This window comes from Dyadobacter sp. HNCC25DJ184 (assembly GCF_056895215.1).
Window position 1 is genome coordinate 1 of the sequence record NZ_JBXHAQ010000016.1, and the last position, 115343, is coordinate 115343.

The 115343-nt window shown below is 42.7% G+C and carries 92 protein-coding genes and 2 tRNA genes (1 of these 94 running past the window's edge); 47 read left to right on the top strand and 47 right to left on the bottom strand.

The annotated features are described in order from the left end of the window. Positions 1–473: 473 nt before the first annotated feature. Positions 474–546: transfer RNA gene (locus AC1XUD_RS21245), tRNA-Lys, on the bottom strand. A 281-nt stretch (positions 547–827) separates the two neighbouring features. On the opposite strand from AC1XUD_RS21245, the gene AC1XUD_RS21250 reads away from it, so the two are divergent. The 6 genes from AC1XUD_RS21250 to AC1XUD_RS21275 all read left to right on the top strand — a co-directional run bounded on the left by AC1XUD_RS21250 (position 828) and on the right by AC1XUD_RS21275 (position 12894). Then, on the top strand, positions 828–1421 hold the full coding sequence (locus AC1XUD_RS21250; protein ID WP_483363033.1) for an RNA polymerase sigma factor: 594 nt from the start codon (positions 828–830) through the stop codon (positions 1419–1421). Between the two features lie 90 nt (positions 1422–1511). Continuing rightward, on the top strand, positions 1512–2603 hold the full coding sequence (locus tag AC1XUD_RS21255) for a FecR family protein (RefSeq protein ID WP_483363034.1): 1092 nt from the start codon (positions 1512–1514) through the stop codon (positions 2601–2603). Between the two features lie 212 nt (positions 2604–2815). Then, entirely contained in the window at positions 2816–6388 is a 3573-nt protein-coding gene (locus tag AC1XUD_RS21260; protein WP_483363035.1) for a TonB-dependent receptor, read from the top strand. A gap of 26 nt (positions 6389–6414) precedes the next feature. Then, the gene (locus tag AC1XUD_RS21265; protein ID WP_483363036.1) at positions 6415–8193 is read left to right on the top strand and encodes a RagB/SusD family nutrient uptake outer membrane protein; all 1779 of its coding nucleotides are present in this window, start codon (positions 6415–6417) and stop codon (positions 8191–8193) included. 74 nt (positions 8194–8267) lie between these two features. Further along, entirely contained in the window at positions 8268–9815 is a 1548-nt protein-coding gene (locus AC1XUD_RS21270; protein ID WP_483363037.1) for an FG-GAP repeat domain-containing protein, read from the top strand. A gap of 133 nt (positions 9816–9948) precedes the next feature. Continuing rightward, positions 9949–12894 (top strand): DEAD/DEAH box helicase, encoded by a 2946-nt coding sequence (locus AC1XUD_RS21275; protein WP_483363038.1) that lies wholly within the window; start codon positions 9949–9951, stop codon positions 12892–12894. Here AC1XUD_RS21275 and AC1XUD_RS21280 read toward each other — a convergent pair. The 3 genes from AC1XUD_RS21280 to aspS all read right to left on the bottom strand — a co-directional run bounded on the left by AC1XUD_RS21280 (position 12875) and on the right by aspS (position 18302). Next, complete coding sequence (locus AC1XUD_RS21280; protein ID WP_483363039.1) at positions 12875–13936, bottom strand: hypothetical protein; 1062 nt, start codon at positions 13934–13936, stop codon at positions 12875–12877. The genes AC1XUD_RS21275 and AC1XUD_RS21280 overlap by 20 nt on opposite strands. A gap of 31 nt (positions 13937–13967) precedes the next feature. Further along, positions 13968–16385, bottom strand: a complete 2418-nt coding sequence (locus tag AC1XUD_RS21285) for an SLBB domain-containing protein (RefSeq protein ID WP_483363040.1) — start codon at positions 16383–16385, stop codon at positions 13968–13970. Between the two features lie 159 nt (positions 16386–16544). Beyond that, complete coding sequence (gene aspS, locus AC1XUD_RS21290; protein WP_483363041.1) at positions 16545–18302, bottom strand: aspartate--tRNA ligase; 1758 nt, start codon at positions 18300–18302, stop codon at positions 16545–16547. A gap of 91 nt (positions 18303–18393) precedes the next feature. Between aspS and AC1XUD_RS21295 the strand changes: the two genes are divergently transcribed. Then, a complete protein-coding gene (locus tag AC1XUD_RS21295; RefSeq protein ID WP_483363042.1) occupies positions 18394–19317 on the top strand; it encodes a PE-PGRS family protein in 924 nt (307 codons plus the stop codon). A 41-nt stretch (positions 19318–19358) separates the two neighbouring features. On the opposite strand, the gene AC1XUD_RS21300 is transcribed toward AC1XUD_RS21295, so the two are convergent. After that, the gene (locus tag AC1XUD_RS21300) at positions 19359–21731 is read right to left on the bottom strand and encodes an ATP-binding protein (protein WP_483363043.1); all 2373 of its coding nucleotides are present in this window, start codon (positions 21729–21731) and stop codon (positions 19359–19361) included. Between the two features lie 236 nt (positions 21732–21967). On the opposite strand from AC1XUD_RS21300, the gene AC1XUD_RS21305 reads away from it, so the two are divergent. The 3 genes from AC1XUD_RS21305 (at position 21968) to AC1XUD_RS21315 (ending at position 27954) form a co-directional block, all read left to right on the top strand. Beyond that, a complete protein-coding gene (locus tag AC1XUD_RS21305) occupies positions 21968–24079 on the top strand; it encodes a prolyl oligopeptidase family serine peptidase (RefSeq protein ID WP_483363044.1) in 2112 nt (703 codons plus the stop codon). Positions 24080–24369: 290 nt separating this feature from the next. After that, positions 24370–26493 (top strand): bifunctional aldolase/short-chain dehydrogenase, encoded by a 2124-nt coding sequence (locus tag AC1XUD_RS21310; RefSeq protein WP_483363045.1) that lies wholly within the window; start codon positions 24370–24372, stop codon positions 26491–26493. A 177-nt stretch (positions 26494–26670) separates the two neighbouring features. After that, the gene (locus AC1XUD_RS21315) at positions 26671–27954 is read left to right on the top strand and encodes a sugar isomerase (protein ID WP_483363046.1); all 1284 of its coding nucleotides are present in this window, start codon (positions 26671–26673) and stop codon (positions 27952–27954) included. 111 nt (positions 27955–28065) lie between these two features. On the opposite strand, the gene AC1XUD_RS21320 is transcribed toward AC1XUD_RS21315, so the two are convergent. Both AC1XUD_RS21320 and AC1XUD_RS21325 read right to left on the bottom strand, forming a co-directional pair. After that, on the bottom strand, positions 28066–29085 hold the full coding sequence (locus AC1XUD_RS21320) for a GntR family transcriptional regulator (RefSeq protein ID WP_483363047.1): 1020 nt from the start codon (positions 29083–29085) through the stop codon (positions 28066–28068). A gap of 135 nt (positions 29086–29220) precedes the next feature. Continuing rightward, positions 29221–30537, bottom strand: coding sequence for a DUF6600 domain-containing protein (locus tag AC1XUD_RS21325; RefSeq protein WP_483363048.1), 1317 nt, complete (start codon positions 30535–30537; stop codon positions 29221–29223). Positions 30538–30839: 302 nt separating this feature from the next. Between AC1XUD_RS21325 and AC1XUD_RS21330 the strand changes: the two genes are divergently transcribed. After that, positions 30840–31025: a CorA family divalent cation transporter gene (locus AC1XUD_RS21330; protein WP_483363146.1), complete on the top strand. Its 186-nt coding sequence runs from the start codon at positions 30840–30842 to the stop codon at positions 31023–31025. Between the two features lie 103 nt (positions 31026–31128). Here AC1XUD_RS21330 and AC1XUD_RS21335 read toward each other — a convergent pair. After that, positions 31129–31200: transfer RNA gene (locus AC1XUD_RS21335), tRNA-Arg, on the bottom strand. 250 nt (positions 31201–31450) lie between these two features. Then, positions 31451–32695: a GTPase HflX gene (gene hflX / locus AC1XUD_RS21340; RefSeq protein WP_483363049.1), complete on the bottom strand. Its 1245-nt coding sequence runs from the start codon at positions 32693–32695 to the stop codon at positions 31451–31453. Positions 32696–33104: 409 nt separating this feature from the next. Here hflX and AC1XUD_RS21345 point away from each other — a divergent pair, with 409 nt between their 5' ends. From AC1XUD_RS21345 to AC1XUD_RS21360, 4 genes are all read left to right on the top strand, one after another. Further along, positions 33105–34484: an MATE family efflux transporter gene (locus AC1XUD_RS21345; RefSeq protein WP_483363050.1), complete on the top strand. Its 1380-nt coding sequence runs from the start codon at positions 33105–33107 to the stop codon at positions 34482–34484. A gap of 274 nt (positions 34485–34758) precedes the next feature. Beyond that, positions 34759–36153 carry an MBL fold metallo-hydrolase gene (locus AC1XUD_RS21350; RefSeq protein ID WP_483363051.1) on the top strand — a complete coding sequence of 465 codons (1395 nt, stop codon included), beginning with the start codon at positions 34759–34761 and terminating at the stop codon, positions 36151–36153. A 279-nt stretch (positions 36154–36432) separates the two neighbouring features. Next, entirely contained in the window at positions 36433–36966 is a 534-nt protein-coding gene (locus tag AC1XUD_RS21355; RefSeq protein WP_483363052.1) for a YeeE/YedE family protein, read from the top strand. A gap of 17 nt (positions 36967–36983) precedes the next feature. After that, positions 36984–37490, top strand: a complete 507-nt coding sequence (locus AC1XUD_RS21360) for a DUF6691 family protein (protein ID WP_483363053.1) — start codon at positions 36984–36986, stop codon at positions 37488–37490. A gap of 87 nt (positions 37491–37577) precedes the next feature. Here AC1XUD_RS21360 and AC1XUD_RS21365 read toward each other — a convergent pair whose 3' ends face one another. The 11 genes from AC1XUD_RS21365 to AC1XUD_RS21415 form a co-directional block, all read right to left on the bottom strand. After that, positions 37578–38321 carry a class I SAM-dependent methyltransferase gene (locus tag AC1XUD_RS21365; protein ID WP_483363054.1) on the bottom strand — a complete coding sequence of 248 codons (744 nt, stop codon included), beginning with the start codon at positions 38319–38321 and terminating at the stop codon, positions 37578–37580. A 97-nt stretch (positions 38322–38418) separates the two neighbouring features. Then, positions 38419–39810, bottom strand: coding sequence for a hypothetical protein (locus tag AC1XUD_RS21370; RefSeq protein WP_483363055.1), 1392 nt, complete (start codon positions 39808–39810; stop codon positions 38419–38421). 18 nt (positions 39811–39828) lie between these two features. Next, positions 39829–40170, bottom strand: a complete 342-nt coding sequence (locus AC1XUD_RS21375; RefSeq protein ID WP_483363056.1) for a heavy-metal-associated domain-containing protein — start codon at positions 40168–40170, stop codon at positions 39829–39831. Positions 40171–40286: 116 nt separating this feature from the next. Continuing rightward, on the bottom strand, positions 40287–40535 hold the full coding sequence (locus AC1XUD_RS21380; protein WP_483363057.1) for a heavy metal-binding domain-containing protein: 249 nt from the start codon (positions 40533–40535) through the stop codon (positions 40287–40289). Positions 40536–40540: 5 nt separating this feature from the next. Next, positions 40541–41128 carry an AraC family transcriptional regulator gene (locus AC1XUD_RS21385; RefSeq protein WP_483363058.1) on the bottom strand — a complete coding sequence of 196 codons (588 nt, stop codon included), beginning with the start codon at positions 41126–41128 and terminating at the stop codon, positions 40541–40543. A gap of 186 nt (positions 41129–41314) precedes the next feature. Further along, on the bottom strand, positions 41315–43546 hold the full coding sequence (locus AC1XUD_RS21390; protein ID WP_483363059.1) for a TonB-dependent receptor: 2232 nt from the start codon (positions 43544–43546) through the stop codon (positions 41315–41317). A gap of 84 nt (positions 43547–43630) precedes the next feature. After that, on the bottom strand, positions 43631–44095 hold the full coding sequence (locus tag AC1XUD_RS21395; RefSeq protein ID WP_483363060.1) for an HYC_CC_PP family protein: 465 nt from the start codon (positions 44093–44095) through the stop codon (positions 43631–43633). 83 nt (positions 44096–44178) lie between these two features. Then, a complete protein-coding gene (locus AC1XUD_RS21400) occupies positions 44179–44388 on the bottom strand; it encodes a heavy-metal-associated domain-containing protein (RefSeq protein WP_483363061.1) in 210 nt (69 codons plus the stop codon). Positions 44389–44616: 228 nt separating this feature from the next. Then, positions 44617–45843 carry a C40 family peptidase gene (locus tag AC1XUD_RS21405; protein WP_483363062.1) on the bottom strand — a complete coding sequence of 409 codons (1227 nt, stop codon included), beginning with the start codon at positions 45841–45843 and terminating at the stop codon, positions 44617–44619. A gap of 155 nt (positions 45844–45998) precedes the next feature. Beyond that, complete coding sequence (locus tag AC1XUD_RS21410) at positions 45999–48227, bottom strand: heavy metal translocating P-type ATPase (RefSeq protein WP_483363063.1); 2229 nt, start codon at positions 48225–48227, stop codon at positions 45999–46001. Positions 48228–48308: 81 nt separating this feature from the next. After that, on the bottom strand, positions 48309–48656 hold the full coding sequence (locus AC1XUD_RS21415) for a tRNA-binding protein (protein ID WP_483363064.1): 348 nt from the start codon (positions 48654–48656) through the stop codon (positions 48309–48311). 108 nt (positions 48657–48764) lie between these two features. Here AC1XUD_RS21415 and AC1XUD_RS21420 point away from each other — a divergent pair, with 108 nt between their 5' ends. Then, entirely contained in the window at positions 48765–49859 is a 1095-nt protein-coding gene (locus tag AC1XUD_RS21420; RefSeq protein WP_483363065.1) for a lactonase family protein, read from the top strand. Positions 49860–50008: 149 nt separating this feature from the next. Here AC1XUD_RS21420 and AC1XUD_RS21425 read toward each other — a convergent pair whose 3' ends face one another. Next, positions 50009–51430 carry a redoxin domain-containing protein gene (locus tag AC1XUD_RS21425; protein WP_483363066.1) on the bottom strand — a complete coding sequence of 474 codons (1422 nt, stop codon included), beginning with the start codon at positions 51428–51430 and terminating at the stop codon, positions 50009–50011. A gap of 103 nt (positions 51431–51533) precedes the next feature. On the opposite strand from AC1XUD_RS21425, the gene AC1XUD_RS21430 reads away from it, so the two are divergent. Continuing rightward, complete coding sequence (locus AC1XUD_RS21430; protein WP_483363067.1) at positions 51534–52307, top strand: YdcF family protein; 774 nt, start codon at positions 51534–51536, stop codon at positions 52305–52307. Between the two features lie 83 nt (positions 52308–52390). Here the strand turns inward: AC1XUD_RS21430 and pfkA are convergent, their stop codons facing one another. Further along, positions 52391–53365: a 6-phosphofructokinase gene (gene pfkA / locus AC1XUD_RS21435; protein ID WP_483363068.1), complete on the bottom strand. Its 975-nt coding sequence runs from the start codon at positions 53363–53365 to the stop codon at positions 52391–52393. Positions 53366–53679: 314 nt separating this feature from the next. On the opposite strand from pfkA, the gene AC1XUD_RS21440 reads away from it, so the two are divergent. Further along, positions 53680–56172: a hypothetical protein gene (locus tag AC1XUD_RS21440; protein WP_483363069.1), complete on the top strand. Its 2493-nt coding sequence runs from the start codon at positions 53680–53682 to the stop codon at positions 56170–56172. Between the two features lie 177 nt (positions 56173–56349). Here AC1XUD_RS21440 and AC1XUD_RS21445 read toward each other — a convergent pair whose 3' ends face one another. After that, entirely contained in the window at positions 56350–57225 is an 876-nt protein-coding gene (locus tag AC1XUD_RS21445; RefSeq protein WP_483363070.1) for a dienelactone hydrolase family protein, read from the bottom strand. Positions 57226–57709: 484 nt separating this feature from the next. Between AC1XUD_RS21445 and AC1XUD_RS21450 the strand changes: the two genes are divergently transcribed. Together AC1XUD_RS21450 and AC1XUD_RS21455 are read left to right on the top strand one after the other, a co-directional pair. Next, positions 57710–58702: an FAD:protein FMN transferase gene (locus AC1XUD_RS21450; protein WP_483363071.1), complete on the top strand. Its 993-nt coding sequence runs from the start codon at positions 57710–57712 to the stop codon at positions 58700–58702. A 272-nt stretch (positions 58703–58974) separates the two neighbouring features. Further along, entirely contained in the window at positions 58975–59412 is a 438-nt protein-coding gene (locus AC1XUD_RS21455; RefSeq protein ID WP_483363072.1) for an SRPBCC domain-containing protein, read from the top strand. A 63-nt stretch (positions 59413–59475) separates the two neighbouring features. Here the strand turns inward: AC1XUD_RS21455 and AC1XUD_RS21460 are convergent, their stop codons facing one another. Then, positions 59476–60261, bottom strand: a complete 786-nt coding sequence (locus tag AC1XUD_RS21460; protein ID WP_483363073.1) for an alpha/beta hydrolase — start codon at positions 60259–60261, stop codon at positions 59476–59478. 198 nt (positions 60262–60459) lie between these two features. Further along, positions 60460–60849, bottom strand: a complete 390-nt coding sequence (locus AC1XUD_RS21465; protein WP_483363074.1) for a hypothetical protein — start codon at positions 60847–60849, stop codon at positions 60460–60462. Between the two features lie 106 nt (positions 60850–60955). On the opposite strand from AC1XUD_RS21465, the gene AC1XUD_RS21470 reads away from it, so the two are divergent. The 4 genes from AC1XUD_RS21470 (at position 60956) to AC1XUD_RS21485 (ending at position 64207) form a co-directional block, all read left to right on the top strand. Next, positions 60956–61540 (top strand): TetR/AcrR family transcriptional regulator, encoded by a 585-nt coding sequence (locus tag AC1XUD_RS21470; protein ID WP_483363075.1) that lies wholly within the window; start codon positions 60956–60958, stop codon positions 61538–61540. Between the two features lie 76 nt (positions 61541–61616). Further along, the gene (locus AC1XUD_RS21475) at positions 61617–62357 is read left to right on the top strand and encodes an SDR family oxidoreductase (protein WP_483363076.1); all 741 of its coding nucleotides are present in this window, start codon (positions 61617–61619) and stop codon (positions 62355–62357) included. A 171-nt stretch (positions 62358–62528) separates the two neighbouring features. Continuing rightward, complete coding sequence (locus AC1XUD_RS21480) at positions 62529–63728, top strand: L,D-transpeptidase family protein (RefSeq protein WP_483363077.1); 1200 nt, start codon at positions 62529–62531, stop codon at positions 63726–63728. A 92-nt stretch (positions 63729–63820) separates the two neighbouring features. Then, entirely contained in the window at positions 63821–64207 is a 387-nt protein-coding gene (locus AC1XUD_RS21485) for an iron chaperone (protein WP_483363078.1), read from the top strand. A gap of 23 nt (positions 64208–64230) precedes the next feature. Here AC1XUD_RS21485 and AC1XUD_RS21490 read toward each other — a convergent pair whose 3' ends face one another. Next, entirely contained in the window at positions 64231–64986 is a 756-nt protein-coding gene (locus AC1XUD_RS21490) for a murein L,D-transpeptidase catalytic domain family protein (RefSeq protein ID WP_483363079.1), read from the bottom strand. A gap of 301 nt (positions 64987–65287) precedes the next feature. Between AC1XUD_RS21490 and AC1XUD_RS21495 the strand changes: the two genes are divergently transcribed. The 8 genes from AC1XUD_RS21495 (at position 65288) to AC1XUD_RS21530 (ending at position 74929) form a co-directional block, all read left to right on the top strand. After that, positions 65288–65806: a YfiT family bacillithiol transferase gene (locus AC1XUD_RS21495; RefSeq protein ID WP_483363080.1), complete on the top strand. Its 519-nt coding sequence runs from the start codon at positions 65288–65290 to the stop codon at positions 65804–65806. Positions 65807–65981: 175 nt separating this feature from the next. Then, complete coding sequence (locus tag AC1XUD_RS21500; RefSeq protein WP_483363081.1) at positions 65982–66560, top strand: helix-turn-helix domain-containing protein; 579 nt, start codon at positions 65982–65984, stop codon at positions 66558–66560. Between the two features lie 244 nt (positions 66561–66804). Further along, positions 66805–67506 carry an HAD hydrolase-like protein gene (locus tag AC1XUD_RS21505; RefSeq protein ID WP_483363082.1) on the top strand — a complete coding sequence of 234 codons (702 nt, stop codon included), beginning with the start codon at positions 66805–66807 and terminating at the stop codon, positions 67504–67506. After that, entirely contained in the window at positions 67503–68630 is a 1128-nt protein-coding gene (locus tag AC1XUD_RS21510) for a TIGR03364 family FAD-dependent oxidoreductase (RefSeq protein WP_483363083.1), read from the top strand. The genes AC1XUD_RS21505 and AC1XUD_RS21510 overlap by 4 nt, the downstream gene beginning before the upstream one ends. 202 nt (positions 68631–68832) lie before the next feature. Beyond that, positions 68833–70185: a (R)-1-hydroxy-2-aminoethylphosphonate ammonia-lyase gene (gene pbfA, locus AC1XUD_RS21515; protein WP_483363084.1), complete on the top strand. Its 1353-nt coding sequence runs from the start codon at positions 68833–68835 to the stop codon at positions 70183–70185. A 27-nt stretch (positions 70186–70212) separates the two neighbouring features. Continuing rightward, entirely contained in the window at positions 70213–71877 is a 1665-nt protein-coding gene (locus tag AC1XUD_RS21520; protein ID WP_483363085.1) for an alkaline phosphatase family protein, read from the top strand. Positions 71878–71990: 113 nt separating this feature from the next. Beyond that, on the top strand, positions 71991–73355 hold the full coding sequence (locus tag AC1XUD_RS21525; protein WP_483363086.1) for an aspartate aminotransferase family protein: 1365 nt from the start codon (positions 71991–71993) through the stop codon (positions 73353–73355). A gap of 263 nt (positions 73356–73618) precedes the next feature. After that, positions 73619–74929: a DUF5690 family protein gene (locus AC1XUD_RS21530; protein WP_483363087.1), complete on the top strand. Its 1311-nt coding sequence runs from the start codon at positions 73619–73621 to the stop codon at positions 74927–74929. A gap of 78 nt (positions 74930–75007) precedes the next feature. On the opposite strand, the gene AC1XUD_RS21535 is transcribed toward AC1XUD_RS21530, so the two are convergent. Next, positions 75008–75250 carry a hypothetical protein gene (locus tag AC1XUD_RS21535; RefSeq protein WP_483363088.1) on the bottom strand — a complete coding sequence of 81 codons (243 nt, stop codon included), beginning with the start codon at positions 75248–75250 and terminating at the stop codon, positions 75008–75010. A 530-nt stretch (positions 75251–75780) separates the two neighbouring features. On the opposite strand from AC1XUD_RS21535, the gene nhaA reads away from it, so the two are divergent. Next, positions 75781–76974: a Na+/H+ antiporter NhaA gene (gene nhaA, locus AC1XUD_RS21540; RefSeq protein WP_483363089.1), complete on the top strand. Its 1194-nt coding sequence runs from the start codon at positions 75781–75783 to the stop codon at positions 76972–76974. A gap of 216 nt (positions 76975–77190) precedes the next feature. Here nhaA and AC1XUD_RS21545 read toward each other — a convergent pair whose 3' ends face one another. Together AC1XUD_RS21545 and AC1XUD_RS21550 are read right to left on the bottom strand one after the other, a co-directional pair. Next, positions 77191–77406 (bottom strand): hypothetical protein, encoded by a 216-nt coding sequence (locus AC1XUD_RS21545; protein WP_483363090.1) that lies wholly within the window; start codon positions 77404–77406, stop codon positions 77191–77193. 21 nt (positions 77407–77427) lie between these two features. Further along, the gene (locus tag AC1XUD_RS21550; RefSeq protein WP_483363091.1) at positions 77428–77613 is read right to left on the bottom strand and encodes a hypothetical protein; all 186 of its coding nucleotides are present in this window, start codon (positions 77611–77613) and stop codon (positions 77428–77430) included. Positions 77614–78004: 391 nt separating this feature from the next. Between AC1XUD_RS21550 and AC1XUD_RS21555 the strand changes: the two genes are divergently transcribed. The 4 genes from AC1XUD_RS21555 to AC1XUD_RS21570 all read left to right on the top strand — a co-directional run bounded on the left by AC1XUD_RS21555 (position 78005) and on the right by AC1XUD_RS21570 (position 82827). Next, positions 78005–80167 (top strand): TonB-dependent receptor, encoded by a 2163-nt coding sequence (locus AC1XUD_RS21555; protein ID WP_483363092.1) that lies wholly within the window; start codon positions 78005–78007, stop codon positions 80165–80167. Positions 80168–80323: 156 nt separating this feature from the next. Further along, entirely contained in the window at positions 80324–80977 is a 654-nt protein-coding gene (locus AC1XUD_RS21560; protein WP_483363093.1) for a tetratricopeptide repeat protein, read from the top strand. A gap of 27 nt (positions 80978–81004) precedes the next feature. Next, positions 81005–82072, top strand: a complete 1068-nt coding sequence (locus AC1XUD_RS21565) for a sensor histidine kinase (RefSeq protein WP_483363094.1) — start codon at positions 81005–81007, stop codon at positions 82070–82072. Between the two features lie 2 nt (positions 82073–82074). Continuing rightward, on the top strand, positions 82075–82827 hold the full coding sequence (locus tag AC1XUD_RS21570) for a LytR/AlgR family response regulator transcription factor (protein ID WP_483363095.1): 753 nt from the start codon (positions 82075–82077) through the stop codon (positions 82825–82827). A gap of 21 nt (positions 82828–82848) precedes the next feature. Here AC1XUD_RS21570 and AC1XUD_RS21575 read toward each other — a convergent pair whose 3' ends face one another. Then, complete coding sequence (locus AC1XUD_RS21575; RefSeq protein ID WP_483363096.1) at positions 82849–84033, bottom strand: acyltransferase family protein; 1185 nt, start codon at positions 84031–84033, stop codon at positions 82849–82851. A 238-nt stretch (positions 84034–84271) separates the two neighbouring features. Here AC1XUD_RS21575 and AC1XUD_RS21580 point away from each other — a divergent pair, with 238 nt between their 5' ends. After that, positions 84272–87046, top strand: a complete 2775-nt coding sequence (locus AC1XUD_RS21580) for a DUF5686 and carboxypeptidase regulatory-like domain-containing protein (protein WP_483363097.1) — start codon at positions 84272–84274, stop codon at positions 87044–87046. A gap of 231 nt (positions 87047–87277) precedes the next feature. After that, on the top strand, positions 87278–87928 hold the full coding sequence (locus AC1XUD_RS21585) for an NAD(P)-dependent oxidoreductase (RefSeq protein ID WP_483363098.1): 651 nt from the start codon (positions 87278–87280) through the stop codon (positions 87926–87928). A gap of 115 nt (positions 87929–88043) precedes the next feature. Here the strand turns inward: AC1XUD_RS21585 and AC1XUD_RS21590 are convergent, their stop codons facing one another. The 10 genes from AC1XUD_RS21590 to can all read right to left on the bottom strand — a co-directional run bounded on the left by AC1XUD_RS21590 (position 88044) and on the right by can (position 98243). Further along, complete coding sequence (locus AC1XUD_RS21590; RefSeq protein WP_483363099.1) at positions 88044–88379, bottom strand: DUF6984 family protein; 336 nt, start codon at positions 88377–88379, stop codon at positions 88044–88046. A gap of 124 nt (positions 88380–88503) precedes the next feature. Then, on the bottom strand, positions 88504–89553 hold the full coding sequence (locus AC1XUD_RS21595) for a hypothetical protein (RefSeq protein WP_483363100.1): 1050 nt from the start codon (positions 89551–89553) through the stop codon (positions 88504–88506). A gap of 46 nt (positions 89554–89599) precedes the next feature. After that, the gene (locus AC1XUD_RS21600; protein ID WP_483363101.1) at positions 89600–89908 is read right to left on the bottom strand and encodes a nucleotidyltransferase family protein; all 309 of its coding nucleotides are present in this window, start codon (positions 89906–89908) and stop codon (positions 89600–89602) included. Then, positions 89898–90308: a nucleotidyltransferase substrate binding protein gene (locus AC1XUD_RS21605; protein WP_483363102.1), complete on the bottom strand. Its 411-nt coding sequence runs from the start codon at positions 90306–90308 to the stop codon at positions 89898–89900. Before AC1XUD_RS21605 ends, AC1XUD_RS21600 begins: the two co-directional genes overlap by 11 nt. Positions 90309–90352: 44 nt before the next feature. Further along, complete coding sequence (locus AC1XUD_RS21610) at positions 90353–90676, bottom strand: helix-turn-helix domain-containing protein (protein WP_483363103.1); 324 nt, start codon at positions 90674–90676, stop codon at positions 90353–90355. Positions 90677–90680: 4 nt separating this feature from the next. Beyond that, complete coding sequence (locus tag AC1XUD_RS21615) at positions 90681–91022, bottom strand: type II toxin-antitoxin system RelE/ParE family toxin (protein ID WP_483363104.1); 342 nt, start codon at positions 91020–91022, stop codon at positions 90681–90683. A gap of 138 nt (positions 91023–91160) precedes the next feature. Further along, positions 91161–94586 (bottom strand): DUF7133 domain-containing protein, encoded by a 3426-nt coding sequence (locus tag AC1XUD_RS21620; RefSeq protein ID WP_483363105.1) that lies wholly within the window; start codon positions 94584–94586, stop codon positions 91161–91163. A 159-nt stretch (positions 94587–94745) separates the two neighbouring features. After that, on the bottom strand, positions 94746–95951 hold the full coding sequence (locus AC1XUD_RS21625) for a DUF763 domain-containing protein (RefSeq protein WP_483363106.1): 1206 nt from the start codon (positions 95949–95951) through the stop codon (positions 94746–94748). A 184-nt stretch (positions 95952–96135) separates the two neighbouring features. Further along, positions 96136–97326, bottom strand: coding sequence for a PepSY-associated TM helix domain-containing protein (locus AC1XUD_RS21630; RefSeq protein WP_483363107.1), 1191 nt, complete (start codon positions 97324–97326; stop codon positions 96136–96138). Positions 97327–97613: 287 nt separating this feature from the next. Next, a complete protein-coding gene (gene can / locus AC1XUD_RS21635; RefSeq protein ID WP_483363108.1) occupies positions 97614–98243 on the bottom strand; it encodes a carbonate dehydratase in 630 nt (209 codons plus the stop codon). Between the two features lie 314 nt (positions 98244–98557). Here can and ileS point away from each other — a divergent pair, with 314 nt between their 5' ends. Next, positions 98558–102007, top strand: a complete 3450-nt coding sequence (ileS, locus tag AC1XUD_RS21640) for an isoleucine--tRNA ligase (RefSeq protein WP_483363109.1) — start codon at positions 98558–98560, stop codon at positions 102005–102007. 122 nt (positions 102008–102129) lie between these two features. Beyond that, positions 102130–102909, top strand: a complete 780-nt coding sequence (locus tag AC1XUD_RS21645; RefSeq protein ID WP_483363110.1) for a 3-hydroxyacyl-CoA dehydrogenase — start codon at positions 102130–102132, stop codon at positions 102907–102909. A 123-nt stretch (positions 102910–103032) separates the two neighbouring features. Here AC1XUD_RS21645 and AC1XUD_RS21650 read toward each other — a convergent pair whose 3' ends face one another. Continuing rightward, positions 103033–103782 carry a DeoR/GlpR family DNA-binding transcription regulator gene (locus AC1XUD_RS21650; protein ID WP_483363111.1) on the bottom strand — a complete coding sequence of 250 codons (750 nt, stop codon included), beginning with the start codon at positions 103780–103782 and terminating at the stop codon, positions 103033–103035. A 185-nt stretch (positions 103783–103967) separates the two neighbouring features. Between AC1XUD_RS21650 and AC1XUD_RS21655 the strand changes: the two genes are divergently transcribed. Continuing rightward, entirely contained in the window at positions 103968–104513 is a 546-nt protein-coding gene (locus AC1XUD_RS21655) for a 5' nucleotidase, NT5C type (protein ID WP_483363112.1), read from the top strand. Between the two features lie 131 nt (positions 104514–104644). Next, a complete protein-coding gene (locus AC1XUD_RS21660) occupies positions 104645–105451 on the top strand; it encodes a DUF4349 domain-containing protein (protein WP_483363113.1) in 807 nt (268 codons plus the stop codon). 182 nt (positions 105452–105633) lie between these two features. On the opposite strand, the gene AC1XUD_RS21665 is transcribed toward AC1XUD_RS21660, so the two are convergent. Together AC1XUD_RS21665 and AC1XUD_RS21670 are read right to left on the bottom strand one after the other, a co-directional pair. After that, positions 105634–106230: a short chain dehydrogenase gene (locus AC1XUD_RS21665; RefSeq protein ID WP_483363114.1), complete on the bottom strand. Its 597-nt coding sequence runs from the start codon at positions 106228–106230 to the stop codon at positions 105634–105636. Positions 106231–106571: 341 nt separating this feature from the next. Further along, on the bottom strand, positions 106572–107495 hold the full coding sequence (locus AC1XUD_RS21670; protein WP_483363115.1) for an NAD(P)/FAD-dependent oxidoreductase: 924 nt from the start codon (positions 107493–107495) through the stop codon (positions 106572–106574). 444 nt (positions 107496–107939) lie between these two features. On the opposite strand from AC1XUD_RS21670, the gene AC1XUD_RS21675 reads away from it, so the two are divergent. The 4 genes from AC1XUD_RS21675 to AC1XUD_RS21690 all read left to right on the top strand — a co-directional run bounded on the left by AC1XUD_RS21675 (position 107940) and on the right by AC1XUD_RS21690 (position 111228). Continuing rightward, on the top strand, positions 107940–108803 hold the full coding sequence (locus AC1XUD_RS21675) for an AraC family transcriptional regulator (protein ID WP_483363116.1): 864 nt from the start codon (positions 107940–107942) through the stop codon (positions 108801–108803). Positions 108804–108990: 187 nt separating this feature from the next. Next, positions 108991–109935 (top strand): NAD(P)-dependent alcohol dehydrogenase, encoded by a 945-nt coding sequence (locus AC1XUD_RS21680; RefSeq protein ID WP_483363117.1) that lies wholly within the window; start codon positions 108991–108993, stop codon positions 109933–109935. Positions 109936–110269: 334 nt separating this feature from the next. Next, entirely contained in the window at positions 110270–110953 is a 684-nt protein-coding gene (locus AC1XUD_RS21685) for a porin family protein (protein ID WP_483363118.1), read from the top strand. A 95-nt stretch (positions 110954–111048) separates the two neighbouring features. Then, the gene (locus AC1XUD_RS21690; protein WP_483363119.1) at positions 111049–111228 is read left to right on the top strand and encodes a hypothetical protein; all 180 of its coding nucleotides are present in this window, start codon (positions 111049–111051) and stop codon (positions 111226–111228) included. Between the two features lie 105 nt (positions 111229–111333). On the opposite strand, the gene lgt is transcribed toward AC1XUD_RS21690, so the two are convergent. From lgt to AC1XUD_RS21710, 4 genes are all read right to left on the bottom strand, one after another. Beyond that, a complete protein-coding gene (gene lgt, locus AC1XUD_RS21695) occupies positions 111334–112167 on the bottom strand; it encodes a prolipoprotein diacylglyceryl transferase (RefSeq protein ID WP_483363120.1) in 834 nt (277 codons plus the stop codon). A 175-nt stretch (positions 112168–112342) separates the two neighbouring features. Continuing rightward, on the bottom strand, positions 112343–112843 hold the full coding sequence (locus AC1XUD_RS21700) for an RNA polymerase sigma factor (protein WP_483363121.1): 501 nt from the start codon (positions 112841–112843) through the stop codon (positions 112343–112345). Between the two features lie 196 nt (positions 112844–113039). Then, entirely contained in the window at positions 113040–115058 is a 2019-nt protein-coding gene (gene uvrB / locus AC1XUD_RS21705; RefSeq protein WP_483363122.1) for an excinuclease ABC subunit UvrB, read from the bottom strand. Between the two features lie 74 nt (positions 115059–115132). Next, positions 115133–115343: the 3' portion of a cupin-like domain-containing protein gene (locus AC1XUD_RS21710; protein WP_483363123.1), read on the bottom strand. 641 nt of this gene lie beyond the right edge of the window; 211 of the gene's 852 nt are visible here — the last part of the coding sequence; the start codon falls outside the window, past its right edge; the stop codon is at positions 115133–115135.

Sequence of the window (115343 nt, forward strand, 5' to 3'; positions counted from 1 at the left end):
CAAATATTGAGGGGTCCTTATAGAATGGCATACCTTAAGAAATAGATGTTTGGTAACTGCTCGTTGCGCTTCTACTGCCGCGAGTAAAGTGTAGTTTAAGTTTAATGAGCCACTTATACTAAAATTCTCCACATAAGTATTTCCTTGGGTTTAATTCGCTCGAATAGTAGTTATCTGCTTTCGAGTACGCCTGACTGAGTTGTCCTATAGGATTAAAACTGGAATGTTCTGCATAATCTTCAAAAACAAAATGACGAAAGCGTGCCTCTGATTTACTATTTGATGAAACCAGCCAGTTTTTGAATCTGAATTTAATCGCCAATTTTATCGCAAAACAGACATTTTCTCCGATGGCAAATGTTGTCTTTCGCTATGTCTCGAAGTGAATCATTCAGGCATATTCAAATGGCTGGGCAATTGGAGCAGTGGCAAGTCTCCCATACATCGGCCTCACTGTTCGAGAATTCAAGAAGTGACCCCGCTGAGGTTCGAACTCAGGACCCACAGATTAAGAGTCTGTTGCTCTACCAGCTGAGCTACGGAGTCGGTTACTAATTGTTCTCTAATGTAAAAATAAATACAAGACTTCTTCAGTGTTTGCTGCAAATCTTAAATATTATTATTTGCAGTTTCTCCCAAATTTTTTTTGAAAAGGCTACAAGGGTTAAGGTAATGCATCCAGCGGTGACTTTGCCTACTGGTATACCGGCGGTTTCTTACAGGAAACATCAAAATTCTATCAGAATATGCCATAATAGTATAAATGTGCCTTTTGTAATTGTTCAATTCGAAGAAAGTTTGATACATTTGTTGAAAACCTAACGTCATTGAACAACATCTCTACACTTTCAAACGAGCAATCTTTGTGGAAGGCATTTAAACAGGGTGATGAGCAAGCCTTTTCGGAGCTCTACCGTTTAAATATCAATGCATTGTATAGTTATGGGAAAAAGCTGATATGTGACGAGAAGGTAGTTGAGGACCATATTCAGGATCTTTTTATTGAATTATGGCAGCGCAGGGCATTTCTTTCCGACATAGAATCTCCACGGTTCTATATGTTCCGCGCTCTGAGAAGGAAGATTTTTAAATCAAGGAATCAGACAGACGGTATCGAGCAGGCACTGGACACTACTTGTGAGGTCAATTTGCCCGTTGCATTTTCCAAAGAATTGGAGATTATTGAAGAGGAAGAGCAAAAACAATTGGAAGCAGAAATTGGCTTATGGCTCACGAATCTGTCTTCCCGTCAATACGAGGTGCTTGTGTTACGATACTACCAGGATTTTAGCTATTCACAGATTTCGACCATGCTCAATATCAACGAGCAATCCGTTCGAAATATCCTCCAACGTGCGCTTAGCCGACTTCGGCAGCTTTCTTTTGCAATTTTAGCCATTGCATTATTCCAACTTTTTTAATTTTTTTTTGAATAAGTGAGTTAAAAATATGCCGATTGTGCTCTTGCATATGACGGGGATATTTAATTTTTCCGTAGAATAGTTCAATTCATGGGGTATCACTTATACGAGGTTTCTGATTTTCTGGAAGATGACTTTTTTCGGTCATGGGTTTATGGCGTAAATCCTGAAGCCTCCGGTTTTTGGGAAAATTTCATGGAAAAAAATCCTGACAAGCTGGACGTTATTAAAACAGCTCAGACGATATTACTTTCCATAGAGAAAGACGTTGCACATGACGGTCCATCTGATGAAGCTGTGGACAGTCTATGGTATAGAATCCATTCAAGAACAATTGAAGAATCATCGAGTGTTTTTAAGCCAAGAAATTTCAAACTGATATACCTAAGCGCCGCGGCAGTTTTAGCAATAATCGTAAGTTTTGGCGTATTGAGATTTAATCAAGACTGTGGTATTACCTACCAAGCTTTGGTTGCCGCCGCACCTGATGAACTGACTGAAAAAGAAAATAGGGGAGCTGGTTTGACAGACGTCGTTCTGCCCGATAGCAGCATAGTCACCCTTCACCCGCATAGTAAAATATCGTTCTCACAAAATTACGGCCAAACCAAGCTACGGGAAGTATACCTGACTGGAATGGCATTTTTCAAAGTAAAGAAAAATCCGGAGCGACCATTCTATGTTTATGCCGGAGAGATAGTAACAAAGGTATTGGGGACAAGTTTCCTGATAAAAGCCTTTGAAGCAGATGGTGAAATCGAGGTTAATGTTCGTACAGGGAAAGTGTCGGTGTCGGCGCGGGAGGATATTGAAAAGGAGGTGGTAATGGAAGATCCCTTGGTGCTGTTACCCAATGAAAGAATGCTTTTTGACCGTGTTAGCGGAAAGGGACAGCTCCGGAAATTATTGGTTGAAGTGCCTGTGATCATTGAAGGTGAGAAAATTGCGCCACCTATTTCGAAGTTTCAGGATGCCAAGGTGATGGATATTCTTGCCAGCCTTCACGCATCATACGGTGTTATCATAGATTATGACGAAAAGGTACTCGGATCATGCCTGCTTACTGCCGAATTTACCAATGAGACACTTTTTGAAAAGATAGACCTGATTTGTAAAGGTATCGAGGCTGAATATCAGGTGTTGGGAACGCATATTGTCATAAGCGGCCGCGGTTGCGAATAAGAATAGAATTTTAACAAACCTAGCTATATTTTCTAACCTATCTATCCCCAGTTACTGAATGAAATAAACAATTCTGCACCAAAAAAAAGTTGATGATGGTGCGAACATCATCAACCTAAAGTTCAACCTCTTCTGAAGATTGCTTCCGATTTTGGCGGAAGGAGGTAGTGTTTTGCCCAATTATTCATTAAAAACAAAACTTGTGTAAAGTTATGAAAAAAATGTATCCTAACTATGCTCACTGGCAGTGGATTATGAGATTTAGTTTTATACAGCTCTTATTTGCAGGTCTGGTGTCAAGTATTACCCTGGCCGGCGCGAGCGAGGCCCAGGAAATACTCAACAGCCGGATAACTTTAAAAGCTGAAAATCAGAACGTGCAAAAGGTGCTTTCGAATATCGAAAGTCAGGCTAAAGTCAAATTCCTTTACAGTTCAAGTCTGATCAAATCAGAAAGAAAGGTGAATGTGAACGTACAGCAGGAGCGCCTAGGCGAAGCATTGAATGCCATATTAACTCCTCTGGATCTGGACTATGAAGTGTCTGGAAAACAAATTATTTTAAAAAGAAAGAAAGCAAAGGAAGAAGTACTGGCACCCGCATCCTTTAAAGAAAGCCAGTTTGTAGACCGTACTGTTAAAGGTACTGTCACCGATAACTCTGGCAGCAATTTGCCAGGAGTTTCAGTTCTTGTAAAAGGAACTCAGCGCGGAACAAGTTCTGATGTGGATGGTAATTATTCCCTTTCTGGTCCTGATGGTCCATTTACCCTTGTTTTTAGCTTTGTAGGTTATGCGCCTAAAGAGGTGGAAGTTACGGGAAATCAAACATCGGTAAATGTTGTATTGGCCACCGACGAAAAAATTCTGAGCGAAGTAATCGTAGTGGGTTATGGCACAGCTAAGAAAAAGGACTTAACTGGTGCAGTTTCTGTCGTTAAGGTGGAAGATTTGAAAGAACAGCCAAACTCAAACCTGACGAATCAGCTTCAAGGACGTGCCTCAGGTGTTACGGTTCTTACTTCAGGACAGCCGGGTCAGGCTCCGCAAATACGTATTCGTGGTATCAACTCTTTTGGAAACAACACCCCTTTATATGTTGTGGACGGTGTTCCAACTCAGGATATAAATAACCTGAACCCTAACGACGTCGCTTCCATGCAGGTATTGAAAGATGCCGGTTCTGCTTCGATATACGGTTCAAGAGCTTCAAATGGTGTTGTGATCATCACTACGAAACGTGGAAAAGGAAAAGTGAGCGTAAGCTATGATACCTATTATGGTACTCAAACTGTGAAAAAAGGAAACGTTTACGATATCCTTTCTTCTCAAGGTATGGCCGATTTGAAATGGATGGCATTGAAAAATTCTGGTGCAGCGCTTAACGATCCTCAATATGGCACAGGCTCAACTCCAATTCTGCCGGACTATATCGTTCCGACCGGAAAGAAAGAAGGTGAAGTGGATTTGAACAGTTACTATGTAAACCCGAACTATACTGATAAGGCAGATATGGACTCGTTCACAAGAATTGTTAAGGCCAACAAAGAAGGTACTGACTGGTTTCACACGGTATTCCATAACGCGCCAATTCAAAGCCATAATCTTACTGTGAGCGGAGGCGGAACGCAAGGTAACTATATGTTCTCGTTCAATTACTTCAACCAAAAAGGTAACCTGGATAATACCTATATGAAAAGGTACACCATTCGTGCAAACAGCCAGTATAATGTTGGCAAGCATGTTCGGATCGGTGAGAATATAGCTTTGTCATTGGTTGATAACCCACAAATCGGGGTACTTCAGGAAGGTGGAGGGATTGGTATGGCATTCAGAATGCAGCCAATTATCCCTGTATATGACGTAAGAGGAAACTATGCTGGATCGTTTGGTAGCGGTTTGGGAAATGCTAAAAACCCTGTTGCAATTATGGATCGTACACGTAACAACCGTGGATTGGGAAATAACCTTTTGGGTAACATGTATGCAGAGATCGATATCGCGAAGGATTTGGTTGCAAGAACAAGTTTTGGTGGTGGTATGTATTCAGGTTCTTCTCATTCTTTCCAATATCCTGAGTGGGAAAACTCCGAAAATACTACGGTCAATGCCTATACAGAGAACTGGAGTACGGGCTACAACTGGACATGGACGAATACGTTGACGTACGAACATACGTTTAATGACTTGCATGCTTTGAAAGTTTTGGCAGGTACAGAGGCATATCGTGCAAACAATCGTGGTATCTCCGGTACAACACAGAGTTATTTCTCGTTTGACCCTAACTATACGAACCTTTCGACAGGCTCTGGTACTCAAACGCATTCAAGTTTTGTGGGAGCAGAAGCTTTATTCTCCTATATAGGTCGTATCGATTATACTTTCAAAGATCGTTACCTGTTAAGCGGAACGGTTCGTCGCGATGGTTCATCGAAATTTACTTCGCAATATGGTGTGTTCCCGGCTATCAGCGCAGGCTGGAGAGTAAGCGAAGAGGATTTTATGAAAGGAGTTAAGTGGATTTCTGATTTGAAAATTCGTGGTGGATATGGTATTATGGGTAACCAGTTTAATATCTCAACTGCCAATGCCTTCACCACTTACGGACAAAACAGAAGCAACTCATTTTACGATATCAATGGAACCGGCAACAGTACAGTTCAAGGATTCCAGCGTACAAGAGTTGGAAATCCAGCTGCTAAATGGGAACGCAACATCAACTCAAACATTGGGTTAGATGCTCAGTTGTTCAACGGTGCAATTGATTTCACAATTGATTATTACCAAAAAAATATCGAAGATCTTCTTTTCTCTCCTGAACTGGCAGGAACCGTAGGTCAAGGTACTGCCCCAGCAGTCAACATTGGTAAAATGAAGAACAAGGGGATTGATATGTCAATCTATGGAGAGAAGAATGTGACGAAGGATTTGAAAATGAGCGCGACCGTGACTTTGACTACTTACAATAACAAAATTGTAAAAATCACCGACGGTGTTGATTATTTCGATCAGGAAGGTCGTCGTTTCAATGGAAGCACAATCGTACGCAACGGTGTTGGTCATTCAATCGGTCAGTTCTTTGGTTACAAAATTGACGGTTTCTGGAATTCGCAACAAGAGATTGACCAGGCAAATGAGAATGCACAATCTTCCACAGGAAACACCGGCGCAGTGTATCAGGCAGAAGTGAAACCAGGTCGTTTTAGATATGCGGATATAAACGGTGACGGAATTATCACTGCTGATGACCGCACATATCTTGGAAATCCAAGTCCTAAATTTAGCTATGGCTTGAACCTGGGTGCATCTTACAAAAACTTCGATTTCGGTATTTTCTTCTACGGTGTATCAGGAAATGATATCTGGAACAACCTGAAATGGTGGCATGATTTCTATCCGAACTTCCAGGGTGCGAAAAGCAACACAGCACTTTACAATTCATGGACTCCCGATCATATGGACGCAAAAGCGCCAATTCAGGAAAATACAGGTTCTTTCAGTACTACCAACGTTCCTAACTCGTACTATGTGGAAAAGGGATCGTACCTCCGTGCCAAGAATGCACAAATTGGCTATACTTTGCCGAAGTCATTGCTTTCGAAAGCGAAGATCGAAAGAGCAAGAATTTATTTGCAAAGTGCTAATCTGTTTACCATCACAAAATATTCTGGTCCGGATCCTGAGGTTGGACAAAGCCAGGTTGATGGTTCAACAGCATTTGGACTTGATGAAGGTGTTTATCCAAACACCCGTCAGTGGCTGATCGGTTTAAATTTGACATTCTAATCGCTGTATTCTTAAACAGAAAAAAGATGAAGAAATTTAATTTTTCTAAAATAGCACTCATTATAGCCTTAGGTCTGGCATCTAATGCTTGTAAAGACGAATTCCTGGAGCAACCTGCTTTGGGTGCATTGAGTGATGCACAATTAAATACCAAACCAGGTGTCGAAAATCTGCTGATAGGTGCATATGCAGCCCTTGACGGTAATGGGGTAGGAGCTGCCAGTGCCTGGGATGCTGCCGCAGACAACTGGATATATGGTAGTATTGCGGGTGGTGATGCTAAAAAAGGTAGTGATGGCTCTGACCAGGCGGGTATCAACTCGATCATGGTATATAGCGCCGGTCCAAGTAATGGCTTTTTCAACAGTAAATGGAAAGCAGTCTACGAAGGTATAAACCGTGCGAACACCGTTCTTCGATTGGCACCTCAGATCACCGACGGAGCAACTGCTGCTGATATCCTGAGTTTTCAGGCTCAGGCTCGTTTCTTACGTGGCCACTATTATTTTGAACTGAAAAAGATGTTCAATATGGTTCCATGGGTTGACGAAACAACCGAGGATCCTGCCGCGGTGAAAAACGATGTGGACATCTGGCCGAATATTGAGGCTGATTTTAAATTTGCGATGGACAACTTGCCGGCAACACAGGCTTCTGTGGGGCGCGTTAACAAGTGGGCTGCTGCCGCATACTTAGGTAAAACCTATCTATATGAAAAGAAGTATGCAGAAGCGAAAACTATTTTCGATCAGGTAATTAGTCAGGGCGTAACGAGCAAAGGTGTGAAATACGCATTGATGCCAAAGTATCAGGACAACTTTGATGCAGCGAAGAAAAACATGGAAGAGTCTGTGTTTGCTATTCAGATGGCTGCTAACGACGGAACCAGTACAATCGATAACGCGAACACAGGTGGCATGTTGAACTTCCCATACAACTCGCCGTTCCGTTGCTGCGGATTTTTCCAACCTAGTATCGATTTGGCCAACTCATTCCAAACGGACGCTGATGGTCTTCCAATGGTGGATACATACAACTCCAAAGTTTTGAAAAACGACATGGGAATCGATTCGGACAAGCCGTTTACTCCAGACGCTACTACTCCGCTTGATCCTCGTATCGACTGGTCAGTAGGACGCCGTGGTGTTCCTTTCCTTGACTGGGGAAATCACCCTGGTCGTACGTGGATACGTGACCAGACATATGCGGGTCCTTACTCGCCTAAAAAGAACATGTACTGGCAGGCGACTCAGGATATCTATTCAGATCAGCACTCATGGGCTCCTGGTACTGCAATCAACGTTCAGGTAATTCGTTTTGCCGATGTATTGTTGATGGCTGCCGAAGCCGAAGCACAAGCTGGAAGTTTGGATAAAGCGCAGGAATACGTAAACATGGTTCGTGCTCGTGCTGCCAAACCGGAAAGTATGGTTTATACCTATAAGAGCGATAGCAATCCGCTGGGAGGTTTTACAACCACACCTGCTGCTAATTACAAAATTGCTGTTTATCCTGCTGGTTCGTTCTCAGGGAAAGGTAAGGACGGTGCATTGAAAGCGATTTATTTCGAGCGTAAACTGGAGCTTGCGATGGAAGGTCACCGATTCTTTGACTTGTCTCGATGGGGAATTGCAGATCAGGCGTTGAATTCATACTTGGATTTTGAAAGCAAAATCACGCCGGATGTTAGCGGTGGTAAATTTACCAAAGGGGTTAATGAATACTTCCCGATCCCGCAACGTCAGATTGATTTGAGCACAAAAGGTGGTGTATCTTCGTTGAAACAAAACCCGGGATACCAATAGTTTTTCTTAAATTTCAGATTCAAAAGAGGCAGCTAATTACTGCCTCTTTTGGTATATAGATAAAATTGTAACTGATGCTTTTTTTTGCTAAATCCATTATTTCTGCCGTTTTTATTACTATTCTTTTCGGATGTGGAAATTCGAAGACCGATGAAAGATCTGCGCAGCGGGAAAAGGGAGAGGCTTTGGTAAAAAAGTATTGCAGCAATTGTCACATCCCTGTTTTCGCTGAATCTTTGGATAAAGAAACATGGGCGAAACGGGTTTTACCCGCCATGGCAGCTCGACTGGGTATTGAAACCTATCAGGGCGACAGCTATTATACTGGACCGAGTTCAGTATTATCTCTGGCGGAATGGGACGAAATACTCGCTTATTATGATTCTCTGGCTCCACAGAAACTTGAACCTGCAAAACCTAAATTGCAACCTGTCAAGGATTGGGCTCCGTTTCAATTGAGAGAACCAAACGGAAACTTTGAGGAAATGGCCATGACTACTATGGTAAAATATGATTCTCTTTCAGGTCACATTTTTACCGGTTCGGCAGATGTTTCCGATTTGACCCAATGGTCCGATGAACTTAAAAAGTTAAGTTCTCTCACGCTCAAATCGGCAGCCGTTGATATGTTGCGAAATAGTGAGGGCGAGCAGATAATTTCCTCAATTGGTGAAATGCGGGCGATCGATATACCAAATGGCGATATTTCACGATATGACAATACCCACATGCTTGGCAATTTGGCTGCAGGTTTTGGGAGACCCATTCAATTGGCCAAGTCAGATTTTAACAAAGATGGGCTGGAAGATTTTATCGTGTGCTCTTTCGGTCATGAACAAGGTGGATTATATCTACTGCAGCAGGGGAAAGACCATTCTTTCAAAACTATTCCAATTCGAGCAGTCGCCGGCGCCACCCAGGCAGTCAATGTAGACTTCAATCATGATGGATGGATGGATATTGTGGCACTTTTTGCGCACGCAGATGAAGGGATATGGCTTTTTGAAAACAATAAAATGGGAGGTTTTAGTGAAAAGAAATTGCTTGCATTTGCCCCCGTTTACGGCTCGAGTAGTTTTCAATTGGCCGATATGAACAATGATTCACATTTAGATATCATCTACACAGCCGGGGATAACAGCGATTACTCAAGGATATTGAAACCATATCACGGAATATACATTTTCCAGAATCAGGGAAACTTCGAGTTTAAGCAAACGTCATTTTATCCGGTCAATGGCAGTACCAAAGTGATTGTGGCAGACTTTAACCTGGATGGTTTGAAAGATATGGCCGCTATTGCTTTTTTTGGCGATTTGGTCAATAACCCCTCCGAAACCTTTCTTTACTTTGAACAAAAGAAGGGCCAGAAAGCCAATCCTGAATTTTTAATTTTCAGTCCTCCAGTATCTCAACACGGTCGCTGGATATGTATGGACGCAGGCGACATTGACCATGATGGAGATATGGATATACTGTTGGGCAATTTTGCAAAAGGATTTGTTAATCAACCGGGCCTCAAACCTTACTGGGGGCTCAATGTTCCTTTTATTGTTTTGGAGAATCAATCGGTAAAAAATAACCCTACCTCAAAAGCGAAGGGTGTTAATAACTCTCTTTGATACTTTCGCAAAACGGAAGCGTCTTTTCTTTCCTTTTTATTATATTTGAAGTTAACCGAAACTTAACGTGGTCAGTTTTCTTCCTTTTGACCCGCTCTCAAGGTGATAGTCAGGTATTGTAAAACAATGTGAAATGAAAGTATCTCCTAGCGAACCCTTTAAAATTATATATTCAATTCTCAATCACGAGTACCTGGGCTACATTTTTGAGTCTTTTGTAGTTCAGCTCGACAGTCAGGGAGACTTCACTTTTCAAATTCAGAATATTTCCTCCAAGAATGTAGACGAGTTTAAATCGCAACTTGATAAAAGCGATTTCGAACTGGTTAAACTAATTGACAATATTCAGCAGGATGTTATCCTGAAAAAATATAATCCGAAAAAACTTTCTGCAGTTGATTTCTTTCTGAAGATATACGATCCGCAAAAAGGTGATAAGGGAATACAAGAGCGAATCAGTGCGTATCTGGAAGAGTGCAAAGCGCAAATACTCGCTCTGCTCGACGAAAAGGCACTTTTCGTAATGGGAAGCGATGGGAACCCGCTCTGGAAGCCAATCATTTGGGAAAAAGAAAAAGCCAAAATTCGGTTTCACTTGATGAGGAATGAGAACAATACGCACTATTTTCCAACTATAATTCATCAATCAAAGAAACTTGAATTTCAATATAAAAATGCAATTCTGATATGCGAAGAGCCAGCGTGGCTTGTCGTAGAAGGGCATCTGTATCACTTTGAAGGAAATTTAGATGGCAAAAAGATAAAGCCATTTCTTGCCAAAAAATTTATCGCTATTCCATCTAATATGGAAGAGCAGTATTATAAAAAATTTGTTGCTCCACTGATTGCGAGTCATGATGTCGTGGCAAAAGGCTTTGAAATTAAACAAATTTCTTCCGCACCTGCCATGATTCTTAAAATCTCTGAGTATAACCGGTCGCCGAAGGTCGTTTCCGCACTCTTTGATGAGCAGGGAGGAGAGGAGGGGCTTCTGGAAAATGAACCGGAGGACGTGCTGATGGATGTATACTTTCAGTATGGTGACTTCCAGTTGAAATACGATGCTTCGACGGCCACTACGAGCGTCGAAATGCACAAGAATGGGAGCGACTATCAGTTTTTTAAAGTAAATCGTCATACAGAATTCGAAAAAAAGAGCATTGCAACTCTAAAGGGATGGGGTTTGAATCTTACAACCGGCAAGGTGCTATTGTCAAAAAATGAGGCATTTGGTTGGCTGCAGAGTAACGCTCGCCAACTTGAAGAGGCGGGTGTAATTATCACTCAAAAGGCAGGCGATGGCAAGCGATATTTCTTAGGTTATTCCTCGATCGATGTGTCGATTAAAGAAGAACGAGATTGGTTCGATATTAAAGCGAGGGTAGTCTTTGGAGAATTTGAAATTCCATTTATTCAGCTGAGAAGTTATATTTTAAATGGGAAAAAAGAGTTTACACTGCCGAATGGCGAGATTGCCGTAATTCCGGAATGGTGGTTTACCAAATATTCTGAACTGTTTTCTTTTACAGAACCAGATGATTCAGGTGATGACCTTCGCATTCATTTGCACCATATCGCTCTGGTTCAGGAACTACAGGAAGAGAATCTGGCGACGACAATTATCAGCAGAAAGCTGGAAGGACTAAGGGATTTTGACAAAATAGCGGCATATGATATTCCATCGGAATTCAAAGGAGAACTTCGTCCGTATCAAAAAGCCGGCTACAATTGGCTTAGATTTTTAAACCAGTATAGACTTGGAGGCTGTCTCGCCGATGACATGGGTTTAGGGAAAACAATACAGACCCTTGCGCTATTGTTGTCCGAAAAAGAGGCGGGTGTTATAGCTCCGTCACTTCTTATTCTCCCAACGTCTCTTCTATACAATTGGGTATTAGAGGCCGGGAAGTTTACGCCTGATATCAAAATTCTTTTATACACCGGTACCTACCGCGAAAAGGATGCCGAGCAGTTTGATCAGTATGACCTGATCATCACCAGCTATGGTATTGTCAGGCTGGATATTGAATTGATCCAGTCGCATCGGTTCAATTATGTGATTCTGGACGAATCACAGGCTATCAAGAATCCATCTTCCATTATCACAAAAGCGGTAAGACGACTGAATTCTGCGCATCGCCTGATATTGACAGGTACCCCGGTGGAAAACAGTACGATGGATCTTTGGTCGCAAATATCATTTGTCAATCCAGGTTTACTGGGCAGCCAGGCTTTCTTCAGAGACGAATTCCAAATTCCGATAGAACGAAAAAATGACGAGGAGAAAAGCAAACGACTATATAATCTGATCAAGCCTTTTATACTCCGGCGCAACAAAATGCAGGTGGCAAAAGATCTGCCCGAAAAGGTGGAGAATATCCAATATTGCGATATGAGTGAAGACCAGGAGAAGGTATATGAGGAGGCAAAAGCTTTTTACCGTAACAAGGTACTGGAGAGTATTGATACCGATGGAATGTCAAAATCGCATATGATTGTTTTGCAAGGGCTCACTAAACTACGTCAGATCGCTAACCACCCCAAAATGATTGATCCTGAATATATTCATGATTCAGGGAAGTTTAAGGACGTAATTCATAAATTGGATACGGTTATTAGCGAAGATCATAAGATATTGATTTTCAGTCAGTATATTAAACATCTTGACTTGTTCCGGTCGGTTTTGGACGAGCGAGGTGTCGCCTATGCCTATCTGGACGGATCTACGAAAGACAGGCAGAAGGAGGTAGAAAGTTTTCAGGAGAACGCAGGCATTAGAATATTCCTGATATCCTTAAAAGCAGGTGGCTTGGGATTAAATCTCACCGCTGCAGACTATGTATTTATTCTGGATCCATGGTGGAACCCTGCGATCGAAGCCCAGGCGGTGGATCGGGCGCACCGGATAGGGCAGGACAGGACGGTATTTACTTACAAGTTTATTACCAAGAATACAGTTGAAGAGAAGATATTAGCCTTACAACGTACCAAAAAACAACTCGCTGACGATTTGATATCCAGTGAAGATGGATTCGTTAAATCGTTGACGAGAGATGATATTATGCAATTGATGAGCTGACAAGTTGTTTCGTTGGTGTCCTCCTGTACATAAAAATCAGAGCAATTGAAAGTAGTATAAAGGCTAGAATTGATCCACCAAGCCCGTAAAATAGTCGGTTAGGGCTGCTTTTTCCATTTGGAACCATTGGTGGATCTAATACTTCAAAAACAGGTTTTGTCTGTTTTTCAGTAATAGCTAATGTTTCCGACTGTGAAAGAAGAGAGGAGTATACCCCCTGCGCGATACTATATGCGTCTGCAAGTTTGTCTTCCTCAATTTTTGCAGTGTTTAGAAAAAGGTTTCGGTTTCTATCGCGAAATGATTGTAGAGCAAGACGGGTTTTCAACATTCTGTCCTTCGCAACCTGTAATTGGGAATTGATGAAATCCTTTTGATTGTGTTTTTTTCCATAACGATAATCTGTCACATAGGTTCTGAGATACTTTATTCCGTTAGTCAAAACCATTGCTGCTACATGCCCGTCTTCCATTTCTACAGAAACAGAAATAAGTCCTGATTTCTTGTCATATTCTGCTTCTATTGATCCTTTTAACGACGCGATAACCCCCAATTCCGGCTTTTTATATTTATAAATACTGTCTTCAGTATTAAGCTTAAGGAATTGAGGATTAACTCTCACCCCACGCAATTCTTCATAGTAGTTGAGCAGCGTATTGTAGTGCTTCCCTGAATCAGTCTGAACAGGTTGACTTAGCAGATAGAGAAGGGCAGGAGAACTTTTCAGAATGTTGGGAAAGATATCCGGACGAATTGCGTCAGTTTCGCTACCTGATCCGCCTGTTTCTATGCCCGCCAGAGAGGCAAGCGAACCAAGCGAGCCCATCCCTCCCGGGGTCATTTCCGGTAATAGCATGGTGTTGGATTTGTATTTCCTTGGTTTTAGAAAACTGGTCGACACACCAAGCAATCCACCAATCAACATAGCGAGTAAAAGTTTTATTTTATTCTTTCCCAAAACATCGAGAACGAACAAAAGCGCTCTTTCAAGAATATCCTTTTCCTCTATTTTCTCAGTCATGTTCGCACTCGAATCTATCATAAATCTGATTTCAAATTCACCTTGCAAAGCTTTATTGCAGCCTGGTAACTGTTAAGGCAATTGTACTTAAAACGCTGGCAATCAAAGAAAATATTGCTATTCTTTCTCCAGGGGTCATCGTACGATCAATTTTAGCTGCTTTGATCGGCACGCTGATCACAGATCCTGGTTGCACCGTAGGATATGAACGGAAAAATAGAAATTTGCCTGTACGATGCGTCCTGCCGTTCGGGTAGGTTACATATATACGGTTTTTCCAAGCACCTTCCATGTAGCCTCCCGCCTGAGATATATAATCTTTAAATGAGAAATTGTTGTCGAAATTAACGGCAGAAGGGTTGAATACGCCCCCGTTAATCCTTACGGTTTCCAAGGCCGTAGGAATTGTCAGTGAATCATTATTCATCAACAGAAGGTTGGACTGCAGCGAGGGATTCTTACTTACGGCCTCGAGATCAATTGCTATTAATTCACTATTTCTGTAAAATCGTGCACCGGATAGATTTGCTTCCGGCTTCAATCCACCAACTTTGGGTAACAAATCAGAAATTCTCTCAAAATTGTTTAGAATTGTGTAGGATCCCGGATATGTGACCGCTCCCAGCACGCTGACTATCTTTTGTGTCTCATATCTAGGTGAATACCTCACCATTACGATGTCGTAAGGTTGTAATGAAAAATTCTGGTCGTCGGAAGTAACCTTTAAATTTTCGTCGATATTGAGTGTGAAGATTTTAACATTCTGTGTTTCAGGAATACCTATCGTATCATTTTTTATTCTCCTCGATACCTCGATGCGATAAGGGATCCCCCCTTCGCGAAACCCTCCCGCCTGAAACACCAGATCAGGTATACTTATGTTACTGAAATATGGAAAAGTACCAGGGCTTATAACTGAGCCGGCGATTGTTAGAAAGGCAGATTCATGAAGCTCGTCTACCGATTTGACAGAAAGGACATCTCCGGGTACCAATGGAATATCTTCAATTTCATGATTAAATAACTTAGTCATGTCAATGGCTATTAAGGCTACAGAACCGGGACCGCCACTTCTTTCAAGCGTAGCCCTGTTCATAAAGGCTCGGGCAGATACGCCGTCAGCTCTCGTAAGCAATTCTAAAACGGTATTGCAGTTATCTTCAAGAGGATAAATGCCGGGTCTTGTTACAGCTCCTTTCACTTCAACCTGATTTGCAATAGTTTCAAGTATTTTATCAACCGTGAAAATATCTCCATTTTGAGGTTTACTACTTGAAAATAGAGAATCAGGGATCGAGCCGATCACGTAGTTCTTCCCGGTATTTCTTTGGAAATTGATTGAGCTGGTCAGTGCAACCGTATTAAAGCCTCCTGCGTATCGTATCAGATCTTCAACGGATTCATTTTCCGTTGCCTCAAAGATTCCGATTCTTTTGAGTTCACCAAGAAGCTGCACGCGTTTTTTATACGGACGGACGAGAATAATGTCCTGATCACGAAGACCAATGTTGTCCTTCATGTTGGCATCCACCAGAAAGTTATATAAATCAATCTTTCGAATAACTTTGTTGTTTCTGATGATCTCAATATCTCTGAAGGAGCCGTTTCGGGTAGGTCCGCCTGTCACGTATAAAGCATTGAAAGCCGTTGCAAGTGATGATACTGTGTAAGTTCCCGGCTTCAACACCTCTCCGGTAACCATCACCTTAATACTTCTGACATTACCCAGTGACAAAGTGAAATATGTTCCTGAGCCAGGCCTGTTAAGGGTCGAATATGCTTGTCTAAGGCGACCTAAAATTTTACTTTCAGCTTGTTCGATTGTTAATCCGTTCACATATACAGGTGCCAGATTAAGCATTTTTACGGTCCCTTCCGGGCTAACTTTGAGCTGGAAATTGTCAACGGAATTTCCATAGATATCAACTGTTAGTTCATCTTCCGGGCCAAGAATGTAATTGGTGGGTGTTGCAATCCTTAGGTTGGGTTCGAAAGTGCTTGACGATGTTCTAAAGAAGGAGGAGCCGAAAATCTGGAAGGCACGGTTTAGCCTCCTGCTTTGGCCAGCAGCTGATGTATCAAGTTCTGTGGAGATATCTTCGTCGAGTTCATCCTGCTGCTCACGGGTTTCATCATTGTTTCTTTGCTCCTCCTGAGTTGCGTTTTTTTCGTCAACTTGAGCTTTTTTCAACATCAGATTAATTTGATCCTGACTGTAACCGCGCTGCAAGGCTGCCCGTTGAATATCTTTGTCTGACATTCCTGCAGAACGGGCTCTGTTGTAAAAGTCGGAAGCTTGCTGATTCGAAATCTGATCAATCTTTATGTCTCCGGGTGACGTATTTCCGATGGGTATCGGACCCGTAGTTGTTGGCTTCTGTCCAAAGGAAACACTTGAGGAGAATAAGAAAACTAAAAGAGAAAGCGTTTTGAGACCTTTTAGGAGCGTTGAAGTAATTTTATAATGCATGCAGTGCGAGAAATAGTTAAGTGTACTTCGAAACCTGATATCGAGTTGTAACAAGTTCACATCTTGCAGATTAAGACTAAGGAAGCTACTAAAAGCTTAATTGACTAAAACTACAAAAAACTTGTTACAACTGTATAACAGCTTCTACACAATAATATTTTATTTTACCTTAATCCCGAGCTCGTTTAGCTGGGCATCGGAAATTGTTGACGGAGAGTCTATCATTACGTCACGTCCTGAATTATTTTTTGGGAAAGCAATGAAATCCCGGATGGAGTCGACGCCACCGAAAATAGAGCATAGTCTGTCAAAGCCAAATGCTATTCCGGCATGAGGAGGGGCACCAAATTCGAATGCGTTCATAAGAAATCCGAACTGAGCCTGAGCCTCTTCAGGAGTAAAGCCCAATATCCCGAACATCTTTTGTTGTAACTCCTTTTCGAAGATTCTTACAGAGCCACCACCCACTTCAACTCCATTGATAACCATATCATATGCATTGGCACGAACTTCACCCAAATTTGTCTCCAGCAGGTCAATATCTTCCGGTTTTGGACTGGTGAAAGGATGGTGCATTGCAAACCAACGATTTTCTTCTTCCCCGTACTCCAGAAGAGGGAAATCAAGCACCCAAAGTGCTCTGAATTCGTCCGGATTTCGAAGGCCCAGTCTTGAACCAATTTCCAGACGAAGTTCATTCAATTGCTTGCGGGCTTTGTCTCCATTTCCGGAGATCAACAACAACAAATCGCCTGGTTTAGCATTGAATTTTTCTACCCAACCTCTCAGTATTTCTTCCGAATAAAACTTATCGACGCTGGATTTAACAGATCCATCTGCATTGTATCTCACATAAATAAGCCCTTTCGCGCCAATTTGCGGGCGTTTCACCCAGTCCGTTAGCTCGTCAACTTGTTTTCTGGTATATTCAGCACACCCTGTTGCGCATATTCCAACGACCAGTTCCGCATCGTCGAAAACTGAAAAGCCTTGTCCGGAAGTCAGATCTGCATCTTTTCCTTTCAATTCAACAAACTGCATATCGAAACGGATATCCGGTTTGTCCGATCCGTACAGGCGCATAGCATCTGCATAGCTCATTCGTGGTACCTCAGGGAGATCCAAATCCTTTACATTTTTGAATAGATCACGGATCAATCCTTCGAATGTGTTCAGGATATCTTCTTGTGTTACGAACGACATTTCGCAGTCAATCTGAGTGAACTCAGGTTGGCGATCTGCGCGCAAATCTTCGTCTCTGAAACATTTTACAATTTGATAATAGCGGTCAAAACCGGCTACCATCAATAATTGTTTGAAGGTTTGAGGTGATTGAGGGAGCGCATAAAACTCGCCCGGATTCATCCTGCTTGGAACCACAAAATCACGGGCACCTTCTGGAGTGGACTTGATCAAAACCGGTGTTTCCACCTCGATGAAATCCAGTTGATCAAGATAAGCTCTGGTATATTTTGCAACCTGATGTCTTAACTGTAGATTTTTACGAACGGTGTTTCGTCTGAGATCCAGGTAGCGATATTTCATGCGAATATCATCACCACCATCGGTCTCATCCTCGATCAGGAACGGAGGTAGTTTTGCGGGATTTAAGATTGACAATTCAGAGACTCTGATCTCAATGGCGCCTGTTGCTATCTTATCGTTTTTAGAAAGTCTTTCAATTACTATCCCCTTCGCGGAAATTACGAACTCTCGTCCTAGCGATCTGGCAATATTTAAAACTTCCGCTGATGTTTTTCCCTCTTCAAAAAGCAATTGGGTAATGCCATATCTGTCACGCAAATCGAGCCATACCATCCCTCCTTTATCTCTAACTCTTTGAACCCATCCGCATAATACAACGTCCTGAGTAACATGATTTAAGTTTAATTCCCCACAGGTATGTGAACGTAGCATATAGATTTTTGTAACTGGTATATTAAAATTGCCTGATAATAAATGCCGCAAAAGTACGTATTTTTACCAAATCTAACATGAAGAGTCATTTATGAATTTATCCCGCTTGCCAAGGAACATCAACAAGCTCATATGTTTAGCAGTATGGCTAACCTGTTTCACGGGATGCGGAGGAGATGATCCGAAGCCCACACCGCCCACTCCGACCGAAGATTTCGATTTGACCCCGGTAAAGTATCCAATAGCCCCCGGGCTGGTGGATGAAGCTTCCGGTATTACTCCTTCCAAAAATATGGATGGATATTACTGGACTCATCAGGACTCTGGAGGACCCAATTCTATTTACCTTATGTCTGGCGATGCGAAGAGCATCAAGGAATTTTCTGTGCCGGGAACCATGAATTATGATTGGGAGGATATAGCCTCTGGTCCAGGCCCACTGAATGGGGTGAATTATCTGTACATCGCGGATATAGGAAATAATAATATGCCTGTTGTGAGCGAAAATACAATATACCGTGTGCAGGAAATCGGTAGCGTTACTTCAGCATTTGATGAGTCGAAGGTTGACAAGATAAAATTTCGCTATCCAGATGGCCCTAGAGATGCCGAGTCCATTCTTCTTGATCCCGCCACTAAAGATCTTTATATACTGTCGAAAGAGCTGACTACAACAAACATATATCGTTTACCTTATCCTCAATCTACGACCGACGTGGCAACTGCGGAATTTTCTGGAGCAATACCGGGGGTAAAATTCGCAACCGCAGCCGATATCTCCGATGATGGTAATGAAATCCTTGTCCGCACGTACCTGGTGGCATATTATTGGAAAAAGAGACAGGGGGAATCGATTGTGCAGTCATTAACCCGGACATCGGACAAAACACTTTTGATCGCGCCGGAGCCTCAGGGGGAGGGTATATGTTTTGACAACAAGGCTCTAGGATTCCTGACTATCAGTGAAAAAAGTGAATCGTCAGCCATTTCCCTCAATTACTATAAAAGGAAGTGATGACGGTTGATTGCCACATACTTGATCCGGTGTAGCTAGTATTAAATCCGCGAAAGGTACTTTTGAATAGCTACTAGCAATTCGTCAGGATTGAAAGGCTTGATTATAACATCTGTAGCGCCAATTGAATAAAGCTTGTCCTCTGTTTCCAGTGCGAGACTCGCCGTCAATGCGATGATTGGTATGGTTTCCCCACGATCTCTCAGTATTCTGATAGCCTCATATCCATCCATTACGGGCATATGAAGATCCATCAACACGATATCATGAACAGCTTTATCTAATTTGTTTACTCCATCATGTCCATTCATGGCAACATCGCTCGTTGCTCCCCACTTTTTGAGGAAACTATCGAGAACCAGCACATTCATTTTGTTGTCCTCCACAATCAATACTCGCACTCCTTTTAAAGAATTAGCTTCCATTTCCGGCAGCAGTATTTGTACATCAGGTTCTTTCGTGAGTGAAATTTCGAAAGTCTGAGTGAAATGGAATTCAGAGCCTTCGTTTTCCCGGCTTTCCAATTCAAGCTCGATGCCTTGAGCCTCAAGCAAACGTTTCGAAATAGCAAGCCCGAGGCCGGTACCACTAAAACCACGGGATGTTGACGAGTCAACCTGAGTGAAACGCTCGAAAATGAGTTGTTGTTTCTCTTCGGGAATTCCTATTCCTGTATCCTTTACGGAAAACCGAACCGTGACATGAGCTGCAGTAAGATTTTTTACGTCCAATTTTAGCTTCACATATCCCTGACTGGTGAATTTAGCGGCATTGTGAACCAAATTGCCAAGAACTTGCGAAATACGTGTGATGTCGCCCAGCACTTTATCAGGAAGCTTTGGATCAAGTTCAAGTAAAAACTTGACATCAGATCCGGTTTGGGATGACATATAACCTGACATGATATTCCCTGACAGCAGGCGCAGATCTACCGGAAAACTTTGAAAGTGTATTTTCCCTGCCTCAATCGCACTGAAATCAAGAATGTCGTTTACGACAGTCAGCAGATTATTGGCAGAAAAAAGCATTACATCAAGCCTGGCCTTCTGGTCGGGTCGTGGCTCTTCTTTGATCATCAAATGTGTGATTCCGATCACGGAATTAAGAGGAGTACGAATCTCATGACTCATAGTGCTCAGAAATTCGCTTTTCGATTTGAGCCCTTGCTCTGCCCGGTCTTTAGCTATTTTGAGTGTTGAGGCAAATTTGAATGAGAGGATCAGTGACTGGCAGAAAAAGAAGAATATATATCCAACAAATGTCGCGCCCTGAACAGGGCTTCCCAACCCATAGTATTCCAATATAACGGCAACAGTAACAACAAATATTGAAACTGAACTCGCGAGAGAATAAACTGCCCCGATTCGGTTGTGTCTGAATGCATTCCAGTAGATATAAACTGCAAAGAGAACATAACCGATTAATATGAATAGAAATGAGTTCATCATAGCCGTGAATACGAGTGGGGGAGTCACGATTGTGATAAATCCGTAAACACCACAAACTGCACTCATGATCGAAAGCACCTTTTGAGGGGCGTCTTCCGGATAAAGTGCTTTTGTATACAATGCGAATAATGCAACTGATGTAAACAATGTTAAATATTCGAGTCGTATATAGAACAGCCAGTTCAAATAGGGGAGAACGTCATGCAGAAAGTACGGACTCGTACCCACTATTCTATAGCTGTAGGCTACGCAGAACAATGAAAAATACAAGATAGGCTTGTCGTGCTGCCCGAAAAGGTAGAGGCCCAGAAAAAATAACCCTCCCATGAAAATTCCTCCGGATAGGAAGATATCAAAAAACTGATTTAGCGATCGTTCCTTATCGATAAGGTAGTGGTTTCCAATAATGATGTTTTTGAATGCCCCCCCGCGGTGATGCGAAAAATTGGCTATTTGTAAAACCAGATCTAGTGTGTCGGAGTTGATGTGAATGGGTCGAACCTTTGTGTTCCAATAGGGTTTCGTAGTTGCCTCGCTCGTGCCCGGTTCTCCTGTTTTGGCAATCATCCGACCATTGACAAACAGTTTGCATGACGTATAGACGTCAGGTAAAAGTAGGGCAAGATTGGTACGGTGGGGAGGAAGATATATGGTAAGACGATATGTCGCGAAGCCTTGTGATGGAATAGGTCTGTTTTTCCAGCTAATATCAGACCATAACTTTGGAAAAGGCTTATATTCGAAATCATTGGACTTTTCGTCGGGTTGTAGTAATTGATTCCAATAGAATTGCCAGTCGCCCTGAAGCGCAACGGGTACATTCTCAACGTCATGTGATCTGAGATCAAGAATGCCGTTTTTGAAATCATAACGCTCTGGGTACGAACCGGCCTGAGCTACTGCAATAAGGCTCAGAGAGAAAACGAAAAAACACAGCACGCAGCTTAATGAACTTCGGCGGATCATTACAACAGCAGTTAGGAGTAAAATGTCAGACTTAGTGTAAATTTGGATGAAGTGACGTTCAAAATATATTCAATCTGATAACCATTGAGGCTATATGAGTGAAATATCGACAGGGGGTGAGTCATTCTTGTTGTAAAAATAATTACTGGCGATTTACCATTTTGTTTGGTAAAATGCAATGAAATTAATTGGAATTGAATGTTGGAATTGAGTGAAACGGTACCAAAAATATATATATGAAAACCTGTTTAAAGATAATGACTGTACTTTCTGCAACTATTTTATCGACTGACGGACAAAGTCAAACGATCACTTATCCGAACACCAAAAAAGTAGAACACACTGATAATTACCACGGTAACTCCGTATCCGATCCTTACCGATGGCTTGAAGACGATCGATCTTCTGAAACAGAAGCCTGGGTAAAAGCGGAGAACGAAGTAACCTTTGGCTATTTGAATCAAATCCCTTTTAAAAAGAAAATTTTTTCAGATTTGGAGAAAGCGTACAACTATCCCAAATACTCTGCCCCAACCAAAAAGGGGGACTATTTTTATTTTTACAAGAATGACGGCCTCCAAAACCAGGCAGTATTGTACAGACAGAAGGCTATAGATGGGAAGACAGAGATAATAATTGATCCCAATCAGCTCTCACCTGATGGCACCACAAGGCTTACCTTATTTCATCTGTCAAAAAGTGGTGATCATGCGGTTTGTGGGTTTTCGAAAGGAGGCTCGGACTGGCAGGAATATCAGATTATGGATATGAAAACTCTCAAAATGCTATCCGATAAACTGGAGTGGGTGAAAGTTTCCGGAGCGGCCTGGCAAGGCAATGGTTTTTATTATAGCCGTTATCCCAAGCCTGACGGGAGTGCACTTGCTGCGAAAAATGAAAACCATCAGGTATTTTATCATACAGTCGGCACAGCACAGTCGGACGACAAGTTGATATTTGAAGACAAAGCTAATCCGCAGCGATTTCATACCGTAAACACAACGGAAGATGAGGAATATGCAGCCTTGTATGTAAGTGATCGTGGAAAGGGAAAGGACGGCAACGGCCTTTGGGTTTTGAAAAAAGGTGAATCGAAATTCGTTGCCATACAGGAAGAGATTACTGATTTTAAGTTCGATCTGATAGATGATGTTGAAGGCGGGTTTCTGATCGAAACCAACGAAAATGCGCCTAACGGGAAGGTCCTTTTTTACGATATGAAGACCAAACAGTGGAAGCCTTTTATTCCGGAAAAACCAGAACCGCTTCAAGGCGTCAGTTCCGCTGGTGGTAAATTGTTTGCTTCGTATTCAAAGGATGTCACAACTCGGATATATGTTTATGATTTGGATGGAAAACTTCAAAAGGAGGTAGAACTGCCGGGTCTTGGAAGTGCAGGAGGATTTGATGGGGAGAAAAATGATAAGTTCGTTTTCTACACATTTACATCATTCACCTACCCTCCAACTATTTTTCGATATGATATTGCCTCTGGTAAATCGTCTGTTTTCAGAGCGCCGGAAGTAATTTTTAAACCTGAGGATTATGAGACCAAGCAGATATTTTATGCAAGCAAAGACGGAACGAAAGTGCCCGCTTTTATCAGTTTCAGGAAAGGATTAAAACTAAATGGAACCAATCCGACCATACTATATGGATATGGTGGCTTCAATATTAGTCTGACCCCCTCTTTCAGTCCGACCAGAATCCCCTTTTTGGATCAGGGTGGAGTATATGTGCAAGTGAATTTGCGTGGAGGAGGCGAATACGGGGAGATTTGGCATGAGCAAGGTATGAAACTCAAAAAGCAAAATGTATTCGACGATTTCATTGCCTGTGCCGAGTATTTAATTAAAGAACAGTACACTTCGCCGTCCTATCTGGCTGTGCAGGGAGGATCAAACGGTGGGCTTTTGGTCGGAGCAGTGATGAATCAGCGTCCCGACCTTTTCAAAGTTGCTTTTCCGGCCGTAGGAGTAATGGATATGCTTCGTTTTCATAAATTTACGATTGGATGGAACTGGATTGCTGATTACGGCAGCAGCGACAACGAAGAAGAATTCAAAATGCTTTATGGATATTCTCCTTTGCACAATATCAAAAGTGGCATAAACTATCCTGCAACTTTGATCACGACTGCTGACCACGACGATCGCGTGGTTCCCGCGCATTCTTTTAAATATGCTGCAGAATTACAGGCAAAAGCAGGAGCATCATCGACCAATCCATTGTTGATTAGGATAGATACCAATTCTGGTCATGGGGCGAGTAATACCAAAAAAGCGTTGGAAACACAGGCAGATATTTACGCGTTCATGTTTTACAACATGGGGCTGCTTTGGAAATAAATATCAGCAATGCCCGTTTTAGAATATGACTTGTGAAGTGAAAGTCGGCCTGAAAAAAAAATGTTGGTTCTAATTAGCATATTTCGCCTGGAAACGCGCGTTGTATGCTAATTTTTTGGGTATCAGTATCTTGGAAAAGTAATTAAATAAATAGACAGGATACCACAGGACGGTCAGTTATCATAAGTTTTCTATTCTTGCAACGTAGTATTAATTACTCAAAGAGTTAATCAATTCAAAAAATTACATATACTGCCTTCAATTTAAAATAAGATTAAAGAAAGAAAAATATGAACAATGTTAACACTGACAGTTATAAGTATGTAAGTTATCTGTGGGACGATGCCAAAGCAGCGTCTCTGGGGGATGACCAAATTGCACTTCTTCTGTATCGCTCCAATTTACTTGGCGCTGACTTGAGACTCACAAATTATGCAGGGGGGAACACGAGTTGTAAAACCATTGAAAAAGACCCGCTGACAGGCAACGATGTGGAGGTAATGTGGATCAAGGGTTCAGGAGGAGACATTGGTACTTTAACAAGAAGTGGGCTTGCAGGTTTGTATCAGGATCGTCTGCATAGTCTTAAGAATATTTACAGAGGGCTTGAGTTTGAAGATGAGATGGTTGAGTTGTTCAATCACTGTATCTACGACCTTAAATCAAAGGCACCGTCTATCGATACGCCGCTTCATGGACTGCTTCCCTTCAAGCATATAGATCACTTGCACCCTGACGCTTTGATCGCTATCGCAGCATCGAAGGAAGGAGAGGCGATCACAAAAGAGTTATTTAACGGAGAACTGGCGTGGGTGCCTTGGCAACGTCCTGGTTTCGACCTGGGTCTGAAACTGGAACAAACCCTTGCTGAAAATCCGGGTATCAGGGGTATCGTATTGGGTGGGCACGGATTGTTCACCTGGGGTGATACTGCCTATGAATCTTATATCAATACCCTTGATACCATCGAAAGAGCATCGGAATATCTTGCTGAAAATTATGGCAAAAAACGTCCGGTATTCGGTGGGCAAAAACTGGAAGCTGAAGCTCCGGAGCGTCGTTTGGAAATCGCCGCCAAAGTGATTCCATATCTACGTGGATTGGCTTCTGCCAAGCAAATGATGGTTGGTCATTTTACGGATGACGCTCGAGTATTGGAATTTACCGGAAGTCATGATTTGGGAAAACTTGCTCCTCTGGGAACCAGCTGCCCTGACCACTTCCTTCGTACGAAAATCCGTCCGTTGGTATTGGATCTGCCTTTTGAAAAACTGGAAGAAAGCAGCGAAGAGATTTTGAATCAGATCCGCCCTCAGTTTGAGGCATATCGCGCCGACTATCAGGCATATTATGACAGATGTAAACATGATAACAGCCCGGCAGTTCGCGACCCGAATCCGGTGATTATCTTGTTGCCGGGAGTTGGTATGTTCTCTTTTGCAAAAGATAAGCAAACTGCGCGTGTTGCAGCGGAATTTTACATCAATGCGATCAATGTAATGAAAGGTGCGGAAGCGATCTCTTCATATGTATCTCTTCCGGAGCAAGAAGCTTTCGATATCGAATATTGGTTGCTGGAAGAAGCGAAGCTTCAACGTATGCCAAAAGAAAAATCTGTTTCACGTAAAATTGCTTTGGTAACGGGTGGCTCAGGTGGTATCGGTAAGGCAATAGCGCTTAAATTTTTACAGGAGGGAGCCTGCGTTGTTATATCTGATATCGACGAAAAAGCACTTGCTGAAACTAAGGCTGAGTTTGATGCAACATTTGGAAAAGACTTTTCAGACACAGCCAATGCGAACGTTTTGGATGCAGATCAGATCTCGGAAGCCTTCAAGAAAACAAAACTTCGTTTCGGAGGAGTTGATATCATAGTAAACTGTGCAGGATTATCGATCTCGAAACCTTTGGCGGATACTACTATTAAAGACTGGGATATTTTGCAGGATGTATTGGTAAAAGGCCAGTTTCTGGTTTCTCAGGATGCGGTAGCGATTATGCGCCAACAGGGTTTAGGTGGTGATATCGTAAATATTGCGAGTAAAAATGGATTGGTTTCTGGGCCGAACAACGTGGCATATGGAACTGCAAAAGCGGCTCAGCAACATATGACAAGACTGCTGGCAGCAGAATTAGGCCCGGACAGAATCCGCGTGAACGTGGTGAACCCGGATGCAGTTATTGCGGGAAGTAAGATTTGGGAAAGTGGCTGGGCTGCTGGTCGTGCCAAAGCATATGGTATCAAAGTGGAAGAATTGCCTGCATACTACGCAAAACGCACTGTTTTGAATGCGGAAATCCATACGGAGGATATCGCCAATGGTGTTTATGTATTCGTAAGCGGATTGCTGAGCAAAAGCACCGGAAACGTGATCAACGTGGATGGCGGTGTGCCGGCTGCCTTTGTCAGATAAAAAATCAGTAATGAAAAGCCTGTTATCATCCTGGTGGTAACAGGCTTTATCTTTAATGCCGGTCTGGTACTACCGACAAAGCGATATAAACAATTTCGTGATAAAAGGATCTCGGCACAGGTTACAGAATGAGCCATATTCGCTCATTCGCAATTCACTCATTCAATATTTACAATCATGAGACTAGAGCAATATCAGATTGACCAGTACAATGATGGCTTTTTTTCAAGACATAATAATCAGTTTATATTTCTGAAAGAACAGCTGGCAGAGCAGGGAATCAACGCAATCGATATAGTGAAAGCGTTGGAAGCTTTTCAGGTAGCTATTCCAAGCTGGGCATTGGGAACCGGTGGGACGCGTTTTGGGCGTTTTTCAGGATCCGGCGAGCCGCGCTCTCTGGAAGAAAAGATTGAAGATGTTGGTTTGCTGCATGCGTTGAATGGATCCAGCGGTTCTATTTCACTGCATATTCCATGGGATATACCTGAAAGAGCCGAGTCGATTATTCAATTAGCATCCTCTCTCAATTTGCAATTTGATGCAGTAAATTCCAATACGTTTCAGGATCAGAAAGATCAGGAGCTTTCCTACAAATTCGGATCGCTCTCCCATGTCGACGCCAAGGTGCGTAAGCAGGCGGTCGATCATAATATCGAAGTAATCAAATATGGCAAGGATCTGGGTTCTAAGGCGCTTTCGATTTGGTTGTCGGACGGCTCATGCTTTCCGGGACAGTCCAATTTTGTGAGGGCTTTCCAAAATACGCTGGAATCGTTGCAGGAAATATATGCCGCTTTGCCGGACGATTGGAAGGTTTATGTTGAATATAAAGCATATGAGCCTAATTTCTATTCCACAGTTATTCAGGATTGGGGGAGTTCTTTATTGTTCTGTCAAAAACTGGGGCCGAAAGCTGATGTGCTGGTAGACCTTGGCCACCATTTGCCAAATGCGAATATCGAACAGATTGTGGCTACATTGATGATGGAAGGTCGTTTGGCCGGTTTCCATTTCAATGACTCCAAATATGGGGACGACGACCTTACTGTAGGAAGTATCAGACCTTATATGTTATTCCTGATTTTCGTGGAGTTGGTGGAAGGAATGAGTCGGGCAAATAGAGGTAGTGATAGTTATGCTTGGATGATTGATGCGAGCCATAATGTGAAGGACCCATTGGAGGATTTGCTGCAATCGGTCGATGCAATATTGATATCTTATGCGCAGGCGCTGTTAGTTGACCGAAAGAAATTGGAACAGGCAAGACTACAAAATGACGTGGTTTTAGCTCAGCAGATTCTACAAAACGCTTTCCGTACCGACGTGAGACCTTTGGTGAGAGAAGCCTCCCGCCTGAGTGGTGGTGCATTGGATACCATTGGTTTGTTCAGAAGTCTGAAAGTGCGTGACGAACTGATCAACGAGCGTGGCCGGGTGACGGTAGCGACTGGCCTTTAGCAAAAGTAATGTTGAAAAGGACCGGATGGATTAAGGTACTTTAGCCGAACCAGCGTTCCAATTTTAGAACATTGTATTTAGGAAGTGGCTCATTTAGGGCCACTTCTTTATTTATAGGGACTTGCGTTTGATGAGCGTGAATGGGTTTTTGATTACGGCCCTTTTGTTTTCATTGATCAGTTCGGCTGCGGTTTTTCCCATTTGTTCGTGATCTGTAGATATTGTGGTGATACCGTCGAGCAGGATTTCCTTTAACGGTGTTTCATTATATGAAATAATCCCGATATCCTTACCCACTGTTAATTGCTGCTCTCTGCATTTTTTGATCAGCAATACCAAATCGTTTTCCTCAATCACAACATATGCCGCATTCTTCACAACCCGACTGCTTTCCTGAAAATCGTAGATAATTTCGTGTTCGATTTCCTGTTGGATACAAAATACCCTGAAGCCTTTGATAATCTCTTTTGGATAGAGGATTAGCGTCGGAAAAATCAATATAAGTTTGGTGTAATCTTTGAGTAGTTCATCAGCCTCGTTTAACGCTGAAACGATATCTTTTTCAAAATTTTGATATACACAAGAATGCTTTTTGCTGTTTAAATCAATATCCTTATCCAGCAATATCAATTTTTCAGGCGGGATCAGTTTCAAAACTTCAATCACTTCTTCTGCCTTTTCATAGAAATGGGGCATGATGACATAGTAGTCGTATTCGCCGATGCTATTCTTGATCAGGTTCTTAAAAATATTGATGTTGGAGTGATGTATGTGTAAATCTACGTTCACATTGCGTCCCAGATTTTCCATAAACGCATTATAGATCTGCTTTTTGTAATTACTGATTTTGTTAAAAACCAACAGAACTCTCAACGTATTTTCGATATCCACCCGATTGATAAAATATCCTTTACCTCTAACGGAAATCAATACTCCGTCTTTAATCAAATGCTTATATGCTTTTTCAACGGTATCTCTTGAAAGCAGGTACTCTTCACTTAACTGATTGATAGAGGGGATTTTATCCCCTCGCTTGAGCTTGCCTTTACTGATGGCTTGCAGAATTGATTTGATGATTTGAATGTACTTGGGTGCACTCTCTTTAAACTCTATGTCAAACTGTATTTCCATTAGTGGGTCAGGATTTATAATATCTTTAAAAATAGCATAAATCCGGGGTTTAGAGTAGCCAATTCCACTAAAAAATAAGGACCCGTTAAGAAGGGTTAGGATTCTTAACGGGCCTTATTATTGAAATCTTAATTATCAACGCGGAGATCTGCCTCCTCTTTCTGAACCACCGGATCTTGATCCTCCAGAATTTCCGGAAGGTTGCCCGCTACTTCTTTGGTTTTGTGAAGGAGCACTTCTTTCTGCCGGAGCCGATCTCACAGAAGGAGCGCTCTGCTGACCTCTTCCAAAATCTGAATTTCGGTCACCGGATGATCTTTCACTTCTTTCCGTTCTGTAACTCGGAGCGGGAGAAGGAGAGGGCTGCTGACCACGGTTATTATCTCTGTTCACTGAAGGGTTTCCAGTAGGACTTTCCGCCGGCTGATATCCGCCACCACGATTTGAGCTTCTGTTCTCTGAACGGTTGCTGTAATCGGGAACGCTTGTTCTGTTGTTCTCACGCTCGGTTGAGTAGTCACCGCGGCTTCCGCCTCTGTTGGCAGACCGATCATTGTAATCAGATGGCGTTGTTCTGTTGCTATTCGGATCTGCGCTCCGGTCATTTGAAAAGCCACCGCGGTTCCCACGGTTATTGTTGTCGTTTCGGTCAGGAGTTCTCCCTGCGTCCACTCTGCGGTTTTCATTCCGGTACTCCGTATTGTTTTGTCTGCTATTATAGTTCTCTCTTGAATTATAGCCGTCATTGCCGCGGCTGTTTGATGCAACGATCACCCGGCCTCTTCTACTGTTATCGATTTGACGCACAGGTATTTCCCGTCTCGTAACATATGCCAACTCATCGCGGCGCGGACCCGCTACATATACCCGGTTGTTGCTCCGGTAGTAGTTGTTAATGATCGTAGTCTGGTTGTATATATGGGTGATGCGATTACGCGGAACCCAGTAATTGTGCCAATTTGGAGTACACATATATCTTTGAGGAACAAACACCCACCAGAAAGAAGGGATATTGATCGACACATTGATATTTACACCGGGACCCATCGGAGCCCAACCATAATATCCACCGCCCGAACGCCAGCTTACCCAAGCAGGTCCCCATTCGTAACCCGGAATCCAGAACCAGCCCGAGTAGTCATCATAAGACCAGCGGCCATAGTGGAATGGAGCCCATCCCCAATCGTAATCCGACACCCAGGTATTACCATAATCCGTCATTTCCCAATAACCATTGGTGGAGTAAGGCTGGAAACCATTGTCAACGTATGGAGTCCATACGGTACCATATTGTGGATTATTGATCCAGCGGCCGTAAGGAGAAAGCTCCTGATAAAAAGTTTGAAAAGAAATCGAAACACCAGGCTGCGCGGCCACTTGTTGCTGAACCGAAAGCCCGGCAAGCAACACCAACGAGAGGCTTAAAATCCGAAATTTATGTATGGCGTTCATAGCTATTAAAATGAATTGAGTGCTAAAATGAAATTCGGTATTTGGACGCACATTCCTGGAAAAGGTTTAATGGTTGAAAGGTGGTGATTTTTCATCGAAACATTGGCTTAAGTGTTCGGTGGGTAACGATAATTTTTTATGTTTAGTTAACTTGCTGAAAATGATATAGTTGCTTTATTATTTTGGTTGTAAAGTTTGATGTTAAAGCGAATAGTGAGTGGATATTAGTATAGACGTTAACTAACGTTAACAAAGAGGGGGCATCTCAATGACCTGTCAGAATACATATCAAATCAAATAGGATAGATTTGGAACAAAATCGAGTCTTTAAGACACTTCCTATTATCACCATATGTGTTTCACTGCCAATGCTGGTCGCTGGAATATATGGGATGAATTTTGAATACATGCCAGAATTGAAATGGCAGTATGGATATTCTTATGTAATTATACTGCTATCGGTAAGTTTCGTAGCACCATTGTTTTGATTTAAGCGAAAAAGATGGGTGTAATGATAAAGGTGCAAAACCTCTCTGACTCTAAATAACGAACAAAAACACGGCGGGAGCCGTGTCTTTGAAGTGTTTGAAGTGACCGCGACGGGAATCGAACCCATATCTAGAGTTTAGGAAACTCCTATTCTATCCGTTGAACTACGCAGTCAAAATTTTCCGAACCCATATCCAGAGTTTAGGCCGGGGTCGCGCACGACAACGAATATTCTATCCGTTGAACTACGCAGTCAAAAATATCCGATCCCATATCCAGAGGTTAGGCTGGGGTCTACGCGACTCGGTCGCGCTCGACAACAAGTATTTTATCAGTTGAAATACCAACTCAAAAAAAGATTTCTCCGAGGGAGAAATCTTTTCAGGGTGCAAAATTGGCTAAAAGCAGATTAAATAGCAAGTTTTTAATCTTCAGATTCCACGGGAGTATATCCCAGATCAAGCCAGTTTGGATAGATGGCAAAGTGCTTCTCTTTTACCATCGCGAAAAGCGTATTCCGCAACTCGTCGATATTCTCTTTTTGAGTCGCTGAAATGAAGACTACTTTCTCTGCCTTATGAGCGATGTAACTTTTCTTGAGTTGATCCAGTAAAGGTTCTGTTGTGATCGGTCCTTCAGGTTCTTCATCCAGCCATTCGTTGTCATTGAAAGCTGGTTTATATGCATCTATTTTGTTGAAAACCAATATAGTAGGCTTGTCGGCGGCACCGATTTCTACCAGTGTTTTATTCACTACTTCCAGATGCTCTTCAAAAGATTCATGCGATATATCAAGCACATGAAGCAGGATATCCGCTTCCCGAACTTCGTCCAGTGTCGACTTAAATGACTCTATTAACGTTGTAGGCAATTTCCGGATGAAGCCTACTGTGTCCGTCAGCAGAAATGGAATATTTTCCATATTTACCTTACGAACCGTAGAATCCACGGTCGCAAAAAGCTTGTTCTCTGCAAACACATCTGCTTTAGACAAACTTTTCATGAGTGTTGACTTGCCGACGTTCGTATATCCAACCAACGCAACACGCACCAATCGATCACGTTCTTTGCGTCGGGTAATACTCTGTTTGTCAACTTTATCCAATTTTTCCTTGAGGAAAGTAATCCTTTCTTTTACAATACGACGGTCAGTCTCGAGTTCCTTTTCACCCGGTCCGCGCATACCGACACCACCACCATCCTGACGACTTAAGTGAGACCACATACGGGTCAGCCGGGGATACATATATTGGTATTGGGCAAGTTCCACCTGCAATTTAGATTGTGCAGTTTGGGCACGCATTGCAAATATATCCAGGATCAATAATCCCCTGTCAATCACCTTAACATCCTTAAATACGGCTTCCAGATTTCGCACTTGTGAAGGAGACAGATCATCATCATAAATGATCATATCCACAGGCTCGGCCAAAATAAAGGTTTGAATTTCCTCCAGTTTTCCCTTACCGGTGTACGTCCTGATATCCGGTTTTTCGAGATTCTGTGTGAAGGTTTGTACTGTTTCGATGCCCAACGTAGTGGCCAAAAATGCCAATTCATCAAGGTATTCACGGGTTTTTGCAGCACCCTGTTTTTGTGTACTCACCGCTACCAACACAGCTCTTTCCTGCTTCACGGCAGTACTATGCAATTTTTTCTTTTCAATCATTCAATTCGATTTTAACGGTCATCCTTAAATTATCAACGCCACTAAGACACAAAGTCACAATCAAGAATTTGTTATTCAGTTTATAAGGCTAAATTCTTCGAAACTTCCCTTGCAAAACTATTCGCAAAGCCATTATTAAGGATTGACGTAAGATTTCAACGGAATCAACCCGCCAAAAGTTCATTATAGCCCTCAGTGAATATACCGTTAAGATTTATATAAATCCACTATTAATTTGAATAATAAAAATCCGGTTTATTATCTTTGGCCAAATTCTATATGCCTATGTTGGTTTTTAACTAGGCTTCCAAGCCACTCCGTTTTTTTGTCGTTGTTTCCAGATTCTCTGTTTAAGCTTCTCTAAACCGACACACTCTCATATTCTCCATATTTGAATTCAATATAGTTCATGAAAAAGTGGTTTTCACTTCTTCGTCAGGCTCTTAATGGCAGCGAGGAAAACTTCACAACCGGAAGTATAAAACGTGCGATTTTTTTACTGGCAATTCCCATGATCGTCGAGATGATCATGGAGTCTCTTTTTGCCGTTGTTGATATCTTTTTTGTATCCAAAATTAGTATTGAGGCCGTTGCAACCGTCGGCTTGACCGAATCGGTTATTACTATTATCTACTCCATTGCAATGGGTTTGAGTACAGCCGCAACGGCTGTCATCGCCAGAAGGGTAGGTGAGGGGAATCCGCAGGAGGGCCGTAGAGCTATTGGGCAAGTAATATTAATATCCCTGGCGATTTCGTCTATAACAGCTTTTGTTGGTGGATTTTGGGCGGGTGATATATTGCGTATCATGGGAGCCGATGACGTAGTCATTGCGACCGGGACGACATTTGCCCGTATCCAGTTTTTAAGTAGTCCGGTAGTCATATTGCTCTATTCTCTCAGTGGTGCACTACGTGGTGCGGGATCAGCATCTACTGCCATGCGTTCGCTGATCATCGCGAACGGAATGAATATGATATTGGGGCCAATCCTGATTTTTGGTCTTGGCCCAATGCCCGAGCTCGGAGTGACAGGCGCGGCGATCGCGACTGTGATTGGTCGCTCGCTCGGAGTTGCATATCAGCTGACTTCTTTAATAAGATCATCGCTTTCTTTTACGTTGAAGGATCTTCGCCCGCATTTGGAGACTGTCAAAACCATTGTCGAAGTAGCAGCAGGAGGCGCCGGTCAGTTTCTTATTTCATCGGCCAGCTGGATATTCCTGACGCGGATATTGGCAGAGTTTGGAAGCGATGTCGTTGGCGGATATACCATAGCGATCCGCGTTATTATGTTTACACTTTTACCAGCCTGGGGTCTTGCGAATGCCGCCGCCACCTTGGTAGGGCAGAATATGGGTGCTCAAAAAATTGACCGTGCGGAAATTTCGGTATGGAAATGTGCGAAGTACAATCTGGTTTTTTTATTAGCCTTATCTGTATTTTTAATCTTTGGGGCGGAAGAAATCATTGGCTGGTTTACAAATAATCAGGCTGCGATTTTGACCGGTACGGAGGCTTTACAGATTCTTTGTCTCGGGTACGGCTTCTATTCCTACGGTATGGTGATTATCCAGGCACTAAACGGCGCGGGGGATACGAAAACACCGACTGTTTTGAATTTAATATGCTTTTGGGCCATAGAAATTCCACTGGCATATACATTGGCGATAATCGCTGGTCTCGGGCCAATAGGCGTTTTTGCTTCCGTACCTATTGCTGAGTCTGTCTTGGCTATGCTGGGAATTTGGAGGTTCAGACTGGGCGGTTGGAAATTGGTAAAAGTTTAAGTTGTATTTATAAGAATACATCAGACGTTCGCGCTATTTGGGTAAATTTGACCGTCCGGAGGGACTATTGTGATTACTCCGGACGTTCTGTAAATGAAACCTCGTGTTTCGGAAACGGTCTTGCTTTTGTGGTAAAAGCTGATTTATCCGACGGCTTTTTGTATCGGGAATTTATATTCTGATAAACGAGTTTTTTAATGCAGAGTAGATAGTCGTTACGATGCTTTTTAAATATTGCGGGCAGATAACAAAAGGGAAGATCTTATTGGAACTTATGAAAATTGAACAAATTTATACAGGATGCCTGGCTCAGGGTGCCTATTATATTGAGTCGGACGGGGAGGCAGCGGTGATCGATCCTCTTCGTGAGGTGGGTGGCTATATCAAGAGAGCAGAAAAAGACGGAGCAAAGATAAAATACGTTTTCGAGACTCATTTTCATGCAGATTTCGTGTCAGGGCATGTGGATTTGGCCAGGAAAACTGGAGCAACAATTGTATATGGACCGAATGCGGTAACTGGTTTTGAAGCACATATCGCAGAAGATCTGGAAACTTTTAAAATCGGTCGGATAACGGTTCAATTGCTGCATACACCGGGACATACCCTGGAGTCAGTTTGTTATTTGTTGTTCAATGAAGAGCAAAAAGCGACTGCTTTGTTCAGTGGGGATACGTTGTTTATCGGTGATGTAGGTCGGCCAGATCTTGCCCAAAAAAGCAGTTTGACCAAGTTTGATCTGGCCGGAATGCTGTTTGATAGTTTGAGAAGTAAAATTATGCCGCTGGCCGATGACATAATAGTTTATCCTGCCCATGGTGCTGGATCGGCTTGCGGTAAGAATATGAGTAAGGAAACATCGGATACTATTGGAAATCAAAAGTTGTTCAATTACGCGCTAAGAGCTGATATGACGCGCGAGGAGTTTATATCCGAAGTGACAGCTGGCCTGACAGAACCACCGCAATATTTTCCGGAAAATGTGAAGATGAACCGAGAGGGATCTGAAAGTTTCGAAAGCGTATTGAAACGAGGCGTGAGGGCGTTGACCGCATCAGATTTTGAAGACGCGGCAAACCACACAGAAGCGATCATTCTGGATACCCGCAACGCTGGTGAATTCTCGAAAGGATTTATTCCTAATTCTATTAATATAGGTCTTGTTGGAAGTTTCGCACCTTGGCTGGGAGCACTGGTTCCCGATCTGAAACAGCATGTTTTGCTGGTTGCAGATGAAGGATCCGAGGAAGAGGTGATTACCCGGATGGCGAGAGTAGGCTATGATCACACGATCGGATACCTCGAAGGGGGATTCGAAACATGGCAAAAGGCGGGAAAGGAAGTGGATACCATTGAAAACGTCCCTGCCGGTCAATTGATGGACATCGACGCAGAAAAAGATACAATTATAGACGTTCGGAAACCCAATGAATTTGCTGAAGGACATGTCGCCGGAGCATTGAACCTGCCGCTCGATTATATCAATGACGTAATGGGAGAATTTCCCAGAAGTGGAAAAATGTTTATTCATTGCGCCGGAGGGTATCGATCAATGGTCGCTGCCTCAATATTGAAATCACGCGGATTTGACGATATAGCAAATGTTGAAGGTGGATTCGGGGCGATTCAGAAGGCAGGAGTTGATGTTACAACTGAAGTTTCTGTTTGAAATGGCTCACGCAGATGTATAAGAGTTTAACGCAGAGATCGCTGCGTTTTTTTTACTGCGAATTCAGCGTTAAACTCCATTAACCCTGCGTTTAGAACAAAAAAAAATAAAAGGGCTAGACTACCGCGCAACAGTCATAAATGGACTTTTGAAAGCACCATCAGTCCACTTAAGGTAAATAAAATAAATCCCATTTGGACTAATCGCTAACACCTAATCGCTGACTTCTAAAAAATTATTGAATTTATCGAAGCACTTCGATAGCCATGGCCGTGGTATGTGGCCGGACCGCTGATCGGACTCACAGTTCCGGTTTTACTATTATTGGGAAACAAATCTTTTGGAATCTCATCCGCGTTAAGGCATATCTGTGCCGCAGCAATTCCTGCCAATATTCCATTTTTCAAATATGACTGGCACAAGGGTATCTGGAATCTATTCTTTGTGACAGGTATCGCTATCGGCGGCTTTCTTGCGGTGTCCTTCTTGGCGGATCCGAATGCGATGGTTATTGCACCCGCTACGCATCAAGTACTCTCGTCAATGGGAATTACAGATTTCAGTTCCTTGATGCCTGCGGATCTGTTTGCTGTGTCTCATATACTTTCTTTAAAAGGACTTATTTTTCTGGTTCTCGGTGGGTTTTTAGTGGGTTTTGGAACGAGATATGCCGGAGGTTGCACATCAGGTCATGCAATCATGGGCCTTTCGAATCTGCAAATTCCATCGCTGATCGCAACTATCAGTTTTATGGTGGGAGGACTGGTTTGCACCCATTTTTTGTTGCCCATTTTGCTTGACTTAGTGAAATAACATTGAAAAATTTTGACATGATAAATTCATCGGAGATAGTAGAAAAGTCAGGATCGGAGGAAGGTATCGATTGTTTTGACGGTACTAACCAGCAGAGTCATAGAGAAAGCTTTTTTGCAAATTTCAAGTACCTGATTGTCGGAGTACTATTCGGAATCGTATTTGTAAAGGCTGAAATTGTTTCCTGGTTTCGTATTCAGGAAATGTTCCGCTTTGACTCGTTTCATATGTATGGCGTGATTGGCTCAGCAGTGGCTGTAGGACTCATCTCGGTACAGCTCATCAAAAAATTTGATATTAGAACCCGCGATGGAGAACGCATATCTATTCCTGATAAGACTTTTGATAAAGGCCAGATTTTTGGCGGGTTACTTTTCGGAATTGGGTGGGCCATAACCGGAGCTTGTCCGGGTCCATTGTTTGCCCAAATCGGCGCTGGATATTTGTCGGTTATAGTCACCTTTTTGAGTGCGATCGCTGGAACCTGGGTATATGGTTTACTTCGCCCGAAACTTCCACATTGAACGAAAAGGTCTCGTCAGGAGATGCTCGGAGATGCCCAGTCATGCGATTGGTTTGCCGTACGAAACTGATCGGAAACCTTTTTGTTTTTACATTTTCCGGGCAAGTAAATATAGATGTTCATCACCCAACGTAAACGGATCTGCCTCGATGCTGGAATAGGCTCCTATTGTTTCAAAACCAGCTTTTTCGAAAATTGCACTTAGTTCGGCGAGGGAATAGATGTATTGTTTGACCATATGCGTCACTTTCTCCGTTCCTGAAATAAACGTCTGTTCAGAGTCGATACAGCCCTCTAGTGCATTGTATTCGTTTGTGGCGAGGTAAGTAATATCCTCATCAACCGGCATCCAGTTTCTCACCTGGAAATCGGGTAACACAGTTTCAGCGAGGTTTTGGGTATGAATTGTAAAATATGCTCCTGACTTCAGGCTTGCGGATATCTTTTCTACAAAATGCGTTAAGTCTTTTCGTGGGAAAAAGCTGAAGCTGTTTCCGAAACAATACGCTGCATCAAACTGTTGATCTGCAAACTCATAATCGATTATATCACTGCATATCACTTCAATATCAAGTCCGTTTTTATGCGCCGCTTTTGTTAGTTCGTCGCAATATTCGGAAGATATATCGATACATGTCAACTGACACCCCGACTTGGCAAGCGGGATGGCATGGCGGCCATATCCGGAAAGAAGATCCAACACTCTGCTTCCTTCTTCGATTTCCAGCACATCGCGCAGAAAATCAACTTCGTATTCTGTATATTCTTCCTCCTGGTGCATTTTCCACGCACGTTGAGGCAATCCCTGAAAATAAGTATGGTACCAGGCCAAGATCGTTGTCGCTTTTTTATATCGGGCGTAAAAGTAAAGAGAATATGCCCACGAACCGTGAATGACCTGAAAATTAGGAACGATCGGAAACCCGGAACTACCACATATTCACCATGGCCGGAGTAATTCTAAGATATACCTGACCGGAAATAGGAGTATCGCCGTAAGTTGGTTTTAGCTGAGATTCGTTAAAATGAAGACTTCCCTGAATACCAGCTTGTAACAATGTATTTTTAAAAGAAAGGATCTGACGATTGATTCCCACAGAAATCACCGAGATGGGAAACAAGTCTTTTTCGGTATGGTCAAACCAGGCGATATTTAACTCTTCAGCACTTTTCTGAACCCATTCGTATCGTCCATAAAAGCCCCATTTGTCAATCTGTAAATTCGATTCGGCCAGCGCTGAATATTCTCTTTCATGATCTTCGTGTTCGTTCATACCGCCAACAATACTAGACGAAATCCAGCGGTTGTCGCCATATAACCGCACTGAGTGCTGAACGGAAGCAGTCGTCCTGTTTATATCATCATTGACATGGATCGCTTCCGGATCCTTGATAAAACCTCTTGAAACCTGAATCGCCCAGTTTGCATTGGGATTGAACCACAATCTGGCGCTATACGAATCAAACAACGGTTTATCAAAATTATAGCGGTTTTCATCGGGTTCGCGTCCTGTAAAACTGGATGCCTCCAATTTGAATTTGCCATATCGGATTCCTGCCGTCACAACTCCGAAAGTAATATGCGTTGCGTCCTGCCAATGGTGACCCAGAGCAGCGTCCGGATTGTTGAACGCCGACATACGATGCATAAACGCAGTTGGACCCAATGCAGGCTCACCGGGATATCCGGCATATATCGTCACATCCATTTTCTTGTTAATGCGATGCGTATATGCAATGGAAAGTTCAGAAAACAGGTCATGAGGATGCTGCCGGTCTATCAAAGGCACTCCTTGCCAGGTTTCACCCGATTGAAAAACAAGGGGATATCCAGATCCGCCATCCAAAAGACGATCTGCTGAGAGCATGGCCCGGAAAGAGAAGAGGCCTCTTTTACCAATTTGTCGCTGTGCCATTCCCATCAACCAACTCGGAAAACTGAACTCACGAGCCGAACCCCGAAAGGATGAATTGTTGAAATTTTGAGCCGTATATCTGGCAAAAACAGAACCATGTACCATGAAATTCCACTTCTTAAGATGCTTCATATAAGCATATAGAGGAGTTTCGTCGGGTTGCCAACCGGAACCAGAACCGTTCCGATTCATGGGCAGACTTAACGAGAAACTATGCGTCATATGGTGAGCCATGGAGTCTGGCTTTTCCATATTGTTCATATGCTTGCTATGATCTTCCATGCCAGTCTGAGTGCTTTTTGGTGCTGGATGGGAGGTCTTCATATGGTCATGTTGGGCAAGCGTCAATGAAGGGACCAGCAAAACCGGAAGCGCAAGCAAAGCAGAAATGATAGGGAATTTCATAAGAAATGTTAAAATGACTTAATGTTTAGCGGCAGTTTTTTTGCAACAATCAGGCAGTTTGTTGTATGATTTAGGAGTCGCCGGTAAATTGTCCGCGTCGTAGCCGGTATTTATGATAGTAGCTTTAATTGCGTCCGGAGTCGTTTTGGCTGGATTGTATTTTACTGTCACTACCTTATCGTTTAAATCCAGATTCGATTCTTTAACTCCTTTTGACAAACCCAGATTGCGTTCAATGCGTGCTTTACACATTTCGCATATAGCCGAGGTCTTAATTTTCACTTCCTTATCACCCTCCGCTTGCGCAGTACCAAGGACGAAAAGGAATATGGCTAGAAATGATATAAGCTTGGTTTTCATAAGTTTATTTTATTTAAGACTGATTTTCAAAAACACGATGAACTAAGTGTCTTATTATTAACTTGTTATAACAGCTAACAGCTAACAGCTAACAGCTAACAGCTAACAGCTAACAGCTAATGACTATGCCCTGTAGAGTCCGCTTCACCCTCTACCATGGCTACTTCTTCAAGGTCCATTTTGCAAACGGGACATTTGCCCGCCTGGTCGTATTTTTTGTCGCCCTCGCATTTCATCGGACAGGCGTATTGTTTGGTTTGTGCAACGGATTCAGTTTTTGTTTCCGTAGCTGCTTTTTCAGTTTCTTTATTTCCTGAACATGCGGCTAAAAATGTGATGCCAAGGATGAAAAAAAGTTTGTTCATATCTATTAAGATTTAAGGTTGCTAATGCCGACTTTATCTAACGCCTGCCGATTTTGTGTAAAGCTTTTTTTATACTCTCCAGGTGTCATGCCCGTCACTTTTTTGAACTGATTACTCAGATGTGCGGCGCTGCTATATGAAAGGCGCCAAGCCATTTCGCTGATCGTCAGTTCATTATACGAAAGCCATTCTTTTACTTTTTCAATTTTTTGAGCAATGATATATTGTTCAATATTCTGGCCCGTTTCTGCGGAGAAAAGATTGCTCAGGTAAGAGTAATCATATCCCGTTTTTTGAGACAAATAATCAGAGAAATTTACAGAATCCGGCTTATTGCCCTTGAAAAACTGAACTTCTTCAATGATTAGTGTTTTCAAATATTCTGCGATCGTAGCCTTTTTGTCGTCGAGTAATTCGAAACCGTTAGCCTGCAAAGCGGATTTTATATGCGCCAGCATATGGTCATCAGGTTCATCCTTTGTTTCGACCTCCCCTAAATCTACGCGGGTCAGTGATATCCCAAGCTTTTCAAGCTCTTCCCTCACCACCCGCTTACAACGGTCGCAGACCATGTTTTTGATATGTAAGTTCATGGAGTTTGATGCTGAATGAGAGAATGGGTGAATGAGCGAATGTTTTGCCCGAAATTAATTTGTTTGATTTTTCTATATTTTCTCATCTGTATAAAGCCGTTTTATTCAATTCTACAAGTGCTATTTTCTTTCAGCTACTACGATCCGAGGCACCTATTCACTCATTAGCTCATTCAAAATTAGTTTCTACCGATTAATCTTATATCGCATCCCCGCATAAATCATCCGACCCGTCACAGGCCCCCAGGCCATTCCTGCGTCGAATTGGCTGCCGAATGGATTATTGGCTGCAATAATCGGATTTTTTTGGCGGAAATTGTTCAGATTTTCGCCGCCAAGATAGATATCCCATTTTGGGAAAGTACGACTGATCTGTGCATTTAGATTAAAAAACGACGGCGACCAGGTGGACGGCATGACCATAGTTTCTCCGTGATGACTCTCCTCCATTGGTCCCAAATACGGAATTCGCTTCTTTCCGTTCCACTGAACGGTCACGTCAAATTTCCATTTGTCATATGGCAACGCATAGCCCGCGTTGAACAATACTCTGTCTTTGTTGACCATCATTCTAGGTTCTAGGGATACGTTTTGATCATTATATCCTAAAGATTGTTTTACATCAAACAGCCGGTAGGCGAGTTTCATTTCCAGTCGTTTAATAGGCGTCAGATTTACTTCTGCCTGAAAACTATTGGCATATGCTTGTCCTTGTAAGTTGTAAAAACGGATATATCGCGGGTCTTCCATATCTGCAATCAGTTGATTTTGGAATTGAGTCCTGTAAAAATCGATAATCACATTTCCCTTCATATTTCCCAAAGTATATTCCTGTGTAAGGCTTGCTCCGAAATTCCATGAAACCTCCGGTCGCAGTTTCTCTTCAAAAACAACGTTTCTTGAACTAACCAGATTCCCATAATATTCCGCCAATGGATTCGCAACTCTGAAACCTTTTCCTGCCGATGCTCTTAGAACAGTTTGATTCGACAGATTGTATTTCAAATGTAGCCGTGGTGTCCATTGGGTTCCATATAAGTTATGGAAATCAACACGGCCGCCCGCTACCATCACAAACTTGTCAAGATGGTTAAAGGTATATTCAAAAAATGCACCGGGTACTGACTCGTTCCTTTTCAGGGATGTGGTTTTGTAAAGCTCGTTATACTGGTCCAGCATATAGCTCAAACCGGTTTTATAAGTATGGTTGCTGTTACCAATGATCGATTGATAGATCAGATTCCCGTAAAGTGTGTTCTGCTTCCCGTTGTAATTCGCAAGTCCAAAGTAACTTTTGGAATCATAGGCCGTCCCGTTCAGTATCAACCCCAAACCCTTATATGGTTTGGAAGGAAATAATCTTGCAATTTTCGAAAAGAACTCATATCGGTTCACTTTTGCCCCAAAACCATATATTTTTGAACTGCCCCTGTCCTCTTTATGAAAGTCAACCTGACCGCCCATCCGGTCTTCGTAAAGTGCTTTTACACCAAACTGAACCATCATCTTTTCGCTCTGATATTTCCATCGGCTAATCGCATTAACCTGATTGTATAGCGGCAGGTCGAGAAAACCATCATGATTCTGGTCGATCCGATTCCTCAAACTGCTGCCATGGGTAAGCAGCGCCGTGCTCCATTTTTCGTTGAGCTGGTGAGCAAGGTTAAGGTTCACCTCCCCACGTCCGAAACTATTGACATAGCTATTGAGATATAGCTTTTCACGACTATCGGGCTTTTGCAATTCAACATTTATCTGGCCGGTCATGGACTCATATCCGTTCACCACCGAGCCAGCCCCTTTTCCGATATCAATCGACTGGATCCAGGTGCCAGGAATAAAATTCAGCCCGAAAGTAGATGATAGTCCACGGATCGTCGGAATATTCTCTGCGTTGGTCTGGATGTACGTGCCGTTCAAACCCAGCATCTGAATTTGCTTTGCGCCAGTGACCGCATCGCTGTACGAAACTGAAACGGAGGCATTGGTTTCGAAACTTTCCGACAGATTACAACAAGCTGCTTTTGCCAGTGTTCGTGTCGTAATCATCTCGGTTTGATGAGGGGAAAGTAAATCCAGCGTCGTTGAACCTCCCCGAACCGTTACCTCTTTCAAAGTCTGGTCGCTACGAAGTACCACTTGAAGTTCGCTGGCGGATTCGATTTTTACAGTGTCGCTTACAAATCCAACAAAACTGATAACGAGTAGGTTAGAAGTCGCACTACGGGGTATTGAAAAATGCCCTGAACTGTCTGTCGCCGTTGCCTGGGTTGTTTTGGCCCAATATACATTCGCGCCAGTCAGTGGTTTTAGTGTAGTGCTATTTGGTAGCTGCTCATTCACAGAGCCTTTTATGCTTTGCGCATCCGCAGCTGCGGATATGGCCAATAATAAGAGTATTGGAAATAGAAATTTCATGTGTGATATCAAAATATTGGAACATCAGTTTTAGCCTCGCATGCGTCTGATGCATGTGGATTTAACTATTTGTTAATCAATATTTTATATCAAAAATGACTGGATGAAAGAGTGCATACTTCTCCCATGAAGCCGGGAAGAGAATGTGACTGGACGATCCAGATCGTCAGAGGCGGAACTACTCCATTGGGAGCGAATAAATTGGAAAGATTGAGCAAACCATAATATTCCGTCAGTCGAAATATCGAGCGATTTACCTAGCAATTTGCTGACAGCAGATGGAGCGACGTCGAGTTTTTCAAACTTCTGTGTTTCCTTACAGCAATCCGTTTTTTTAAAATAGGTGGCTTGGCTGTTCTTTTGCTTCTTGGCAGCGCAGCATGCAGATTCAACTGTTTTCTCACACGAATCACCTTCTTTCTGAAAAACCGCCATTGCAGATTTACCACGCATCAAACATTGATGCTCGACAAACCTGAATCCGACGCTGCTTAGCAGAATCAGAAAGGCCATCAAAGTGGTAAGTGAACGGTGAAGCAGGTTTTTCATTAATATTATATCTTTTCAGATAAGTGAACTCCGGCTATTCGGGGACTAGCAATAAACTAATTACTTGGCAAAGGTATTAATAATCAGGCGATTTCGTCTGCCTCGTACCCAGCCTTTTTGATAAGTTGAGTTATATCGTCAGCGGTTTCGGTTGTTTGAACAGTTAGTATCCGATCCGCACTTTCCAGATCCACAGACCATTCGCTTATCTTTTCCTCTCCATCCAGAAAGGGAGTTACGGTGGCAATACAACCGCCGCATTTAATATTGGTTTTAAATTTCAGTGTCTCCATTTTTTTTAGCTAATAGCTATTAGCGGTTAGCTTTTAGTTTTTTTGATTTGAAATCTTTGCATTTAGACGCAAGGAAGGAGAGGTTGAAGCAAAGTCGCAAAAATAAACTCAGCGAACTCCGCGTAAATACACCCTTTAACTCTGCGTTAAACCTGTTACAAATATGGCAGGTTCTACCAACCCGATTAATACACAATTATAGATATTTGTTACATAGTTTTTGGACGGCTATTTAACCAGATATGCCGGATTTTGGGATAAATATGAAATGCCTGGCGTACCGATTTGCCCGAAATACCGTCTTGCCTTTACAATCGTTCTGGTCTGAAAATCATCGTAATCCGGCGAATCCGGCAACATGCTGTTGATCCTGACTTTGCCTGATGAATGGATGAATTGGCCTTTGCCGGTATACATCGCCACGTGGGTCACACGGGCGTTTGGCTCCCGATCTTTTCCACTTGCGAAAAACAATAAGTCTCCGGGTTGCAGATTCTTGATCGCCAAATCCATATCAAAATGTCCGTTGGCCAATACTGGTATATCTTCGCCGACCAGAGCTTGCTGCGATGCGTCCCGCGGAATCACAACGCCATTCATGAAAAAAGCTGTTTTCGTAAAACCGCTGCAATCGACACCTTTTACTGACGTGCCGCCCCATAGATAAGGAACACCCATCATCGTTTTGGCGATACCAATTACTGCCTCAGGTTTGGGTGAGTTTTTTGCGCTCCAAATGGTGTAATCCGCCATCTGAGCGACTGGAACATAAGCCGTTCTGGCGTCGGGATATTGGACATGGTAGTACCCTTTTGATTTGCCAAGGTTAACAAGAATATCTCCCATCACAAGATCTGATATGCGTTCGGATTTGTCTTTGGGTTGAGCCAGGCCATGTCCATAATCGTCCGTAAAGATTAGCTTCTGTTTGGATTTCCATTCATTTAACGTCTTTTGGTTGAGGATGTTAATGGCTCCGGCATCCAGCCAGGCAATGTATTGATCTGGTGTTCGTACCAGATAATAGTACCCTTCCTTTTTCAGTATATCCAGAGGCGTGCCCAACAAAGCTTGTGTGGCCAGTTCTGCCGAATTTCGTGGGTTGGCTCGCAAATTTACTACCGAAAGATTGACCAGCGCCTGTGTGTTTTCACCCAATTCTTTTGCAGGATACACGGCGATATTTATCGGGAGCTGGATATGTTCTGTTTTTAAAATGCTACTGAACTTGTCTGCCGCAGCCTTTTCAGTTGTCTCAATCTGGTATTCATTTTTATCAATAACAAGATTAAAAAGTGCTGTTCTACTATCCGGAGCAAACTCCGTTTTCAGATCTCTGCATATCTGCTGAATGCGTTTTATTTCGGTAGAATCAGTGGATATGCAGTCGGCAACGGCTCTGTTAAGTGAGAGCAGAGCTACACAAACGAGGAAGACTGTTTTACAAAATTTCATTAGACAATAGTAATTGAGAATGTAAAAGTCTGGTTTTTAATCAATTTCAACGGTAAAATCTAAACGCCGAGTTAGAGGAGTAACGCGCAGAGTTTCTTTAAAAATAAAACTCAGCGAAATTCTGCGCATAACTCCCAAAACTCTGCGTTTAAAACTCATATCCTCACCGAACGCAATCTTAAACTATTCAGTACAACGGAAACCGAACTCAAGGCCATTGCTGCCCCTGCGATCATTGGATCCAGTAAAAAGCCATTTACTGGATATAATATACCTGCCGCTAATGGAATTCCGATCAGGTTATAGATAAATGCCCAGAAAAGGTTTTGACGTATTGTCACTACTGTTTTTCGGCTAAGCGAAAAGGCTCTCGGAAGAACCAGCAAGTCAGAGCTGATGATCGTCATTTTCGCAACATCCATTGCAATATCCGAACCCTTACCCATAGCAATACTTACATCCGCTTCTGCCAGGGCCTGAGAGTCATTGATGCCGTCGCCCACCATTGCCACCGTCTTGCCCTGCGCCTGTAATTTTTTTACAAATGCCATTTTATCGGCAGGCTTTACTTCCGCCTCGAAATGTGTTATGCCCATTTCTTTTGCCACAGCCGTTGCTGTCTCCAGATTATCGCCGGTAAGCATATATACTTCAATTCCGTCTTTTTGAAGGAGCTGAATTGCCTCGCGGGAACTTGCTTTAACTTTGTCGGCAATGGCGATGACAGCGATATGGCTTCCGTTAGCACCCACTCCGATTACGGTTTTAGCTTGACTGCGAAGGACCTGTCCCGATTTTTCTAACTCTTGATTTATTGGAATACCTTCCGTTTTGAGAAACGAAATCGTCCCGATCACATATCTATATCCATCGACAACCCCTTTTATCCCATTACCAGCAACGGACGCAAATGAAGTTACGGGCAAAAGGGAATATTGATCTAAATGGTTTACAACAGCCTGAGCCAATGGATGCTCCGATCGGCTTTCAAGCGTTTTTATGGCGGAGAAATGTACATCCGTATTTTCGTTTTCGGAACTCCATATCCAGTCATTCACTACCGGACGACCTTCTGTGATCGTACCGGTTTTGTCTAAAATCACAGCGTCCACGTCCTTCGTTTTTTCAAGACTTTGGGCGTCCTTAATGAGGATGTTATTTTGAGCTCCTTTTCCGATACCAACCATAATAGCCGTTGGCGTAGCTAATCCAAGCGCACACGGACAGGCAATCACGAGTACTGAGACAGAGGCCAGCAGTGCATGTGTCAGCGCATTTTCACCTCCAGAAATCATCCATATGGCAAATGTGAGGATTGCAATCCCTATCACAACCGGAACGAATATACCGGCGATCTTATCCACCAAAGTTTGCACAGGAGCCCTGCTACCTTGCGCTGCCTGAATCGTCTTTATAATCTGGGCCAGAACTGTATTCTTACCTACCTTTTCTGCCTCGAAAGTGAAGCTTCCCTGCTGGTTGATCGTTCCAGCAAATACCTGACTACTTTTTTCTTTAAGCCCAGGTAAGGGTTCGCCAGTCATCAAACTTTCATCAACAAACGAACTTCCGCTCACCACTTTTCCATCGACAGGAATTTTTTCCCCGGACCGGATAATGATCTCATCTCCGGTTCTTACATCTTTGATATTGATTTCGCTCTCCACACCTTTCCGAACCACCCGAAGCGTTTTAGGTTGCAGGCCAATCAGCTTTTTGAGCGCGTCGGAAGTATTTGATTTGGCCCTCTCTTCCAGAAGCTTGCCCAAAAGAATGAAGAAGATGATGACCGAAGCTGCTTCAAAATATACATGTGGATGTAACCCGCGAGCGTGCCAGAATTCTGGAAAGAAAGTATTGAAAGTGCTGAATATGAAAGCGATACCCGTGCTCAATGCAACTAAAGAATCCATGTTTGCCTTTCCGTGGCGCGCCTGATTCCATGCATTTGCGTAAAAATCTTTGCCAAAAAATACCAACACCGGAAGCGAAAGCATCATCATCATATAGTTACCATAAGGCATATCCATGAAAAACATGCCAATGACAACGATGGGCAGGGAAAGTATGCCAGCCCATATTGTCTTGAATTTCAGTTTATTATAATGCTCAGCCTGAATGGATTCTTTCACCAGTGCCGCTTCCTCTTCGTCTTCCTGAACAATCAATCCGTATCCGATCTTTTTCAAAACCTCATCCAGTTGGGGTAGGGTAGTCAGGTCAGGATTGTATTTGAAAGTCACAGATTCGTTGGCATAGTTCACCGAAGCGTCGGCAACGCCCTCTGTATGATTTAACATGGACTGAACACTCACCGCGCAGGATGCACACGACATACCGGTTACCGGCAGTGTCATTTCCTTGGTCTTGGTCATCGTTTCCATCGTATGGCTATTTATTTTACACAAAGGTAAGGATCAACTACTGCGACGCGATTACACAATTTTGGCTGAAACATGCATGATTTACGCAAGCCGGGTACCGTTGGGTACTTCAAAATCAGGTTTGGCTAAGATCACTTCGCCGTCAGGAAGAATAAATCCGGTCGTCAAGACTTCGGAGCGGAAATCTGCGATTTTTTTAATGGGAAAGTTTACAACGCATTGCACCTGCCTGCCCAAAAGATCCTCTTTGGTATACCTGGTTGTAATCTGCGCGGAACTTTGTTTGATGCCAATTTCCGGTCCGAGGTCAATCCAAAGTTTAAAAGCGGGTTTTCTGGCCTTTGGAAAATCTTCCACTTTGATAATTGTTCCTGCGCGGAGGTCTGTTTTTTCAAATTCTTCCCAGGTGAGGGTGTTACTTGGTAGCATTCCAATTGAGTGATTAGGTGATAGTTATTCAGGATTTTGAATCCTTTCACATTAAACTAACGCTTTTTTTGCTTTTAACTTAAACTAAACACTTTGAAATACTTAAAAATGAGGAGATACTTTATATTAATATTTGCGATGATCAGCCTTCAGCAAGTTTTTGCACAGAAAGCAAAATTCTATATTGGTAGTCAGGAAAAGAATGCAGGAGCCGCCATATCACTCTGCGAACTGGACCTGAGCAACGGAGCCGTGACATTGCTGGATACAAATGGATCTGTCCCGGCACCCGGATATCTGGCCTTATCGCCCAACAAGAAGTTTATGTATGCGGTTTCCTCAAACAACACAATCAACTCGTTCAAAATCGATTCTGATTCCAAGCTGACATGGTTGAATAGTGTGTCGTCAGAGGGCGTAAACCCTTGTCATATATCGGTGCACCCATCCGGAAAGCTGGCTTTTGCATCCAATTATACTGGGGGGAGTTTTAATGCATATCCGATTTTGGCGGATGGTAAATTAGGCGTGGCGAGTTATCATGAACAATACAATGGTTCCGGGCCAAACACCGGGCGACAGGAAAAATCGCATGCACATTTTGCACAAGCAACCCCGAACGGTAGGTATGTATATGCAGTCGATTTAGGAGCCGACAAGGTGATGAATTATGAAGTTGATATTAAGACAGGAAAGCTGATTCCTAATCCCAGTCAGCCATTTTTTACTGCGAAACCGGGTACAGGCCCTCGCCATTTTGTAATCCATCCTTCCGGAAAATGGCTGTTTTTATTGAATGAGTTATCGGCGACACTTGCAGTTTGTTCGATTGACAAAAAGGGCGTAATTACAGAAGTCGCCTCATATGCGACTGTTCCCTCTGAATTTACAGGAGCTAACACGAGTGCCGCGATACATTTGCATCCGAACAATAACTTTGTATATGTTTCCAATCGGGGTCATAATTCAGTAAGTGCGTTTAAAATATTGGCGGATGGGAAACTGGAAAAAGTAAGCGAGGCAACACAGGGGGTAGCGACCCCAAGAGATTTTAATATCGACCCATCCGGAAAGTTTATGGTGATTGCAAATCAATCAACTGATAATCTGGTTATATATGACGTCGATACCAAAACCGGGAAGCTTACTTTCCGAAGCAATAGCATCGCCTCCCGATTACCAATATGTATTGTTTTTCTATAAAAAGCCACTGTGAGGTGGCTTTTGGGTGTTGAGGTGTTAGGTTAAATTTCTAGGTGCTATGAAGCTATAAGAACCAAGGTATAGGTTGAGCTATAAATTCTCCAAGCTTTGTGTCCATTGCGTTACCATTGCGTCCTTTGCGGTTAAACCTACAGTTTCGATGCAACCCGATTTTGATAGTAGTTCATGAAATCCTGAAGCTGCTCTATTGGCATTTTACGAGCGATTATTTTTTTGTCTTTATCAAGGATATAAATCGTTGGCGTCGTCACAACATCAAACTTCTTGTTAAAATCGATCTGGTTTAGGCTGTCGAATCCGTTGACCAGTTCGGTGAGGTTATACTTCGTGAGAAAGTCTTTCCATTCCTGCACATTATGTTCCGTCGAGATGGTCATAACTTTAATGCCCTTGTCTTTATTATTATCGTAAAACTCTTTCAGCTTCGGCGATGCTTCTTTGCAATGTCCGCAGGTTGGCGCATAAAAAAAGAGAACGGTATATTTGGCCTGAATGTCTTGAGGGCTCACTTTTTTACCATTCGGATCAGTTAAGGCAAGCGCGGGAAAGGGTTTGGTTACCAGCAGGTTTTTAAGTGTACCTACTTTATCGGCAATTCGCTTTTTGGTGTCTTCCGCGATCCCCATTTCCCCGCTCAGGTAATATTTATTAGCCATATGAACCCATAACGCCTCCGTTCCAACGCTGGTAGGGTTTTCATATTGACTGGTGATATAGTAGATCGTATAATCTTTAACTTCCTTATTTACAGCAGTTTTTGATATCAAAGCATCCGCAGCCTTGATCAATGAATCGGGTTGCTGAGGAATGAGGCCTTTGATATACCGATCCAGTTTCGGCTGGAAGAAGGGTGTATTCAAGATTCTGGAATCCGCAAAATTGAAGTTGTCCCAATAATGTTGCCTGTAATAGTTGTAGACCCAAACAGAATCGCTTTTCCCGTTAGGCAACTTCGGTGCGGTTGGGATGTCAGGATCTGCCGCCATTTTGAGCAAGTTTGCCGTAAAGGACTTGGAGTTCTCTTTCAGAAACTGTGAACGGTAATTTTTGAATTCATCAGCCGATGCCTGGATTTTCGCCTGATTATCTGCTGCGCCTGATGCGTCAGGTCTTAGTGCCTTTAGTTTTTGACTTTCCTCCGTTTTGTCTTTCAAATGCTTCTGATAACTGTAGAAAAGCTCATTTTCCTTGGAACCCGTTACTTTCATATGCTCTATCACGTCCAGGGTGTCGGTTGCAAGCGAAAACTTTTTTTCATCACCGGAATAGATCATCTGAACCATGCTTCGGTTGTTGTGAAATAGAATCACATATAAACCACCCGGTAAATCCTGCGTACCCGTAAAATGAATATGTCCTTCCGAATCTGCCTTTGCCGTATCTTTCGGTACAAACTGACTATTGCTTAATCTGAAATGTCCTAAAATCACCGTTGAATCCTTCAGCCCTTTGATAGTCGCGTTGATGTCATATCCTTGCGAGAATCCATTAAGATAAGTACCAAAAATGATCGTAGTTATAAGCAGCAGGCTTTTTATAAATTTCTTCATGCGAAGGAAATATTTGCTAATGAATGATATAATTAATTATTTCAGAGAATATCCAAATCCAAATTTAGTTCAAAACGCATATATCTAACGGCTTCGTACCCAAATGTTTTATTTTCTCTCCAAAACCATCGATTTTGTTTTAATGCCCTTCAATATCAGCCTTGCGCTGTTGATTTGGGCAGTTTTTACAAAACGAAAACAACGGAAGGGCATATTACTCGGATCTTCACTGGTTATTATGTTGTTGATTTCCAGCTCGTTTGTGGTTAATCGTTCTTTTCACCTCTGGGAGTATCGTGTTGTGGATATCAAATCTTTGAAGCAATCTTCTAATGTCGGGGTAGTGCTGACGGGCGGTATGATCAGTTGGGCGACGCTCAACAGCGATCATATCGGAATGGGCCGTCACGCAGACCGGTTTGTACAGGCTTTTTTACTTTACAAAAACAAAAAGATTGGCAAGATTCTGATCACCGGTTTTAGTTCTGAATCGCTCACCAACCGTGGAACCGGGGAAGCTCGGGAGGCGAAAAAACTCTTAACTTCCTGGGGTATACCTGAGCAAGATATCATTTTAGAAGAGCTTGCCCGAAACACGCGGGAAAATGCAGTGAACACAACGCGAATTTTGAAACGCGATTTCCCAAATCAAAACTATATATTGATTACCTCCTCGTTTCATATGAAACGGGCAATGGCTTGTTTTGAGAAGACCGGACTGAAAATGCAACCGTTTCCGGCAGATTTTTATGGTGGAGATTTAAGTAAAAATCTCAAAAATATTGTGGAGCCTGATCCTGATGCATTATCGCATTTTCACCTGTTATGGCGGGAGTGGATAGGCTATGTGGTGTATAGGGTGATGGGATACTGCTGACTCCCCAATCTTGAAAGCGGTCAGAAGACGCTTTGCCGAGCTACGGCAGGAGCTGTCTTTGACCACAATAAAGTCGTATTCGATTAAATACTCAGAATCTTGACCATTCTTAGTAAATCCTCATTAATTGGTTTCGGCAAACGAATGGTGTCTTCAAAAGGAGTATATACCAACTCATTGTTGATAATTCCAGCCATCACGTTCTTCTGTCCTGCCAAAAGCCCTTCAACAGCACCTAAGCCCAAACGACTAGACAAGATTCTGTCATATGCCGAAGGAGGACCTCCACGCTGGGTGTGTCCAAGGGTTGTTACACGGATATCGGCGTCTTCGCTTACCTGTTTTTTAATTTTCTCAGCTACTTCGGCGGCACTTCCTTCCTCGTCACCTTCTGCCACAATAATGATAGACGATGATTTTGAACGGCTCCAGCCTTGTTTCAAAGTTTCTACTACTTCAGAAATCGGAGTCAATACTTCAGGAACCATTACCAATTCTGCGCCACCTGCAATACCACACTGAACAGCGATATAGCCAGAGTCACGTCCCATTACTTCGATAAAGAAAATCCGGTCGTGAGAACTTGCAGTATCTCTGATACGGTCAATCGCGTCGAGAGCTGTGTTTACCGCAGTATCAAAACCAATAGTATAGTCAGTGCCGTAAAGGTCATTGTCAATTGTACCGGGAGCTCCTACTGCTGGGATACCATATTCGTTTCCGAATATCATCGCACCTGTAAATGTTCCATTCCCGCCTATCGCTACCAATCCTTCAATTCCAAGATCAGAAAGGTTTTCATATGCCTTCTTTCTTCCCTCAGGGGTCATAAATTCTTTGCTTCGAGCCGATTTCAAAATCGTGCCGCCCCGCTGTACTATATTGCTAACAGAGTGGGACTCCATCTTATAAACATCCCCAGCAATCATTCCGCTGTAGCCTCTTCTTATTCCATATACTTCTACTCCATGGTAAACCGCACCCCGCACTACCGCCCGAATACAAGCGTTCATACCTGGTGCATCTCCTCCTGAGGTAAATACGCCTATTCTTTTCATTTATATTGTCAGTTGCTTATTATCGATTACTGAAAGACAGGTTTTGAAACCTAATCACACAAGTTGTGCAAATTTATCTGGTATTTTGGTAAAAAATACGACCAATTTTCTATTTCTATTAAAAAAATACCAAAAGAAGATTCAAATATGAACCCTCAAACATATATCAATCCTTCTATATTTGTGCAGGTTAACAAAAATTTAATCTAAATATGCATGTGAAATAGGAGTATTGACGATTGAGAAGTAATATTTGCACCAAATCTTCCTGTTACCAATACTGTGAAATTCATTAATGGTTTAATTATAAAAAAATGAAAAAAAGTTTTTCCTGGCAAAGGCTCTGGCCACACTTAATAGCAGTAATTGGCTTCATCGTACTCTCCATTGCCTATGCATCGCCAGTCCTGCAAGGTCGTAAATTGAACCAATATGATGATGTGCAGGCAAAGGGTGCCGCACGCGAAATTGTAGAGTATCAAAAGAAGACTGGCGAGTGGTCGTCATGGACAAATGGCATGTTTGCCGGTATGCCTGCTTTCCTGATCGCCGGAGATTATCCGACTAGTATCCCGACAAAGCTGGGGCAGGCTATCAACAAAATTCTACCGGCACCTGCCAACTATATTCTAATAGGCATGGTAAGTGCATATATCCTATTTCTCGTGATGGGAACGGGAGGATGGCTGGCCGCTTTAGGAGGCGTGTCATTTGCGTTTGCGACCTTTAATCTGGTCAGTCTGGAGGCGGGGCACGTTTCAAAAGTGCTTGCAATAATGTATGCGCCGGGTGTTTTGGCAGGTGTTTTGCTTGCTTTTCGTCGAAGCTGGCTGGCTGGAGCTGCACTCACAGCCTTGTTCCTTTCGTTGGAGTTATATGCCAATCACGTACAGATTACCTATTATCTCGGGATCGGAATTATCATATTGGTGTTGGTTGAAAGTGTACAATATATTAAATCCGGGAAGACTAAGGAGCTGGCTTTTATTTGGGTAGGATTGGGCTTCGCAGCGGCGATTGCAGTTGGTTCACACACCACAAGACTTTGGAACGCATATGATTATACCAAAGAGACAATTCGCGGAAAACCGGAATTATCCGTTGTAAAAACAACCGAAAATGCCCCCGAGCAAACCGGGCTGGGAAAAGAATATGCATTCTCATATAGCTACGGTTGGGGAGAATTATTGAGCTTATTGGTGCCCGATGCATATGGTGGAGCATCCAATGGATCTTTGACAGCGAAATCAGAAACGTACAAACTTCTGGTGGGTAAAGGTGTTGATGGCGCAACAGCGCAAAATGTAGTTCAGCAACTTCCTTTGTATTGGGGTGAACAGCCGATCGTGGGCGGTCCTGCCTATTTTGGAGCTATCGTTTTCTTCCTTTTCGTACTGGGACTACTGATCGTGAAAGGTCCGATTAAATCCTGGGCTGTCGGAGTGATTATTCTTTATCTGATATGGGCGTTGGGGAGCAGTTTCTCTGCTGTGAACTACCTGTTCTTCGACTACTTCCCAATGTTTAACAAGTTCAGGGCGATGACGATGGTGGTGGCACTCGTGCAATTGCTAATGGTTTTCATCGGTATATTGGGACTGAAAGCGATTGTTCAAAAAGAGGTTTTGGCCAAAGATTTACAAAAGCCATTCCTCATTGCATTAGCGGTTTCAGCCGGAATATGTCTGATTCTTGCTGTTATACCTGGTGTATTTTTTAGCTTCCATGGTTCTGCAGACGCGAAAATATTAGCCTCATTTGAGCAGTCTACCCAAGACAAAGGCTTTGCGCAAGAGGTTTTGAATAGTATTGTAAAAGACCGCGAGGGCCTGATGAAAAGTGATGCTTTCAGAAGCCTGATTTTTATTTTGATGGGAGCTGCCGTTGTCTGGTTTTGGATAAAAGACAAGCTGAAGGCTACTATAGTATTTCCTGCATTGATCTTACTTACCATTTTTGACTTGTTCGGTGTGGATAAGAGGTATTTGAATGATGAAAGTTTTGTGAGCAGCTATGTTACACAGGCTAATTCAACACCTAGTCCTGCAGACGAGCAGATATTGAAAGATCCGGATCCTGACTATAAAGTTCTTGACCTTGCAAATCCGCAAGGACCGTTCAATAGTGCCGCGGCTTCCTATTTTCATAAATCACTGGGAGGATATCACGGTGCGAAATTGCGTCGCTATCAGGAAGTGTTTGAAAGGCAGATTGCTAAGCAAAATGCTAATCCGGGTATTCTTAATATGCTGAATACTAAGTATATCCTGACCCCTGATCAGCAAGGGAACAAATTAGTTCAACAAAATCCTGACGCATATGGCCACGCATGGTTTGTAAATAGTTACAAGATTGTGCCAAATGCAGATGCGGAAATGGCAGCGTTGGATTCACTTCAACCAAAGATCGAAGCGGTTCTTGATCAAAAGTTTGCTGGTGCCTTGAAAGGATTGAATATTAAAGCTGATTCTACTGCTAAAATCAGTTTGATAACTTATAAGCCTAATGAGTTGACGTACGAAAGTAGCTCAACGAATGAAGGATTGGCTGTTTTTTCAGAAATATATTACAATGTAAGAGACGAATGGAAGGTGACAATTGATGGCAAACCTGCGCCGATGCTGAGAGCTAATTACATACTAAGAGCGTTGCGCATTCCAGCCGGAAAACATACAATCAAATTCAGCTTCGAACCTATTTCCGTCGCAGCTGGTCATAAAGTTGACTTGGTGAGTTCAATCCTGTTGATATTGCTGATCATCGGAGCAATCTGGGCAGAAGTAAAGGAATCGAAAGGGTACCTTTGAGCTTTTAGCTGTTAGGGATTAGCTTTTAGTTAATCCAGGTTGGGTCGAGATTTGGGTATAGTCAGCTTGATAAATAAAAAGAAAACGGCCGAGTAGATCATTCTACCCGGCCGTTTTCTTTCATCCCTTCATCCCTTCATCCCTTCATCCCTTCATCCCTTCATCCCTTCATCCCTTTCATCCCAGCTTCCCCTTCAAATAAGCCAAGGACAACTTATAAGCGTCCGCCGCAGCTGCCGCGTCGTATTTCGGGTTACTTGGGTTTGCAAAAGCGTGAACAGCGTCGTACATCTTGATAGTTACCTTTTTGTTGGCAGCCTTCATGTTATCTTCAAACTGCTTCACCATCTCAGGGGTGATACCACCATCCTGGCTTCCGAAAATACCCAGAACGTCTGTATTAAGCGTCTTTAATTTTTCAACATCCTGCTCTGGACGTCCATAATACATCACGCATCCAACAACTTGCTTACCACCCAAAATAGCGTTTTGTAACGAAAGCATGCCTCCAAAGCACCAGCCAACACTCGCAATTTTGGCCTTGCTTCCCGCATATTTAATAGCCCCGGATGTAATTGCCGTCAGCCGTTCTTTTGAAGCGGACTGCATTAACTTTCCAGCTTCTTCGCGGGTTGTACCCACCTGTCCGTCGTACATGTCAATTGCGAGCACATTCACATCACCCAGATCAGCGAAATATTTGTCTGCCTCCTGTTTTACATAGTCATTCAGGCCCCACCATTCCTGAAAAACAAAGAGCCATTTGTCGGTTTTTTTAGCTGATTTGAGCAGATATCCTGAAGCGGCTTTGCCGTCTGGCGCGTCGAAAGTTACCTTTTCTCCCTTGCCTTGATAGTGAAAAGGAAGTGGGTTTTCGTGCATCATTTGAAAAGCCGGATTAGCAGCCAATGAAGCCATCTCGTTGTTTAGACTGCCAACGGAGCTACAAACCGGAATCGCATCCGGCTGCGCGTAAAGTTGCAGATTTTGAGGCGTCTGCGTGGTAAAGGCATTTAGGGAAAGTGCCAGTAAAACCATTACTAAGTTTCTCATAGGTATAGGAAATTAAGAGGTTAAAAATGAGTTGGTCGTGTGTCTGAAATATGAAGACAATATACTTAATTATATGTTTCAACATATAAAATTTTGTTCTGGCTGAACTGAATCGCTTTTGAGGCGATTAGATAATGAAATTATCGCAAGGTTTCTCTTTGTCAGTTACTTAGGGTGATTTTGAAACACTATAAAAGTTGTTAATTCGCTGATTGTAAGGATATTTAAATAGTGTATATGGTCTTCGATAGTCTTACTGGGCGAACCAGTTTTAAAAAGAAAAATCAACTGTTATCAGCACTTTCTGCGTCAACTACGATAAGCATTGCGTCCGTTGTGTTTAAATTTTAAACTATATAGTTATGCAGCAAATTGCGTTCCAAGGGGTTCATTACTCCTTTGTAAAGATTATACTTTTACCTTTGCCGATACAACATTTCCGTCCCTTGATAATTAAAGCCTGAAATACGGCTTCCCTTTGATAATGAGATCAGTGTTTCTGTCCAAAATATTTCTGCTTTTAAGCTTTTATTGCCTTGTTTCGTACTCCCTTTCCGCACAAACCCAACGATATGTTTATGAAAAGGGTATGATGGGGTCTCCCTTTGTATTAACCTTTTACGCTCCGAATGATGAACTTGCAAAAAAAATCGCGGACAGCACTTTCAGCCGTATTCAGCAATTAAATGATTCCTTGAGCGACTACCGCGATGGCAGCGAAATCAACAAACTTTCCGCAAAATCAGGAAGTGGTAAGTGGGTAAAAGTGAGCGATGATTTGTTCAATATTTTGGCAGTTTCTCAGGATTTTAGCAAAAAGACGGACGGGGGTTTTGACGCTTCCCTCGGCCCCGTGGTTCAGGTATGGCGCCGGGCAGTCCGAAAAGGATACCTCCCGGAAAAAGCTGAAATTAAAGAGGCGATGGATAAAACCGGATACAAGCATATTAAATTTAACGCAATCGACAAATCTATCTTGCTGGCTAAAAAAGGTATGCGACTGGATATAGGCGGGCTCGGTAAAGGTTTTGCTGCAGACGAGGCCGCGAAAGTGATGAAAAGTTTTGGAGTTAAATCCGCGTTGATAGATGCAGGTGGAAAGCTTGCTATTATGGATGCACCACCGGGACAGGACGGTTGGAAGATTAAAATCTCTTCAGGGCGCGATTCTGTTGACACCGTTATTTTATCGAATGTGGGAGTTGCTACGTCTGGTCCGACATATAGATATCTTGAATTTAATGGTAAGAAATATTCTCATATCGTAAATCCCAAAACGGGAATCGGACTTCAGTTTCACGTAAGAACGACCGTCATTTCGCCAAACGCTACCGATGCGGATGTACTGGCAACGGCATATAGCGTGACAGGTATCGCAAAGGGTAAAAAGCTCTCCAAAAAATATTTTTCTGACACAAAGGTTTGGTTGGTCGAAACGAGGGGCGGGCAGTCTTTTGAGTGGAACACTATTAGATGAAAGGAGGAGGGACGAAAGGGAGGATGGAAAAAGGGGTGGAAGACCGACACCTAGTCAGTCACTCATTTGAACTATCATGCATTTTCCAATTGAAACTGGTAGTCTGACACGAGCCTTTCATTCACTCATTCATCATCAAGAAGGCGACAATACGTTGGTCTTTAAAGTTTTATATTGTTTCTGGCAAAATTATTCCTGCAAATTTTATATCTTTTGGGATAAGAATGGCATGATTTTTCTTCGCCTTAACCAAAAGTTAAAAATCAGAAACCATGAATAGAGAACTTATCGCAACGATGTCAGTTTCCATTGCCGCAAGCGTGCCTGAGGTTTGGGAAGCGTTGGTTAATCCAGAAATTATCAGCCAGTATTATCACGGCACCCAGACCGAGACGACCTGGAAACTATATGACCCAATTACGTTCCGGGGAGAATGGAAAGGTGTACCTTATGTAGATAAAGGCCAAATTGTGGACATAATTCCTGAGCGTATTTTAAGTTATACTTATTGGAGCCCCCTTTCAGGGACAGATGATTATGAGGAAAATTACGCCCGTATTACCTTCCACGTGTCTGCATACGATGACGACACGACTCTGAACGTTATTCAGGACAATATCAAAACTGAAGAGGAAGTAGAGAAGGCTGAGGCGACCTGGTCTGAAACTTTACATAAAATCAAAGAAATACTGGAATTGAAACATCACTAAGTTATTTTATTGAATCAGCGAGAACTTTCCCGACACAGGAAGGTTCTCGCTTTTTTTATTGAGTTAATGTTTTGATATCCAGTCTAATATATAGTCCGCTTCTTCTTTCCAGGTTGGCAGTCCTACCACAAAGTGATTCTTGCCCGGAAATTCTTTGTATTCCGTTATCGAGCCATTCTGTTTGTAAGCTTTGAAATTTCTGGCGTTCAAGTGTGCCGGGATGATATTGTCGGTACTCCCCGAGATGATCAGAAGCGGATTATGCGGTTTGTTGAAATCTACCTTTGCGGCGGATGTCAATCCTCCTCTGGCTACGGTTTTCGATTCCGGTATGGTATTTTCTTCCCATGACCTTTGCTGATCGGCCAGGCTCATGCCGTTTGTGAACGCATATTGCCAATCCGAGAGCGACATGAGATAGGTTTTTTTGAGAGAAGTAAAAAGCCCCAACGCCTTATATCCAGCTTTTAAAAATGAAAATTCATACGGAAAAACGCCCAAAGGAGGCACCGGGTGAATACCGATAGCCGCTACACCATAGTCTCGATTAAGCAATATTTGCGTGATGAGCCCTCCCAGAGAGTGTCCGATGATGATCGGTTTTTCTGGTAAGCTTTTGGCAATGTTGACATAATGGTCGACCAATTCTGTTAATGTCAACGCCGCCAGATCCGTGTCATTAGGCTGTCGGTTTCTCAGTTCTTCGGCTGTGCCGTCTTTGAAAGGCCAGGCAGGAGCCAGGGTGGTATAACCCTTGCTTTCAAAATACGCTTGCCAAGGCTTCCAGCCCAAATGGCTGACAAAGGCTCCTGTGATAAAAAGGACGGTTTTGGTTTCACTCGCTTTCATCGTTTCATTAAAGAGTTAGAACAGGTTAGAAAAGTATATCAATTGTTTACGCTAAAGCACAGCCGATCGCCCGGCTGATAACCGGGAGTCAGGAATTTTGAAATCGCTCATTCACGTACCATTCTTGCTCTTAACCAGTGTCAATACCAAATTAACAGGATGAATTTCCTGCTGGAAAGAGTTACTTACGCAGCTTTCTTACAGACAAAAGTTGATTTTGTCTGAAATGAAAGTAAAATGAAAATCCCGATTGGGGGTGGTGGAAAACTGAAAGTCCTTGGTGCAACCTGCCCGACGAATCATTCCTTCTGATGTGGTTGCCTGAAGCGTTTTTAACCTGCGGATGAAAAGAGAATATCGAGATATTAACGGATTGGTGTGGGCATTCTGAGGCCTTGTTGCGATGAAGAAAGAAGAAAGGAAAGCTGGATGGAATTCTGATTTAATTTCTTGTATATACTTATCAATCAGAGAGTACGATTGAGAAATGTATATTTTGTGTCCGATATTTCCAAAAAAGTTATAATTTTTTGCGTCCATACCACAAAAGGTCTGCAAAGCCTGGCCTGATTGAGATAATTTGGACATGAAAAGTTCTTTTTTAGTAACGTGGAGCCTGTTTTTATAAATATATGAAAAAAACATTTGGAAAAATATACCGTTTGGTATATTTTTGTATCAAGTATTAGAGTTTATGAGCAAAGCAGAACGTACACGGAACTATATCATTGAAAAAACAGCCCCTGTTTTTAACAAGAAAGGGTATGCCGGTACGTCAATCAACGACCTGACCGAGGCGACAGGTCTAACCAAAGGAAGTATCTATGGTAATTTCCTAAATAAGGATCAGGTTGCGCTAGCGGCTTTCGACTATAATCTGGGTAAGATAAAGGCTGTCATTTTGAGAGGGATGAAAACCAAAAAGTCAGTGAAGGAAAAGCTGATGGTTTATGTGGAAGTGTATAAAGATTTTCTAGTATACCCTTTTCCGGATGGGGGCTGTCCGATATTGAATACCGCAACGGAAGCAGACGATACGCATCCTGACCTCAAAGAAAAAGCTCACAACGCGATTTTAGAGTGGAAAGCTTCTTTAGCGGAACTTGTTGAAGCAGGAAAGAAGGATGGGGAGATTAAAAGTGAAGTGAATGCCGAGAGGTTTGCTTTGACACTTATCGCGACGCTGGAGGGTGCTGTCATGATTGCAATGCTGACCGGCAAACTCCATTACAGGAATATGATAATGAAGTCCGTGGAGGAAAATATAATGGCTTTGTAAATTTTTTTATTCAAAAATATACCGATCGGTATATTTAATTAAACCAGTAGTTACAATTTTTTAAACAAGAATCAAGATGAAAACGACAGAAAACACCATTTTAATTACCGGCGGAAGCGCTGGAATCGGTTTTGAAATTGCTAAACTTTTTTCTGGAGCCGGAAACAAAGTGATCATTACGGGAAGAAATGAGGAACGCCTTAACGCTGCGGTGGCTAAACTATCAAATACCGTTGGCATTGTTAGTGACGTGTCGCAAGAGGCAGATGTGGACGCTTTGGTGGCTCGTATTCAGAAGGATTTTCCGACTTTGAATATATTGATCAATAACGCTGGAGCCGCGAGAGCATATCGTCTGGAAGAGGGAGGTGCGTATGAAACTGCCCAGGATGAAATGATTACGAATTATTTGTCGGTGATCAACTTATCCGAAAAGCTTATTCCTGTGTTAAAAGCACAGCCTGAATCTGCAATTGTAAATGTCACATCGATAGTAGTGTTCGCACCAGGACAGACGGTTCCGACGTATTCGGCCAGTAAAGCGGCGCTGCACTCATATACCCAGTCCCTTCGCCTTTCGTTGACTGATTCGTCTGTGAAAGTCTTTGAATTGATGCCGCCACTTGTGAATACTGATTTCTCGCAAGGAATAGGAGGGGCAAATGGAATCCATCCCAATTTGGTAGCCAGTGCGCTTGAATCAGGTCTGGAAAATGACAATTATGAAATCCATGTGGAAGGTACCGCTCCATTTTACGAACTATTCAAATCATCTCCTGAGAAGGCTTTTGAAGCAATGAACAGCCTCGCGCACTAATAGTTTGGTTTAAAGCGGTTACTTCTGGCCTCGGTATTCCCCAAATTGGTGAACCGTTCAATTATAATATACATTTTGTAACAACAATTGTACACGATTATGGGTATATAGGGAGAAATAAGTCCTAGCATCATATTTGTAAGCCAGGAAGCTATACCATTTCAATCCTCTATGAAATCAAATAAGTCTGCAAGAATTTTTCGCTTTGTACCGGTCATTATACTGTTTTCGTTGGCAATCATCCAGTCCTGTAGAAAGGATCCCAAAAAGATGACCAACGAGGAGATTGCGGAAGAATTAGGGACAGAAAAGAAATATGATGAGCTACTCGAATATGCGGCGGGGATCGGGGTGGATATCAATAAGTTTTCCAGAGAGGGAGACAAGGTGCCGCAAGCATTCGGACTGTTGGAGGAAATCGCATACGGGCACAAGCCCAAAATCAGATTTATCGAAAAGACTCGCACTGGCGACTCGATTTTAATAAGGGAGGCTGCTGAGGAGCTGGTGAAGGGACAAAATGTGCCCCACGAAATGGGCAAAATTGAACCGGAGTACCCAGCTTATCAGCAGTTGAAAAAGCACTATGTTCGTTTGGTTGCTGAAGGGAAGAAGGATAGTGCCAACTTAGTCGCCGATGCTTTGAATACCTATCGTTGGGTGCGCAGGCAGTCAGTAGGGGCACCGCGAATGGTGATGGTCAATATTTGCGGGGCATATCTGAAAGGTATGGACGAAGACGGAAATGAAGAGATAACCATGCGAACAGTGGTGGGGAAGAGCGATACGCCGACCCCGACGATAGACACCTATGCCACAAGTATTGTGACGCACCCATATTGGAACGTGCCTAAAAGTATTGCGATCCGTGAAATGTTGCCCAAAGTGAAAGCCAACCGCGACTACCTTACCAGAAACAAAATCGAGATCATCGGTGCTTCCGGACAGGCGGTAGATCCTGAGGAAATTGACTGGGAGGCTATGCCGGTTGATAAATTTCCATATCGGTTCAGACAGCAGACAGGCGAGGATAATTCGCTCGGGCTGCTGAAAGTAGAAATTAAGAATCCATTAGCCATCTATTTACACGACACTAACGCACGCTACCTTTTTGCCAAAAATGAAAGATGGAGAAGTCACGGATGTGTGAGAGTTCAGCATCCAACTGATCTGGCCAATTTTATGGCGGGGGAAGAACTTCTCAAAAGTGATTTTCTAACCGAAGTCGACACTACCAAAGTAACACCACAGTGGCATAAACTTAAAAAACGTGTTCCGGTTTTTCTGGTTTATCTGAGAGCAGATTGTAACGCAAAAGGACAACTGGTGTATTATAAAGACGTCTATAAAAGAGGGGCGCCATCGGTGTAGAAATACCGTAGAAAGCTTTGATATTCATTGGTTTTTGAGTTAAAATTGTGATATGATTATCACGTGGAATTTTAACTCGAAAACCTTTTGGTATGCAAACCTTTGATGATATTGATTCCTACATTGCTACGTTTCCTAAGTCAACTCAGGTGTTGCTTGAAGAGGTAAGGGAAACGATTCAAAAGGCTGTACCTGAGGCGGAAGAGTGTATCAATTATGGTATGCCCACCTTTAAACTGAAAGGCAATATGGTACATTTCGCTGCATATGCCAACCATATCGGTTTCTATCCGGCTCCGTCAGGGATATCAACATTTGCAGATGAACTGTTAGGATATAAAAGTGCCAAAGGTTCTGTTCAATTTCCTATTAACCAGCCACTTCCATTGGATTTGATTCGAAGAATATCGGAGTTCCGTGCCAAGGAAAATCTGGAGCTTGATGCTTTCAAGACCAAAAAAAAGGCCAAAAAGGCCTGATTTTGTAACTCTGCTATCGGCGATTAATTTACATTATTCGCGATCATATTGAAAGGTTGGGCAACTTCCGCCAGGATTTTGGAAGCCTTGATATAGGTCGGGTCCTGCGAGTAAATGAATAGGCCGGCCCCATTGTACAACATATTGATCAGCTTTTTGGAGTCAGCAACCGATACCGCAGGGCAGCCCTGGCTTCGTCCCAGACGACCTGTATTGCGAATAAAAGACTCGCTGACATAATCCGCACCGTGCATCACGATGGCACGCTCGTATGCGCGGTCATTAATCCCTTTTTCCAATCCTTCGAGTCTTAGCGAAAGACCGTGCTTACCCTGATAAGTCCCTAACGTTTTATAGAAACCAAGACTGGATTGAAATGAGGAGTTATTGTTGGAGAATTTTTCAGCAAACTCGCTTCCCGAATTGCGGCCGTGGGCAACATAGGTATTCAAAAGCAGTTTTTTGTGCAACAAGTCAATAACATATAACCTTTTATTTCGGGATGACTGACTAAAATCTGCAATGGCTAACACTGATTGAGCCAATTTGATTTTTTGAAATCCCAGCCATGCATATGCAAAGGCCTTTTCAGATAAACCTTTTTTATCCAGTTCCAGCGAGTCGTATAGCGCTTGCCAGGGCTCGACCGTAGTAGCTGCAGAATCCACCTGGATTCGGATTGCTGGCTTTGGATTGGAAAATGAGTGAATTTGTTGGAAACCGAAGGAAACGCTTATGGCAAAAAACACTACCCCGAACACAATCTGAGTTTTTGTCATTCTAATCGTTTTGATTCACCGCCAGCCTCCGAAACTTAACAGTTTAAAAGTCAAATTTCGGTTTCGGCGAGTGGGTTATAATAAAGAGTAACGAGCACAACCGAAAAAAGTTGTTAGGCAAATATAAAAAGTAACTACTTAACACTTAGGTTTTAACGGTGATTTTGTCAGAAATGGTTCCTTGACAAAGTTTATAAAACTCAAAATGTCCCATTCCCGGCGCTGACAAATGATTTTTGATAGAGGATATTTTATTTTTATAGCTTTACATTTCAATCCAATTTTTGAAAATTGAATACATATGGAGGAATTAAAATTTCCAATCGGGCGACTTCAGCTTAAGGAGGAATATACAAAAGAAGAGGTCGTGGCCATGATTGAGTCGATTGCCTCAGTACCTGAATTGTATAAAGAGATTTGTGAAAATCTGACTGAAGAGCAGTTGTTGAAAACCTATCGCGAAGGAAGCTGGAATGTTAAGCAACTTGTTCATCATGTGGCGGATATGCATCTGCTTCACTTTTTCAGAATGAAAAAGGCCCTGACAGAACCGGATTACAAAGAGGCGACCCTGGTCAATATGGATGGCTGGGCAGCGACCGCCGATAGCACAAATGACTCTATTGAAGATTCGCTCATGATCCTGGAAGGGATTCATCGCCGGTATATGGCGCTGGCGAGGTCGCTTTCCGACGATCAATTGAATATAAAATACTATCACGTTGTCAGAGAACGCTGGTTTGACCAGAAACAAGCGCTGGCTACTACGGATTGGCACGGAAAGCACCATCTGGCGCATTTAAAATTGGCACTCGGGTAGTATAAAAGGCCGTGAGCTGATTTTATGGCAAGGGTTTAGATATATTTGCCATGGGCGGAAAGACAAGGATGTAACTATTTTATATTGTTTAAACCTGGTACTTCATGCCTTCGTGGCAAACCTAATGTTGTTTCTGGTTCAATAAAACCTTTTTTCGGTTAACATATAATATACCATGCAGGAAGACATACTGTTTCAGATCAGTAATAAGCTTAAAGAGGTAAGAAAGAAGAAGGGGGTCACGTTGCAAGAAATTGCCGATGAGGCCGGAGTTACCAAGAGTCTGATTTCGCAAATTGAAAACAGTAGGACAATACCGTCTCTACCCGTTATGCTCGGCCTGATCAAGGCGTTGGATATAGATTTGAATGTCTTTTTTAAGGATATCATATCTTCCGCCCCCGGCGAAAATGTGTTGATCCGTAAGAAAGAGAGCTACCAGCCTTTCACGAAGGAGAACGCCAAAGGCTTTTTTTACCACAGGATATTCAGCAAGCAGTTTAAGGATAATCATATTGATGTGGTATTGCTTCGCCTCGAAAAGGACGCAAAACGGCCTATGGTGCGGACGAATGCCTTTGAGTTTAAATATGTCCTGCAAGGCTCGGTAGAATACACGATCGGGAAAAATAAGTACGTATTGAATGAAGGCGATTCGATGTTTTTTGATGCGAATGAACTTCATAATCCCAAATGTATCGACGGAGATGAGGCCTTGCTGCTGGTGATATATTTCTTCAATGAGGTGGTTTGACCTAACGATTCTCTATTTGTGAGGTTTAGTATTAATTAACATTGAGTTAATCTTTACGTCAGTTATTTCCTATTTATTTGCATTCGAAAGAAGAAGTGGTACTTTTTGTTTAAGTAATACTTAACTTTTTTAGGTTTTTTAATTGGTATGATTTATTTTTAGAGCTTCAACAGTCACTGTATTTAACGGTGAGCGATGTTGAGAAAAACTCGAAGTAAAGTAATATTAAAATTGAAGCATAAAAATGGGAATAAAACTGGTAGTATTTGATATGGCCGGAACCACGGTGAAAGACAAAAACTTTGTGGGAATGGCGTTTCAGCAGGCGATGCAGGAGTTTGGCTATCCTATCGCGATTGAGGATGTAAACCCGCTTATGGGTTATGAAAAACCGGTTGCGATTCGAATGATGCTGGAAAACAAAGAGGAAAACCCGGCACTGATTACGACCAGTTTGGTTAACGATATCCATACCTCTTTCGTCAACAATATGATTCAGTTTTATGAAACTACAACTGAAATAGGACCACTGCCCAATGTGGAGGAGACTTTTGAAGTGCTTAGAAACGAGGGGATAAAGATTGGATTGGACACTGGATTTTCTAAAAATATTGCGGACGTTATAATGAGACGTTTGAATTGGGAGGATAAAGTGGATATCATGGTTGCGAGCGATGAAGTACCGAAAGGGCGGCCATATCCCTACATGATTGAAAAAATAATGTCCGCTACCGGCATTACGCATTCGGCGCAGGTCGCCAAAGTAGGTGATACTGAGGTAGATATCAACGAAGGGATTAATAGCGGTTGTTGCTATGTGGTAGGGATTACAACAGGCGCGTTCACCCGCGAAGAGCTTTTACCTTACAAGCCGACTCATGTGATCGACAATATCACAGAGATTTTGGACATCATTGGCGTTAAAACAGGTAAGGCAATCTTATGAGTAAATCGGCAATTGTAATCGGAGCGGGTATCGTTGGTCTTGCTACGGCCCGGGCGCTGGCGGTGAAGGGATATCAGGTAAAAGTAATCGAGCGTTCTTCAAAGGCGGTTGGTGCGTCTATCCGGAATTTCGGAATGGTATGGCCGATCGGCCAGCCGGAAGGAAAGATGTATTCCAGGGCACTGAGAGCGCAACAGATCTGGAAGGAAGTTTTAACGGGCGCAGGTTGCTGGTTTCATCAGGCAGGTAGCTTGCATATGGCATATCAGAACGACGAGCTGGATGTAATTCAGCAGTTTGTTGATAAAAGCGATAAGGCGAGACCTGTTAAAATCCTGACAGCTAAGGAAACGCTGCAAAAGTCGCCTGCCGTGAAATCAGACGGTTTGGTGGGTTCTCTTTATTCTGAGGATGAGATGATTGTGGATCCACGGGAAGCGATTGCGGGTATACCTGGTTATCTGACTGCTGCGTTGGGTGTGGAGTTTATTTGGGATACTGCTGCCGCTGAAATTCAATATCCTACGGTAAAAGCAGGAGGTAAAAGTTGGTCTGCAGATGAGATTTATGTTTGTAGTGGAGCTGATTTTGAGACGTTATATCCAACGGAATTTGCGAATGCGCCATTGACAAAATGTAAGTTGCAAATGATGCGGTTCGAAGCGCAGCCGGATGACTGGAAGATCGGCCCGTCGCTTTGTGGAGGTTTGTCGCTGATTCACTATGACGGATTTAAAATTGCTCCCGCACTTGCGGATTTAAAATCTCGATATCAACAGGAATATAGTGAATACCTGAAATGGGGAATTCATGTAATGGCTTCACAGAATGGCCTGGGAGAAATTACGATAGGCGATTCTCACGAATATGCTTTAACATTTGACCCATTCGATCGTGAATTTTTGAATACCATGATCCTGGAGTATCTGGGCACATTTGCGCAGTTCAAATCGCCCAAAGTATATCAAAGCTGGCATGGTATCTATCCAAAAATGACAAATGGAGCAACTGAAATCGTGCTGAAACCTGCCGAAGGTGTTACGATAATAAACGGATTAGGTGGTGCCGGAATGACTTTGTCGTTTGGGTTGTGTGAAGAAGTGGTTGAGGGGAAATATAAATAAGTCAGTCAGGTTTTGTCAGGGAGTGGTCATTTGATTGTCAGTGCTTGCTAACTTTTCTTGGTGAACAATCACAATCTGATCAAAAATTAAACCTTAGCGCTTTGTCGGCAAAACCCGACCTGAAAAGTAGTGAACTAGCTTACGGAATGTCAGTTTGGATGGCTGACGTATATTGATTATCGACAGAAAAAACGATACCATAATGGCGACAGTTTCTAACGAACAGGGTGATAATAATGTAGGTGAGCAACGGGCAGCATATATCCATTCCCTGGATGCAAATACCAGGCAGTTGATAGATGATGACGCTCAGTATTTCCTGCATCAGGCCCTCTCTACACCGGTGATGAATGTACTTTCCAAAACGGAAGGGCCATATATTATCGATTTGAATGGCAAACAATATCTTGATTTACACGGGAATGGGGTTCATAACGCGGGTTTTTCAAACCCATATGTTATTGAAGCAGTCAAGAGGCAATTGGATGAACAGCTTGCTTTTACACCAAGGAGATATACCAATATTCCGGCTATTAATCTTGCCAAAAAGTTGACGGAAATAACGCCTGCCGGGCTCGATCGGGTGCTGTTTTGTCCGGGTGGTTCGGAGGCTATTGAAATGGCGGTAAGTTTGGCGAAACAGATTACAGGGCGTTGGAAAACCATTTCTTATTGGGATTCCTATCATGGAAATGGGTTTCAGTCATCTTCGCTCGGTGGGGAGGAACATTTTACAACCGGGCAAGGGCCTATGGTGCCTGGCGCATTTCACGTCGAATTTCCTGATTATTACCGGAATCCCTGGAAATGGACTGATATTGAGGCGATTGATGATGAGTATATCCGTCAGATCAAGATTATTCTCAAACGTAATCCCGATGTGGCGGCCATAGTTGCCGAACCCATTTCGGCGACTCCCGTTATCCCATCTCCGGGGTATTGGCAAAAGGTGCGGGCACTTTGTGATGAGTATGGGATATTCCTCATTTTTGACGAAATTATTGAGGGCTTTGGAAGGACTGGGAAGTGGTTTGCATGCGAGCATTTTGTTACACCAGACGTCCTCGTAATCGGTAAAACTTTGGGTGGAGGGTTGATGCCAATGGCTGGAATAGTAACGCATGAAAAGTATAACATACTCTCTCACAAATCAATAGGTCATTTTACGCATGAAAAGAATCCTCTCTGCTCAACAGCGGGTTTAGCGACCATTGAATATATTGAGAATAATAACCTCGTTCAAAGCTCCGCTGATTTGGGTGACTATTTGTTGGGCGAGCTCCGTCATTTGCAAGGCGAGTTTGAGGTCATTGGGAATGTGGCTGGAAAAGGCCTGCATATTGGTGTGGATTTGGTAAACAATCGGAAAACAAAAGAACGGGCAGTAGAATATGCTGAAAAGGTAATGTATGACTGTCTGAATCAAGGGGTCGCTTTGAAAGTAATTGAAGGTAATATATTGACAATGAGGCCATCGCTGGTTATCAACAAATCGCATTGCGACGATATTGTGCATGCGCTCAGAGTTTCATTTTCAAGAAACAGAGTACGCTAACAAGATTGAAAAACTAATCCTAAACCCATGAAATTACCTAATTTGAAGTGGCTTGCGATTGCAGGTTTTGTCCATCTTTCGCTATTCTCCTGCAATCGCAGCGATCAGTTTCCAAAAGGTATCGAACATGTCGTCATCATCGGTGTCGACGGACTGAGCCCGGATGGAATCAAAAAAGCAGATACGCCAGTGCTGGATAGCATGGTCGCCAACGGTGCGGTGAAATGGAATGTGCGAACAGTTTTAACATCGGCGAGCAGTCAAAACTGGGCGTCAATGATCATGGGCGCCGGGCCGGAACAGCACGGTGTAATCGACAATGATTGGGAAATCGACGATCACTCACTTCCGCCAATTGTTGAAGAGCCGGACGGTCGTTTTCCAACCATTTTTAGTTTGATCCGAAAAAATAAACCGGATGCTGAAATCGGTACCGTATATCACTGGGAAGGTTTTGGTCGATTGTTTCAGAAAAACGCCGTGAATTACGACAAGCATTTTTCAACTGAGGATTCCACGGTTGCAGATTTTAACAAATATCTGGAGGCCAAAAAACCAACTTTTGCCTTCCTGCATATGGATCACGTGGATCACGCAGGACATGAGTTCGGGCATGGTACTGACCAGTATTACAAGGCGGTATCTAAAACTGATTCACTAATTGGAAAGGTTTTAGAAAGTATTAAAAAGGCAGGTATTGAAGAAAATACGCTGGTTATTGTAACTGCTGATCATGGAGGAATAGGTCACGGACACGGCGGAGCGACACCACAGGAAGCTGAGATTGCAATGATTTTGTGTGGTAAGGATGTGAAAAAAGGATATGTCATTCAGCAGCAGGTGTATACCTACGATCTGGCTGCGACCATTGCCCTTGCACTTAATATCACTCCGCCTTACGCTTGGATCGGTCGTGCGATCAAACCTGCGTTTGATGGTTTTGAAGAGCCAGAAAACCTTTATCTCGGACAGGCTACTGTTACCCAGCCGACGATCTATCCGGACAGAAATTTGTATGCTCAGGCAGGTGGTTTATATGTCGATAAAAAACCTGAGGTGAAAATTTCATCAGCAGAAGGCGTCGAAATTCGGTATACCATTAATGGATTGGATCCGGATATTAAATCAGAATTGTACAAAGCGCCATTTAAGCTGGACAGCACGGCCGTAATAAAAGCACGCAGTTTTGACAAGGAAGGACTTTCCAGTAAAGTATCAACGGCATATTTTCGGGTAACCACTTCTGCGGCCAACAATGGATTGAATGTCAGTTTCTTCAAAGGCGTTGATTTTAAACAGTTGCCGGATTTTGGGAAATTAAAATCTGTGGCCACCTGGATCAGTCCGGAGTTTAATCTCGACGAAGGGAAAGTAAAAGAAGCCCAAAAAGGTTCAGACCAGAGTTTTGCGGTTCGCTTTTCCGGAAATATTCAAATTGATAAAGCGGGCAAATACACATTCTATTCCCAATCCGATGACGGAAGCAAGGTATATATCGACGGTAAAGAGGTTGTGAATAACGATGGAAATCATGGAGTGAAAGAAAAAAGTGGCTCCACGGAGTTGGCAGCTGGAAAGCATCCCATGCAGGTTGACTATTACAACAACGGCGGAGGATTCTGGCTCGATGTATTTTATAAAGGTCCGGGAGTTGTGAAGCAGTTGATTCCGGCTAATAAATTGACAAAATAAGGAGTAGGGGTCAACTAACCGCCCCTGAAATCTTAACCGCTAATTAATACAGATTCCTTGGCAATGGAATCCTAAATACCTAATTTACAATATAATAAACATTCTGAATATCAATGAGTACTTCACACAACAGGACTGAGGGGGATATTAATTTGTCGCAGGCGCGGAAAGACTGGTATCAGATTATTGAGCATGCCGAGACAAAGTCATATCTCGCAGCCGATGCTGAATACTTCCTGCATCAGGCGCTTTCGACACCTTGTCTGGATGTGCTGGAATCTTGTGAAGGGATATATCTGACTGATATTCAAGGGAAAAGGTATATGGATTTTCATGGCAATAATGTCCATCAACTGGGATATCGCCACCCATATATTGTTTCGAAAGTGAAGGAACAACTTGACATACTTCCGTTTTCGCCCCGACGATATACTAATGCGCCAGCCATCGAGTTGGCAAAGAAATTGGGTGAATTAATGCCCGGTGACCTAAAAAGGGTTTTGTTTGCTCCCGGCGGTACGTCCGCCATTAGCATGGCTTTAAAACTGGCTAGAATTGTTACCAAAAAACATAAAGTAATATCACTTTGGGATTCTTTTCACGGAGCTTCTTTGGATGCCATTTCTGCGGGTGGGGAGGTTGATTTTCGTAAAGATATGGGTCCACTCATGCCTGGTGTGGAACGGATTCCGCCGCCGATGACCTATCGCGGGCCATTCGTAAATGCTGAACACGGCGACTTGGCATATGCTGATTATCTGGAGTATGTTATTGAAAAAGAAGGGGATATAGGAGCGTTTATCATAGAGACGATTCGTAATACCGATGTCCAGATACCTTCAAAGAAATATTGGGAAAGGGTGCGTGAGATATGCGATAGGCATCAGGTGGTATTGATATTAGACGAAATTCCGATTGCATTTGGCCGGACCGGGAAAATGTTTGCTTTTGAACATTACGGCATTGAGCCTGATATCCTTTGCCTGGGTAAAGGACTGGGGGCAGGCGTTATTCCCATGGCTGCTATCGTCGCTCGAGAAAGTTATAATATTGCGCAGGGTGTGTCATTGGGTCATTTTACGCATGAGAAAAATCCGTTGGGAAGTGTTGCTGCATTGGCCATGCTGGAATGTATCGAGAAAGAGTATATTCTGGAAAAAGTACAGGACGACGAGCAGTTTATGTCACAGGAATTGGCGAAGCTGAAATCAAGATATAACCTCATCGGAGATATCAGAGGTATCGGTTTATTATGGGGCATAGAGCTTGTTGCAGATCAGTCGACAAAGGAGAAGGCGGTAGAGCAGGCAGAGTTTGTGATGTATGAGTGTCTGAAAAACGGACTCAGTTTCAAGGTCTCTCAAGGAAACGTACTGCAGCTTTCCCCGCCACTGATCATAACCCGCGAGCAACTCCGCGAAGCACTGAATGTTTTGGATTCAGCATTGGAAAAAGTCTCCGTGAAAGAGAATGCGTAATATGTTACAAAATATTAATGCAGAATTTCAAATAACAAAAGGATATTGGTTTTTTATAAGTAGTCAAATACGCCGATGTTTTTAGTCTCTAAAAGCTAAAAGCTAAAAGCTAAAAGCTAAAAGCTAAAAGCTAAAAGCTAACCGTGCGACGGACCGAAGCTAAAAGCTAACCGTGCGACGGACCGTAGCTAAAAGCTAACCGTGAGGCGGACCGAAGCTAAAAGCAAAAAAGCTGCTCAACGTTCATCATTAACTCATTGCTCATGCTTGCTCGTATCAAGAGAACCTTGTCTGAATCAAATACAGCATTCGTCATATGGGCGGTGGTTGCGTCGTTTGGAGCGTATTTTTGCATGTATGCTTTCCGGAAGCCGTTTAGCGCCGGTTTGTATGAGGGCCTGGAAGTGGGAGGGGTGGCATACAAAGCCATATTGATTATAGCGCAAGTGGCAGGCTATACTCTGTCAAAGTTTATGGGTATTAAAGTCATATCAGAACTCAAAGCCCCTGACAGGATTAAATTAATAATCGGTTTGATCGTGGTTGCGGAAATAGCATTATTACTATTCGGATTGGTCCCATACCCGTATAATTTCATTTTTCTTTTCGTCAATGGTCTGCCGCTCGGAATGGTATATGGAATCGTATTCAGCTTTCTCGAAGGCCGCCGATTTACAGAAATGATTGCCATGGGTCTGAGTATCAGTGTCGTAGTGTCTTCTGGGATATTGAAAACAATATACCTCGATTTGCATGCGATATTGCCAGTGGTAACCGAATTTTGGATGCCAGCTTTAATGGGGGCGCTTTTTTTTCCTCTGTTCCTATTGTGTGTTGGCATGTTGGCGATACTCCCGGCCCCCACGGAAGATGACAAACAACACCGTACCGAAAGAGTGCCGATGACGAACCGAGATAAAAAGAATATTTTGATCCAATATGGTTTCCCGATCATTTGTTTGGTGATGTGCTATGCCATTTTGGTCGTCGTCCGGGATTTTAGAGACAATTTCACCATTGAGATCTGGAATGAAATTGACGCCAGCTGGTCAAGTGGGGTATTGGCAAAAACTGAAATGATAGCCGGCTTTGTAGTGTTTATCGTGATCGGAAGCCTGGCTTTTGTGAAAAGTAATAAGTGGGGTTTCAGGCTGACCAATATGATATTGCTGAGCGGAATGTTACTGAGCGGTATTGCCACGTTTTTATTTCAAAACAGCTATATCTCCGGTTTTACATGGATGCTGGTAATAGGCGTAGGTTTCTTTTTGTCTTACACCGCCATCCAGACTGTGGTTTTCGAACGCATGATCGCGCGATTCCAAATGAAGGCCAACGCAGGTTTTTTTGTTTATATATGTGAAAGTATCGGCTATATGGGCAGTGCTGGTTTACTGCTGTATAAAGAGTTTTTTATAAAGGAGCTGAGCTGGAGTCAGGTATTAATTCATTTTACCTATATTCAGGCCTTCATGGGTCTTGTTCTGTTGGTTTTGGGGAATACCTATCTTGAATATTTTATAGGCTCAGAAAAAAGGAAATTGCCTAAAAAGCCCACTACCAGTTTCGCCTGATGAATGCATAAAAAAAGGAGAAGCAAATTGCCTCTCCTTTTTCCTCCCTAACTTAACCTTCCTAATTTACTCTAACCTTTATTTTTTATCGCTGCCCGAAACTTTCAATTCTACGATTGACATTTTTTGTTGCGGTGAGTATTTTTTAGAATCTACCGATGGCTTTACTTTTTCAGGTGCCGGTGTGTCCAATGCTGGTGCCGAAGCAGGTAGAACTTTGTTCATGTTTGTAACTTTCAGGTTACCTTCAGCTGCTGCTGTAAATACGATTGATAAACTTAGTGCAGCTACTGCTATAATTGACTTAATTGAACTTTTCATAGTAATGATTATTTTTTGTGTCTTGTCTTTGTCATATTTGACTCTACAAAAATAATTGATGCTATATCCTTATTTATGGGAAATGTTACGAAAGGATATTTGGTATGGTGAACGGTTATTGGTGATGATGAGCTATTTATGGAATTTTAGAGTTGATTTTCGATATATAATTTGGTGGAAAAATCCTACTTCATGATTTTTCTGAATATAAGTAAAGTGCAATAAATCAATTTTGTATTGAAAAGCAGGAGTTATATAAAATTTGGCATGCTGCTCCCAAAACAGAATAAAATAAGACGTGTGTAAAATTTTCGAGAAGATTGTAATGCATAAATAACAATTTGGTAATTTTGATTTTTATAATTGTATTATTCTAATAATATGACAAATTTCCCTTGTTTCGGTTATCGGGCAAATGGAAAACAAAGGCAGAGAAGAAATTAGCAGGAGATATGCGGGAACGGTTTCATATATTTTTAGAATTTGCGACCTTTTCCATCCTCGCCAACATTTTTTCCTAAATTGCCACCATGGCTCGACTTATTAACCTCAAACCTTTCAAGGAATTCTTACAATCAGGCTCAACAGGAGGCCTTATTCTTATCGCCTGCGTTCTGATTTCACTCTTCATCGCCAATTCCCAATGGGGAGTTTATTTGGAGCGTTTTCTTGGTACGGAAGTCGGTATCAACCTGGAGTCCCTGCACCTGCGATACCCTATTTTGTTTTGGATTAACGATGGCCTGATGGCGATCTTTTTTTTGCTCGTGGGACTGGAGATCAAGCGGGAATTAGTCGAAGGGGAATTGTCGAGTTTTAAAAAGGCCGCATTGCCTATTGTCGCAGCAATTGGCGGGGTTTTGGCGCCAGCCACTATCTATTTCCTGTTTAATGCGGGCACACCCACCGAAAAGGGCTGGGGAATACCAATGGCAACGGATATTGCATTCGCGATCGCGATCATCACCATGTTAGGCAGCAAAGTGCCGGCTTCACTTAAAGTGTTTCTGGCCGCACTCGCCATCGTTGACGATCTCATGGCGATTTTAGTAATCGCTATTTTTTATTCTTCAGATATACACTTTATATACCTTCTGTATGCCGGAGGAGTGTTCGCCCTCTTACTTGTTTTCAACAAAATGGGCGTGACAAATCTGGTAGCTTATATTATTCCGGGAGCCTTTATTTGGTATTTTATCCATCATTCAGGCGTTCATGCCACGGTTGCCGGGGTTTTGACAGCCTTTGCCATTCCAACAAATGAGACAGCTGATGAGTCACCTCTCGAGAAATTGGAGCACATACTTGTCAACCCCGTTAATTTTTTAATTATGCCCATTTTTGCCATAGCAAACACCAATATTAAGTTTGAGCCAGAAATGATCCACGGGCTGACGACGTCTTTGGGCTTAGGAATTATGGTTGGTCTGGTAGTAGGAAAACCATTGGGAATCACTTTGATTTCATGGATCGCCGTAAAACTGGGTCTTGCTAATATTCCAAGCAAGGCTGGCTGGAAGCATGTATTGGGTGTTGGAATGCTGGGTGGAATTGGCTTTACCATGTCCGTGTTTATCGCATTGCTTTCTTTTGCTGGCCATGAGCTGATATTGGCCGAAGCAAAATTTGCGATATTGTGCGGGTCGGTCTTTTCAGGAATTTTGGGGTACGTCTGGCTATCCTCAGTTTCGAAGAAATCGCCTTTGGAAACGATCGATCTGTAATCATAAGTTATCCATCAACATAAATTCCCGACAGAAGAAAGAATATCTTTCCTTGTCGGGAATTTTATTTGGGCTCAATCTGAAATCCTCCGTACTTGATTTTGTTATTAAGACCTAGGCTCTTTTTACAATTCAATCACATTCTGCCAAATTCTCACCATCCTAAAAATTGCAAAATTTCAAAAAAATCTAGACCTGCCTTAGTCCGGTAAGCTATCAACTCCAGCTAAGCTTGCGATATACCTCGTCCATACTTTCGCCTACCACATAGGGAACTTTGTTTTTGAGGTGAATGATGCAGGCCCGGCCTTTGTTTACTGGCAAAATTTTGTCAACATCTTCACGATGTATAATGATGTTGATGAGTTTCTGGCCAAATAATCTGAAAGTGCCCGAATTGATTGATTTATCGTTAGTTGATTTTGTTTTCATATGATACTACTGCCTTACTTTTTATTTTAGATAGAGAAGAAAATAATCTTTGGAGATAGACATATAGCCTAGATCGTTGCGCTTGCTTGTGTTCAGAAAAGCCTCAAGTTTAGTTTGAGCTTCTGTTTCAGTTTTTGCTCCCGAAACCATCAAAACTGCTCCCGGCTTCAGGCTTTTTGTTCCGTTATTTCCAATTGACGCTATCATGATAAATTTGGTTGAAGTTGTTTCTGTTGTCTTTATTTGTCTCTGCATCAAATATTAAATAAGTGTGCCAAGTGAGGAAAATGAGCCAATCGGCTGGCGTCAAAACGACCCATAATTATGATATAGCCGAGTTTTTGAAATGGTAAAATGCTGATATTGAATTATGTGTAATATCATATTTCAGTGATTACCCAAAAGTGTGAATCTGAGGAAACTTGGGTATCAACAATTGGGGTGCGTGGCGAAATCGTGGAATACTGGATTTTGGCCTCGACAGTCTGGTAGTTCATAATTTCGTTTCATCCATCAAATCTGTCATTTTAGTAAGGACGGTTTTCGCAGTGATTTTTCCTGATCCAAATTTGAATCAGATCTTTCCCACAGCGAGCCTATGAAAGCTTTTTTACTATTACTGATATTATTCTCAACTCAAACGTCCGCCCAAATTATCCTTCGCGGGCAAGTCGCCGATAGTAAGGGAAATGTACTTCCTGGTGTTAATATTACTCTCAAAAACACCTACGACGGCGCCTCTTCCGACAATGATGGAAAGTATAGTTTCGAAACCGATGCCAAAGGGAAGCAAACAATTGTTTTTCAATCAATTGGCTTCAAAACACAAGAAATTGAAATATCACTTAACGGTCACGAGATTGTGACCGATGCGAAGTTAAGTGAACTGGTTAATGTGTTGAATGCAGTGACAATCAGCGCAGGCTCCCTGGACGCAAATGATCAGAAAAAGGCGGTTGTGCTCAAACCCATTGATATAGTAACAACCTCCGGTGCCATGGGTGATATAACGGGTGCGCTGCATACTCTGCCTGGAAACGCGTCAGTAGGTAACGATGGCAGGCTGTTTGTGAGAGGGGGCGATGCCTCAGAAACCAATATGTATATAGACGGGCTGCAGGTTGGCAATGCTTTCGGAAGCACGGTCTCAGGCGTTCCGACCCGGACAAGATTCAGCAGCAATCTTTTTAAAGGTACTTTTTTCAGTACAGGAGGTTATTCGGCTGAATATGGTCAGGCACTTTCGTCGGCGCTTTCTTTAAATACGATTGATATGCCATTGCGCAACCAGGGAGATATTAGCATAATGTCAGTCGGCGGAGGATATACCCAGACTTTGGTCGGAAAGAATAATGCGCTTACCGCTTCCGCCAATTATATGAACCTGAAACCATATCAGGCTCTCGTAAAGCAGAATTTTGATTGGGAAAGAAGTCCGGTAGGGTGGGATTCAGAGATTTCTCTTCGTCACAAAATGGAGAACACAGGTAATGGAAGTACAGGTATTATAAAGGCATATTTTCACACCGAAGGAAACGGAATGACGATCTGGCAACCACAACCTGGCCAGGAAGGCAGAGGACTTCGCGTGAAGTTGGACAACCGATATAATTATGGAAATATCTCTTTCCGTCAGACGTACAAAAACGGCTGGACCTATTACGGTGGCGGTGCTTATTCGTCCAGCAAAGATCAGATTGAACGCGGTACGGACCATTTTGAAATCGGGAATAATATTGGCCATTTGAAGGCAGTAGCAGTTAAGGACTTTTCGTCAGGATTTTCGCTCAAAAACGGGGTTGAGCTGTACCTTAAATCCTACTATGAAAAGGATCTCAATGCGAACCTGATACACCAATTTACAGATAACCAGTTTAACTATTTCTCAGAAGCGGACTACTATATCAGCAACAGTCTGGTACTTCGGGCGGGGCTGCGTGCCGGATATAGTACGCTGGCCAAACAAAGCTGGCTGACGCCGCGTGGCTCGCTTGCATACCGATTTGCCAATAAAGGACAGGTTTCTTTTGCGAGTGGTATATTCAAACAGCTGCCTGTTGAAAAGCTGAGGGTGCTCAATAACAACCTTAAAAACACGGAGGCGACGCACTATATTCTTAACTATTTCTATGCAGGTGATAGCCGCACGTTTCGTGCTGAGGCTTTTTACAAGAATTATTCAAATCTGGCAACGTTCAAAGGCACGGCTGCAAATCCGGTTCAGATCACCGAAAATGGCAGTGGGTATGCAAGAGGTCTTGATTTTTTCTATCGTGATAAGAAGAGTATTCAGGGCATGGATTTCTGGCTTACTTACAGCTTCGTGGACAGTCGCCGCTCATATGCCACTTATGAAACTCGAGTTCAACCGTCTTTCGCACCCAAACATAATGGCTCAGCGGTCGTGAAACGATTTGTACGCCCGCTCAAATCGCAATTGGGAGCATCCTGGGTTTGGAACAGCGGGTATACTTATGACGACCCGAACATCGCCGGCGAGATGGAATCCAAAACAAAAATGTACAGCGACGTGAGCGTAAGTTGGAGCTACCTGCCGAAGCCAAACGTGATTATACACCTCGCTTGCTCTAATCTGCTCGGGCGCAACAACATTTTTGGATATCAATATGCCGAGATTCCGGACGAATCAGGACATTTCGCCAGTCTACCCTCAGGCCAGGGATCAAGACGATTCCTGTTTCTCGGAGTTTTCATCACATTTTCAAAAGACAAAAACGCAAACCAGCTGAATAACATGTAGCTATTAGGTTTGAGCTTTCAGATTGGTAGTAAAAGAAGCTTGAAAATGGCAAAATGCCTGTTTGTCTGACCTTGTCGAAGGCTGATCCTGGAATTTAAATTGCTCATATTAAATGTTTTAAATAGAAATTAACTTAAACAACAACCATATCAAATCATGAAAAGGATCTTCGCACTACTTATTGTTTCGCTGGGTACATTTATAAACGCAACAGCGCAGGAATCGCCCTACCAAAAAGCTATGAAAAAGGAGCTGGAAAAGTTTTCGAAAGCGGATACGCTTCCGGCATATATTGCTTCTGCCAATGCGTTTAACAGGATTGCTGCATTAAATAAAACCGAATGGCTGCCATTGTATTACAATGCACTTGCGTTGGTTTACAGCAGTTTTGATAAGTCGTTAAATATGGATAAAAAAGATGCGGTGCTCGACGAGGCGGAGGGGTATATTAAACAAGCACAAAGTATTTTGCCGGATAATTCGGAAATTGAAGCACTATATGGCTTTGTGTTAATGGCGAAACTAAGTGCGGATCCGGGAAGTCGCGGCCAAACCATGTCTGGACAGGTGATGCAGCATTATGGAAAAGCATTGGGGCTGAACAAAGAAAATCCGAGAGCACTCGCTTTGATGGCTCAGATGGAATACGGCATGGCGCAATTTTTCAAATCAGGTACCGAAAAAGCGTGCGGGATGGCGAAACAAAGTCTGGCTATATTTGCTCAGCAAGACGATGCAAAATTGAAAGAAGAGATGTTACCAACATGGGGTAAAAGGCTGGCGGATCAGATTGCGGGAAGTTGCAAATAGTTGAAAATAAAAAAGATATAAGTATCCATGGGAGACCATATTCGTGGAAGTAGTCACTTTTGGAAATTTTCACCGAGGTTTTTGGTGGCAAATCTTTTAATAGGTGTTGTTGTTACATTCTCATTCTGCCCCGGTTGCCTCCTTTCACTGGATTTGTTTTTGAAATCGTGGGATAACATTCTCATCTCTTCCATATTCAGCGCCGGACTGGCACATGGGGCATATCGGATCCAGATTTTGTTCGACAGGAAGATGCCCTGGATTCATTATCCCGCGAAACGTTTTGTTTTTGAGCTTCTGACCTATTTGATATATGCCTTCAGCTTTTCGTTTGTTGTATACTTTATTCTTTACAGCGTCTTTTATCCACAATTTACCGTTGACGATATACCCTGGAAATGGCTGGTTGTCCAGACACAAATGCCCCTGACGATCGGACTGGTATTATCCTTTATATTCGTAAGCCGTTCCTTTCTGTTTGAGTGGAGAAAGGCGGCTATCGAAGCTGAGAGATTGAAAACGGAACATTATGCGATCCAGTTTCAGTCGCTGAAAGAGCAGTTGAATCCTCATTTCTTGTTCAATTCGCTCAATGTGCTGAGCAATCTTATATATGAAAATCCGGATACTGCTTCTCAATTTATCCGACAACTTTCGCGATTATACAGGTATGTCCTTGATGTTCAGCAGGAAGAACTTGTGCCGGTAGAAAAGGAAATCGAATTTGCCGAAAACTACCTTGCCCTGCAAAAGATCCGTTTTGAAGAGAGTCTGTCATATTCAATTCAGGTTTCAGAGAACTTGAAGGGCTATATACCGTCACTTTCCCTGCAGCTATTACTGGAAAATGCCATTAAGCATAATGTAGTGTCGAACGCAAATCCGCTGTTAATTGAGATTTCTGAGGAATTTGGCAAGTTGGTCGTCAAAAATTCTTTACAGTTGAGAACAAGCTCGTTAGAGGATTCATCAGGGATCGGTTTATCCAATATCAAAAAGCGGTATGCATTGTTAAGTGATGAGCAGATTACGATTTCCCAGGTTAATGGTCAGTTCACAGTGACGCTTCCTGTCCTCGATTTTAAACAAAAATAGCCATGAAAATTCTGGTCATTGAAGATGAAAACCAGGCCGCAAGAAGATTGATGAAGCTTGTCAAAGAGCTGATACCTGACTGCGAAATTTTTGGAAATTTAGACTCCGTATCGTCTGCTGTTGAATGGCTGAAAAGTCATTCAGAGCCGGATTTGATATTCCTTGATATCCAGCTGGCAGACGGCATCGCATTTGAGATTTTCGAAAAAGTGAAAGTGACGACGCCCATTATTTTTTGTACAGCATTTGACCAATATGCAATAAAAGCGTTCAAGCTGAATAGTATAGATTATCTGTTGAAACCGATTGAACCTCAGGATTTGAAACAGGCGCTGGATAAATTTAAAGCAGGTCGGAAATCGTCTTCTCTCTCATTGGATGATATCAGAGTGTTGCTTCAAAAAGAATCAAAAGTTTACAAAAATCGCTTTTTGGTGAAATCTGGAGAGCGGATTTTGACCTTGAATATCAATGAGATATCGTTTTTTTACAGCGAAGATAAAGTGACCCTGCTTCAAACGACGGACGGAAAAAAATATATTATTGATTATATCCTCGATGAGCTGGAAGAGATGATTGATCCCGAGAGATTTTTCAGGTTAAACAGAAAGTATATATCTTCAGTGCAAGCTATCAAGGGCATATTCACCTATTCCAGCAGCAGGCTGAAAATTCAGCTCGATCATTGCACCGATCAGGACATTCTGGTGAGTCGCGAAAAGGTGGCCACTTTTAAAATATGGTTGGGGCAGTAGTAATTGATCTTCCGCAGAGCGTCAAACTGGCGCGGTGACGTTTGTTTTTGGAGATTCAACTCCAGGCGCAAAGCGGTCTTTAAATTTCAGGAACCATTTCTCAAAATAGGTATAAGAAATCCAGGCAAGTAAAATGGTCAACCCAAAACTCGAAATATAAAGCAGGACCGAAAACAGCAGATTATATGGTGTGAACTGCCGGATGATATAGAGACAGGCTACAATTGCAACGGGGTGATACATGTACAATCCGTATGAGATCTTGCCCATGAAATTACAAAGCCGGTTTTCCAGGTTAAGAATCGAATTGGGATTGGAAGAAAGGTTGATAAGCACGAAGGCGAAAAATACCGCATAACCTTCATAATTCAGGCCAGGTATGCGGACGCCGGTAGTAAACATATATGCCAGAATAGCGTAGACAACCCACTGTATCTTTTTATCATATATAAACTGCAAAACGGGATGTTTTGTAAAAACCAGATATGCACCAACGCCGCCAATAGCCATCGTTCCGATGCGGAAATGAGCCATGAAGTGGGAAAAAAGCAGCAATACGGAATTGGGGTCATTCGAAACATCGGCAACTCCAAAGCGCAGCCAAAAGAAAACAGCGGCCGAGATGAGTACTATGATGGCACCTTTCACCATCGCTTTCCGCGACCTGAGGCCGCCAATTACCCACGGCCATATCAGATAAAATTGTTCTTCAACACCAATAGACCAGGTATGTGAGCAAAAAGGTATTTCCGGATAAAACGTAACGGCAAAGTTGGGCATAACTAAGCCGAAAAGCGCCAGTTTTGACCAATAATTGTCATATGTATGCTCCGAAACTCCTGGTACATACAATGCGGAAATATGCGGAAAAACGAAAAAGCTCAAGGCAACGATCAAGAAGTATAGTGGCCATATCCGTAAAATCCGGCGTACATAGAAATTAGCAACTCGGATTTTTCCAGACGATTTCCGCTCTTCCAATAGCAAATAAGTGATCAGAAAGCCGCTTAAAACAAAAAACAAAGCTACTCCTAACCGGCCCGCCTGATATACTACCGGATATTCGTTGGTTTTCGCAAAGGTATCAGTGAAGCCGAAAAGCCATTTGAACTGTTCGATATGGTGACACAACACTGCCGAAGCTGCCAGGAAACGAATTCCATTAAATCCCGGGAAATAAATAGCAGATGGCTTGGTTGTTGACATAGTTAATTGACTCGTTTCGGTCGCAAAAGTAACCAAAACTCACAAGGGATCATATAGGGCCCTTCGGCACTCGACTATCGGCAGTCAAACTACTCACGGCAAAAAGTGCGAAATTCATCAGGTCAACCTTTTGCAACTCTGCACGATCTAAATTTTTTATAAAAGCAACTAAATGGTAACTTAGTGCATCATAGTGGCGACACTAGAACATGTTTTTAGCCATATATTAATCCTGCCTATGCGATTCATTATTGCTCTACTCCTTGCCTGTTTTTTACTTACCCCTACTTTTGCTCAGATAGTTACTTCCGGCTTGAAAGGTACCGTCAAAACCCAAAAAGGAGAGCCTCTGCCTTTTGCGGCTATCGCTGTGCCCGGCACCACCATTGGTACCATTGCGAACGCCGAAGGGCAATATCAACTCGACCTGAAGCCGGGATATTATGAAGTTGTATTTCAATACCTGGGCTTCAAAACCGGCATGAAAGCCTTTACCATCGAAAACCGTGTGCAAACTTATGACGTGACGATGGAGGAACAGGCATTGAATCTGGGCGAGGTGAGAATTGGAAGCAAAGATGAAGATCCGGCGTATACGATTATGCGTCGCGCGATTGCGAAAAGCAGGTATCATTTCCTGCAGGTGCAAAGCTATACGGCCAAGGTATACAGCAAATCGTCGTTCGTAATCACCGATTTGCCACTCGAATTTTTATATAAAAAGGAATTGAAAGAGGCGGAAAAGGAGACCAATTTTAAAAAGGGAGTGCCGATTCTGAACGAGAGCGTTTCGGAGGTAACTTTCCGGCAGCCCAACAATTATAGCCAGAAAGTACTGGCTGCCCGGAATAGTCAGGATAAAAATTTCGCCGGAGCCAATGCCTATTTCCTGACCAGTTTTTATCAGCCCGAGGTTGTAAAAGCAGTGTCTCCGTTATCGCCACGCGCTTTTGCATATTACAAGTTCGAATATGAGGGAAGTTTTCGTGAAAACGGAATTGAAGTTAACAAGATTAAAGTCATCCCGAGGTCGTATGGTCAGGGAGTTTATAAGGGATCGATATACATCATAGAGAATTTGTGGAGTATATATAGCCTTAATTTACAGACGGTTAATAATGGAATTAATATTGAGATAAAACAGATATTCAATGCGGTGCAAGGTGTTTGGATGCCTGTCAACCAGCAGTTCCATATCAGCGGTGGGTTATATGGAATTAAAGGAAAGGGAGATCTGGTGATTTCTCAAACGTTCTCAAAACTGAAAATAAACCCTGCATTTCAAGCCGATATCGTGGTAGTGGATGGCAAGAAAGAAAAAGACGTGGCGCGAGAAGTAAAGGTTTCAAACAGAGATATCAAGACCCAAAAACTGGAAGAGCTGGTGGCTCAGCAGAAAAAGTTTTCTGCGAAAAACCTCAAAAAACTGATGAAGGAATATGAAAAACAGGACCTTAAAGCCAAAGAGAAGAAAGGGGAGGATATGGATATGGAGTTCACTCGGAATGACTCGACCGTCGTCGATTCTATGGCCAATCGGCGGGGCGTCGCTTTCTGGGATTCGATACGAACCGTTCCATTGACGCTGGCTGAAGTTAAAAGCTATACGCGCCTGGATAGTATTGTGGTGGTGCAGGAGGGGACGGAGGAACAGAAAGATAGCCTGAAAGTTGCATCGGGCGACAGTACAAAAAAAGGTAAGGGAAAGGGTGTAATTGACGACATTTTAACCGGATATACTTTCAAATTTGGAAAGAAAAGTCCGTGGCGTCTTGATTATGTGAGTCCGCTGATGGGTGCCCAGGTAAATACAGTAGAAGGAATCGTGTTCAACGGAGGCGGTTTTAAGCTCAGGTATAGATTCAAATCAAAGGTAGATAGCGTTCAGTATAAGGCGTCTATGGGCGGCACCGGGATGAACGGGCGTAGGGATCGGCGGTCTTCGGAACTTACTTTTAAGGGTTTGACAAGGTATTCTTTTGCGCGGCAAAAGCTATTGGTTTCAGGCGGAGTCGACTATGGCTGGAAGCGTAATATGCTCAGTTTGAGTGGGGGACAAGGTATTTCGCAATTTAATAGCGAACATCCATTTCATCCATTACTGAATAGCGTAACGACGTTGTTTTTTGAGCAGAATTTTATGAAAATCTATCAAAAAGACTACATACGTCTTGATTTTAGCACCAATCAAAAAAATGAACATTTCGAGGTAAAGGCTAATATTGAATACGCGGATAGAAGTCCGTTGCAGAACGTCAGAAATACGGATCCATATAGTTTGTTTAACTGGAAAAGCAGATATTTCACATCAAATATGCCAGCAAACGAGGAGTATGGGTCACATGTCGATACAGACTATTCTTCGAGTATGCCTGCGCATCAGGCATTTACTTTTGGTGTTTTCGGCTCTTATAAGCCTTGGCAAAAATACAAGATCAGGAAAGGTGTAAAGACTTACTATGATGACGAATCGCCGCAGTTTTCGGTCAATTATCGGAAAGGGTTAAATTTATTCAATAGCGATGTAAATTTCGATTTTCTGCAAATAGGCTTTCGTCATGGTTTTAATTTGGGTATTGAAAGTAAATTAAGTTACAAGGTCGGAGCGGGCTCGTTTTTGAATAAGAAAGAAATTCAATTCCCTGACTATCAGCATTTCAACGGAAACTTGTTTTTCTTCCAACTGGGCGATGCTTTGACCACTTTCCGGAATCTCGACTATTATTATTATAGTACCGGAAAAGAATTCGCGGAAGCCCATTTGCTGACCGAGCTTAGGAAATTTTTGCTGACTCAAATCACCTGGTTCCGGATTATGGGTATCAAAGAAAACTTCTTTGCGCACTATCTGGCGACTCCTTACTCAAGAAACTATACGGAATTGGGGTACGGTTTGGATATCGGTATCAGGTTTCCCTTACGTGTTGAAGTGTCCAATAGCTTTCAGAATATGAAGTATCGCGATACTGTTTTCAGGATCGGGTTTACGCGTAATGTTTCGTTTGGGGATTAGAAGGGAAGTGAAGTCAGGTAGTCAGGTTTGGTAAGAAAGAGGTCATTTATTGCGAGATCCACCAATTTCCCTGAAAGACCGGTTCTGGAGGCTACTGGATTTTTTATGAATTTTTCTATCTTTGAATCATTCGAATCTCATTCTGACATATCGATTTTTCGTGGTTATGACCGCGACTTGCACTGTATTTTTATGCGGTGTCGATATTTTTTTGATTTCTTAAAATGAGAAATGATGAATACATATCATAAAATTGCCGTCCTCGGTGGCGGCGGAAGGACAGGGAAATTTGTTGTTGAAAAACTGCTCAGCGAGGGATTTTCCGTTAAGGTACTACTCAGAAATACAACCCAATTTCTCGCTGATTTTGCCAATCACCTTGAACGGATTGAGATTGTGGAGGGAGATGCAATTGACGAGAAATCGATCGTAGAACTGCTTTCTGGATCGGATGCTGTGTTGAGCACCATCGGACAGCGTAAAGATGAGCCGCTGGTTTGTGCCAAGGCTACTGAGTATATTCTGGATAATATGAAATTGCTTGATATTGAGCGATATATAGTGGTTTCCGGTTTTAATATTGATAGTCCGGACGACGAAAAAAGTCAGGAAACGCAGGATGCTTCGTTGTGGATGAAAACCAATTTTCCAGAAGCATCAGCAGACAAACAACGAGTATATCAACTTTTATCAGAAAGTGATGTCAACTGGACAATGGTGCGCCTTCCGATGATAGAATACCACAGTTTTCCCGGAAGAATTAAGGTTAGTTTGGCAGATGTCCCAGGAGATAAGATTGGCGCAGGTGATATTGCAGCGTTTATGGTGGGGCAGTTGTATGACACTGCTTATGTTGGGAAGGCTCCTTTTATTGCCAATTAGAACGAAATATTTGATTCACTCAGGAAATGATCGGGTGGCAAGTCATTAATTGTCAGACTCTTGATTCTGAGATCTCAAATTCATGATATGCGGGATTGAGTTCCCGCATATTGTTTTACCCCGCCGGGAAAATGATTTTATCCGTTGTCGGATAATCGATCAATGCTGAAAAATCTGTTTTCCAGAAATCCATATCCAGCAGTCTTCCGTCAATATTTTTGGTAAGCGTAATCACCACCAGCACATCGTCGCTGTCAAAATACTCCACCTGGATCAAGTCGCCATCATATTCATGTTCATCGGTGATCAGCCCGATACTACCCATTTTTCCACCCTCATATTCATCAACCAAATCAGGCAACGGATAATGTACCGGATCAAGGTTTATTTTGTCGAGCAGAAAATGAAGCAGCTCTATTTCATTAGGACGTATAGGTCTGATATTGCTCATAAATTCAATATTGTATGTCCGCAAATTCGGGTTGAACCGTTAAAATTTTGAGGGTATTTAGCTTAACTTTCCTTAACTCCCTAATGGTGAATAATTTATATCAAATTGTTTTGTAGCAAAACAACTATAGTGGTAAATCATTTCGCAGTTTTTGCAGCTCTTTGTTTCGCCATTTCTCAGCTTGCTTGCCAACCAGCCAGAACGAAATGGCCAGGAACGCAAAGAAAATTCCTTTGTTGGTCCGATCCCAGAAATATTCAAAATATCGCGTGTAAATATTGAGCAAAAAGAAAGACAGGCATATATCTCTTAGGATCGTATTTCCGCTTCGAAATGCGTAAGCAATGAGACCGACCAACATCAGAGAATAGCCAAGTGCCCAATACCAAAAATGACCTTGTTTGATCAAAGTCCAGCGTTCCAGATCATCATAATTTCCGAAAATGGAGAGCGTCCAGCTGGCTGTCAGGAACATAAAAAGACCGACTGCGTAAGTCAGTGTATGAAAACCTGATATAGCTGGAATTTTTGAGACGAGATACGCCGATCCCCAAATTACCAGACTAAAAAGCGTCATACGGAGTGGATAATTGGCACCAGCAAATTTAAATCCTTCTCCCGACCAATAATAAGTTTGAGCTCCCCACCAGCCAGCAACACAAGCGAGCATAACCGCCCACAGCAATTTTGAACGTAAAAAGCTTCCCAGTCCCCCAAATATAAAGGCGCAAATAAGCAACGGAATAGCATAATTGATTTGCGGAAAACTTCTGACCAAATAGGCGACCGAAATGGCGGTAGTCAATATGATGGTTATATTATAGCTCTCATTACTAGCTTCGTCCTCGGGATTTCTTTTTTGTCTGCGGGCAGCAATATATACCAAAACTATCGTAAGAAATGCGAACAGCAGCCCCACGATTCCTTCCGAAAATCCCCATTCTTTCCTTAATAACTCAATCCATTTTTCGTCTAAAACCAGCGCGCCGAAAGATAGTAATCCACAAGAAATAGCTGATATCAAGGCATATAGGGCAATAGAATCAACATTGGAATCCCTCACTTCATAACTATTCCGTAGCTCGGTTGCTTTCTCAGGAGAAATCTTCGCCGTCTTTTCCCAAAACTCAATTACCTTGGTTACGGTCTTCTCCTCTGTTTTGTCAATTTTCATGGATGTATAATGTGTTCATGGCCTTATTGCCAGCGAAGATATTGAGTTAAGCCGAATAAAATTCCACTCCCACCCTGTCAATATGATCTTTCAACGCAGGCTCCTGGATCGTGTCGTATATGAGGATATCGAATTTATAGGGCATCGCAGTTTCCTCATTTAACAGATAACTAACTTGGGAGAGCACGTTGAAGTCTAGAATTCCTTTCAGCGCAATATCAACATCACTGCCGGTTTTATAATTTCCTTTGGCACGACTCCCAAAAATGAATGCGTGCTGAATCTGCGGGTATTTTGTCAGAACCCCATTAATAGCAATAAGATCAGAATCCCGAAGTCCAAAATTATTTTTCATTCAGTTTGCCGTCAAAGCTATTGAGCAGTGCGTTCAACAACGGGAAATACTTATTATGTATCAATTGCTCCATTTCGGTTGCCTTTTGTTCATCATACGTATGAGCAGTTAGGTTTCTGTCTAAAAGCAAATCCATCCATTCATGACCATCGGAGATGAGTCCTATTTCAAAAGCTTTTTTTAATGCGCCCCTTGGAGATTTTATATCCACGAAGCCTTGCTCCTCGAGATAGTCCTTCACTATATTCCAAACCAGATCAAAGCTCATTTCAAAAAATTGAATTACGCCAGCCATTTGCAGAATATCCGGATTTGGTATCTCCAATGCGTTGGCAAGATGCATCATCGCTTTTTTGAAATTGTGGAAACGTTGCTTCCATCTTATTTCTTGGAAATCCATTTCTCCGAGGTTAGCCAGGGTTTTGAGAGCATTTGTTTTTTAGGCTAGCCAAGCTTTAAAAGCTGCTTTTCAAGAGTAACGTTAAAATGAATATCTGCTTTGAGTGCTTTAAAAATTTTTACAATGGTGTCTATGGTCGCGCTATTCGCGCTGCTTTCAAGTTTTGAGATTTGAGCCTTTCGAACCCCCACCAGTTCTCCAAGTTGCTCCTGGGTTAACTTACGTTCCTGCCGGGCGGTCTTGATCATCCTTCCCAACAAGTCCATACTGAGTTCATACTCATATTGATCTCTTTCTTCTGTGCCCAATTTGCCGATATACAAATCCTTCATTTCGGAAAGAGTATAAGCTTTTGTTTCAGATGCCATAACGCTATTTTTTTGATTTATTTTCGAAATATGTTTTCTGAATATTAACTGCTCTGCGAATCTCATTGGCCGGTACTTTATCTACCTTTTTAGTAAATCCGTGTGTGGCGAACACCAACGTTTCAGTGCCATTATGTTTGTCCCAAAAAGCAAGTAGCCTAATTTGTTGACCTCCGAAATTGGTCCTAAATTCCCAGATATCGTTCTGGAGCTTTTTAAAGAGGCGCGGATCACGAGTCTGTTCTGCAACATCGATGTTATACAGGACTTTCTGAAGAGTCTTTGCATCCAAGTGTGAAAGGAATTTTCTTGCCTCTTCCAAAAATAGTGTGTTGAAATAGTGCACTAAGCTAATCTTTTCACAAAGTTAACGGAGTTTCCATAATTGGAAACAGGTTTTGTTGATTTCTTTTTCGGTTCTTCAAAAGCAAAAAAAATGGAAAGCCCCGAAAGACTTTCCATTTTTCATATCAATTGTTTCTTCTTATTTTTTCTTCAATCCGGACAGAAACTCAACGACGTCGCGAATCTCTCTTTTTGACATAACCGCTCCCATCGGAGGCATGCTGGACGGGATATTTTCGCGTTTCGCAATTCTTGCAACAGGGATTTTCAGCGGCTCGGCTTCGGAAGTTTTTAACACCAGTTCATGGTCGGTTTCTTCTGCCAATATACCGCTGGCGGATGATCCGTCTTTCAACGTCAGGATTACCATACCATAGCCCGGCGAGAGTCTTGCACTCGGCTCGATCAATGCCTGCAGTATTTGTTCGCGGGTCAGAACATCTCCGATGGTCGTCAATTTTGGACCCACTTCGCCGCCTTGCTGGCCAATGGTGTGGCAACGTACGCACTCTGCTGCTGAGCTGGTCATGAAATATCTGCGACCTGCCGAAGCATTTCCACCATAAAGCGCATCCTGATAATCCGCTGCTGTTTCTCCTTTCGAACGAAGAGGCGCAATTTTAGCGATCAACGCATCTGATTTCGTAGAATCTACGGCCTCGTTCAAATCGAGCGCAATATTTGGCGACAATTTTTTGTCCACCATTTTCGCGATCAGATCATTAAAAATGGGCTCCGTTTTCGAAACTGGTAATGATCCCAAAACCTGCAGCATTTGCTGTTGTTCCTTAATCGATCCTTTTTGGAATACTGAATTTGATATATCCGTAAGTGCCGCAGCTGACATACTTACCGAACCTACCATACTCAAAGCAGCAGCACGAACGTCAGCACTTTCATCGTTCATGCCCTTTTTCATGATCGTTTCTATATCATTGTATTTCAGTTTGTTCAATGCTGTCAGCATCGCCACGCGTACTTCTGCCGACTTGTTCTCATTCATGATCTGAGCAAGCTGAGCATTATAATCACTGATATTAAGTTCACTTAACATTTGCGACGCGGATATCAGCACAGGGTTGTTCGTTTCATCCAACATACCGGCAGCATGTGGACGCACTTTGTTCTGAACCATCTTGACATCACGGGTAAAAGTCCCACGGTAACGACCATCCACACGGTCAAGCACGGACGGATTTGCCCAAGTTCCAATCGTAGCAAGCGCCTCCGAGCGAAGTTCTGCATCTACATTTTTTCTTTCAGCAAAAGCGATAACGGCATCCAATTGCTGCTCACCACCCACTCGAAGCGAAGCGTTGATAGCTCTTCTCAATAAAGGTTCTGAGGTGAAACGGGTATCCTTCAAAACAGCTGCGAGTGCCGGCAAGGCCGTAGGAATTGAATAGTCGTCATTGATTGCACGAGCGGCTTCTGTTACTATATACTCATCTTTGTCATTCAGGAATACGCTCACTTTTTCCGAAGCTAACCTTCTCAAAACCAAAACAGCTGCAATGCGCAACGAACGTTCAGGGCTGCTTGAAAGTGCAACAATTGGTTCCACCTCACCGATTCTTGAAAGTGCCAAGACAGCAGCATGACGAAGATATAAATCTTTGTCATTGTTCGCTTTAAGCATATCAATCAAAGGTTGAACGGCAGTTTTATCCGCGATTCTACCCAGTGCCTGCGCTCCAAAGAATTGAGCACGAGGGTTTGGATTGGTCAATAACGGCAACAACAGAGGTCCTGCCTCCGCTATTTTCGCATCACCCAAAACCTTGGCAGCCTGAGCCATAATCTCCGAATCCGAATCTTTCAGCAATGGAAGTATAGCATTTGCATATGCCTTGTCTTGTCTCGCCAGTTGTCCAAGTCCCCATATCGCGTGAACTCTCGCTAGCTGATTGCTGGTTTGAGCGATAGCCTTTTTGAATTCATTTGCTCCTTTTTCGCCACGTGTCGCCAGCTCAAATTGCGCTTTCAAGCGAATGCGCATATCCGGGTTGGATAGTAAGCCGTATAAAACATCTTCTTTTTGCGTTGGATAATTCAACTGCATCAACCGCTGAGTTTCCGCGCGAAGGACTTTCAAATCATTTTTGTCGTCCGTTACATCCAGTTTCCAAACACGGCCATAGTCCTTAGTATTCCAGCCATTGATCCAGTCTGCCACATAAAGCGCTCCATCAGGACCAAATCGAATCCCTGTTGGAAGAATACCGTTCAGGATATTTTGTTCGCCGTCCAGTTCGAAAGATGCGCCTTTTGGTTTCAAACCGAAAGACCATATCGGAGAGCGCGCAGGATTACCCACAAATTCAACGAGGAAGAATTTATTCTTCCATGCCGAGCCCAAAGCTGTTCCCGGATTGTATTGCATTCCGGTAGGGCCATTGTGGAAATTCTTGATTGGAGGAATAATATATGCCGCCTGGCCTTCCCAGCGAGGAACATACAGTTTCTCGTCCATCCACACTTTATAGTTGTTATTGCGCGGATCGGTATACTTTCCATATTGCCAGTTGGATCTCCAGCCAGCATCAGAGCCTTCTACAACGTGCACCAAACGCTCGCTTTCTCCAGGATGGTCACCGTCGTTATCTGAACTGATCAAATTACCATATTCATCAAAAACGAACTCGTGGGTATTTCTTAATCCACCTGCAAATATCTCAAAATCACTGCCATCCGGATTCGAACGGGCGATGATACCCTCATTCGAACGCTTGTGATTAACACCTTCTTTGGTCGTGATATTGGCACCAATATCCCCGATATTCCAGTAAATTTTACCATCTGGCCCCTCTATCGGATTTGACATACCGTGACCACCAAAACCGATATGGATACCGTATCCGTGGCTAATGCTCGTTTTCTGGTCATATATGCCATCGTTGTTAGTGTCGGTCATGCGCCAAACGTCCGGTGCGATCGTCACGAATGCATCTTTTGCTCTTACCAAAATACCGCCTGCTACGTCACTTACTTCGGTGAAGAAGTCGTTGATCACCCGAACCGATTGGTCTGCAATTCCGTCGTGGTCAGTATCTTCTATACGCCAAACCTCATCTTTTTCAACTGTCAAATCTTTCCAATCGTGGCTTCCGTCTCCATTCAGGTCTTTCAGCCATGAGTTTTCCTTGCTTTTTTCAGGAGCAAAAGTGCTGCGAAGAAATGCCCGGCGGTCTTCCACAGTTTCGAGCGCAATAGAAGGCGTCATCCAGTGGCGATATCCGCGGATATCAAATTCCGAATTTTTCTGGCGGTTGGTTCTGTTGAGATATACCCTGCCCTGGTCATCAATAGCCATTGCCACCGGATCGGGTGCCAGGGAATCGGAGGCCCATAGGTCAAGTTTTAGTCCGTCAGCGAGTTTAATCGATACTTTACTGCGGATATCGAGCGCATTCTTCTTTGCCGTTGCGGCATCCTCTCTGATCACCACCGCATCTTTCGGAAGCTTGGTAGATGACGTTGGCGACATTTTCATACACGACACCACAGCGAGCGCCACTAATGCCGAAACAGTTAGTGGTTTACGAATCTTTATTTTTCGGGTCATTAGGTATTGATTTAATCGTAGTTTTTGAATTCAGATTTATGGAAAAATCAGGGAACGAATAAAGAGATTCAGTTTGGATGTTTCTACTTTTTAAAATCCCGAAAACCGGTGGCGAGGTTTGCAATTCATGATTTTAATACCAAAAAATCTTTACAAAATTTAGAACAGGCTGAGCTGCCCGTTACTACCGGAAGGTTTCTTTGCTTTCCCTTTTACAGTTTGCCCTTCGTATTTCCATGAATCACGTCGTTCCTGTTCAATTATTTTGTCAAAATTGTTATTTGGCTGAAAGTCTTTTTCAAGTTCGGCTGCTGCTGTCGAAAGTTTTTTGAGCGCTTCCGATTTATCCTTTTCTCCTAATTTGGCTTTTCTGACGGCAGTTTCCAAAACCCGTATAGATTCGTCATATATCTTCACCGGTACAGGGAACGGGTGTCCGTCCTTACCGCCATGAGCGAACGAGAAACGGGCTGGATCAGAAAAACGGGAAGGCGTTCCATGAATGATTTCACTGACAAGCGTCAAGGACTGAATGGTGCGGGGGCCAACACCTTCCAATAAAAGTAGAGATTCCATATCCCTGACGTCATTTTCATGAGCGAGCCCGAGGATAGGGCCGAGGCGTTTGAGGTTAATATCTTCCGCCCGAACGTCATGGTGATCCGGCATAATAAGTTTTCTCATTTCTCGCATGATCCGATCCGGATTCTCCGCTCCAACCGCCAAAATGCCTGATTTTGTCGCATGAGCATCCTTGTGTGTGAGATTCAGGATATTTCCCTGATTGGGTCCGTATATAAATGCGTGTGGTTCTTCGGTATAAGAAGCGAAATCCTGCGAATGCCAGTGATATCGTCGTGCGAGCTTTTCGTCAGCGTTCATACCTTGCTGAATAACAGTCCACTCGCCGTTTTTTGATAAAACAAAAGAATGAAGATATAGCTGAAAACCGTCCTGAATTGCAGTATTGTCTACTTTGGCTGTCAACCGGCTGCTCCGAACCAGGTCACTTCCGTTTAAGCCAGTTTTGTCAGCAATATTCAAAAGTTCAGCTGGTGTTTGTCGAGAATGCTTACCGCGACCGCCACAAATATATATGCCCAGTTCGTTGGATTTTTTGTTGAGGGAATATTTCAGCGCGCCCATGACAGACGTGGTAATTCCTGACGAATGCCAGTCCATTCCCAACACGCAGCCCAATGATTGAAACCAGAACGGATCGCTCATCTTTTTGAGAAGCATACTTTGTCCATATTCCACAACAATGGCCTCCGCAATCGCCCCCCCCAGTAAACCCATTCTTTTCGCCAGCCATTCAGGTACTTTCCCGTAATGAAGTGGCATATCCGCATGCCCTGTTTTCATATTCCGAATTTACACAAAAAAGCCATTTGGTGGAGGGTAATCTAAACGCAGAGTTAAGAAGAATATAGCACAGAGTTGCACGAAGTTGCTTTCAATGCTAACTAAACGAGCAAATGCTTAATTCTGCGCTAAAATAATATGTAAGCGAATGCTCAGAAGGATGCATGTTGGCCAGGAATTAACCTTAACTCCTGAGTGCCTTCGCGGCCAACAAAACTTCCGGTCTTTTCGACTCTTTTGTAGCTTTTCGATCCTGCTTTTTCTCTTTTTTACGTCGCCCCCACCAGATGAGGAAACCGGAGATAGGCAAAGTTGCGCATATCAGACTGGCGAAAAAGGCAAGGATTTTTCCGGGTAAGCCCAGGATAGCCCCGGTATGGATATCATAGTTCATCCTTCGAAGGAGTTGACCAATGTTGGCTTCGTTGTATTTTCCTGTAAATGGGCCGGTTGCGTTGATTTTTTTCAGGGAATACTGGTCAAAATAATTATAATCGACCTTATAATATGTTCCTGATCGGAAGTTTACGTAAGAGTATATTGACTCGCTGGGTAGTAAAGGAATGGAAATGTTAATCTCCTCATGCACAGGATATTCGGCTGACAATTTACGCCATGCAATATCGACAGCTGCTTTGGGAGCGTACACTCTGGAAACGATGGTCGTATCAGACGCGGGGTTATAATAATCATCAGACCCCTCACCACCAGTTACGGTATAGAAGGATTGGGCAAACCACTGGAAACCCCATACCAAACCGGTGATGGCAAAAATCATCCCTAAAGACACAATATAAAATCCAAGAACATTGTGTAAATCGTAATTTTTGCGGCGCCATTTAGCACTCCATTTTATGGTAAAGCGTTGTTTGGCGGCTGACTTGTTTTTTGGCCACCACAGTATCAATCCGCTGATCATCATTACCAGGAAAATCAGGGTAGCCGACGCCACCACGGGTTGACCGATCGCCTCAGGAAGCCAGAGATAATAGTGTCCGTGAAGTATAAAGTGGAAAAAATCTTCATCCTCGCTCCAGACTTTGGCAACTTTTCCGGTATATGGGTCCATATAGACCACGTAATAGTATTCCGGATCAAAATTATAAAAGCCAACTTCTGCTGTTCTGCCTTTCTGATTGTACAAAACACCGTTGGCTCTTTTGCCCGGAAGCTCTTTTTCGGCTAAGGTGGAGAGGACAGATGGTGCAAGAATTTCTTTGTTGGGAGCAACTTCGGTATATCGATACGATTGCGTAAAACTCTTGATTTCCTGTTCAAAGGCCAGAATGCAGCCAGTAAGTGATATGACAACCACAATAATACCTGAAATCAATCCCAGCCAGAGGTGTAATGTTGATACCCATTTTTTGAACATACTGGAACTGAGATAATGGTCGATTAATCAGGAGTTGAAAAATCAAAGTTAATTAGTCAAGTTCTAAATAGCAAGACAAGGGCCGCAGAGATACCGAATTGGGGAAACGGTTAAGGGGTTAAAAAGGGTGAACGGGTTAAAGGTTAACGGAGTTACGAATGAATAGCAGAAAGAGGCTTGGCAGAACTCTGAATATTTCCAGTCTTCCATCAAACCTCTTAGTTACATCAGAGCAAACGAATCTAAAGGCAAACGCCTAAAAACGAACACCTTAAAGCTAAAAGCTCCTAAAAGTCATATCTAAATATTCCCTCCACCACGCTACCAGGCTCCATTTCGATGATGGGTTTGATGATGCCGTCATTTAAGCCATATACCCAGCCGTGCAGATGGACCTGTTCACCTCTATTCCAGGCTTTTTGGACGATCGTCGTTTTCGAAAGATTTTTGACCTGCTCCACTACATTCAGCTCCACCAATCGATCGGTTCTTAATTTTTCATCCGCAATCCCATCCAATTCGGTTGCGTGTTTAGCATATACTTCCTTGATATTCAATAACCATTTGTTGATCAGCCCGAGATCGGAGTGAGTCATGGACGCTCTCACGCCACCACATCCGTAATGTCCCACAACCAGAATATGCCTTACTTTCAGCACTTCCACGGCATATTGGAGCACACTGAGCATATTGATATCAGTATGAACAACGAGATTGGCGATATTGCGGTGTACAAACATTTCACCGGGATGCGTTCCGGTCACTTCGTTGGAATGAACCCGACTGTCGGAACAGCCAATCCAAAGAAATTCAGGTTTTTGATCAGCGGCGAGATTAGTGAAATATTCTTCGTCGAGCGCCAGCTGTTTGGATGCCCAGGCTTTGTTATTGATTAACAGTTTTTTATATGATTCCATGTTGTTTCTTGTTTGATCTTTTCGTTGAACTATTTAACTGGGTTCGGCGACAACTTTGGTCTAATTCTGTCTTGCCAAGTCGTTTTTTGAAGTTTCATAACCAACAAAATATGGAAGACGGTTTGGAGATTAAAAGTAATGATTCGTTTTTTAATCTTATTTTAATTCCTTCGACGGGAATAATATGAATTGAACCGAAATCTCACCCCTTTCCCCGAAAAAAATCGTAATTTTGCACTCCTAAAAATTGGAACAAGCAACATAATGATAGTCATCTGCCGGGTTAATGGCCTATGACAGCCAATTGGTAAAATATGAAATACAGAGAGTATAAAAACCTGAGCTATCCGCAGATTGCAGACGATGTACTGAAATTCTGGAAGGACAAGAAGATTTTCGAAGCGTCGGTTGAAACACGTGAAGGTTCGCCGTCATTTACCTTTTACGAAGGGCCGCCGTCTGCAAACGGAACTCCCGGTATTCATCACGTAATGGCGCGATCGATTAAGGATATTTTCTGTCGCTATAAAACGCTGAAAGGCTTTCAGGTTAAACGTAAGGGCGGTTGGGATACCCACGGCCTTCCTGTTGAATTGCAGGTTGAAAAGGAATTGGGTATCACAAAAGAGGACATTGGCAAGACCATTTCTGTAGCGGAATATAACGAAAGGTGCCGCCAGACGGTCATGAAATTCACCGACCAGTGGAATGATCTGACCGAGAAAATGGGCTATTGGGTGGATTTGGACGACCCATATATTACCTATAAAAGTGAGTATATAGAAAGTCTGTGGCATTTGCTTAAAATGCTGTATGACAAAGGATTACTATACAAGGGGTATACTATTCAGCCGTATTCGCCGGCAGCTGGAACGGGACTTTCTTCGCACGAATTGAACATGCCCGGCACGTATAAGGATGTGAAGGACACGACGATTGTGGCGATGTTTAAAGTGAAAGTGGGAGAGACTTCGCAAGCTTTTGGAGACTTACTAAGTCGCGGTGAAGATATTCGCATATTGGCCTGGACGACAACACCATGGACTTTGCCAGCAAACTCTGCGCTGACGGTAGGTGCCAATATATCATATGCTTTGGTTAAAACTTTCAATCCATATACCTACACGCCGGTACATGTTGTGCTGGCGAAGGATCTGATTGGTAAATATTTTTCAGAAAAAGGTCATGAAGGTGATTTCGATGGCTTCGAGGCAAGCGACAAGAAAATTTTGCCATGGACTATAGTTTCTGAATTCAAAGGGAAAGATCTGGAAGGGGTTGAATATGAGCAGTTAATGCCATATGTGCAGCCGACCGTCGGACCATCTGATAAGCCTGCGTTCCGCGTCATTCTGGGCGATTTTGTAACAACTGAGGACGGAACGGGCGTGGTTCATACTTCACCAACTTTTGGTGCGGATGACTTCCGGGTGGCTCAGGCTAACGGAATTCCGGCGATTATGGTGAAGGACGAAACTGGCAAAGAGGTGCCGATAGTAGACAAGCAAGGGCGTTTCGTGAAGGAAATTACTGATTACGCAGGTCGCTATGTGAAACCGGAATATTATTCAGCAGAAGAACAAAATGATCCCGAGTTCAGAGCGACGGACGTCTTGATCGCTATAAAATTGAAAGAGGAGGGTAAGGCGTTTAAAGTTGAAAAATATGAACACCCTTACCCACATTGCTGGAGAACGGATAAGCCTGTTTTGTACTATCCCTTGGATAGCTGGTTTATCAAAACAACTGCGATGAAAGACAGGCTGGTGGAACTGAACAAGACCATCAACTGGAAACCGGAAAGCACAGGGACTGGCCGTTTTGGAAACTGGCTTGAAAATCTGGTGGACTGGAACTTGTCGCGTTCGAGATATTGGGGAACACCGTTGCCAATATGGAGAAGCGAGGCGGGTGAGGAAGTTTGTGTTGGCTCGATTGATCAGCTAAAAGATTTGCTGGAAGAGGCAATTATTTCTGAACATCTGACGCGCGAACAATCTGCTCATAACTCGGAATATCTGCTGAAATTGCAGCACGGTGATTATGATTTACACCGTCCATATGTCGATACCATCGTTTTGGTTTCTCCAAAGGGTCACGTTATGTACCGGGAACCAGACCTGATTGATGTTTGGTTTGATTCGGGTGCAATGCCATATGCACAGTGGCATTATCCGTTCGAAAACAAAGAGATATTCAACGAAAGCTATCCTGCTGATTTTATATCGGAAGGGGTGGATCAGACACGTGGCTGGTTCTTTACGCTACACGCTATCGCGGGTATGCTGTTCGATTCCGTCGCATTTAAAAACGTAGTTTCAACTGGACTTGTACTTGACAAGAACGGCAATAAAATGTCGAAACGTCTTGGCAATGCGGTGGATCCGTTCGAAACTTTGGGCAAATTTGGCCCTGACGCTACGCGCTGGTATATGATCACAAACGCCGAGCCGTGGGATAACCTGAAATTCAATATCGAAGGAATCGGGGAGGTGCAGCGGAAGTTTTTTGGAACCCTTACAAACACGTACAACTTCTTTGCACTATATGCGAATTTGGACGGATATGAATTCCACGAAACCAAAACCGTTGCCGTTGAAAAACGTACGGAATTGGATCGCTGGATTTTATCGAAGTTGAATACTTTGGTGAAAGAAGTTGGAGAACAATTTGATGACTATAATCCAACGAAGGCGGGCCGTCTGGTTCAGGATTTTGTAACGGATCAATTGTCAAACTGGTATATCCGTCTGAACCGCCGTCGTTTTTGGAATCCCTCGCAGGAACAATCTGCAGGCGTATTAACAGAAGACAAACAGGCTGCATATGAAACACTGCAACATTGTTTGGTTACCGTGTCTCAATTGATGTCGCCAATCGCGCCTTTCTTTGCAGAGTGGCTTTACAAAGGATTGACGGACGGAGATCGTGATAATGCGGTGAAAGACAATACCAATCTGAAATACGAATCGGTGCATTTATCACACTGGCCGACAGTAGAGAATGCTATAATCGATCAGGATTTGGAGAAATCTATGGAACTTGCGCAGTCGATCAGTTCTTTGGTTCACTCGATCCGGAAAGGACATAAGTTAAAAGTTCGGCAGCCGCTTTCGAAAATATTGATACCGGTATTGAGCGATGTAACAAAACGCCAGATCGAGCAGGTGACGTCGATAATCCTCACAGAAGTGAATGTGAAGCATATCGAATTTGTCCATGACGACAGCGGTATTTTGACCAAAAAGATCAAACCAAACTTCAAAACGCTTGGACCTAAATTTGGACCAAAAATGAAAGAAGTGGCTGCAGCAATTACTGCCATGGACGGAGCTGCGATCAAGGAGATCGAGAAAAATGGTGCTATATCGCTTGGATCCGGAGCCTTCGAAATCGCGCTTAGTGATGTAGAAATCCATGCCGAAGACGTTCCTGGATGGTTGGTAGCCAGCGAAGGCGGATTGACCGTCGCGTTAGATATCACAGTTACAGAAGATCTGAGGCTGGAAGGAATAGCGCGTGATTTCGTAAACCGTGTTCAAAATCTGCGTAAAGACAGCGGTTTTGAAGTAACGGATAAGATCCGAATCACCTTGGAAAACAACAACGAATTGCTCGCAACAGCAGTAACTTCAAATAAAGACTATATCTGCCAGGAAGTGCAAGCCCTGGATCTTAACCTTGTCGCAGACCTGAACGGAAGCGCAAGCGAGATCGAAATGGACGAGTTTTTGCTGAAAGTGAAGGTTGAGGTGGTTTCGTAATTGCAGGCAAGTTTTATTAAGAAGTAATAAAAAAGAACCAAAGAGACAATTCTGATCTTCTTTGGTTCTTTTTGTTTTAAATTGTCATGGTGTCAATAGTATCTACCGCTATCTTACAATCCATGCAACTACAAAATTCCACAGCCATAGTTACCGGAGGGGCATCTGGTTTAGGAGAGGCAACCGTGAGATTGCTTTTATCGCAAGGTGCTAATGTGCTTGTATTGGATCTGAATGATGGTTCGGGATTGGCTTTGGAGCAGGAGTTATACCCAAAAGTAAGATTTGCAAAGACTGACGTTACTGACGAACTGCATGTTCAAAGTGCGATTGACTTGGCTATAAGTTTATTCGGCTCGGTCCATATTGTAGTCAACTGCGCCGGAATTGCACCCGCAAACAAAACGTTGGGGAAAACCGATGGGGTATATGGCCCTCATGCTTTGTCGTTGTTTGAAAAAACGATCCGAATCAATCTGATCGGAACCTTCAACGTGATCAGACTTGCTGCCTTTGCGATGGAGAAAAATACGCCTAATATCGACGGTGAGCGCGGTGTTATTATCAACACGGCTTCGGTGGCGGCATATGACGGCCAGATGGGCCAGGTAGCTTATGCTGCGAGCAAAGGTGGTATCGTGAGTATGACGTTGCCTATTGCAAGAGACTTGGCACGATCCGGTATTCGGGTTATGGCAATCGCTCCCGGCTTATTTGAAACACCAATGTTGCTTGGCTTGCCAGAAGAAGCTAGAACTTCATTGGGCCAGCAAATTCCATTTCCTTCACGTCTGGGAAAACCTTCTGAATATGCCACTTTGGTTAAATCAATTATCGAAAATCCAATGCTGAACGGGGAGGTGATCCGCCTGGATGGGGCTATCCGGATGGGGCCGAAGTAGAGGGCGGTGAAATAAAGAATTGGTCATGAAGGATTTGACAGGAGCCGTTTAGTTATTGTCAGGCAGTTGTTATTTGATTGTGACCTTGGCTGGGCATTGTTTGTATCTGCTTGCTTCACTTTACTATATGATTGAAATTCCTAGTTGATCATAATCGGCTTTATTTGGAATGAGTTCTGGTTGGTCGGTTACGATGGATGTCAGGCGATTCGTCGGGCATACGTAATAGGCTTCGGCGGTTCCCAATTTTTCGACCGAGGCAAGCGCGATTACATTTTGTGTTGATTCTACCATCGCTCTTTTGACATCACTTTCTTCATAATCAGGGCCTGTTACTCCCAGTTCGGGATGAATACTGCATATCCCCAAAAAGCATATATCAGCGCGAAATCTCTTGAAAAACTGGATTGTTTCATTGCCAACTGTCACGAACGATGATTTGAGCAAACGACCTCCTCCAAAAAGTACTTCGACGTATTCATGATCCTCCAAGATAGACGCGATGGGAAAGCTATTGGTGATAACCGTAAGTCGGATATCCTTTGGCAAAGCCTGTGCAATAAGCAAAGCAGAAGTCCCTCCGTCGAAAATGACGACCTGATCATTTTTTAGAAAATTGACCGCCTTTTCGGCGATGATTTTCTTGTTCTCGTTGGCATATTGTACTCTGTCTTTAAAGTGGTGAGGGCCGGGAGAATGGGGTACAGCTCCTCCTCGAACAGCCTTTAACAGACCCTGATCGGAAAGTTCTTTGATATCCCTGCGGACAGTATCTTCGGACACATTAAGAATAGAGCTCAGATCAGGAAGCAAGACTTTATTTTCCTGCATCAATTGTTTAAGTATAATCTGAAATCGTTCTTCCTTTAACATTGGTAGCTTTTAGCTTTTAGTGATTAGGGTGTGCCTTAGTGCAGTTAGTTTGAAATACCGATAGCAGGCGACTATATGGTGAATCGACGTGCAAAGTTCAATATTATTATCAATTAACATATTGCAAATATATGCAATATGTTTTAAGTTTGTTGCAGAATATTGCAAATTTAGAAACTGAATTTATGAGTACCAAGAAAACGATCGCTATTGATATGGACAATGTTCTGGTGGATATTGAGTCTAACTGGATTGATCTATATGAAAGAGCATATGGCGTAAAAATAGAAAAGGAGTCTTTGCGCGGGGTTCCTGAGCATGAGGCATTTCCGGAGCCAGCCAAAGCATGGGAGTTGATACACAAGCCGGGCTTTTTTCGGTATGCGCCAATGATGAAAGGAGCCCGAGAGGCTGTTGAAAGTCTGAGTAAAGACTATGAGATATACATCGTTTCGGCTGCGACGGAATTTCCTAATTCACTCTTGGAAAAATGGGAGTGGATCGCTGAACACCTGCCATTTATATCATGGAGACACATCATTTTGTGCGGTGACAAAAGTATCATCAACACAGACTATATGATCGACGATCACCTCAAAAACCTTGATTTTCACAAGGGAACGCCCGTCTTATTCACGGCAAGCCATAATATCAATGTCACCAAACATACTCGCGTTAACGACTGGGCAGAGGTGGTAACGTTGTTTGAATCCTTTTTGGTGAGCGAGTAAAAGCATGCGTTTAAGTTGTCCTTCTTTTAGTTCGAAGCTTGCTAATAAATCTGATCTCATCATGTATATATAATTAAATTATATAATATATTTAGTTCATAAATGGTATTTACCAATTAACGAACTATGTCATGAGAAGTTTAATTGCCTTTTTGCTGGTATTGACCTTAATTTCTTGTCAATCCCCGAACGAAGAAATTGCCTTCGAGGCAGCTCTTCCGATGGCTGTGCCTCCTCGCGCGGCTGAAAATGAGATGATGGTTCCGGATGATCCTGAATTACTCACCCAAAAACTGGTAAAACGAGGGGTTGTCGAGTTCGAAGTATCGGATATTGCCCAAACGAAGGAAACAATCAAAAACGCTGTTTCGACCCATGCCGGGTATGTTTCCACGGACTCCGAAGATAAGCAGTATGATCGGCTGAGCTGCAAAATGACTGTCAGAATACCGTCAAACAAATTTGATAGTTTTCTGGATGATGCCACTAAAGGTATTTCGGAATTTGATAATAAAAGAATAACCGTTGAAGACGTCACCGAAGAGTTCACTGATATTCAGGCCAGGCTAAAAACGAAAAAGGAGATCGAGGCCCGATATCTTACGCTGCTCTCCAAATCCAATTCTGTAAAAGATATTCTGGATGTAGAGAAGGAATTGGGTACCATTCGGACTGACATTGAGTCCATTGAAGGGAGAATGAAATACCTTTCGAGTCAGGTTCAATTCTCAACTTTGGATATCACTTTCTACAAAACAACGCTCCAAACCACTGGAGTGGGCGGCAAGGTCAAGTATGCATTTTTTCAAGGCTGGACTAATTTGTTTGATACCACTTTGGTTGCAATCAACGTCTGGCCATTTATCTTGCTTGTATTCGGTGCGATATGGGCTTTTCGGAAAATGTTAAAACGTCGCGTGCCAGTTGCTGCAACATAATCAATTTTTTTCCTTACGCCTTTCTTTCAGTTGCGGAAAACTAAGGAAAGGGAGAAAAACCGTCACGCCTTTCGCGTGTGGTTTTTCTCCCAGGAATATATTGTAGCCAATTGTCGTTCCCCCCGTAATAGGTAACTGCCAAGAAGGCTGACCATATCTCATTGACTGAGAATGAACAAAATTTAATATGGCGTTATCACTTGCCCAGTATTAGCACCGAATACACTTTTTCGAAACCCATATTCCAGTTGTTTCATAGTGACAGGTACCTCTCCTGGAAAGTATGGAAAATATTGTGGCGAGTCTTCAATAACAGTAGGGCTAACTGCATTAATCCTAACTCCATTTTCGAGCTCAATGGCAGCAGCTCTAACAAATGCTTCAATGGCTCCGTTGGCAGCAGCTGCATTGGCGAAATTTAGTTGCGGGTCAGTGGTTAACGCGCCAGCAATCAGAGTGAAAGATCCTTTTGGTTTAATGTAGCGTTGTCCGATAAGTACCAAATTGACCTGGCCCATCAATTTTCCTTCGATTCCTTTTCTGAATTCTCTATCTGTCATTTTTTTCCAAGGACCAACATATGATGGTCCTGCTGTAGATATCAGGGCATCAAAGGCACCTACTTGCTCGAACAAATTTTCTATCGATTCCAGCGAAGTAATGTCAGCTTGAATATCTCCGCCACTGGACGCCACTCTAATGATTTCGTGATCTTTTTCAAGCGCCTTGGATAAATGTTTCCCCATGGTGCCTGTCGCACCTACAATGATAATTTTCATTTTTTAATTGATAATTGGTAAAGTTTTAACTGAAGACGCGCTATTGAAGCGCTTTCTAATTTCAAAATTAGTTGGTGCAAAAGGCAACCGGATAGGACAGAAATGTAGTATTGCAGGATTTGTGCTGAATTGTATCGAAGGTGATTCTCTTATTTTTATGTGTAAAGACGGATTTATGATATCACAAAACAGGTTGGCTTATTAAGCGTTGTGCCATATTCAAAACAGGATAAAGCGAAACGATCCTTGCCAGTCTACCTTATTTGTTAAAAGCAGGACGCCCCTGACCAAAAATAAAGCCATTCCGATAATTCTGATAGTAAGTACGATAAATGCATTCATTAGACATCGTATTTTAAATCGAATTCTTCCATGATCATTCTTTTACTCACTGTAATCCCCGCAGCTGTTCCCATTGCAACAGCATTTGCAACCGTGCGCATGCGCGTAGCATTATCGCCGCAAGCAAAAACTCCTTCCATGCTGGTCTGCTGAAATGAATCAATCTTGATATAGCCTTCAACAGTTAGCTCACATCCCAAAGATTCAGGTATCTGGCAGTGTTGTTGAAATGGTGTTGGTGCATAAATAGCACTTAACGAAACTTCCATTTCATCTTCTAAAACGATATGGTGAATATTTCCATTGATATGATCCAGTTTTCGAATCTTCTTATCTACTATAATTATTTGCCGTTTGTCAAGTTGCTCAACCTGACGCCCTGTTAAGGTGGATGGTCCATTAGTAAATAAAGTCAAATTTTTGGTCCAGTTAGAAATCAGCTTGGACAGCTCGAAACCACTTTCTCCGTTAGCTAGTATTCCAGTTTTTTCATTTCTCACTTCGTACCCATGGCAATAAGGACAGTGAAGAACCGATATGCCCCAACAGGCGGAGAATCCTTCAATGTCTTCCATAACATCTTTGATTCCAGTCGCAAAAATTACCTTCTGTGCAGCAAACCTCTCACCTGAGTATAATTCAATCTCAAAACCAATGTCAGTCCTTTTTCCACTGGTTGCCAGTCCATGGACAAACGAAACAGTCGTATAGGTTTGCAACTGCTCTCTTCCAAGCAATGAAATTTCTGATGGTGTTTTGCCGTCTTGAGTAAGAAAATTATGCGAAAAGGGCGTTTGTCTGTTACAAGGGTATCCGCTGTCGATAATCAAAACCTGTTTCAATGCTCTGCCCAATGCCATACCAGCTGCGAGCCCAGAATAACTTCCCCCGATAATGATTACATCAAAATTCCCATTTTTCATGATATTGTATTTTTAAAATTGCGCGACTTGCTACTTGTGTTCAGGCTTGTTGGAAATAAGTCCAACGAGGTGATTGACAAGAGGAACTCCAATGAATACAATCCAGGGAACCAGTATCATAGTCAAAATCAGGGTTCTCTGGTAAAGCGGTAAAATGGACATTGCTTCACCGAAAAAATATAGAAAAAGAGTAATTGATGGATAGATCACTATCCAGATTTTGAGAGCTGCGATTACTTTTATTTTCGTTGTCATATCGTTCATAAATTGCTTGTTGGATACAAAAGTAATTTATGATACGAACTGTCAGATAGGACGAAAATTCAGTTGTATAGGACTTATCTAGAATGATTTGATAAAACGCCTTCCAAAATTTTCTTAATTTTAAATGCGCGTATACAGTTGTCCCTCGGAAGCGGGATCATCACGTTTTAAGATTAGATTATGAAGACAATTCCGATCAGACATATTGTCGATGCACATCAACCACAAATTAGTGCCGGACGGTTTAGTATCAGGAGTGTAAGCGATGTGCTTAAAGGAAAGGATTTGGTCCACGATCTTCACAAACACGATTTTTACTTTATTCTGGCGGTAGAAAGTGGATCAGGAGTTCACGAAATTGATTTTGTCAATTACCACGTTCAAGGTAGTTCAGTCTTTATTCTACGTCCGGGTCAAGTTCATCAACTTCAATTGAAAGCTGACAGTACAGGTTATCTTTTAGAATTTGATAATTCATTTTATCAACCCAAAAACTCAATAACTGAGCTGCAGTGGAAAAAGGCAACTGGCAATAACTATTGTCAGGTAGAAGAAAATAGATTCAAAAAACTGCTTACCTATCTGTCAAACTGTTTTAACGAGTATATCTTGAAGCAGGAAGGATATAATGAAGCTATAAAGGCGAATATGGATCTGTTCTTTATCGAATTCGTTAGGCAAAGCCAAAATCCCAAACAGCTTTCATCTGTTGGGACGACGTACACCCAGGAGCGTTATGAAGAGCTACTAAGATCACTGGAAGCCAATATCACCGAAGTAAAAAGTGTTTCGGAATATGCCAAACTTCTCAATCTTTCCGTATACCAACTAAATGCAATCACGAAGTCTTCGGTAGGAAAAACGACAGCACAATTAATCAACGAGCAGATCATTCTGGAGGCAAAACGGTATTTGTTGGCGACTCCCAATCAAATTAAAGACATTGCCTGGCACCTGGGTTACGAAGATACATCTTACTTCATACGTTTTTTTAAGAATCACACTGGTCATTCACCAGATGCCTTCCGTAAGAATTTTCAATAAGTCCTACTGAACTCAATATTCATCCTATCAATGACTTATATCGCCAATTTACTTTTGTGAGTGGCTGGATATCTCCATGTACAGTTGTCAGATCCCGAGCATCGTATGAAGCTCAATTATGGACTGAATCGCTGCTGTAGATATGGAACAGTCATTTTGAACACCATTATATATTTCGATGTATATTATGAAAACTGTGACAAAAACAGTGTATGGCGGGCCAGAAATACTTCAAATTGAAGAACTGGAAAAACCGGTCATTACAGATGGCAATCTTCTGATAAAAGTTATTGCAAACTCTGTTAATCCCGCTGACTGGCATATCCTTCGCGGCAAACCTTATTTTGCCCGATTGGAATATGGTTTATTTCGACCCAACAGTAAGACCTTTGGGACCGATTTCGCTGGTATCGTTGAAGAAGTAGGAAAAAATGTAACCGGATTCAAGGTAGGAGACCGAGTATTCGGATGGAGTCTGAAAGCAGGTTCTTTTGCTGAATATATCAGTATAGAGGCCACCGCTTGCGGTCTTATGCCTCATGCCGTAAATTTTGCTGAAATGGCTTGTGTCTCACTTGCCGGTACAACTGCATTACAAGCGTTGATGAAACATGGCAAACTTAAAGAAGGGGAGATGGTTTTAATCAATGGGTCTGCAGGTGGCGTTGGGCATCTGGCTGTGCAAATTGCTAAAGCCGCAGGAGCAGTTGTGACAGCTGTTTGCTCTAGCAAAAATTTAGCCTTTGTAAAGTCATTGGGTGCCGATCACGTGATACCTTATGATCATGAGAACATACATCGTCATAAAGGCACATATGATCTTATAGTTGACACCCATGGCAATCTTACTTATAACGACTACAAACGCATGGGAAAGAGGGGGGTGGTGGTTGGCTTCACTACGATGAAGCACATGATTTCACTTCTTGTACATAGGATGTTTGGCGATTTTTCTTTGACCCAATTTACAGTTAAATCTGACAAAAGAGATTTAAATACTTTGGCATCTTTTATTCAAAATGGGAAAATTAACGTCCACATAGACATAATATATCCCTATATGGAAATTCCCAAAGCTATAAGTTTCATTGAAAAAATGCACACAAGGGGAAAAGTTGCGATCGACTGGTAAAGTGGATGTAAAGTACTGAAACATAGTATGTAATATTCAGCAGCATAATTTAATATTAGTGATGTTCAATTAAAGAAATGTCCTACCAGCAAGCAGCCGTCATAAACTAATTTTGTCTTGTTGATTGATCAGCATAGATATCACCTAAACAAATTGAACTTTTAATTTATTAAAAAATGAAGCAAATAAGAGAACCTTCTAACTAGAAGGGCAGGAAAAGTACTGCCCAATTTCAAGCTTTGGCCAGATGCATCAAATAAGCCCGAGCATCTATTACGTCCTGTCAATTTTTAAATCAAACTTTTCAATTTTAACCATCTAAACTACATCTATTATGTACTCACCAGTTAATTTTACCGCAAGATCGTTAGCAACATTATTATTGTTAATGATAATTTCTGTACCATCATTTTCACAGGAAAACCGTTTCGGAATTTCAATTAATTCACTGACGACAAACTTCAATTACGGAAGTTCGAATAAGTCATTGCAACCTTACAAGACGGATTTCAAAGGCTTACAGGTAGGGGCTTCTTACCAAATCGGTATAAGTAGTATGTTTTCCGTAGTGCCCGAGCTAAACTTTGCCATTAAGGGAGGTACTTTGAAAGCGCACAATCCAGTTACAATCAACAAATCAACTTTACGTTTTTACACTGTTGAAGTGCCTGTTTTTGCCCGTCTGCACATCAAACAATTTTATATAAATGCAGGTCCTTATGCAGCCTACGCGTTAGGAGGGCGCTTGAAAGTTAACGGTTCCTCAGATTTAGCGGCGTCGTCAACAAAAGTTTCATTCGGTTCGTTACCAGGGGAGTTAAACAGGTGGGATTACGGGTTTCAGGCAGGTGCCGGTTATAACTTTAAACTTAAAAAATCCACACTCACCCTGGATGCTCGTTACGGTTATGGTATAGTTAATATCTCCAATGGCATCAATCGATACAATAGAACTCTTAACATTAGTTTGGTCGTTTCAAATCGTCAGAAAAAGAATCAGAAAGGAAAACAAGATTAAAATCCTGTACTCAGGAATTTTAGCAAATAAGTAAAAAGCCAGGTCTTGTCAACGGTTGTGAGAACCTGGTTACACGGGAGCTTTATCAAAACAGGATGCAGAACGCGCAGCTTGTTAGCAGCGTTGCCCACCGGAGCGGCACCCACATTGATGTTTTGGGTGCCATCGAAAAGATTATTGCGGATACTACCATAGAACCGCTGGCCAAAGTAACATTAATCGAGCTGCTTTTTAAGAACAAACGGTTATTAATATGCCGGACTTATGGCAAATGAAAATCCTATACGAAAGTCGTGACGGTTTTTCTCCCTTTCTTTAGTTCACCCCTCAGTTTGCAAAAGCCCGTCGCGAAGCCGGGCTTTCGTTTGTAATCGCGATAGCTATGAATTAGTTAAGCGGGGAGATCGGTTTCTGGTGAGCCTGACTGCCATAATTACTCCTGCGACAATAAAGGGGATACTCAGTATCTGTCCCATATTTATCCATAGGTTATCTTCAAAAAATTCCTGGTTTACCTTAAAGAACTCGTCAATGAACCGCAGCGAAAAAAGTATTGTGATGAATATGCTAAAAATCAGCCCGTCAGGCATTTGTGCTCTTTTCTTTGACCACAATTGATATACAATGACGAATAAAATAAAACAATAAACAGATTCGTATAACTGGGCGGGGTGCCGGGGTACATTGTCTATCCTCGTGAACACAAAAGCCCAGGGAACAGAAGTTGGTATCCCAATCATTTCTGAATTCATCAGGTTACCAAAGCGAATAAAAAAACCTGACAAAGCGGCAATAATGGTGATACGGTCGAGCAGCCACAAGAAACTTGTTCCACTTTTTCTGGCATATAAAAAGACTGCCAGGATTAACCCGATTGCTCCGCCGTGGCTTGCCAAACCGCTTAATCCTGTGATATGAAACTTCGGAGAGAACGATACTGGCAGAATTTCCATCGGGTTTTGCCAGTAATAAACAGGATCATAGAATAGGATATGTCCGAATCGGGCGCCGAGGATTGTACCGACTATTAGATAGATCGCAAGTCTATCTATTTCCTCTAACGATTTTTTTTCGGTTTTATAGATATGCCTCATGACCAACATACTGAAAGCAACTCCAGTTGCCCAGCATATTCCATACCATCTGGGAATTTCGGAGAATTCAAAAACGGTCGGTCGCAAATCCCAAATGATGAAATCAAAAATGCCATTCATAATTTAACAGGCTTGACAAAAAACGATCAAAAGAGAGAAGAGAACTCCATTTCTAAATAGTCTTTCGATATCGGAAGTTGCGTTTAAATCTGGCTGAATAGCCATTAGGATCTCGTCGACGGAAATATCTGAGCTATGCGCAGCATGCTTATGGCGATTCCATAAAGGCTTTAATTCATTTAGTTTCATTGTTGTATTTATTCTTAAGTTTTTCCCTGATTCGTGATAACCTGGTACTGACATTTGAAGGTGTATAATGCAGAATTTCAGCGATTTCCTTATTCGAGTATCCTTCCATCAAGAGTATGAGTACAGCCTTGTCGGCCGTGTTTAAGTTGTCTATCAAAAAGGTAAACTCCTCGTTTTCTTCATTTATCTGAAAAGGATATTGCGGATTTTGAGTTAAATGATATTCAGAAAGAGGTTCATTTCGATCGTGCTTTTTCTCAGTCTTTTTCTTGGATAAGATCGTGTTCAGCGCAACTTTATATATCCAGGTGCTGATCAGTGAATCTCCGCGAAATGTGGGAAGCGAGCGCCAGAGCTGTAAAATGACATCCTGCCTGGCGTCTTTCAGGTCGTCCGGATCTTGAAAGTATGCCAAACAGATGCTATTGATAATGCCCTGATGTTTTTGAATCAATTCAATAAAATCTTTCTGTGATTGAATAGCCATACTGCTCTTTGTTCAGGTCTGATGGTATTAGTAGAGATTTCCCTGAAAATGTCACAGACGAAAGATTTTTTTGCAAATAATAGTTGAAACTCAATTTATGAATGAAAACGTCACGGCTGACTAACTTGCATTCCGATGGAAATCGGTATATAAATAATTGGGAAAATAGGACTGAAAAGCTCTTGGAATGATAAAATCAACTCTTTTCCTTCACCCGTTCTTTCAATTGCAAAAGCTCGTCGCGGAGGCGGGCGGCTTCTAGGAAGTCCAGTTCCTTGGCAGCGGTTTCCATTTTTCTTTGGGTTTCGGTAATCAGTTTTTTCAGGTCATTTGCACCCATATACTGAATCACCGGATCGGCTGCGATTCTCACTTCTTCCGGCTCCACATATATCTTCCTTACCTTCGAATCGGCCACTGAAGTTTGACCCATAATCGCTTCTTTGGACTTGCGAATGGTGGTAGGTGTGATGTCGTGTTCAAGGTTATATTCTATTTGGATCGCCCTTCTCCGGCGCGTTTCGTCAATTGCCTGCTGCATAGATCCTGTGATCACATCTCCATACATAATCACTTTTCCACGGTCATTTCTTGCAGCGCGACCGATGGTTTGAATCATGGAACGGACGTCGCGAAGAAATCCTTCCTTGTCTGCGTCCATAATGGCCACGAGCGAAACTTCAGGTAAATCCAGACCTTCCCGTAAGAGGTTAACACCAACCAGAACATCGAATATACCCAACCTCAATTCACGCAGAATTTCTACGCGATCCAATGTCTTGACTTCCGAGTGGATATACCGGCATTTAATTCCGACACGATCCAGATATTTGCTCAACTCTTCCGCCATTCGTTTGGTCAAAGTCGTGATGAGCACCCGGTCGCCCATTTTGATCCTTTCGTTGATTTCCTCTAGCAGGTCATCAATCTGGTTCAAACTTGGACGAACCTCAATTTCTGGATCCAGCAAGCCTGTCGGACGGATAATTTGTTCAACGACAACCCCATCCGAGCGTCTGAGTTCATAATCGGAAGGTGTGGCACTAACAAATATGGTTTGTGGCGTCAAATCTTCAAACTCCTGGAAAGTCAATGGTCTGTTATCCAGTGCAGATGGCAAACGAAATCCATATTCAACCAATGATTCTTTTCTGGATCGGTCACCACCCCACATCGCCCGGATCTGAGGCATGGTTACGTGACTTTCATCGACTACCATCAGGAAATCTTCCGGGAAATAATCGAGAAGGCAGAAAGGTCTTTGACCTGGATTTCTCCGGTCAAAATATCTTGAATAGTTTTCAATACCCGAGCAATATCCCAGCTCACGCATCATTTCAATATCAAATTCGGTACGTTCTTTAATTCTTTCTGCTTCAGCCAGTCGACCGTCGGCCGTAAAATATTTGATCTGCTGTACCAAATCGTCCTGAATTTCTTTTATGGATTGGAGCAGCACATCCCGACCGGTCACAAAAAGGTTAGCCGGAAAAACAGCAATTGCTTTTTCAGAAGATATTTTCTTGCCGGTTTCAGGTTCAATCCGCTGTATTTCTTCGATTTCATCTCCAAAGAAAATAACCCGATATGCGAAATCGGCATATCCCGGATATATGTCGACAGTATCGCCTTTTACTCTGAAAGTACCTCTTGAAAACTCGACTTCCGTACGGCTGTAAAGGATTTCCACGAGCCTGAAGAGGAACTGGTTGCGGCTAACAATATCGCCTAGTTTTACGCTGACAATACTCTTTTTATATTCATTCGGGTTTCCCGCGCCATATATACACGATACTGAAGCGACGACGAGCACATCATTTCTTCCGCTCATCAATGATGAAACGGAATGAAGCCTGAGTTTATCGATTTCCTGATTAATCATCAAGTCTTTCTCGATATAGGTATTTGTGCTGGATATAAAGGCCTCGGGCTGGTAGTAATCATAGTAGCTTATGAAATACTCTACGGCGTTTTGCGGGAAGAATTGCTTGAATTCTCCATAGAGCTGCGCTGCCAGGGTTTTATTATGGCTGAGAACCAGCGTCGGTCGGTTGATTTCGGCTACGACATTTGCTACTGTGAATGTCTTTCCGGAACCGGTGACGCCCAATAAAGTTTGTGCAGAGTCTCCGGATTTAAGTCCGTGGAGCAATTGTTTGATGGCCTCAGGCTGATCGCCCGTAGGTACGTAATCTGAAATGAGTTCGAAATTCATAACAATGCAAAGAGGTAACCCGAATAACGCATTTCAAAGATAAAAAGGTTTCTTTGAAATGCGTCCGGAATACTTTATGCTTGTTTTTCTAGGAATACGCGAGCGTTTTCAACAGCCTTTTGCTCTTTCCAGTGCTGCCAGTTGAGGCCCATCATTTTTGTGAAAGTTTTATCCACAAAAGTATGGCGAACGATATTCATACCACCTTGAAGAGCAGTGAAAATAGAGTTGTTTGCACGCAAAGCCAAGCTGAAACCTCCGTCGATATAGCGGATATAGTGCCAC

Coding starts and splice junctions, on each gene's coding strand:
- AC1XUD_RS21255 (WP_483363034.1), top strand. CDS start 1,512: ATGGGGTATCACTTATACGAGGTTTCTGATTTTCTGGAAGATGACTTT.
- AC1XUD_RS21260 (WP_483363035.1), top strand. CDS start 2,816: ATGAAAAAAATGTATCCTAACTATGCTCACTGGCAGTGGATTATGAGA.
- AC1XUD_RS21265 (WP_483363036.1), top strand. CDS start 6,415: ATGAAGAAATTTAATTTTTCTAAAATAGCACTCATTATAGCCTTAGGT.
- AC1XUD_RS21270 (WP_483363037.1), top strand. CDS start 8,268: ATGCTTTTTTTTGCTAAATCCATTATTTCTGCCGTTTTTATTACTATT.
- AC1XUD_RS21275 (WP_483363038.1), top strand. CDS start 9,949: ATGAAAGTATCTCCTAGCGAACCCTTTAAAATTATATATTCAATTCTC.
- AC1XUD_RS21280 (WP_483363039.1), bottom strand. CDS start 13,936: ATGATAGATTCGAGTGCGAACATGACTGAGAAAATAGAGGAAAAGGAT.
- AC1XUD_RS21285 (WP_483363040.1), bottom strand. CDS start 16,385: ATGCATTATAAAATTACTTCAACGCTCCTAAAAGGTCTCAAAACGCTT.
- aspS (WP_483363041.1), bottom strand. CDS start 18,302: ATGCTACGTTCACATACCTGTGGGGAATTAAACTTAAATCATGTTACT.
- AC1XUD_RS21295 (WP_483363042.1), top strand. CDS start 18,394: ATGAATTTATCCCGCTTGCCAAGGAACATCAACAAGCTCATATGTTTA.
- AC1XUD_RS21300 (WP_483363043.1), bottom strand. CDS start 21,731: ATGATCCGCCGAAGTTCATTAAGCTGCGTGCTGTGTTTTTTCGTTTTC.
- AC1XUD_RS21305 (WP_483363044.1), top strand. CDS start 21,968: ATGAAAACCTGTTTAAAGATAATGACTGTACTTTCTGCAACTATTTTA.
- AC1XUD_RS21310 (WP_483363045.1), top strand. CDS start 24,370: ATGAACAATGTTAACACTGACAGTTATAAGTATGTAAGTTATCTGTGG.
- AC1XUD_RS21315 (WP_483363046.1), top strand. CDS start 26,671: ATGAGACTAGAGCAATATCAGATTGACCAGTACAATGATGGCTTTTTT.
- AC1XUD_RS21320 (WP_483363047.1), bottom strand. CDS start 29,085: ATGGAAATACAGTTTGACATAGAGTTTAAAGAGAGTGCACCCAAGTAC.
- AC1XUD_RS21325 (WP_483363048.1), bottom strand. CDS start 30,537: ATGAACGCCATACATAAATTTCGGATTTTAAGCCTCTCGTTGGTGTTG.
- hflX (WP_483363049.1), bottom strand. CDS start 32,695: ATGATTGAAAAGAAAAAATTGCATAGTACTGCCGTGAAGCAGGAAAGA.
- AC1XUD_RS21345 (WP_483363050.1), top strand. CDS start 33,105: ATGAAAAAGTGGTTTTCACTTCTTCGTCAGGCTCTTAATGGCAGCGAG.
- AC1XUD_RS21350 (WP_483363051.1), top strand. CDS start 34,759: ATGAAAATTGAACAAATTTATACAGGATGCCTGGCTCAGGGTGCCTAT.
- AC1XUD_RS21360 (WP_483363053.1), top strand. CDS start 36,984: ATGATAAATTCATCGGAGATAGTAGAAAAGTCAGGATCGGAGGAAGGT.
- AC1XUD_RS21370 (WP_483363055.1), bottom strand. CDS start 39,810: ATGAAATTCCCTATCATTTCTGCTTTGCTTGCGCTTCCGGTTTTGCTG.
- AC1XUD_RS21375 (WP_483363056.1), bottom strand. CDS start 40,170: ATGAAAACCAAGCTTATATCATTTCTAGCCATATTCCTTTTCGTCCTT.
- AC1XUD_RS21380 (WP_483363057.1), bottom strand. CDS start 40,535: ATGAACAAACTTTTTTTCATCCTTGGCATCACATTTTTAGCCGCATGT.
- AC1XUD_RS21385 (WP_483363058.1), bottom strand. CDS start 41,128: ATGAACTTACATATCAAAAACATGGTCTGCGACCGTTGTAAGCGGGTG.
- AC1XUD_RS21390 (WP_483363059.1), bottom strand. CDS start 43,546: ATGAAATTTCTATTTCCAATACTCTTATTATTGGCCATATCCGCAGCT.
- AC1XUD_RS21395 (WP_483363060.1), bottom strand. CDS start 44,095: ATGAAAAACCTGCTTCACCGTTCACTTACCACTTTGATGGCCTTTCTG.
- AC1XUD_RS21400 (WP_483363061.1), bottom strand. CDS start 44,388: ATGGAGACACTGAAATTTAAAACCAATATTAAATGCGGCGGTTGTATT.
- AC1XUD_RS21405 (WP_483363062.1), bottom strand. CDS start 45,843: ATGAAATTTTGTAAAACAGTCTTCCTCGTTTGTGTAGCTCTGCTCTCA.
- AC1XUD_RS21410 (WP_483363063.1), bottom strand. CDS start 48,227: ATGGAAACGATGACCAAGACCAAGGAAATGACACTGCCGGTAACCGGT.
- AC1XUD_RS21415 (WP_483363064.1), bottom strand. CDS start 48,656: ATGCTACCAAGTAACACCCTCACCTGGGAAGAATTTGAAAAAACAGAC.
- AC1XUD_RS21420 (WP_483363065.1), top strand. CDS start 48,765: ATGAGGAGATACTTTATATTAATATTTGCGATGATCAGCCTTCAGCAA.
- AC1XUD_RS21425 (WP_483363066.1), bottom strand. CDS start 51,430: ATGAAGAAATTTATAAAAAGCCTGCTGCTTATAACTACGATCATTTTT.
- AC1XUD_RS21430 (WP_483363067.1), top strand. CDS start 51,534: ATGTTTTATTTTCTCTCCAAAACCATCGATTTTGTTTTAATGCCCTTC.
- pfkA (WP_483363068.1), bottom strand. CDS start 53,365: ATGAAAAGAATAGGCGTATTTACCTCAGGAGGAGATGCACCAGGTATG.
- AC1XUD_RS21440 (WP_483363069.1), top strand. CDS start 53,680: ATGAAAAAAAGTTTTTCCTGGCAAAGGCTCTGGCCACACTTAATAGCA.
- AC1XUD_RS21445 (WP_483363070.1), bottom strand. CDS start 57,225: ATGAGAAACTTAGTAATGGTTTTACTGGCACTTTCCCTAAATGCCTTT.
- AC1XUD_RS21450 (WP_483363071.1), top strand. CDS start 57,710: ATGAGATCAGTGTTTCTGTCCAAAATATTTCTGCTTTTAAGCTTTTAT.
- AC1XUD_RS21455 (WP_483363072.1), top strand. CDS start 58,975: ATGAATAGAGAACTTATCGCAACGATGTCAGTTTCCATTGCCGCAAGC.
- AC1XUD_RS21460 (WP_483363073.1), bottom strand. CDS start 60,261: ATGAAAGCGAGTGAAACCAAAACCGTCCTTTTTATCACAGGAGCCTTT.
- AC1XUD_RS21465 (WP_483363074.1), bottom strand. CDS start 60,849: ATGTCCAAATTATCTCAATCAGGCCAGGCTTTGCAGACCTTTTGTGGT.
- AC1XUD_RS21470 (WP_483363075.1), top strand. CDS start 60,956: ATGAGCAAAGCAGAACGTACACGGAACTATATCATTGAAAAAACAGCC.
- AC1XUD_RS21475 (WP_483363076.1), top strand. CDS start 61,617: ATGAAAACGACAGAAAACACCATTTTAATTACCGGCGGAAGCGCTGGA.
- AC1XUD_RS21480 (WP_483363077.1), top strand. CDS start 62,529: ATGAAATCAAATAAGTCTGCAAGAATTTTTCGCTTTGTACCGGTCATT.
- AC1XUD_RS21485 (WP_483363078.1), top strand. CDS start 63,821: ATGCAAACCTTTGATGATATTGATTCCTACATTGCTACGTTTCCTAAG.
- AC1XUD_RS21490 (WP_483363079.1), bottom strand. CDS start 64,986: ATGACAAAAACTCAGATTGTGTTCGGGGTAGTGTTTTTTGCCATAAGC.
- AC1XUD_RS21495 (WP_483363080.1), top strand. CDS start 65,288: ATGGAGGAATTAAAATTTCCAATCGGGCGACTTCAGCTTAAGGAGGAA.
- AC1XUD_RS21500 (WP_483363081.1), top strand. CDS start 65,982: ATGCAGGAAGACATACTGTTTCAGATCAGTAATAAGCTTAAAGAGGTA.
- AC1XUD_RS21505 (WP_483363082.1), top strand. CDS start 66,805: ATGGGAATAAAACTGGTAGTATTTGATATGGCCGGAACCACGGTGAAA.
- AC1XUD_RS21510 (WP_483363083.1), top strand. CDS start 67,503: ATGAGTAAATCGGCAATTGTAATCGGAGCGGGTATCGTTGGTCTTGCT.
- pbfA (WP_483363084.1), top strand. CDS start 68,833: ATGGCGACAGTTTCTAACGAACAGGGTGATAATAATGTAGGTGAGCAA.
- AC1XUD_RS21520 (WP_483363085.1), top strand. CDS start 70,213: ATGAAATTACCTAATTTGAAGTGGCTTGCGATTGCAGGTTTTGTCCAT.
- AC1XUD_RS21525 (WP_483363086.1), top strand. CDS start 71,991: ATGAGTACTTCACACAACAGGACTGAGGGGGATATTAATTTGTCGCAG.
- AC1XUD_RS21530 (WP_483363087.1), top strand. CDS start 73,619: ATGCTTGCTCGTATCAAGAGAACCTTGTCTGAATCAAATACAGCATTC.
- AC1XUD_RS21535 (WP_483363088.1), bottom strand. CDS start 75,250: ATGAAAAGTTCAATTAAGTCAATTATAGCAGTAGCTGCACTAAGTTTA.
- nhaA (WP_483363089.1), top strand. CDS start 75,781: ATGGCTCGACTTATTAACCTCAAACCTTTCAAGGAATTCTTACAATCA.
- AC1XUD_RS21545 (WP_483363090.1), bottom strand. CDS start 77,406: ATGAAAACAAAATCAACTAACGATAAATCAATCAATTCGGGCACTTTC.
- AC1XUD_RS21550 (WP_483363091.1), bottom strand. CDS start 77,613: ATGATAGCGTCAATTGGAAATAACGGAACAAAAAGCCTGAAGCCGGGA.
- AC1XUD_RS21555 (WP_483363092.1), top strand. CDS start 78,005: ATGAAAGCTTTTTTACTATTACTGATATTATTCTCAACTCAAACGTCC.
- AC1XUD_RS21560 (WP_483363093.1), top strand. CDS start 80,324: ATGAAAAGGATCTTCGCACTACTTATTGTTTCGCTGGGTACATTTATA.
- AC1XUD_RS21565 (WP_483363094.1), top strand. CDS start 81,005: ATGGGAGACCATATTCGTGGAAGTAGTCACTTTTGGAAATTTTCACCG.
- AC1XUD_RS21570 (WP_483363095.1), top strand. CDS start 82,075: ATGAAAATTCTGGTCATTGAAGATGAAAACCAGGCCGCAAGAAGATTG.
- AC1XUD_RS21575 (WP_483363096.1), bottom strand. CDS start 84,033: ATGTCAACAACCAAGCCATCTGCTATTTATTTCCCGGGATTTAATGGA.
- AC1XUD_RS21580 (WP_483363097.1), top strand. CDS start 84,272: ATGCGATTCATTATTGCTCTACTCCTTGCCTGTTTTTTACTTACCCCT.
- AC1XUD_RS21585 (WP_483363098.1), top strand. CDS start 87,278: ATGATGAATACATATCATAAAATTGCCGTCCTCGGTGGCGGCGGAAGG.
- AC1XUD_RS21590 (WP_483363099.1), bottom strand. CDS start 88,379: ATGAGCAATATCAGACCTATACGTCCTAATGAAATAGAGCTGCTTCAT.
- AC1XUD_RS21595 (WP_483363100.1), bottom strand. CDS start 89,553: ATGAAAATTGACAAAACAGAGGAGAAGACCGTAACCAAGGTAATTGAG.
- AC1XUD_RS21600 (WP_483363101.1), bottom strand. CDS start 89,908: ATGAAAAATAATTTTGGACTTCGGGATTCTGATCTTATTGCTATTAAT.
- AC1XUD_RS21605 (WP_483363102.1), bottom strand. CDS start 90,308: ATGGATTTCCAAGAAATAAGATGGAAGCAACGTTTCCACAATTTCAAA.
- AC1XUD_RS21610 (WP_483363103.1), bottom strand. CDS start 90,676: ATGGCATCTGAAACAAAAGCTTATACTCTTTCCGAAATGAAGGATTTG.
- AC1XUD_RS21620 (WP_483363105.1), bottom strand. CDS start 94,586: ATGACCCGAAAAATAAAGATTCGTAAACCACTAACTGTTTCGGCATTA.
- AC1XUD_RS21625 (WP_483363106.1), bottom strand. CDS start 95,951: ATGAAAACAGGGCATGCGGATATGCCACTTCATTACGGGAAAGTACCT.
- AC1XUD_RS21630 (WP_483363107.1), bottom strand. CDS start 97,326: ATGTTCAAAAAATGGGTATCAACATTACACCTCTGGCTGGGATTGATT.
- can (WP_483363108.1), bottom strand. CDS start 98,243: ATGGAATCATATAAAAAACTGTTAATCAATAACAAAGCCTGGGCATCC.
- ileS (WP_483363109.1), top strand. CDS start 98,558: ATGAAATACAGAGAGTATAAAAACCTGAGCTATCCGCAGATTGCAGAC.
- AC1XUD_RS21645 (WP_483363110.1), top strand. CDS start 102,130: ATGCAACTACAAAATTCCACAGCCATAGTTACCGGAGGGGCATCTGGT.
- AC1XUD_RS21650 (WP_483363111.1), bottom strand. CDS start 103,782: ATGTTAAAGGAAGAACGATTTCAGATTATACTTAAACAATTGATGCAG.
- AC1XUD_RS21655 (WP_483363112.1), top strand. CDS start 103,968: ATGAGTACCAAGAAAACGATCGCTATTGATATGGACAATGTTCTGGTG.
- AC1XUD_RS21660 (WP_483363113.1), top strand. CDS start 104,645: ATGAGAAGTTTAATTGCCTTTTTGCTGGTATTGACCTTAATTTCTTGT.
- AC1XUD_RS21665 (WP_483363114.1), bottom strand. CDS start 106,230: ATGAAAATTATCATTGTAGGTGCGACAGGCACCATGGGGAAACATTTA.
- AC1XUD_RS21670 (WP_483363115.1), bottom strand. CDS start 107,495: ATGAAAAATGGGAATTTTGATGTAATCATTATCGGGGGAAGTTATTCT.
- AC1XUD_RS21675 (WP_483363116.1), top strand. CDS start 107,940: ATGAAGACAATTCCGATCAGACATATTGTCGATGCACATCAACCACAA.
- AC1XUD_RS21680 (WP_483363117.1), top strand. CDS start 108,991: ATGAAAACTGTGACAAAAACAGTGTATGGCGGGCCAGAAATACTTCAA.
- AC1XUD_RS21685 (WP_483363118.1), top strand. CDS start 110,270: ATGTACTCACCAGTTAATTTTACCGCAAGATCGTTAGCAACATTATTA.
- AC1XUD_RS21690 (WP_483363119.1), top strand. CDS start 111,049: ATGCAGAACGCGCAGCTTGTTAGCAGCGTTGCCCACCGGAGCGGCACC.
- lgt (WP_483363120.1), bottom strand. CDS start 112,167: ATGAATGGCATTTTTGATTTCATCATTTGGGATTTGCGACCGACCGTT.
- AC1XUD_RS21700 (WP_483363121.1), bottom strand. CDS start 112,843: ATGGCTATTCAATCACAGAAAGATTTTATTGAATTGATTCAAAAACAT.
- uvrB (WP_483363122.1), bottom strand. CDS start 115,058: ATGAATTTCGAACTCATTTCAGATTACGTACCTACGGGCGATCAGCCT.